The organism is uncultured Pseudomonas sp. (assembly GCF_913774235.1).
Taxonomy (GTDB): Bacteria; Pseudomonadota; Gammaproteobacteria; order Pseudomonadales; family Pseudomonadaceae; genus Chryseomonas.
Genome location: NZ_CAJYDW010000019.1, coordinates 55,887 through 169,556 on the forward strand (window position 1 = coordinate 55,887; position 113,670 = coordinate 169,556).

The following is a 113,670-nucleotide window of genomic DNA, read 5'->3' on the forward strand; positions in this document are numbered from 1 at the left end:
GTCTTCGCCGGTCTGAGAGCCACTTACGAGTCGGTGCGGGCCAGCGGTGAGCTGGAGCACTTCGACTTCTTCATCCTCAGCGATAGCAACGATCCGGACAAATGCGTGGCCGAAGAGAAGGCCTGGCTGGAGCTGTGCCGCGAGGTCGGTGGTTTCGGGCATATCTTCTATCGCCGTCGCCGCCGTCGGGTGAAGCGCAAGAGCGGCAACATCGACGACTTCTGCCGTCGCTGGGGCAGCCAGTACAAGTACATGGTGGTGCTCGACGCCGACAGCGTGATGAGCGGCGAATGCCTGGCCAGTCTGGTCCGGCTGATGGAAGCCAACCCCCGTGCCGGCATCATCCAGACCGCGCCCAAGGCGTCGGGCATGGATACCCTCTATGCGCGCCTGCAGCAATTCGCCACTCGGGTGTACGGACCCTTGTTCACCGCTGGCCTGCACTTCTGGCAGCTGGGTGAATCCCACTACTGGGGTCACAACGCCATCATCCGGGTCAAGCCGTTCATTGACCACTGCGCCCTGGCTCCCCTGCCGGGTACCGGTTCCTTCGCAGGCGCCATCCTGTCCCACGACTTCGTCGAAGCCGCGCTGATGCGTCGTTCCGGCTGGGGTGTCTGGATCGCCTACGACTTGCCGGGCAGCTACGAAGAATTGCCGCCGAACCTGCTGGACGAACTCAAGCGGGACCGTCGCTGGTGCCACGGCAACCTGATGAACTTCCGGCTGTTCCTGGTCAAGGGTATGCACCCGGTGCACCGCGCGGTGTTCCTCACCGGCGTGATGTCCTACCTGTCGGCGCCGCTGTGGTTCCTGTTCCTGGTGCTGTCCACCGCGCTGCTGGCGATCCATAAGCTGCTGGAGCCCCAATACTTCTTCCAGCCGCGGCAGCTGTTCCCGGTCTGGCCGCAGTGGCATCCGGAGCAGGCCATCGCGCTGTTTTCCACCACCCTGGTGCTGCTGTTCCTGCCCAAGCTGCTCAGCGTCGTGCTGATCATCGCCAAGGGCGCCAAGGAATTCGGCGGCGGTCTGCGGCTGTCCCTCTCCATGCTGTTGGAAATGCTCTTCTCGGTGCTCCTGGCACCGGTGCGGATGCTGTTCCACACGGTGTTCGTCACCGCCGCCTTCCTCGGCTGGTCGGTGCAGTGGAATTCGCCCCAGCGGGACGACAACGACACGCCTTGGAGCGAAGCCTTCCGCCGCCATGGTTCGCAGATGCTGCTCGGTCTGATCTGGACCGCCGGCGTAGCCTGGCTCGACCCGCGTTTCCTCTGGTGGCTGTCGCCCATCGTGGTGTCGCTGATCCTGTCGGCGCCGGTGTCGGTGATTTCCAGCCGGACCAACCTGGGCCTGGGCAGTCGTCGCCATCACCTGTTCCTGATTCCGGAAGAGTACGCTCCGCCGCGGGAATTGGTGGCGACCGACGAGTACCTGCACCTGAACAACCGCAACGCCCTGACCAAGGGCTTCCTGCGCGCCACCGTCGATCCGGTGCTCAACGCCCTGGCCATCGCCATGGCCCGCGGTCGCCACGGCAAGGTGGTGGAGCCAGCACGCCGGCTGCGTGAGGAGCGGGTGGCCCGGGTACTGGCCGCCGGTCCGGACAAGACCAAGGGTGACGATCAGTGGCGTCTGCTCAGCGATCCGGATGGCATGGCGCAATTGCACCTGCAGGTCTGGAAAGCCGAGGAGCATCGCAACTGGCGGGAAGCCTATGCCACCCTCCGGCCGCGCTCCCACAGCGATTCGGCCGCGGAAGCCCTGGCCAAGCCGACCAACCTGAGCCCGCGGCCCGCCTCCTGAGGAGGCATTCCGCGCATTAAAAAGCCCCAGTGTCGCGAGACGCCGGGGCTTTTTCTTGTCAGTGATCTGGCTAGAACAGACGGGCGAGGAGGGCAGGTACGGCGTTCTCGACGCGCAGGATGCGCTGACCGAGCTGTACGGGCGCCAGGCCCGCCTCCTGCAGCTTCTCGACCTCGTAGGGGATCCAGCCACCCTCCGGGCCGATCGCCAGCGTTACGGGCTCGCTGAGTGCGCGTGGGCAGGTCGGGTAGTCGCCTGGATGGCCGACCAGACCGCGAGTGCCGGCCGCCAATGCCGGTAGCCGATCCTCGACGAAGGGCTTGAAGCGCTTTTCGATCAGCACCTCCGGCAACACCGTGTCCCGCGCCTGCTCCAGCCCCAGGCGCAGTTGCTCCTCGATGGCGGTCGGTTCGAGGAAGGGGGTCTGCCAAAAACTCTTTTCCACCCGGTAGCTGTTGAGCAGCACCAGGCGCGCGACGCCCATGGCAGAGACGGTCTGTAGCACCCGGCGCAGCATCTTGGGGCGGGGCAGGGCCAGCAGCAGGGTGAGCGGCAGCTTGGCCGGTGGCGGCTGGTCGAGGGTGACGGTCAGGCAGGCCTGGCTCGCATCGAGGGACTCGATATGACCGGAGCCCATCAGGCCATTCAGCAGGCCCACGCGCATCCGATCGCCGGTGGCCGCCTGGTGCACCTCGCGCAGATGGGCAAGACGCCGCGGATCGCGCAGCACGACCCGGTCAGCGGCCGTGAAGTCGGCCGCGTCGAGCAGGATCAGATTCACGGGCGTTCGGCAGGCGGCTGGGCTTCGGGGCTGGCGTCTTCGTCACCCAGCGGGCGCTCGCGCTTCTGCACGAAGCGGCCGAACAGCAGTCCGATCTCGAACAGTAGCCACATGGGCACGGCGAGCATGGTCTGGGAGAAGACATCCGGCGGCGTCAGGATCATGCCGACCACGAAGCAGCCGATGATGACGTAGGGGCGGATCTTCTTCAGGTAGGTGACGTCGACTACGCCGATCCAGATCAGCAGCACCGTGGCCACCGGGATCTCGAAGGCCACGCCGAAGGCGAAGAACAGCGTCAGGATGAAATCCAGATAGGCGTTCAGGTCCGGCATCATCATCGCGCCTTCCGGCGTGATGCTGCTGAAGAAGTGGAAGATGATCGGGAACACCAGGAAATAGGCGAAGGCCATGCCGGCATAGAACAGCAGGATGCTGGAGATCAGCAGCGGGATGGCCACCTTCTTCTCGTGGCGATAGAGCCCGGGGGCCACGAAGCCCCAGACCTGGTGCAGGATCACCGGCATGGCGATGAACAGCGACACCACCAGCGTAAGCTTGAAGGGTGCGAGGAACGGCGAGGTGACATCCGTGGAGATCATGGTCGCGCCTTCGGGCAGCACGCGGCGGATCGGTTCGGAGGCGAAGGCATAGATCTTCTGGGCGAAGTAGAACAGCCCGAGGAAGATCAGAAAGGTCGCCAGTACGCATCTCAGGATGCGCGTACGCAATTCGGTCAGGTGCGAGACCAGGGGCATTTCCTGGTCGTCGTGTTCGGAAGGCTGGTCGCTCATGGTGCTCTTGGCGGCGTCTGGGGCGGATCCTGCGGGCGTTCGGCAACCACGTCCTGGGGCATGGGCGGAGCGGCGACGGCAGGAGGTGTCTGGGCCTCAGGGGTGGACGCCCCGGGCTTGGGCCGATTGTCGCGCTGTTCCAGGGAGAGGATATGCTCGTTGCGCAACTGCTGGCGAATTTCGTCGGCGCCGATCTCGCGCTCCACTTCCTGGCGAATGCTGTTGAAGCTGCGCCTCAGGCGACCGATCCACAGACCCGCGGTGCGCGCAGCACCGGGCAGGCGCTCCGGACCCAGCACCAATAGGGCGACGAAGCCCACCAGCATCATCTCGGGAAAGCTGATTCCGAACATGGCGGGGCCTTAGTCCTTGCGCACCACCGGCTCTTCGACCTTGCGGTGCTCGGCCTCGAAGGTTTGGGGGCGATTCAGGGGCGCATTGGGGTTGGCTGCGGTGGTGGCCGGCGGCTGCTCGGCCTTCTCGTCTTCGTCGGTATGCATGGCCTTGCGGAAGCCTTTGATGGCTTCGCCCACGTCCGAGCCGAGATTCTTCAGGCGTTTGGTGCCGAAGACGATTACCACGACGAGCAGGATGACGATCCAGTGTTTCCAGTCGAAGATACCCATGGTCTTTCCTCGTTGCGAAGCTTGGGGTCAGGATTGAGTGCGGGCGGCCTTTTCGGCATGCCCGGAGAGGCCGAAACGGCGGTCCAGTTCGTCCAGTACGGCCTGGGGATGCTGACCCAGGGCCGAGAGCATGATCAGGCTGTGGAACCAGAGGTCGGCGGTCTCGTAGATGACATCGTCGTACTGACCGCTGGTGGCGGCGTCCTTGGCGGCGAGGATGGTCTCGACGCTTTCTTCGCCAACCTTTTCCAGGATCTTGTTCAGACCCTTGTGGTAGAGGCTGGCCACGTAGGAGGAATCCGGCGCCGCCTGTTTGCGTTCTTCCAGCACCTGCGCCAGGCGCGTGAGGGTGTCAGTCATGGCCGTGACCTCCGGCATAGATGGCGCTGGGGTCCTTGCGCACGGGATCGACGATCTCCCACTGACCGTCGCGCAGTACGCGATAGAAGCAGCTTTCCCGGCCCGTGTGGCAGGCGATGCCACCGAGCTGTTCCACCTGCAGTACCACCACGTCGGCATCACAATCCAGGCGCAGTTCGAGGACGCGCTGGATATGACCGGATTCTTCGCCCTTGCGCCACAGTCGGTTGCGCGAACGCGACCAGTAGACGGCACGGCCTTCGGCGGCGGTTAGGGCCAGGGATTCGCGATTCATCCAGGCCATCATCAGGATACGCCCCGTGGCGGGGTCCTGGGCAATGGCCGGTACCAGGCCATCGCTGTTCCAGTGGATCTCGTCTAGCCAGTTGCTCATGTGCCTGTTCGATACTACCGATTAGAATGCCAGCCTCGCACAAGACGCGATCCGAATACAGCGGCAAGGCACCAGCGGCTGAGGGGTTGTATGTCGCCCGATGAACAGGGCGCGGCTGACAGCTTAAAGGAGTTCAGCGCCGGATCACCATCACCAGGCCACCGACCAGCATGGCCCAGGCCGGCCAGGCCTGGGCATGAGGCTCGAGGCCCAGTTGGGTAGCGCCAACAAGCAGTACCGCGCCGATCACCCGCACGATCCAGTCGTCGCGACGGTCGCCCCAGGGGTTGGGCGGGTCCTTGCGGTGCGGCTGGGTGATGCGCTCCAGGGTATCGCGCGCCATCTGCGCCAGGTGCGGAATCTGCTCCAGTTGCTGCTGGATGTTGCGGGCGATCTGCGGCGGGCTCAGCCGCTTGCGCATCCACTTTTCCAGATAGGGCTTGGCGGTGGACCAGAGATCCAGGTCCGGATAGAGCTGCCGGCCCAGACCTTCGATGTTGAGCAGGGTCTTCTGCAGCAGCACCAGCTGCGGCTGGATCTCCATGTTAAAGCGGCGCGCCACCTGGAACAGACGCAGCAGCAGTTGGCCGAAGGAGATGTCCTTGAGCGGCTTCTCGAAGATGGGTTCGCAGACGGTACGGATGGCCGCTTCCAGTTCGTTGACCTGGGTGTTGGCGGGCACCCAGCCGGAGTCGATGTGCAACTGGGCGACCTTGCGGTAGTCGCGCTGGAAGAAGGCCCAGAGGTTGCGCGCCAGGTAGTCCTGGTCCTCGGGGGTCAGGCTACCGATGATGCCGCAGTCCACCGCGATGTAGAGCGGGTCCCAGGGCTTGGCGGTGCTGACAAAGATGTTGCCGGGGTGCATGTCGGCGTGGAAGAAGCTGTCGCGGAACACCTGGGTGAAGAAGATCTCCACGCCGCGTTCGGCCAGCAGCTTGAAGTCGGTGCCCTGGTCGCGCAGGGCAGCCAGGTCGGTCACCGGAATGCCGTAGATGCGCTCCATGACCAGCACCCGCTCGCGGCACCAGTCCCAGTAGACCTGGGGCACATAAAGCCGCTCGGAGCCCTCGAAATTGCGCCGCAGCTGGCTGGAGTTGGCGGCCTCGCGCAACAGGTCCAATTCGTCGTAGATGGTTTTTTCGTAGTCACTGACCACGTCTACCGGGTGCAGCCGGCGCGCTTCGGCGGAGAGGCGTTCAGCGGTGCGCGCCAGCAGGAACAGCCAGGCGATGTCCTGGCTGATGATGCCTTTCAGACCGGGCCGCACCACCTTGACCACCACTTCTTCGCCGGTGCGCAGCTGGGCGGCATGGACCTGGGCCACCGAGGCCGAGGCCAGCGGCTGGTGGTCGAAGCGGGCGAAGGCCTGCTTGATGGGCACCCCGAGTTGCGACTCGATGAGCGCTACGGCCTTCTCCGGCGGAAAGGGCGGGACCTTGTCCTGCAGGAACATAAGCTCGTCGGCGATATCCTCGGGCATGAGGTCGCGGCGGGTAGAGAGGATCTGGCCGAACTTGATGAACACCGGCCCCAGGCCTTCCAGGGCCAGGCGCAGCCGGGCTCCGCGCGGCAGCGTCTTGCTCGGCCGCGGCAGCCAGCGCCAGGGCAGCGCATAGCGGGTAGCACGCAGGTACCAGGGCAGCGGCAGGGCGTAGACGATGTCGTCCAGCCGGTAGCGGATGACGACGAAGAAGATCCGCAACAGGCGGTTGAGAGCAGCGAACAGCTTCATTCGTCGGGGTTATCCCTGGCGGAGCGGGCGGCGCCCAGGCGGGCGAGGCGAGCGTCGAGGCGATCCACGTCCAGGCGCAGGGCGTCGATCTCGGCGAAGCGAGCTTCGCCTTCGAGACGACCTACCAGGTGCCGGCTTTCCTCGTTAAGCCAGTTGGACAGCGTCAGCCGCAGGCTGTCACGGCTCTGCTCGCCGAAGGCCTGGCCGCGCCGAGCGAGATCGCCCAGGGCCGCGGCTGGCAGCGGGCCCAGCCAGCGGCTGACCTCGTGTTGCCAGTCCAGCTCCAGGTTCTGCAGGATGTCGGCCAGTTCGATCAGCAGGGTGCTGTCACCCTCCAGCCGCACGTCGGGCTGGTGCAGGACCTTCTGCTTGTCGCGGGCTAGCGCCAGCTCGGCCAGGCGCGTCGCCGGAGCACTCAGGGTGCAGTCGATGTCGCCTTCGTGATGGGCGGCGAAATGCAGGCCGTCACCCGCCGGCAGTACATAGAGCCGCAAGGCGGGTTGCCGCGACTGCACGGCGATGACGCGACCGGTCAGACCCGCCAGCCGCGGCAGCGCTACCGGGTCGAGCGCCAGCAGCGGATTCAGGCCACGCTCCAGCGCAGCCAGCAAGGCCTGGGTGACGAGCGCCATCAGGGCTTGATACCGCGGTGCAGGGCGACCACGCCGCCGGTCATGTTGTGGTACGTGACGCGGGCGAAGCCGGTCTCTTCCATCATGGCCTTGAGGGTCTGCTGATCGGGGTGCATGCGGATGGATTCGGCCAGGTAGCGGTAGCTCTCGGCATCGCCGGCCACCAGCTTGCCCATCAGCGGCAGCAGGCCGAAGGAGTAGGCGTCATAGGCCTTGGACACCAGCGGATTGGTGGGCTTGGAAAATTCCAGCACCAGCAACCGGCCACCGGGCTTGAGCACGCGCAGCATGGACGCCAGGGCCTGGTCCTTGTGGGTGACGTTACGCAGGCCGAAGGCGATGGTGATGCAGTCGAAGTGATTGTCGGGGAAGGGCAGCTTCTCGGCGTCGGCCTGGACGAAGCGCACATTGCTCGCCACGCCTTCGTCGAGCAGGCGGTCGCGACCGACCTTGAGCATGGAGTCGTTGATGTCGGCCAGGACCACCTCGCCGGTGGGGCCGACCAGGCGGGCGAACTGCTTGGTCAGATCGCCCGTGCCGCCGGCGATGTCCAGTACGCGATTGCCACGGCGCACGCCGGACAGTTCGATGGTGAATCTCTTCCACAGCCGGTGGATGCCCGCCGACATCAGGTCGTTCATCACATCGTACTTGGCCGCCACCGAATGGAAGACTTCCGCGACCTTGTAAGCCTTCTGGCTCTCCGGAACGCTCTGGTAGCCGAAGTGGGTCTGGGATTCGGCCTCGGGGCCTTTGCGCGGATCGCTCATGGGGCTACACCTGGGACAGGGACAAGAGGGCATTCTAGCAGGGGGATCGCCCGGCTTGCCTGGCTAAAACCTGCGCTGACCGCTCGGTTCTCGCGATTGGCGAGGTGACGGGCCCTCGCTATAGTCAGGGCCCCTCAACCGGAGTTCCCCGATGTCCCAGATCACCATCGAACGCAGCCACTCCCTAGGCCTGGAGGGCGTTCGCCAGAAGGCCGATCAACTGGCCGAAAAACTCACGCGCGACTATGGAGTGGCCTGCACCTGGGAAGGCGATACCCTGAAGTTCGCGCGCAGTGGTGTGGATGGGCGGATCGAGGTGGCGGAAGACCGCGTGCGGGTATTGGCGACCCTGGGCATGATGTTCTCGATGCTCAGCGGCCAGATCGAGAAAGAGATCGAGCGGAAGCTGGACAAGGCGCTGGCGGCCTGAGACCAGGCTAGAGCATCAGCTTGACCGCGCTGACGTGCGGATCCCGCGTCTTGCCGGCGCGGGCCAGTTTTTCCAGGTAATCGGCCCAGAGCTGGTCGCGGCGGGTGCCGAGTTCGTAGAGATAGTCCCAACTGAACAGGCCGCTGTCGTGGCCGTCGTCGAAGGTCAACTTGATGGCGTAGCGCCCGGCCGGTTCCACCGCGGTGATGCCGACGTGCTGCTTGCCGAATTGCAGCACCGGGTTGCCATGCCCCTGGACCTCGGCCGAGGGCGAATGCACCCGCAGGAATTCGGCGGGCAGGTCGAAAGTTTCCGCGCCATAGCTGACGCTGAGGGTCTTCGAGGCCTTGTGCAGCTGGATGGCGATGGGGGTGCGCATGTTGAGATTCTCTGGCGGAGCCTGTGGCCTAGCTCAAGGTGGCGAGCAGATTTATCGCGGCCATGGGCCGCTCCTACAGAATATCCGGCTGCTGTAGGAGCGGCCCATGGCCGCGATAAGGCGGGACGAGGGTGGGCGCAGTGACGTTACCTAGGCACCAAACCTACCATCACAGTATATAGCGCGACAGGTCTTCGTCCTGGGCCAGTTCGCCCAGGTGGCCGTTGACGTAGGCCGCGTCGATGACGATGGGCTCGCCATTCTGCTGGCCGGCCAGGTCGGCGGCGCTGAAGGAAACCTCCTCCAGCAGGCGCTCCAGCAAGGTGTGTAGGCGCCGGGCACCGATGTTCTCGGTCTTCTCGTTGACCTGCCAGGCGATCTCGGCGATGCGGGTGATGCCGTCGGCAGCGAACTCCACGTGCAGCCCCTCGGTCTTGAGCAGTTCGCGATACTGCTCGGTGAGGGAGGCGTGCGGCTCGGTGAGGATGCGCTCGAAGTCCTGCGGGGTCAGCGCCTTGAGCTCGACGCGGATCGGCAGACGGCCCTGCAGTTCCGGCACCAGGTCGCTGGGCTTGGACAGGTGGAAGGCACCCGAGGCGATGAACAGGATGTGGTCGGTCTTGACCATGCCCAGCTTGGTGTTGACGGTGCAGCCTTCGATCAACGGCAGCAGGTCGCGCTGCACGCCCTCGCGGGAGACATCGGCGCCGCTGGTGTTACCGCGCTTGGCCACCTTGTCGATCTCGTCGATGAAGACGATGCCGTGCTGCTCGACGGCTTCCAGGGCGCGGCCCTTGAGTTCTTCCTCGTTGACCAGGCGCGCGGCTTCTTCGTCGCGGACCAGCTTGAGGGCTTCCTTGACCTTGAGTTTGCGTTGCTTGGTCTTGCCCTTCTGCATGCCGGCGAAGAGATTCTGCAGCTGGCTGGTCATCTCCTCCATGCCGGGCGGGGTCATGATCTCGACGCCGGCCGGGGTGTCGGCCACCTCGATCTCGATTTCCTTGTCGTCCAGCTGGCCTTCGCGCAGGCGCTTGCGGAACAGCTGACGGGTGTTGCTATCGGTCGCGGCCGGCTGCGGCTCGTTACTGAAGCCCACCGAGGGACGCGCAGCGGGCAACAGGGCATCGAGGATGCGCTCTTCGGCGGCGTCTTCGGCGCGGTGGCGATTACGCACCATTTCCTGTTCGCGCAGCATCTTCACCGCGGCATCGGCGAGGTCGCGGATGATAGACTCGACGTCGCGGCCGACATAGCCGACCTCGGTGAACTTGGTGGCTTCCACCTTGAGGAAGGGCGCATTGGCCAGCTTGGCCAGGCGCCGGGCGATCTCGGTCTTGCCCACGCCCGTGGGGCCGATCATCAGGATGTTCTTCGGCGTGACCTCGGGGCGCAGTTCGGCGGGCAGTTGCATGCGCCGCCAGCGATTGCGCAGCGCGATGGCCACGGCGCGCTTGGCGTCGTCCTGGCCGATGATGTGGCGATTGAGTTCGTGGACGATTTCGCGGGGGGTCATGGACATGGGCAGTCTCTAAGCCGGATCACGCCTCGGGCGCGTCCAGCTCCTCGATGGTCAGGTTGCGGTTGGTGAACACGCAGATGTCACCGGCGATGTTGAGCGCGGTCTCGGCGATCTCGCGGGCACTGAGGTCGGTGTGCATCAGCAGGGCGCGGGCGGCGGCCTGGGCATAGGCGCCACCGGAACCCATGGCGATCAGGCCTTCCTCGGGCTCCACCACGTCGCCATTGCCGGTGATGATCAGGGAGGCGTCCTTGTTGGCGACCGCCAGCATGGCTTCCAGGCGACGCAGGGCACGATCGGTACGCCAGTCCTTGGCCAGCTCGACAGCGGCGCGGACCAGATGGCCCTGGTGTTTCTCCAGTTGCGCCTCGAAGCGCTCGAAGAGGGTGAAGGCGTCGGCGGTACCGCCGGCGAAACCGGCCAGCACCTCGCCCCGGTACAGCCGCCGGACTTTCTTGGCGTTGCCTTTCATGACGGTATTGCCCAGGGAAACCTGGCCGTCGCCGCCGATCACGACCTTGCCGTTGCGGCGTACAGAAACGATGGTGGTCAAGGGAATCTCTCCGCGTTGCTTGGGGCAGTCAGCCCCGGTTACGCGGAGATATGGGGATGGCCGCGACGCCCTTCAAGCGTCGCGGCGAGGGGATTCGCCTAATCAGTGACCGCGGCGCTGTTGCAGCAACAGATTCTTGAAGCCACTGCCGGCGAGCTGCTTCTGCGCCTGGGTCAGTTGGTCGCGATCGCTGTAGGGGCCGACCAGCACCCGGTACCAGGTGTCGTCCTTGACCTTGCCCGATTCCACCCGCACGTCCTGGCCGAGCATGATGATCTGGGCGCGCACCCGGTCGGCATCGGCCTGGGTGCGGAAAGAGCCGGCCTGGAGGAAGAATAGCGTCACTGGCGGCTGGGGCTTGGTGGTGGCTTCCTTGGGCGGCGTGGCGGCGGTCTGGCCAGGCGTGGTCGCGGTCGTAGCCGGCGCCGTGGTGCTGGCGGGCTGCGCCGGAGTCGCCGTGGCATCCGGCTTGGTCGGGGTGGTCGGCTTGGCCGCCGGATTACGCGGCACGGCGTCCGGCGGCACGATCACTTCAGATTCGGGCAGCAGGGTGTAGAAGTCGTACTTGGGCTTGATCGGGGTGGGCGGGGTGGCCTCGGTCTTGGCTGCCGCGGCCGGTGCCTTGCCATTGCCCGCCGTGGCCGCCGGCCGACCCTCGTCCGGCTTGGTGCGCTGCACTGCCTTGTTGCCCGGTTCGAGCTTCATCAGGAAGACCACGAAGGCACCGATGGCCAGACCCGAGGCGAGCCAGACCCAGCCTGGCAGCGGCTGTTTCTTGGGGGCCGAGGTATTGCGACTGGCGCCGCGCTTGGGTGGGGCTTTCTTGGTGGCCATCAGGCGGGGATCCGTCTCTTACATGCGTTCCAGGGTGTGCAGACCAAGCAGTTCCAGACCCTGCTTGAGGGTGCGCCCGGTGAGGGCGGCCAGGCGCAGGCGGCTCTGGCGCAGTTCGGGGTCCTCGGCAGTCAGGATCGGGCAATTCTCGTAGAAGCTGGAGAACAGGCCGGCCAGGTCATAGAGGTAGCTACACAGCAGGTGCGGGGTGCCCTTGTCGCCGACGCTGGCGAGGATCTCGCCGAATTGCGCCAGACGCCCGCCCAGGTCCTGCTCCTGCGGCGCGTCCAGGCGGATGCTGCCGGCGGGTTCGCTCTGCTCGGCCTTGCGCAGCACGCTGGCGACGCGGGTGTAGGCGTACAGCAGATAGGGCGCGGTGTTGCCCTCGAAGCTGAGCATCTGCTCGAAGTTGAAGCTGTAGTCGCTGGTCCGGTGCTTGGACAGATCGGCGTACTTGACCGAGGCGATGCCCACCACGCGGCCGATGTGGCGCAACTCTTCTTCGCTGAACGGCGCTTCGCCGCGCTCGGCGCGACCGGCATTGCGCTCCTTGACCAGTTGGTAGGCGCGCTCTTCGGCTTCGTCGAGCAGATCGACCAGCTTCACGGTGCCGCCATCGCGGGTCTTGAACGGCCTGCCATCGGCACCGTTCATGGTGCCGAAGCCCATGTGCTCCAGGTCCATGGCTGGGTCGACGAAGCCGGCGCGGCGCGCCACCTCGAAGGCCATCTGGAAGTGCAGGGCCTGGCGCTGGTCAACGAAGTAGAGCGCGCGGTCGGCATGCAGCTGGCGGCTGCGATAGCGCATGGCGGCGAGGTCGGTGGTGGAATAGAGGTAGCCGCCACCGGCCTTCTGCACGATCACCGGCAGGGGATTGCCTTCGACGTTCTTGAATTCTTCGAGGAAGACGCAGCGGGCGCCATCGCTCTCGGTGAGCAGGCCGGCGGCGTCCAGATCGGCCACCACCTGGGCCAGGTCGTCGTTGTAGGCGCTCTCGCCCTTGACGTCGGCCGGGGTCAGCTTGACGTTGAGGCGGTCGTAGACCTCCTGGCAGTGGGACAGGGAGACGGCGTTGAAGCGCTCCCACAGGCGCAGGCAGTGGGCATCGCCCGCCTGCAGCGCTACCACCAGTTCGCGGGCGCGGGCGGCAAATTCCGGCGAGGCATCGAAGCGGCCCTTGGCGGCGCGGTAGAACACCTCCAGATCGGCCAACTCACCCTCGGCGGCCTGGGGCTGCTCTTCCATGTAGGCCAGCAGCATGCCGAACTGGGTACCCCAGTCGCCCACGTGGTTCTGGCGGATCACCTCGTCGCCGAGGAATTCCAGCACCCGCGCCACGGCGTCGCCGATGATGGTAGAACGCAGGTGGCCGACGTGCATCTCCTTGGCCAGGTTCGGCGAGGAGAGGTCCACCACCACGCGCTGCCGCGGCTCGTGCTGGGGCACGCCCAGGTGCGGATCGGCGAAGGCCGCATCCAGCCGCGCGGCCAGTTGCGCGTGATTCTGGAAGAAGTTGAGGAAGCCGGGGCCGGCGATCTCCACCTTGCTCACCGCCGGGTCGGCGGGTAGGGCGGCCAGCAGTTTCTCGGCCAGGTCGCGCGGCTTGGCCCGGGCCGGCTTGGCCAGCAGCAGGGCGACGTTGCTGGCGAAGTCGCCGTGGCTCTTGTCCTTGGTGTTCTCGACCTGGATGGCCGGGGCCACGTCGGCCGGCAGGGTGCCGTCGGCGATCAGGCGGTCGAGGGCGTGCTGGATGAGCTGGCGGATGCTGTCTTTCATGGTCGTTGGCCTTCGGCGTGCGCCGAGCGCGCACTGCGATGAAAACCCGGCATTATCCGTGGCTGGCCCGGCCTTGCCAATGGTAAGCCGGTGCCACTAGAAGAGATCGATGGGATCGACGTCCAGCGACCAGCGCACCTGGCGGGCTTCAGGCAGGCTTTCCAGCTGGACAACCCAGATGCCCAGCAGGCGATGCAGGGGCGCACGGCTGCTGCTCTGCAGCAGCAACTGGGCGCGATGGCGACCGGCGCGTCTTTCCATCGGCGCCGGTACCGGACCGAGCAGTTCCACCTGGGGCAGGGCGAGATTCACCGCCAGGCCCTCGGCCACGTGATAGGCCGCTTCGAGGAAATTCTCCACCTGGTCCTGGCGATGGGCGTCGGCACGCAGCAGCGCCAGATAGGCGAATGGCGGCAGTCCGGCGGATCGTCGCTCCTGCAGGGCCTGGCGGGCAAAGGCCGGATAGCCTTCCTCGGCCAGTTGCACCATCAGCGGATGGTCGGCCAGGTGGGTCTGGATCAGCACCTGCCCGGGTTCTTCAGCGCGACCGGCGCGACCGGCCACCTGGACGATCTGCTGCGCCATGCGTTCGCTGGCGCGGAAATCGGCGGAAAACAGCCCGCTGTCGGCATCCAGCACGGCGACCAGGGTCACCTTGGGGAAATGGTGACCCTTGGCGAGCATCTGGGTGCCGACCAGGATGCAGGGTGCGCCGCTGTGGATGGTCCTCAGCAGCTTGCCCAGAGCGTCCTTGCGCGCCGTGGTGTCACGGTCGATGCGCAGTACCGGGATGTCCGGGAACAACAGCTGCAGGCGTTCCTCGGCTCTTTCGGTCCCGGCGCCCACCGGACGTAGATCGAGCTTGCCGCAGGACGGGCAGTGGCGTGGCGGCCGCTCGCGTTGATCGCAATGATGGCAGCGCAACTCACCGGAGCCGCGGTGATAGGTCATGCGCGCATCGCAACGCGGGCACTGGGCCAGCCAGCCGCAGTCGTGGCAGAGCAGGGTGGGGGCGAAGCCGCGACGATTGAGGAACACCAGCACCTGCTGGCCACGCTCCAGGGTCGCGCCCATGGCTTTGAGCAGTGGCTGCGACAGGCCGCTGTCCAGTGGGCGACTGCGCACGTCTAGCCGCTCGAAGCGCGGTGGCTGGGCCCCACCGGCACGCAGCGACAGGCGCAGATGGGCGTAACGCCCCTGCTCGGCGTTGTGCAGGCTTTCCAATGACGGCGTGGCCGAGCCCAGCACCACCGGCAAATTCTCCAGGCGGGCGCGCACCACTGCCAGGTCGCGGGCGTGATACCTCAGGCCTTCCTGCTGTTTATAGGAGGCGTCGTGTTCTTCGTCGACAATCAGCAGGCCGGGATGCTTGAGTGGGGTGAACAGCGCCGAGCGGGTACCCACTACTATGTCCACCTCGCCGTCGCGGGCGGCCAGCCAGATGTCCATGCGTTCGCGATCGGTCAGTGCCGAATGCAGCAGGGCGATACGGGCATTGAAGCGTTGCTCGAAGCGTCCCAGGGTCTGGGGGCCCAGATTGATCTCCGGAATCAGCAACAGCGCCTGGCGCCCCGCTTCCAGGGTGGCACGGATCAGTTGTAGATAGACCTCGGTCTTGCCGCTGCCGGTCACCCCCTCCAATAGATAGCAATGAAAGCCGCTGCCGGCGCGGACCGCTTCATAGGCCAGGCGCTGCTCGCCGTTGAGCGGCAACTCGGCCTGGGCGAGCCAGGAACCCTGGTGCCGGGTCGGCTGGTGATAGCGGGTCTCCACCTTGACCAGCCCCTTGGCCAGCAGCAGATCGAGACTGTCCTTGACCAGGCCGAGCTGGCCGAGCAATTCGTGCAGCACGCCATGGGGGTGCTGGCGCAGGGTCTTGAGCGCTTCGCGCTGCCGCGGAGCCCGGGCCAGGCGCGGGTCTTCCGGGTGGGCATCGGGCTGGGCGATCCAGAAGCGCTGCAGCCGGCGTTCCGCGGGTTCTCCCTGACGCAAAAGGGCAGGAAGTGCCCAGCTCAAGGTGTCGCCGAGGCTGTGCTGGTAGTACTGAGCAGACCACTGACAGAGTTCGAAGAGGGCGCTCGGCAGCGGTGGACGCTCGTCGAGCAGTTGTAGAGCCTGGCGCAGCTTGTCCGCGGGGACCTCGCTGTCCTGGGCGATCTCGATCAACACTCCCACCATTTCACGCCGACCGAAGGGTACGCGCAGGCGCACGCCCGGGCGCAACTGTTCCGCTGCCACGCCCTTGGGCGGCAGGTAGTCGAATAGGCGGCGCAGCGGGGAAGGCAGGGCCAGGCGCAGGATCGGAGGCACGGCAGGGCTCGCGGGCGGAAAGCCCGATGGTAGCAGACGGGTGGCGCGAGGGTCGCTTGCGCCTCCCTGCTGCTCTGGTATGATTTGCAGCCCAAATCTGTGCGGTATCCGGCAATGGCGCCGGGTGGCGGCACAGCTAGACCCCGAGGATAGCCCCATGAAAGCTGACATCCATCCGCAGTACGAAGCCATCGAAGCTACCTGCAGCTGCGGTAACGTCATCAAGACCCGCTCTACCCTGAGCAAGAACATTCACCTGGACGTCTGCTCCGAATGCCACCCGTTCTACACCGGCAAGCAGAAGGTCCTGGACGCTGGCGGCCGTATCGACCGCTTCAAGCAGCGCTTCGGCGTGTTCGGCAGCAGCAAGTAATGGGCTGTCGTCGACCATCTGCGTATGGTTCGACACTGAAAAAGGCGTCCCTCTGGGGCGCCTTTTTCGTTTGGGCCCTGGTTACGGCGCCGCAGGTTCTAGCCGCGGCGTGTCCCTTGCTGCCGAATGGCCAGGAGGTGACGGTCCGGCAGGTGGTGGATGGCGATACCCTGCGCCTGGTCGACGGCCGCTCCGTGCGGCTGATCGGCGTCAATGCTCCCGAGCTGGGCAAGTCCGGCGGTACGGCCCAGCCCTACGCCGAAGCCGCCCGGCGGCGTCTGCAGGCGCTGGTCGAGGCCAGCGACGAGCGCCTCACGCTGGTCCCCGGTGTCGAGGAAGCCGACCGCTTCGGCCGGACCCTGGCGCACCTCTATGACCGCCGGGGACAAAATCTCGAAGCCCAACTGATCGCCGAAGGTCTCGGCTATGCGGTGGCCATCGCCCCCAATACCCGGCTGGCTGACTGCCAGGCCGCGGCGGAAGGCGCGGCGCGCAAGGCTCGCCTTGGGGTGTGGAAAAAGGATCCGACCCTCGCGGCCACCAATATCGTGGAAGGTGGTTTCGCCGTGGTGCAGGGTCGCCTGCAGGATGTCGAGCGCAATCGCGGTGGCCTCTGGCTGCAGTTCGACGGCGACCTGGTGATCAATGTCCCGAATCGATTCGTCGATGCATTCGACGGCGTGCCGCTGCGGCAATGGATCGGCCGCAACCTCGAGGCACGGGGTTGGATTTCCGATCGTAGCCGCCGCCAGGAAGCCGGTCGGGCGCGTTGGCAGATGACGGTAAGCGACCCGCACATGCTGGGGCTGCGGGTTGAATCGTTTTAGCCGAAAGTCGTATTGCGATTGATTTCAGGCATATGGCCGATTGCTTGTGGCACCTTGAGTCTTTGCGTATTCTCGCCCGACCCAAGACCCACACCACGCGGATATACCAATAATGTCTGATCTCAAAACCGCCGCCCTCGAATACCATGCCCAGCCGCGTCCCGGCAAACTCAGCGTCGAGCTGACCAAGCCCACCGCGACCGCTCGTGACCTGTCCCTGGCCTACAGTCCCGGCGTCGCCGAACCGGTCCGCGAAATCGGCCGTGACCCGGAACTGGCCTATCGCTACACCGGCAAGGGCAACCTGGTCGCCGTGATCTCCGACGGCACCGCCATCCTCGGCCTGGGCAACCTTGGCCCGCTGGCCTCCAAGCCGGTGATGGAAGGCAAGGGCGTGCTGTTCAAGCGCTTCGCCGGCGTGGACGTCTTCGACATCGAGGTCGACGCCGAGAGCCCTCAGGCCTTCATCGATACCGTCAAGCGCATCTCCATCACCTTCGGCGGCATCAACCTGGAAGACATCAAGGCACCCGAGTGCTTCGAGATCGAGCGCGCCCTGATCGAGCAATGCGATATCCCGGTCTTCCATGATGACCAGCACGGCACCGCCATCGTCACCGCCGCCGGCATGCTCAACGCCCTGGAAATCGCCGGCAAACGCCTGGAAGACGCCAAGATCGTCTGCCTGGGCGCCGGTGCCGCCGCCATCTCCTGCATGCGCCTGCTGGCGAGCATGGGTGCCAAGGTCGAGAACATCTACATGGTCGACCGTCAGGGCGTGGTCCACAGCGGTCGTAACGACCTGAACCAGTACAAGGCGACCTTCGCCACCGAGACCAGCAAGCGCACCCTGGACGACGCCCTCGAGGGTGCCGACGTCTTCGTCGGTCTGTCCGGCCCGAACCTGCTGTCGGCCGAAGGCCTCAAGCGCATGGCGGCTAACCCCATCGTCTTCGCCTGCTCCAACCCGGACCCGGAAATCACCCCCGAGCTGGCCCACGCCACCCGCGACGACGTGATCATGGCCACCGGCCGTTCCGACTATCCGAACCAGGTCAACAACGTCCTGGGCTTCCCCTTCATCTTCCGTGGCGCCCTGGACGTGCGTGCCCGGGTCATCAACGAAGAGATGAAGATCGCCGCTGCCCTGGCCCTGCGTGACCTGGCCAAGCTGCCGGTACCCAAGGAAGTCTGCGAGGCCTACAAGGTCGACAGCCTGAGCTTCGGCCGCGAGTACATCATTCCCAAGCCGATGGACGCGCGCCTGATCACCCTGGTATCCGATGCCGTGGCCAAGGCCGCCATCGAGACCGGCGTAGCCACGCTGCCCTACCCGGCGAACTATCCGCTGAAGTCGGTGGACGACGTCTTCGCCAAGTAAGTCTTGGTGCAATAAAAAACCCCGCCTTGGCGGGGTTTTTTATTGGCCTGAGATCAGAAGATGTCCATGGGCACGGTTTCGCTGGAGGGCAGCGGCGTGCCGGGCGCCACGCCAGGCGGCAGTTCGTCCAGGCTGGGCGGAGTGTCCTCACTCTTGAACAGCTCGAAGTAGGCGTTGGGTGTGCCAGGCGGCGCCGCCCGGCCGGTGGTGGGATCGACCCGGATGGACACGATGCCGTCCGGCTCCTTGAGCTGATGCGGCGGCTTGTCCTTGAGCGCGGCGCCCATGTAGCTCATCCAGATCGGTAGCGCCACGGTACCACCGAATTCCTGACGGCCCAGGGTGTCGGGCTGGTCGAAGCCCGCCCACACCGTGGTCACGTAGTCGCCGTTGTAGCCGGAGAACCAGGTGTCCTTGGATTCGTTGGTGGTCCCGGTCTTGCCAGCCAGGTCGTTGCGTCCCAGCTCCAGCGCCTTACGACCGGTACCACGCTTGATCACGTCCTGCAGCATGCTGTTCATGATGTAGGCATTGCGCGGGTCGATCACCTGGGGGGCGAACACCGGGGCTGGATTGGCGGGATCCGCCGCTGCGGTATCCGTCGCTGGCGTGACCTGGACGCCCGCTGCCGCCTGCGCCTGGGGCTGTTGGGGGACACGCGGCGGCGCGGCACGATAGACCACCTTGCCGTCACGGTCGGCCACATGGTCGACCACGTAGGGCGTCACCTTGTAGCCCTCGTTGGCGAATACCGACCAACCGGTCGCCACTTCCAGTGGCGTCAGGCCTGGGGTGCCGAGAGCCAGGGACAGGTTGCGCGGCAACTGGTCCCGCTCGAAGCCGAAGCGGCTGACGTAGTCCAGGGCGTAGTCGATGCCGATGGCCTGCAGGACGCGGATGGACACCAGGTTACGCGAGCGATAGAGGGCCTCGCGCAGCCGGATCGGGCCGAGGAAGGTATTGTTGTCGTTCTTCGGACGCCAGGCTTCGTCGGGATTCTCGTCCATGAAGACGATGGGCGCATCGTTGACCAGGCTGGCCGCAGTGAAGCCCTTTTCCAGCGCCGCGCTGTAGATGAACGGCTTGAAGCTGGAGCCAGGCTGGCGCCGCGCCTGGGTCGCGCGGTTGTAGTTGCTCTGCTCGAAGGAGAAGCCGCCGATCAGGGCGCGAATGGCGCCATCCTGCGGGTCGAGGGACACCAGGGCGCTCTGCGCCTTGGGGATCTGCGAGAACTTCAGGCTGCCGTCATCCTGACGCTGCACGCGAATCAGGTCGCCGACCTTGACCACGTCGCCAGGGCCATTCGGGCGCGGGCCCAGGCTGTTGGCGCTGAGATAGGGGCGGGCCCACTTCATGGACTCCCAGGATACGGCCTCTTCCTTGCCATCGCGGGTCATGACCAGGATGCCGCTCTTCTCCACCTGGGTGACCACGGCCGGGTCCTGGCCGCCGACGATGCGCTGCTTCTGGATCAGCGCGGCCCATTCGGCGCGACTCTGGTTCGGCCACTGGGCCTCGGGGCCGCGATAGCCGTGGCGGCGGTCGTATTCGGTCAGGCCGTCGCGCACGGCCTCGAAGGCGTCCGTCTGCAGCCGGCTGTCGATGGTGGTGTAGACCTGATAGCCATCGGTGTAGGCATCGCCACCATAGCGTCCGACCATCTCCGCCCGCGCCATCTCGGCGATGTAGGGGGCATTGAGTTCCGGCACGGCGACGTGGTGATAGGCCTCGAGCGGCTCGGCGATGCCGGCCTGGTAGGCCGCCTGGTCGATGTAACCGAGCTTGAACATGCGTTCGAGGATCCAGTTGCGTCTTTCCAGGCTACGCTCAGGATTAGCGACCGGATTGTAACGGGACGGCGCCTTGGGCAGGCCGGCGATCATCGCCATCTGGGCGACGGTCAGGTCCTTGATGGACTTGCCGTAGTAGACCTGGGCGGCGGCCTCGATGCCGTAGGCGCGGTTGCCCAGGTAGATCTTGTTGACGTAGAGCTCGAGGATCTCGTCCTTGGTCAGTTGGCGCTCGATTTGCAGGGCCAACAAAATCTCGGTGAATTTGCGCGAGAAGCTACGCTCGCTGGTAAGGAAGTAGTTCTTGGCGACCTGCATGGTGATGGTGCTGCCGCCGGTCTGGATGTGTCCCGTCTTGACCAGCTGGCTCACCGCGCGCATCAGGCTTTTCACATCGACGCCATAATGATTGGCGAAGTTGTCGTCTTCGGCGGAGAGCAGGGCATGGATGAAATCGGGCGGAATTTCGCTGAAGCGCAGCGGCGAGCGGCGCATCTCACCGAATTCGGCGATGAGTTTGCCATCGGCGCTGTACACCCGCAGTGGTATCTGCAGCTGGACGTTACGCAGGGCGTCGATGGAGGGCAGGCTGGGGCTGAGGTAGAGGAAGGCGCCGCTCAGGCCCAGCAACAGGCTGCAGACCAGGGCGACCAGCGACCACCAGAAAAACTTCAGAACACGCATCAAGAGACTTTTCGAATGGAAAGAGGGAAAGGGCGACAGGTGACGGTCAGCCTACACGGCGTCGCCATTATAGGCGCGTTTGGCGGTTGGCCGCTATTTGCTCGGGTGTCAAGTCTGTTATCTAATGCGCGTCCGCGGAACACCACCGTCGCTCATAGGGAACTGATGTGCTAGGGCTATTCAGAAAGAAGGCGAATACGCTGCTGGGTATCGACGTCAGTTCGACATCCGTGAAACTCATCGAGTTGAGCCGTTCGGGCGGACGCTATCGGGTGGAAGCCTATGCGGTGGAACCCTTGCCGGCCAACGCCGTGGTCGAGAAGAACATCGCCGAGCTGGAAGGCGTCGGCCTGGCCATCGGGCGGGTGCTGGTCAAGGCCCGTACCTCCGCCCGTAGCGCTGCCGTGGCGGTGTCCGGATCGGCGGTGATCGCCAAGACCATCGAGATGGATGCCGGTCTGTCCGACGACGAGCTGGAAAATCAGATCAAGCTCGAAGCCGACCAGTACATCCCCTATCCGCTGGACGAGGTCGCCATCGACTTCGAGGTGCAAGGCCCGTCGCCGCGCAATGCCGAGCGCGTTGAGGTGCTCCTTGCCGCCTGCCGGAAGGAAAACGTCGAGGTCCGTGAGGCGGCCCTGGCACTGGCCGGCGTCTCGGCCAAGGTGGTCGATGTCGAGGCCTACGCCCTGGAGCGGGCCTATCAGTTGCTCGCCAACCAGTTGGGTGGCCACGTCGATGACCTGACCGTGGCGGTCGTCGACATCGGCGCCACCATGACCACCCTGAGCGTGCTGCACAACGGCAAGACCATCTACACCCGCGAGCAACTGTTCGGCGGCCGTCAGCTGACCGAGGAAATCCAGCGGCGCTATGGCCTGTCGGTGGAAGAGGCGGGCCTGGCCAAGAAACAGGGTGGACTGCCGGACGATTACCAGAGCGAGGTCCTGACCCCCTTCCGCGAGGCGGTGGTGCAGCAGGTGGCGCGCTCGCTGCAGTTCTTCTTCGCCGCCGGGCAATACAATGATGTGGACTACATCTTGCTTGCCGGAGGAACAGCGTCAATTTCCGGACTCGACCGCTTGATCCAGCAGAAAATCGGCACCCCGACCGTCCTCGCCAATCCCTTTGCCGACATGAGCGTCAGCAACAAGGTCAACGCGGCGGCTCTGACGGGGGATGCTCCGGCGCTGATGATCGCCTGTGGCCTGGCCATGAGGAGTTTCGACTAAATGGCCCGCATCAACCTCTTGCCCTGGCGGGAACAGCTGCGCGAAGAAAGGCGCAAGCAGTTCCTGGTGATCCTGGGCGGCATCTTCGTGCTGTCGTGCGGCGCCGTGTTCCTCGCCGATCAGTACCTGTCCGGGGAAATCGCCCATCAGGAGGCGCGCAATGCTTTCCTCCAGCAGAACATTGCCCAGCTGGACGTCCGCATCAAGGAGATCAGCGAGCTCAAGACCCGTCGCCAGCAGTTGCTGGCGCGGATGAAGATCATCCAGGACCTGCAGGGCAACCGCCCGGTAATCGGCCATGTGTTCGATCAACTGGTGCGGACGCTGCCGGACGGCGTGTTTTTCCGCGAACTGAAGATGCAGGGTGACACCCTGTCCATCAGCGGCGAGGCGGAGTCCAACAACCGGGTATCCAACCTGATGCGTAACCTGGATGCCTCGGACTGGTTCGCCTCGCCTACGCTGATCGAAGTGAAGGCGACCACCGCGGGTGCGGTGGACCAGGCCAACACCTTCCAGCTCACCGTCAAGCAGACCCAGCCCGGTGGTCCTGCGCCCACGCCGGCACCGCTCGCCAAGGGAGGCAAACCATGAGTCTCGCCGATTCCCTGGCCAGTCTGCGCAAGATCGACATCAATGACCTGGACTTCGAGAACCTTGGTTCCTGGCCCAAGCCGATCAAGGTCATCGCCTGTCTTCTGATCGTGCTGGTGGTGCTGCTGCTCGGCTATCAGTTCCACCTCAGCGACATGGAAGCGCAGTTGGAAAGCCAGAGGGCCCAGGAAGAAGCCCTCAAGCAGCAATATGCCAGCAAGGCCTTCCAAGCCGCCAACCTCGACGCCTACAAGCAGCAGATGGTGGAGATGGAGGAGTCCTTCGGTGCCTTGCTACGCCAATTGCCGGGCGACACCGAGGTGCCGGCACTGCTGGAGGACATCACCCGTACCGGGCTCGGCAGTGGTCTCGAGTTCGAGCAGATCAAGCTGCTGCCGGAGGTGACGCAGCAGTTCTATGTCGAATTGCCGATCCAGATCACCGTCGTCGGCAGCTATCATGACCTGGCGACCTTCGTCAGCAGCGTGTCCAGCCTGCCGCGCATCGTCACCCTGCACGACTTCGATCTCAAGCCCGTGGGCGACAAGAACGGGGTCGGTGGCGGCACTGTTTCCGGAGGTGGCGGCAAGTTGCGCATGAACGTCCTGGCCAAGACCTATCGCTACAACGACAAGGGGCTCGGCAAATGAGAACGCCCCTGTTGCTCTGCTTGCTGACCACCGTGCTGGTGGGCTGCGGTTCCAGCGATACCAGCGATCTGCAGGCGTTCATGGACGAGACCCGCGCCAAGCCGCGCGGCTCCATCGAACCGCTGCCGCAGTTTCGCGCCTACGAGCCTTTCACCTATTCCGCGTCGGCCTTGCGCAGTCCCTTTCAGGCGCCGATACGTATAGATCCCACGGTGCGTCAGCGGGGTACCGGCAACATCAAGCCGGACCCGAATCGACCCAAGCAGTTTCTCGAAGGCTTCAATATCGACACCTTCAGCATGGTGGGCATCCTGGCCAATGCCAGTGGCCGCTATGCGCTGGTCAGCGGTGCTGGCGGCGTGCATCGCGTCAAGGTAGGGGATTACCTGGGGCGTAACGACGGACGCATCACCAAGATTACCGACGGTGAGATCGACGTGATCGAAATCGTCCCGGATGGCGAGGGTGGCTGGCTGGAACGGCCGCTCACCATCACCTTGAAGGAAAAGACTTAAATGGGCAGGGCGAGCACTGTGAACACTACTATCGCGGGACGACTGGGGCTGGGCCTGGCCCTGCTGCTGAGCAGCCTGGCCGGCCAAGTGCTGGCGGCGGATCTGCAGGCCTTGAACGTCGCCTCCCTGCCCGGGGATCGCGTCGAGCTCAAGCTGACCTTCGACCAGCCGGTCGCCGCGCCCAAGGGCTATACCATCGAGCAGCCAGCGCGCATCGCCCTGGACCTGCCCGGGGTATCCAACAAGCTGGGTACCAAGAGCCGCGACCTGGGTAATGGCAATGCCCGCAGCGTGACGGTGGTGGAGGCCGGCAACCGCACCCGGCTGATCATCAACCTCACCAACCTGGCCAGTTACGATACCCGCGTCGACGGGCGTAATCTCTTCGTCACCATCGGTGGCACGGCGGGCCGGCAGACGGCCGCCGCCCAGGGTGGCCTGACCCCCAATCTGCCGCGCGCGGTAGCCCCCGCCACCGTGACCGCCCCGGCGACGGGTGGCGTGGCACGGACGGTCTCGCCAGCCACCCCGGCTACGTCCAGCGTGGCGGCCATGACCACCGCCCGACCGCAACTGCGTGGCAAGGCGATCCGCCATATCGATTTCCAGCGCGGTCCCCAGGGTGAGGGCAACGTGGTCATCGACCTGAGCGAGACCGGCATCAATCCGGATATCCAGGAGCAGGGCGGCAAGATTCGCCTGACCTTTGCCGGTACCCAGCTGCCCGAAGAGCTGCGGGTACGGTTGGACGTCAAGGATTTCGCCACCCCGGTGCAGTTCGTCAACGCCTCGGCTGACAGTAGCGGTGCCTCCATCGTCATCGAGCCGACCGGTACCTACGACTACCTGGCCTACCAGACCAACAACCGCCTGACCCTGAGCGTCAAGCCGCTCACCACCGAGGAGAAGGAAAAGCGCGCCGCCGATCGCTTCACCTACACCGGTGAGAAGCTGTCGCTCAACTTCCAGGATATCGACGTGCGCTCGGTGCTGCAGTTGATCGCCGACTTCACCAACCTCAACCTGGTGGCGAGCGACACCGTGCAGGGCAACATCACCCTGCGCCTGCAGAACGTGCCCTGGGACCAGGCCCTGGATCTGATCCTCAAGACCAAGGGGCTCGACAAGCGCCAGATCGGCAACGTGCTGCTGGTGGCGCCAGCCGACGAGATCGCCGCCCGCGAGCGCCAGGAGCTGGAATCCCAGAAGCAGATCCAGCAACTGGCCCCGCTGCGCCGTGACCTCATCCAGGTCAACTACGCCAAGGCGGCCGACATCGCCAAGCTGTTCCAGTCGGTGACCAGCGCCGACAAGACCGCCGACGAGCGTGGCTCCATCTCGGTGGACGAGCGCACCAACAGCATCATCGCCTACCAGACCCAGAACCGCCTGGACGAGCTGCGGCGGATCGTTTCCCAGCTGGACATCCCGGTGCGCCAGGTAATGATCGAGGCGCGGCTGGTGGAAGCCAACGTCGACTACAGCAAGCAGTTGGGCGTGCGCTGGGGGGGCAATGCCACTTCGGGTAACTTCGCGGTCTACGGCAAGGACGGCGCTACCACGGTCAACCAGACGACAGGGCAGGTCTACCTTCCCGGCACGACCACCATCGGCAACTACACCGCGACTAGTGGTGTGGCCCCTACGCCCTTCGTCGACATGGGTGTCAGCGGCAGCACCTCGGGTATCGGTATCGGCTTCATGGTCGGCGGCAAGATGCTCGACCTGCAGCTGTCCGCTCTCCAGGCCAGCGGTAATGGTGAAATCATCTCCCAGCCCAAGGTGGTGACCTCGGACAAGGAGACCGCCAAGATCCTGCGCGGTACCGAGATTCCCTACCAGGAAGCCAGTTCCAGTGGCGCCACCAGCACCAGCTTCAAGCAGGCCGCTCTGTCGCTGGAGGTGACCCCGCAGATCACGCCGGACAATCGCATCATCATGGAGGTCAAGGTCAACAAGGATGCGCCGGACTACCAGAATGCCCTGAATGGCGTACCGCCGATCAGCAAGAACGAGGTCAATGCCAAGGTGCTGGTGAGCGATGGCGAGACCATCGTGCTCGGTGGGGTGTTCTCCAATACCCAGACCCGATCCACCATCAAGGTGCCTATGTTGGGCGACATTCCCTATGTAGGGCGGCTGTTCCGCCGGGATGCGGTCACCGACAGCAAAGTGGAGCTGCTGATTTTCCTCACGCCGCGTATCATGAACAACCAGGCGATAGCGGTTGGTCGATGACATAAGTGCGTAATCTGTTTCTGGTAGGGCCGATGGGCTCGGGCAAGAGCACCATCGGTCGGCTTCTGGCGAAGGAGTTGCGGTTGCCGTTCAAGGATTCCGACAAGGTAATCGAAGAACGCACCGGTGCCGACATTCCCTGGATCTTCGATGTGGAAGGCGAGCAAGGCTTTCGCGAGCGCGAGAGAGCCGCGATCGCCGACCTGTGCGCCGAAAACGGCCTGGTCATGGCGACCGGAGGCGGCGCGGTGCTGCGCGAGGATAATCGCCAGGCGCTCAAGCGCGGTGGCCGGGTGATCTATCTGCATGCCTCCATCGAGCAGCAGATCGAGCGCACCGCCCGCGATCGCAACCGCCCGCTGCTGCAGACGGCCGATCCGGCGGCGGTCCTGCGCAACCTGATGGCCATGCGCGATCCGCTCTATCGCGAGATCGCCGACATCGTCATCGAAACCGATGAGCGGCCGCCGCGGCTGGTGGTGTTGCAGATACTCGACCGTCTGAAAGCCCTGGCGCCGCATTAAAGCCGCAGGCGTTCTGCGCTATGCTAGGCGCCCTTTGAATCAAGGTGACGGCATGCGGACTCTTCACGTCGAGCTCGGTGAGCGCAGCTACCCGATCTACATCGGCCAGGGCCTTCTGGATCGGCCGGAATGCTTCCTGCCGCATCTCGCCGGGCGCAAGGTGGCCATCGTCACCAACGACACCATCGCGCCGCTCTATCTGGAGCGTCTGATGCGGACGCTGGGTGATCGACCGATCAGCTCGATCGTGCTGCCCGATGGCGAGGCGCACAAGAATTGGGAAACCCTGCAGCTGATCTTCGACGGTCTGCTGCAGGACCGCCACGACCGCAAGACCACTCTCATCGCCCTGGGGGGCGGGGTGATCGGCGACATGGGCGGCTTCGCCGCCGCCTGCTACCAGCGCGGTGTGGACTTCATCCAGGTGCCGACCACCCTACTGTCCCAGGTGGATTCCTCGGTGGGTGGCAAGACCGGCATCAACCACCCGCTCGGCAAGAACATGATCGGTGCCTTCTACCAGCCCAAGGCGGTGGTCATCGACACCGACAGCCTGTCCAGCCTGCCGGCGCGTGAGCTGTCGGCCGGGCTGGCCGAAGTCATCAAGTACGGCCTGATCTGCGACGAGCCCTTCCTCGGCTGGCTCGAAGAGCACGCCGAGGCTCTGCTGTCCCTCGACCAGGCGGCGCTCACCGAGGCCATCGAGCGTTCCTGTGCCGCCAAGGCCGCCGTGGTGGGTACCGATGAGCGGGAGTCGGGGCTGCGTGCCATCCTCAACCTCGGCCATACCTTCGGTCATGCCATCGAGACCCACCAGGGCTATGGTGTCTGGCTGCACGGCGAAGCCGTCTCGGCCGGGATGGTGATGGCGTTGCAGATGTCCCTGTTGCTGGGCTGGTTGAGTGCCGAGCAGCGCGACCGCGCCATTCGCCTGCTGGTGCGGGTAGGGCTTCCCGTGGTGCCGCCGGCGGACATGCAGCCGGCCGATTTCGAACGCCTCATGGCGGTGGACAAGAAGGTCCTGGATGGACAACTCCGGCTGGTGCTGCTCAGTGACCTGGGCCAGGCCGTGGTGACCGCCGACTTCGCCCGCGACATTCTCGAGCAGACGCTGCGTACCGATTACCAAGCGCTGACCGCCCAGTAAGGAGAACAAGAGAGTCCCATGTCCAATCTGCACGCCGACGAAGCCTTCCTCGGTCACTATCAGTTCACTCACGATCCCTTCGCCGCTCGGGTACCCGGCTTCAAGTTCTTCCCGGCGCAACGCAAGCCGGTGCTGGGGCAACTGCACCACCTGGCACGTTACAGCCAGTTGCTGCTGGTGGTCAGCGGTCCGCAGGGCAGTGGCAAGACGCTGCTGCGCCAGGCGCTGGTGGCCAGCACCAAGAAGGAAGCCGTGCATTGCGTGGTGATCTCCGCACAGAACGGCGGCGACGCCCGTACCGTGCTGGGCCAGGTCGCCAAGGGGGTCGGGGCGAGCAGCCAGACTCCCGCGGCCATCCTCGAGCAGGCGGCGGAAGTGCGCCTGGCGGGGCAGGAGGTCTATATCCTGGTGGATGACGCCGAGGCGCTGGCCACTCCCGCGCTGGAAGCCCTGCTGGAACTGGCTGGTGGCGCCGAGAAGGAACGTCTGCACGTCTTCCTGTTCGGCGAGGCCGAGGTAGTGATGCGCCTCGAGGACATCGCCCAGGGTGAAGAGCGCTACCACGCCATCGAATTGCTGCCCTACAGCGAGAGCGAGGCCGAAGAATATCTGGCCCAACGCCTGGAAGGTGCCGGCCAAGGCCTGGAGATCTTCACCGACGAGCAACTCGCGACCATTCACGAACGCTCCGGCGGCTGGCCGGGACGGCTCAACGAGGAAGCGCGGGACGTGCTGGTGGCTGGCATGAGCGCCCGCCGCAAGAAGGCCGCTGCGCCGGCCAAGAGCTCGCGCAACCTGCTGGCCGCCTTGCCGCGCAAGCATCTGGTCATCCTGGGCGTCGTGGTGCTGGCGGTGGGTGCCGCGGCGCTGTCGCTCAAGGGCGGCAAGAGCGAGGCGCCGGCCACTGCCGCGAGCGGCCAGGCGCTGCCGCTGGGTGGTCAGGGCTCGGCCTCGGCCAGCAAGGACGCCCAGGTCGCGCCTATCCAGTTCGATGGCTCTTCCAAGCCGCTGCCCCTGCCGCTGGTAGGTGAATCGCAGCCGGTGATCCGCGAGCCCCTGGCGGAAGCGGCCGGGGGTCGCCAGGCTGGTACCGCAGCGGGCAATGACCTGGGGGCGGGCGGAGTACCGCCGACCGTGACCACGGACGCGCCGCCGATCAGCGATGAAGATGAGCTGCCCAGCCGCACGCCCGCGCGCACGCCGGCGCCCAGTGCCCCGGCGGTCGCCGCACCGGCGCCCAAGCACACGGCGTCCGCGCCGACGGCTCCGACACCCGCCAAGCCGGCTCCTGCCGCTGCTCCGGCCCATGCTGCCGGAGGTGCCGCCGCTGGCTGGTACGGCAGCCAGTCCGGGAGCAAGTATGCCCTGCAGGTCGTGGGGACCAGCACCGAGAAGGCCGCCCAGGCGTTCATCGCCAGCCAGGCCGACAGTGGCAACTTCCGTTATTTCAAGAAGAGCTACCAGGGCAAGGCGCTCTATGTGGTGACCTACGGTAGCTTCGCCAATCGCGCGGCAGCCGAGGCGGCGGTCAAGCAGCTGCCGGCCAAGGTCCAGGCCAGTAAACCCTGGCCGCGCACCTTCGCCAGCATTCAGCAGGACATCGCTACCAGTCGTTGATTCTTGCTTGACACGAAAGGAAAGCCCCGGTGCTATCACGAGAGTGACGCCGGGGCTTTCTTTTTTGCGTCATTGAATTTTCATCAGGTGTCATCGGTGTTTGTCGAAGCCATTTTTTTCGCTACACTGGACGGCCTTTGACTGTCCGAAAAAAGTTCAAATAAACGGACCGTTTTGTGATGCCTTCGCAATAACCTGATTGCCGGTGAGAGCGCTATGAAAGCAGGCCTGTTCAATCCCGATAGCTTCAAGGACAACTGCGGCTTCGGCCTGATCGCCCATATGCAGGGCGAGCCCAGCCATGACCTGCTGGAAACGGCCATCGAAGCCCTGACCTGCATGACCCACCGTGGCGGTATCAACGCCGATGGCAAGACCGGCGACGGTTGCGGTCTGCTCATGCAGAAGCCGGACGCCTTCCTGCGCGCCATCGCCCAGGAGCAGTTCGGCGCCGAATTGCCCGAGCAATACGCCGCCGGCGTGGTGTTCTTCAACCAGGACGAGGCCCGTGCCGAGCAGGCCCGTGCCAACATGAACCTGGAGATCGAGGCCGCTGGCCTGACCCTGGTCGGCTGGCGCCAGGTACCCATCGATACCTCCGTGCTGGGTGAGCTGGCCCTGGCCCGCCTGCCGCGCATCGAGCAGGTGTTCGTCGCCGGTCCCGGTCTCGACGACCAGCAGTTCGGGGTCAAGCTGTTCTCCGCCCGCCGCCGCTCCTCGGTGCGCAACGCCGAGGACGCCGAGCACTACATCTGCAGCCTGTCGTCCAAGGTGATCGTCTATAAAGGCCTGATGATGCCGGCGGATCTGGCTGCCTTCTATCCGGACCTCGGCGATCCGCGCCTGGCCACCGCCATCTGCGTGTTCCACCAGCGCTTCTCCACCAATACCCTGCCGAAGTGGCCGCTGGCGCAGCCCTTCCGCTATCTCGCCCACAACGGCGAGATCAACACCATCACCGGCAACCGCAACTGGGCGCAGGCGCGGCGGACCAAGTTCGTCAACGAGCTGATCCCGGACCTTGACCAGCTCGGTCCGCTGGTGAACCGCGTCGGTTCCGACTCCTCCAGCATGGACAACATGCTGGAGCTGCTGGTGACCGGCGGCATGGATCTGTTCCGCGCCGTGCGCATGATCATTCCGCCGGCCTGGCAGAACGTCGAGACCATGGACGCCGATCTGCGCGCCTTCTACGAATTCAACTCCATGCACATGGAGCCCTGGGACGGTCCGGCCGGCGTGGTGCTGACCGAAGGCCGCTACGCCGTCTGCCTGCTCGACCGCAACGGCCTGCGCCCGGCGCGCTGGGTGACCACCAAGAACGGCTACATCACCCTGGCCTCGGAAGTCGGCGTCTGGAACTACCAGCCCGATGACGTCATCGCCAAGGGCCGGGTCGGTCCGGGTCAGATCCTCGCCGTGGACACCGAGACCGGCGAGGTGCTGCAGACCGACGATATCGACAGCCGCCTCAAGGCACGTCATCCCTACAAGCAGTGGCTGCGCAAGAACGCCATGCGTATCCAGGCGACCCTGGACGACAACGATCACGGTTCGGCCTTCTACGACCAGGATCAGCTGCGCCAGTACATGAAGATGTTCCAGGTTACCTTCGAAGAGCGTGACCAAGTCTTGCGCCCGCTGGGCGAGCAGGGCCAGGAAGCCGTGGGCTCCATGGGTGACGACACCCCCATGGCGGTGCTGTCGCGCCGTATCCGCTCCCCCTACGACTACTTCCGCCAGCAATTCGCCCAGGTCACCAACCCGCCGATCGACCCGCTGCGCGAGTCCATCGTCATGTCCCTGGAGACCTGCCTGGGTGCCGAGCGCAACGTCTTCGAGGAAACCGCCGAACACGCCGATCGCGCCATCCTGAGCAGCCCGGTGATCTCGCCGGCCAAGTGGCGGACGATCCTCAACATGCCCAAGCCCGGCTTCGAGCATGTCAAGATCGACCTCAACTACCCCGAGTCCATGGGCCTCGAGGCGGCGCTACGCAACATCGTCGAGCAGGCCGAGGAGGCCGTGCGCGCCGGCAAGGTGCTGCTGGTGCTGACCGACCGTCACATCGAGCCGGGCAAGCTGCCGGTGCACGCGGTGCTGGCCACCGGCGCCGTGCATCACCACCTGGTCAACCTGGGCCTGCGCACCAGCAGCAACATCCTGGTGGAGACCGCCACCGCCCGTGATCCGCACCACTTCGCCGTGCTGCTGGGCTTCGGTGCCACCGCGGTCTATCCGTTCCTGGCCTACGAGGTGCTGGGCGACCTGATCCGCACCGGCGAGGTGCTGGGCGATCTCTACGAGGTATTCAAGTACTACCGCAAGGGCATCACCAAGGGCCTGCTCAAGGTGATCTCCAAGATGGGCATCTCCACCGTCGCCTCCTATCGCGGCGCCCAGCTGTTCGAAGCCGTGGGCCTGGCGGACGAGGTCACCGACCTCTGCTTCCCCGGTGTCACCAGCCGCATCAAGGGTGCGCGCTTCGTCGACCTGGAAGCCGAGCAGAAGCTGCTGGCCGGTGAAGCCTGGAACAACCGCAAGCCGATCCAGCCGGGTGGCCTGCTCAAGTTCGTCTATGGCGGCGAGTACCACGCTTACAACCCGGACGTGGTCAATCTGCTGCAGGCCGCCGTGCAACAGGGCGACTACGCCAAGTTCCGCGAATACACCGCGCTGGTGGACCAGCGCCCGGTGGCCATGATCCGCGACCTGCTCAAGGTCAAGACCAGCGACCAGCCCCTGGCCCTGGAAGAGGTCGAGCCGCTGGCCAACATCTTCACCCGCTTCGATGCCGCCGGTATCTCCCTGGGTGCCCTGTCGCCGGAGGCCCACGAGGCCCTGGCCGAGGCCATGAACCGTCTGGGCGGTCGCTCCAATTCCGGTGAGGGTGGCGAGGACCCGGCGCGCTACGGCACCATCAAGAGCTCCAAGATCAAGCAGGTGGCCACCGGCCGCTTCGGCGTCACCCCCGAGTACCTGGTCAACGCCGAGGTGCTGCAGATCAAGGTGGCCCAGGGCGCCAAGCCCGGCGAGGGCGGCCAGCTGCCCGGTGGCAAGGTCAACGGCCTGATCGCCAAGCTGCGCTATGCGGTGCCCGGCGTGACCCTGATCTCGCCGCCGCCGCACCACGACATCTATTCCATCGAAGACCTGGCCCAACTGATCTTCGACCTCAAGCAGGTCAACCCCAAGGCGCTGGTGTCGGTCAAGCTGGTCTCCGAGCCGGGCGTGGGCACCGTAGCCGCGGGTGTGGCCAAGGCCTATGCCGACCTCATCACCATCTCCGGCTACGACGGCGGTACCGGCGCTTCGCCGGTCACTTCCATCAAGTACGCCGGCTCGCCCTGGGAACTGGGCCTGGCCGAGGCGCACCAGACCCTGAGAGGCAACGACCTGCGCGGCAAGGTGCGGGTGCAGACCGACGGTGGCCTGAAGACCGGCCTGGACGTGATCAAGGCGGCCATCCTCGGCGCCGAGAGCTTCGGCTTCGGCACCGCGCCGATGATCGCCCTGGGCTGCAAGTACCTGCGCATCTGCCACCTGAACAACTGCGCCACCGGCGTCGCCACCCAGAACGACCGGCTGCGCAAGGAACACTTCATCGGCACGGTGGAGATGGTGATGAATTTCTTCACCTTCATCGCCGAGGAAACCCGCGAGTGGCTGGCCAAGCTGGGTGTGCGCAGCCTGGGCGAGCTGATCGGCCGTACCGACCTGCTGGAGATCCTGCCGGGCGAGACCGCCAAGCAGCAGCACCTGGATCTCACCCCGCTGCTGGGTAGCGACCATATTCCGGCGGAGAAGCCGCAGTTCTGCCAGGTGGAGAAGAACCCGCCGTTCGACCAGGGGCTGCTGGCCGAGGAAATGGTGCGCCTGGCACTGCCGGGCATCGAAAAGCTCGAGGGCGGCGAATTCAGCCTGAGCATCGGCAACTGCGACCGCTCCATCGGTGCCCGCGTCTCCGGCGAAATCGCCCGGCGCCATGGCAACCAGGGCATGGTCAAGGCGCCAGTGACCTTCCGCTTCAAGGGCACCGCCGGCCAAAGCTTTGGCGTGTGGAACGCCGGTGGCCTGCATCTGTATCTGGAAGGCGATGCCAACGACTACGTGGGCAAGGGCATGACCGGCGGCAAGCTGGTCATCACCCCGCCCCAGGGCGCGGGTTTCAAGAGCCAGGAGTCGGCCATCATCGGCAACACCTGCCTCTACGGCGCCACCGGTGGCAAACTGTTCGCCGCCGGCACCGCCGGTGAGCGTTTCGGAGTGCGTAACTCCGGCGCCCATACCGTGGTGGAAGGTACCGGTGACCATTGCTGCGAATACATGACCGGCGGCTTCGTCTGCGTCCTGGGCAAGACCGGCTACAACTTCGGCTCGGGCATGACCGGCGGCTTCGCCTATGTGCTGGACCTGGACAACGGCTTCTACGACCGGGTCAACCACGAATTGGTGGAAATCCAGCGCATCAACAGCGAGGCCATGGAAGCCTATCGTAGCCACCTGGAAGGGGTGCTGGCCGAGTACGTGCGCGAGACCGGCAGTGCCTGGGGCAGCCATCTCCATGAGAACCTGGACGACTACCTGCGCAAGTTCTGGCTGGTGAAGCCCAAGGCCGCGAGCCTGGCCTCGCTGCTGGTCAGCACCCGCGCCCGTCCGGAATAACGACTTCGATGCCGGCTCCGCAGGGCGCCGGTTTCACCGTGCTAGCTCGTGACGCCCAGTTGAAGGGGCGTCGCTTCAAGAGGTTTGGAAATGGCTGAACGTCTGAACAACGACTTCCAGTTCATCGAGGTCGGTCGCAAGGATCCGAAGAAGAAGCTGCTGCGTCAGCGCAAGAAGGAATTCGTCGAGATCCACGATCCCTTCAAGCCGCAGCAGGCCGCCGAGCAGGCGCACCGCTGCCTGGGCTGCGGCAACCCCTATTGCGAATGGAAGTGCCCGGTGCACAACTTCATTCCCAACTGGCTCAAGCTGGTGTCCGAGGGCAACATCCTGGCCGCGGCTGAACTGTCGCACCAGACCAATACCCTGCCCGAGGTCTGTGGCCGGGTCTGCCCGCAGGATCGTCTCTGCGAGGGGGCCTGCACCCTCAACGACGGCTTCGGCGCGGTGACCATCGGCTCGGTGGAGAAATACATCACCGATACCGCCTTCGCCATGGGCTGGCGCCCGGACATGTCCAAGGTCAAGCCCACCGGCAAGCGCGTCGCCGTCATCGGTGCCGGTCCGGCCGGCCTGGGCTGTGCCGACATCCTGGTGCGCAATGGCGTGACGCCGGTGGTGTTCGACAAGCACCCCGAGATCGGCGGCCTGCTGACCTTCGGTATTCCAGAGTTCAAGCTGGAAAAGACCGTACTCAGTCGTCGTCGTGAGGTCTTCGGCGGGATGGGCGTGGAATTCCGCCTCAACACCGAGGTGGGCAAGGACGTGACCATGGACCAGCTGCTCGAGGAGTTCGATGCGGTCTTCCTCGGCATGGGCACCTACACCTACATGAAGGGTGGCTTCCCGGGTGAAGACCTGCCCGGCGTGCACGATGCCCTGGATTTCCTGGTGGCCAACGTCAATCGCAACCTGGGCTTCGAAAAGGATGCGGCCGACTTCGTGGACATGAAGGGCAAGCGCGTGGTGGTACTGGGTGGCGGTGACACCGCCATGGACTGCAACCGCACCTCCATCCGCCAGGGCGCCAAGAGCGTGACCTGCGCCTACCGCCGCGACGCCGCCAATATGCCGGGCTCGCGCAAGGAAGTGAAGAACGCCAAGGAAGAGGGGGTGAAGTTCCTGTTCAACCGCCAGCCCATTGCCATCATCGGCGAAGACAAGGTAGAAGGCGTCAAGGTGGTGGAGACCCGCCTGGGTGAGCCCGATGCCCGCGGCCGCCGCAGCCCCGAGCCGATCCCCGGTTCCGAGGAAATCCTGCCGGCCGATGCAGTCGTCATCGCCTTCGGTTTCCGCCCGAGTCCGGCGCCCTGGTTCGACCAATTCGGCATCGACCTCGACAGCCAGGGTCGCGTCGTCGCGCCTGGCCTGAGCGAGTTCAAGCACCAGACCAGCAACCCGAAGATCTTCGCCGGTGGCGACATGGTGCGTGGGTCCGACCTGGTGGTGACTGCTATCTTCGAAGGCCGCAACGCCGCCGAGGGCATCCTCGACTACCTGGGCGTCTAACGTCCGACGGCTGTACAGCAGCCGACCGGTGCCGAGCCGGTCGGCTTTTTTGTGGCTGAAAGATTATCGCGGCCATGCCGGTGCGCCGTAGCGACCGCTCCTACGGGAAGTGATGCCTCTGTAGGAGCGATCGCTAAGGCGCAATGGCATGGCCGCAACGCCGCCGCGGGAATCCTCGACCACCTAGGCGGCTAAGTCGCCATGGGTGGACAAGAGTTGAGCGGTGCCGGGCCGATCGGCTTTTTCTTGGGCGCTATTCGGGGGCGGGGCTGCGTTCTGGTGCAGCGAGAGGCGGGGGAGGGTGTTGGGGAGGCCGTGCCAGAGCGCTCGCCGCGCCCTGGCACAGGGTCTGCAAAGATCCCGGTTCTCTCTTCCGAGGTACTGCCATGAACAAGCCTGAAATGACCGCTGCCATTCTCGCTGCCAAGCAGCGCCTGGGCCTGAGCTGGGCCGCGATCGCCGCCAGCCTGGAAATGTCGCCGGTCTGGACTACTTCAGCCTGCCTGGGCATGAACAGCATGGCGCCCGAGGTAGCGGAGCGCCTGTGCCAGGTCCTGGAGTTGCCGGCCGAGGTATCCCTGGCCCTGCAAGCCTTTCCGCATAAGCATTGGGACAAGGCCGTGCCGACCGATCCGCTGATCTATCGCTTCTACGAGATGATCAACGTCTACGGCGATACCATCAAAACCCTGATCCACGAAGAATTTGGCGACGGCATCATGAGCGCCATCGACTTCAGCATGGACATCTCGCGGGTGGCCGATCCCAAGGGCGACCGGGTGCAGATCGTCCTCAACGGCAAGTTCCTGCCCTACAAGAGCTGGTGAACCGATCACCGCGATAGACAAAAGGCACGCCCCGGCGCCGTGCCTTTTGCCAGCCGCTTTGCGACAATGCCGGCACTTTTGCTGCCGGATGTCGCCATGACCGCCCTGAAGAACGACCGTTTCCTGCGTGCCCTGCTCAAGCAGCCGGTGGATGTCACCCCGGTGTGGATGATGCGCCAGGCCGGGCGTTACCTGCCCGAGTACCGCGCCAGCCGGGCCCGCGCCGGGGACTTCATGAGTCTGTGCAAGAACCCGCAGTTCGCCTGCGAGGTGACCCTGCAGCCGCTGGAACGCTATCCGCTGGATGCGGCCATCCTCTTCTCCGACATCCTCACCATCCCCGATGCCATGGGTCAGGGCCTGTACTTCGAGACCGGCGAGGGCCCGCGCTTTCGTAAGGTGATCGATACTCCGGCGGACATCGAGGCGCTGCCGATTCCCGATGCCGAAAAGGATCTGGGCTACGTGATGGACGCGGTGCGCACCATCCGCGCCGCCCTGGATGGCCGGGTACCCTTGATCGGCTTTTCCGGCAGCCCCTGGACCCTGGCGACCTACATGATCGAAGGCGGCTCCAGCAAGGATTTCCGCAAGGCCAAGGCCATGCTCTACGACACCCCCGAAGCCCTGCACCTGTTGCTGGACAAGCTGGCCCAGGCGGTCACCGCCTACCTCAACGGCCAGATTCGCGCCGGCGCCCAGGCGGTGCAGATCTTCGATACCTGGGGCGGCAACCTGTCGGCGGCGGCCTACCAGGAATTTTCCCTGGCCTATATGCGCAAGATCGTCGCCGGGCTGATCCGCGAACATGAAGGACGCCGGGTGCCGGTGATCCTCTTCACCAAGAACGGCGGTCTCTGGCTGGAAAGTCTGGCGGACAGCGGCGCCGAGGCCCTGGGCCTGGACTGGACCTGCGACCTCGGCGAAGCGCGCCGCCGCGTTGGCAGCAAGGTCGCCCTGCAGGGCAACATGGACCCCAGCGTGCTCTACGCCAAGCCGGCGGCCATTCGGGCCGAGGTAGGGCGCATCCTGGAAAGCTATGGCCAGGGCAGCGGCCACGTCTTCAACCTCGGCCACGGCATCACCCCCGAGGTGGACCCGACCCATGCCGGCGCCTTCATCGAGGCGGTGCACGAGTTGTCCGGGCGTTACCACCAGGGTTGACTGTGCCGGGATCGGCACCGCCGATCCCAGTTCGAGCGAGCGAGTCGCTGCCGGTTGCGGCATAGTCGGGGTTTTCCCGATGGAGCGCCGCCATGGCCCAGATGACCCCGGAAGACTTGCAGCAACTGGCCGAGGACGTGCTCCAGGCCCATGGCTTCAGCCCGGCGCAGGGCGCGGCCATCGCCGCCATGATGGTGGCCGGCCAGCGCGACGACTGCGCCTCCCATGGCATCTATCGGCTGCTGGGCATCGTCAAGACGCTCAAGGCCGGCAAGGTGGTGCCCGATGCCGAGCCGACGGTAGAGGACCTGGCCCCGGCCATCGTCCGCGTCGATGCCGGTGGTGGTTTCTCACCGCTGGCCTTCGAGGCCGGCTTGTCCTTGCTGGAGGCCAAGGCCCGCGCCTGCGGCCTGGCGGCCCTGGCGATCAACCGCTGCGTACACTTCTCGGCGCTCTGGGTGGAAATGGAAGCCCTCACCGCCCGTGGCCTGGTCGCCCTGGCCTGCAATCCGACCCAGGCCTATGTCGCTCCGGCGGGTGGTCGTCGCCCCCTGTTCGGCACCAATCCCATCGCCTTCGGCTGGCCGCGGCCCGAAGGGAATCCCTTCGTCTTCGACTTCGCCACCAGCGCCGTTGCCCGTGGTGAGATCGAGCTGCATCGCCGTGCCGGCAAGGCTCTGCCGGAGGGTTGGGGCGTGGATGCCGACGGCGCGTCCAGCAGCGATGCCCGCACCGTGCTGGAGGAGGGCGCCATGCTCACCTTCGGTGGCCACAAGGGGTCCGCCCTGGCTGCGATGATCGAGTTGCTGGCCGGCCCGCTGATCGGTGATCTCACCAGCCCCGAGTCTTCCGACTTCGACGCCGGCGCCGGCGGGCTGCCCTATCATGGCGAACTCATCCTGGCCTTCGACCCCCAGCGTTTTCTCGGCGCTGCGGTGGCCGACTATCAACAGCGCGCTGAAGCGCTGTTCGCCGGTATCGAGGCCCAGGGTGCCCGGCTGCCGTCGCAGCGGCGCTACCAGGCGCGGGAACGTAATACCGCCCGCGGCTGGCTGGAGGTACCGGACGAGTTGCTCGCCGACGTCCGGGCGTTGCTGCCGGGCTGATGCTCAGCGCGATCCGCGTCACCTGCAGAGGACTGCGACGCCCCGACCTCTGAACCCCGTCGCAGGCTCAAGGTCCACGGCTGGCCCCTTTTCGTGCCAGCCTGGGTCTTCATGTACGCCGACGACACCGACCGCCCCCATCACCGAGGTCTGCTGCTGCTGAGCATCACCCTCATGGTGCTCGTGTACTTCCTCGACAATCTGTCCATCGCCCTGGCCAATCGCTACGTCTATGGCGGCCTGGGCATCGACCAGCGCAGCTACACCCTGGCCACCGCCTGCTACAGCGCCGCGGTCATCCTTACCAGCGCGCCGCACCAGTGGTTCGCCCAGCGCCTGGGCTATCGCAACCTGATCTTCGCCGCGGTCGGCATCCACCTGGTCGGCCAGGTGTTCTGCCTGGTCGCCACCGATCTGCCGACCTTCATCGCCGGTCGCGTGCTGATGGGCGCCGGCGCCGCCACCTTCTTCGCCGGGGCGCGGGTGCTGGTGCAGATGTACTTCTCCGGGCCCCAATTGCCGACCGGCATCCGCGCCTTCGCCTCGGGCGTGCCCTTGGGTGGTGCGCTGGCCTCCTTCACCACCGCGGAGTTGCTGGAAGGTCACCAGTGGCGCGCCATCTTCATGGTGCCGGCGCTGGCCTGCCTGCTGGTGGCATTGTGCGTCTGGCTGTCGCTGCCCCGGCGCTCCCATCCGCTGGAGAACTCCGGCGCGCCCTCGCTGCTGTCCATGGTGCTGTTGGCCGGTGGCAGTCTGTTGCTCACCATCACCACCCAGCGGCTGGCCTTCGACTTCTTCAGCGATGGGCCGCGGCTGGCCCTGGAGTTGCTGGCTGGGGTGGTCATCCTCGGGCTCTACATCTATTACGAGCGGGGCCTGGCGCGGCCGACCCTGGACTTCAAGCACGCCATCACGCCGGGCTTCCTCGCCGGCATGCTGTTCATGATGCTCAACTACTTCCTGCTCGGCGCCTACAACTTCATCATCCCCCAGTACGTGGTCAATGCCCTGCAGGCGCCGGTTTATACCGCGGGTGGGGTCATGGCGCTCGGCTGGCTGTGCGGCCTGGCGCCGCTGTTGATGATCACCTCGGTGCGGCTGCGCGAGCGCTTTCCCTGGGGCGGCTTTCGCAAGTACCTGGTGGGCGGCTATCTGCTGCTGGCCGGCTATGGTTTCTGGATGGTGCGCCAGCACGCCGACGTGCCTCTCTATCAGCAGTTGGTTCCGGGCTTGATGATGCACGGCACCTACCTGATCGGCACCTTCGCGGTGATCATCATGTACACCTTCATGCGCGTCGAGCCGGCCTATTTCAGCCAGGCCTACCAGATCAAGAACATGACCCAGCAACTGGTCATGCCCCTGGGCATCGTGCTGTCCAACGTCTTTCTGCAGTGGCGCGATGCCTTCCATGCCACGGTGCTCAGCGCTGCGGTCACGCCCTATGCCCAGACCTACCAGGCCTATGGCGAGCGCTATCGGCAGGCGACTGGGACGGACAGCGCCCTGGCCCAGATCTCCAGTCTGGTCACCCGCCAGAGCCAGGTGCTGGGCTATCTCGACTACTTCTGGCTGGTCGGTTGGATCGGCCTGGCGCTGGCCGTCTACATGGCCATCCAGCGCCATTTCCGCTAGCGCCGACCGATCGCCAGGCCTTAAGCCGACGTTCAGCGAGCAGCTACCATACTGCTGACCCTTGCCGGTCGTGCCAGTCGCCGGAAGACTGCGCCGGTCGGCCACGTTCCAGTCGGTCCGGAGCTTGCATTGCTGGGCTGTCGAGCTTTGTGGAACAATGCGGGCAACGACATTTTTCAAGGGTGGCAGCCGTGATCGACGCTGATGGTTTTCGCCCCAATGTCGGCATCATTCTCGCCAACGATGCCGGCCAAGTACTGTGGGCCCGCCGGATCAACCAGGATGCCTGGCAGTTTCCCCAGGGTGGGATCGATGATCGGGAGACGCCCGAAGAGGCGCTGTACCGGGAGCTGAACGAAGAGGTAGGGCTGAGCCCCGACGACGTCCGTATCCTGGCCTGTACCCGGGGCTGGCTGCGCTATCGTCTGCCGCAGCGCATGGTGCGCACGCACAGCCGGCCGCTGTGCATCGGCCAGAAGCAGAAGTGGTTCCTGCTGCGGCTGACGGCGGAAGAGCAGCGCGTGCGGATGGACGTGACGGGCAAGCCGGAATTCGATGGCTGGCGCTGGGTGAGCTACTGGTACCCCTTGGGCCAGGTGGTGACCTTCAAGCGAGAGGTCTATCGGCGGGCGCTCAAGGAGTTGGCACCCCGCTTGCTGGCCTGATTACCGGCTTGGCCGGTGCGAAAGAGGTGAGGAGAAGCTGTGGTCATGCAGGATGAACGACACGTGATGCACGCCGGCGGGCTCGCCGGGCGTCGACTGCGGAGGCGCTAGATGCTTGCAGTTCTGCGCAAGATCGTCCAGGAGGTCAATGCCGCCAAGGATCTGGGGTCGGCATTGTCCATCATCGTACAGCGCGTCCGCGCGGCCATGCAGTCCCAGGTCTGCTCCGTCTATCTGCTGGACCCGGACACCAATCGTTTCGTGCTCATGGCCACCGAAGGCCTGAACAAGAAGTCCATCGGCCGGGTCAGCATGGCCCCCAACGAGGGCCTGGTGGGCCTGGTCGGCACCCGCGAAGAGCCGCTCAATCTCGAAGACGCCGCCAGCCATCCCCGCTTCCGCTATTTCGCCGAGACCGGTGAGGAGCGCTATGCGTCTTTCCTCGGTGCCCCCATCATCCACCACCGGCGCGTCATGGGCGTGCTGGTGGTGCAGCAGAAGGAACGTCGTCAGTTCGACGAGGGCGAGGAAGCCTTCCTGGTCACCATGAGCGCCCAGCTCGCCGGGGTGATAGCCCACGCCGAGGCCACCGGGACCATCCGTGGCCTGGATCGGCAGGGCAAGGGCATCCAGGAAGCCCGTTTCGTCGGCATTCCCGGTTCGCCCGGCGTTGGCGTCGGCAAGGCCGTGGTGGTCTTGCCGCCGGCCGATCTGGAAGTTGTGCCCGACAAGACCGTCACCGACATCGACGCCGAGCTGCAGCTGTTCCGCTCCGCCCTCGAGGGCGTGAGGGCGGACATGAAGGCGCTGTCCAAGCGGCTGTCGACCCAGTTGCGCAAGGAAGAGCGGGCGCTGTTCGACGTCTATCTGATGATGCTCGACGACGCTGCCCTCGGTAACGAGGTGACCACCATCATCAAGAGCGGCCAGTGGGCCCAGGGCGCCCTGCGCCAGGTGGTGATGGAGCACGTCCAGCGTTTCGAGCTGATGGACGACGCCTATCTGCGTGAGCGCGCCGCCGACGTGCGTGACCTCGGCCGCCGGCTGCTGGCCTATCTACAACAGGCCCACCAGGCCTGCCTGATCTATCCGGAAAATACCATCCTGGTCAGCGAGGAGCTCTCGCCGGCCATGCTCGGCGAGGTGCCCGAAGGCCGCCTGGTCGGCCTGATCTCGGTACTCGGCTCGGGCAACTCCCACGTCGCCATCCTGGCGCGCGCCATGGGTATTCCCACGGTGATGGGCGCGGTGGACCTGCCGTACTCCAAGGTGGATGGCATCGACCTCATCGTCGATGGCTACCACGGCGAGATCTTCACCAACCCCTCGCCGACGCTGATCAAGCAATACGGCGACGTGGTGGAAGAGGAGCGCCAGCTGACCCAGGGCCTGGATGCCCTGCGCAGCCTGCCCTGCGAGACCCTCGACGGCCACCGCATGCCGCTGTGGGTCAACACCGGCCTCATGGCCGACGTGGCGCGTGCCCAGCAAAGGGGCGCCGAAGGGGTGGGGCTGTACCGCACCGAAGTCCCCTTCATGGTCAACGAGCGCTTCCCCAGCGAGAAGGAACAGCTTTCCATTTATCGCGAGCAGCTGGCGGCCTTCCACCCGGCACCGGTGACCATGAGAACGCTGGACGTCGGCGGCGACAAGGCGCTGTCCTATTTCCCGATCAAGGAAGACAACCCCTTCCTCGGCTGGCGCGGCATCCGCGTCACCCTGGACCATCCGGAAATCTTCCTGGTGCAGACCCGCGCCATGCTCAAGGCCAGCGAGGGGCTGAACAACCTGCGCATCATGCTGCCGATGATTTCCGGTGTGCACGAGGTGGAGGAATCCCAGCATCTACTGCATCGTGCCTGGTGCGAGGTGCGTGACGAAGGCGTCGACATTCCCATGCCACCGGTGGGCGTCATGGTCGAGGTGCCCTCGGCGGTGTACCAGGCTCGCGACCTGGCGCGCCAGGTCGACTTCATCTCCGTGGGGTCCAACGACCTGACCCAGTACCTGCTGGCGGTGGATCGCAACAATCCGCGGGTGGCCGATCTCTACGACTACTTCCATCCGGCGGTGCTGCAGGCGCTGCAGCAGGTAGTGGACGGTGCCCATGCCGAAGGCGTACCGGTGAGCATCTGCGGCGAGATGGCCGGCGATCCGGCGGCGGCGGTGCTGCTCATGGGCATGGGCTTCGACACCCTGTCGATGAACGCCACCAACCTGCCCAAGGTGAAGTGGCTGCTGCGCCAGGTCACCCTGGAAAAGGCCCAGGAGCTGGTACAGCAGATGCGCCAGATCGATAACCCCCAGGTGATCCACAGCGCCCTGCACCTGGCCCTGCGCAACCTCGGCCTGGGTCGGGTGATCAACCCGGCGGCCAGCGTCCAGAGCTGAGCGTGCCGGGCGGGGCCTTGGCTTCCCGCCCGGCAAGTAGCGGCGTACCATGCCGCTTCTTGCGCCCGAGGTGATGATGGATCTCTTGCTTTTCCTGGTGCTCGGCGCCTGCGCCGGGGTGCTGGCCGGACTGTTCGGGGTCGGTGGCGGCCTCATCATCGTGCCGGTGCTGGTCTACAGCTTCACCGCCAAGGGCCTCGATCCAGACATCCTCACCCACCTGGCGGTGGGCACCTCACTGGCCACCATCGTCTTCACCTCGCTCAACTCGGTCTGGGCCCACCACCGCCTGGGCGCGGTACGCTGGCGCCTGTTCGCCTGGATGGCGCTGGGCATCGTCGGCGGCAGCGCCCTGGGCGCCGTCACGGCGGCCGCCATCCACGGCCCGCTGCTGCAGAAGATCATCGGCACCTTCGCCATCCTGATCGCCATCCAGTTGGCCCTGGACCTGCGACCCAAGGCCCAGGCCAGCGAACCGGGCAAGCCGGCGCTGACAGTGGCGGGCGTGGTGATCGGCTGGGCATCGGCCATCTTCGGCATCGGCGGCGGCTCGCTCACCGTACCCTTCCTGGTCTGGCGCAGCCTGTCGATGCAGCAGGCGGTGGCCACCTCGGCGGCTTGTGGCCTGCCCATCGCCCTGTCCGGGGCGCTCTCGTTCATCCTCGTCGGCTGGCAGGAGCCGGGTCTGCCCGCCTGGAGCCTGGGCTATGTCTATCTGCCGGCGTTGCTGGGTATCGCCCTGACCAGCATGTTCTTCGCCCGCTTCGGTGCCCGGCTGGCTCATCGCCTGTCGCCGCGGCTGCTCAAACGGCTGTTCGCCCTGCTGCTGTTCGGCGTCGGGCTCAATTTCTTACTCTGATTCCCATCAAGGAGGCACCATGCTGCCGTATCCGCAAATAGACCCGGTGGCCCTGTCACTGGGCCCGCTGAAGATCCACTGGTACGGCCTCATGTACCTGGTGGGCATCGGCGGCGCCTGGTGGCTGGCCAAGCGCCGGCTGAATCGTTTCGACCCGCGCTGGACCAGCGAAACCCTGTCTGACCTGGTGTTCTGGGTGGCGCTGGGGGTCATCGCCGGCGGACGCCTGGGTTACGTGCTGTTCTACAACCTGGCGGAATACATCGCCAATCCGACACTGATCTTCGAGGTCTGGAAGGGCGGCATGTCCTTCCATGGTGGCCTGCTCGGGGTGATCCTGGCGGTCTGGTGGTTCGGCAAGCGTCACAACAAGGGCTTCTTCGAGCTGATGGACTTCATCGCCCCGCTGGTGCCCATCGGCCTCGGCGCTGGGCGCATCGGCAACTTCATCAACGCCGAACTCTGGGGCAAGCCCACCGACGTGCCCTGGGCGATGATCTTCCCGCCCTATAGCGACCCGGCGCAGTTGCCGCGCCATCCCTCGCAGCTCTATCAGTTCGCCCTGGAAGGCGTGGCGCTGTTCGTCATCCTCTGGCTCTACTCGCGCAAGCCGCGGCCGACCATGGCCGTGTCCGGGCTGTTCGTGCTCTGCTACGGCATCTTCCGCTTCGTCGTCGAATTCGTCCGGGTGCCGGATGCCCAGCTCGGCTATCTGGCCTGGGGCTGGCTGACCATGGGCCAGGTGCTCTGCGTACCCATGGTGCTGGGCGGTATCGCCCTCATGGTCTATGCCTATCGCCGGGCGTCGCAGCCGGTCGTCCGCGCCGAATGACGTCTGGGGCCCGCCCGCATGACAAGTGCGGGCGGCCTGTTATAGTTCAGGAACCACCAATCTTTTCGCGCAAGGGATCAGCCGTATGAATCCGTTCCGTAGCCTGGCTGCCGTGCTGGCCCTGGCCCTGACCTTCCAGGCCTTGCCGGTGCAGGCTCAGCAGGCTCAGGGTGAAATCACCGAGTACCAGACCGCGGACCAGGCCTTCGGTGAAGCCCGGGCGCCCGAGGCCTTCTCGATGATCGGCGATCTGCTGATCGCGCGGCCGTTGCTGATCGCCGCCACCGTGATCGGGGCCGGCGCCTTCGTGATCAGCCTGCCGTTCACCGCTGCGGGTGGCAATGTCGGCAAGGCCGGCAAGGCGCTGGTGGTCGAGCCGGGCAAGGCGGCCTTCGTCCGCTGCCTGGGATGCACCCAGAGCGGTTACGGCCGTACTAACGAGGAATAACGGGGTCAGAGCCTGTTCAAAATCTGCTGCGCGTCGGCCAAACTGCGTTGAAAATGGCTCTAGCTCGCTAGATTATGAACAGGCTCTCAGGGCCGGGCGTCAGGCCTGGCCGCTGATCTTCAGGTACTTTTCATGCAACTGCTCCTTGGTCTCGACGTGGTTCTCGTCGAGGGGGATGCAGTCCACCGGGCAGACCTGCTGGCACTGGGGTTCGTCGTAGTGGCCCACGCACTCGGTGCACAGGTTCGGATCGATCACGTAGATCTCCGCGCCCTGAGAGATGGCGCCGTTCGGGCACTCGGGCTCGCACACGTCGCAGTTGATGCAATCGTCGGTAATGATGAGGGACATCGTCGGCTCCTCGCCACACGGCTGCGCGGCGATCCAAAAGTCAGGCGCGCATTTTGCCCCATCCGCGCGCCGGCTGCACCCGACAGTCCTTGGGGTTAATCAGCCTGCCGGCGGAAAACGCTCCAGCAATGCCTGGTGCACGGTGGGATGGACGAACTTGGTCACGTCGCCACCGAGTGCCGCGATCTCCCGCACCAGGGTGGAGGAAAGGTAGGAGTAATGTTCCGATGGGGTGAGGAACATGCTCTCGGCCTGGGGCGCCAGGACGCGGTTCATGTTGGCCAGCTGGAATTCGAATTCGAAGTCCGACACCGCGCGCAGGCCGCGCAGGATGATGGTCGCTTTCTGTTGCTCCACCAGGGTGGCCAGCAGGCAGCTGAAGCCGATCACCTCGACGTTGGGCAGGTGCGCCGTGACCGCCTTGGCCAGCTCCACGCGTCGCTCCAGGGGAAACAGCGGATTCTTCTTGGGGCTGGCCGCCACCGCTACCACGACTTCGTCGAACAGCCGCGAGGCGCGCTCCACCAGATCGCCATGGCCCTTGGTGATGGGGTCGAAGGTGCCGGGGTATAGCACTCGGTTCATGACGCTGTCCTTGGGGGTGAAGCTGTTGGGGCTTGGATGGTAGCTCAGGGGCGGAATGGGGCCAAGGCGAGCAGGCGCGGGATCGCGGCGCCGTGGGCGTTTATCGGCCGGATGGCACTGCCGACTGGCTGACCAGCCAGTCGGGGATGCGCCTTTCCAGATAGTAGTCCGGCGCGCGGAAGGAACCGCCGACGAAGCCCACGTGGCCGCCATGGGGCAGGCGCTCGAACAGGGTGTCAGGCGCCAGTTCGGCGCGCGCTGGCAGGGCGTCGGTGCCGATGAAGGGGTCGTCCTCGGCCTGGATCAACAGGGTGGGGATGCGGATGCCGCCTAGATAGTAGCGACTGGAAGCCTGGCGATAGTAGTCCCGGGCGTCGCGAAAGCCGTGCAGCGGCGCGGTGTATCTATCATCGAAATCCCAGAAGGTCTTCAGCCCCTCGGGTGGGCCCAGGCGGGCGAGGATCTCGTGCTGCTCGGGATGGCGTTCGCGATCGAACAGCGCCTGCTTGTCGCGCACGTAGCGGGCCAGTTCGCGGATGAAATGCCGCTGGTAGATCCGCGAGAAGCCGATGCCGATGCGATCGGCGCAGAGATCCAGGCGAAAGGGCACCGAGACCGCCGCGGCGGCGCGCAGGCCGCTGTCCGCGCCGCGCTCGCCCAGGTACTTGAGCAGCACGTTGCCGCCGAGGGAAAAGCCCACGCCGAACAGTGGAGCCTCCGGACGACTGGTCTGTAGATGGCGGACCACGGCGGCCAGGTCTTCGCTGACACCCGAGTGGTAGCCCCGCGGCAGGCGATTGGGCTCGCCGGAGCAGCCGCGCCAGTTGAGGCCGACGCTGGCCCAGCCGCGGGCGGCGAGGGCGAATTGCAGGCCGAGGACATAGTGGGAGCCGGAGCTGCCGGTGAGGCCGTGGGCGATCAGCACCAGGGGCGCCCGAGTGTCGTCGGCGTGGTACCAGTCGAGATCGAGGAAGTCGCCATCCTCCAGCCACAGCCGTTCCCGCGGCCGGGTGATGGGCGGCAGGCGGCGCCACAGCGAACCCCAGAGGGTCTGCAGGTGCGGACCGGGCAGCCAGCGCGCCGGTCGGAAGGGCGCGCCGGTCACGCCTGGCGATGCCAGAGGGCGTAGTGGACGTTCCCGGTCTTCTTCTCGCGGTGCAACTGCCAGGTGGTGGGCAGGCTCAGGCGCGAGGGTTGGGTTTCGCTCTCCGTATACACCCAGGCATCCGCGGCCAGCCAGCCATTGGCTTCCAAAGCCTGGCAAGCCGGTTCCAGCAGATCCTTGCCGAAGGGCGGATCGAGGAAGGCCAGGTCGAAGGGCGTCTCCGCCGGTTTGGTCAGGGCCTGCAGGGCGTCGGTCTGGCGCACCTCGGCCTGGGTACAGCCAAGGGTCTGCAGGTGGCCGCGCAGGGCATTGGCCGCCTGGGCATTGAGGTCGAAGGCCAGCGCCTGGCTGGCGCCACGGGACAAGGCTTCCAGCAGCAAGGCACCACTGCCGGCGAAGGGGTCGAGCACCCGAGCGCCCGGGGTCACGGCGGCGAGCCAGTTGAACAGCGTCTCGCGGACCCGATCCGGCGTGGGCCTCAGGCCCAGGGCATCGGGAAAGACGAAGCGCCGGCTGCGCCAGTCGCCACCGATGATGCGCAGTTGGTTGGCGGTCTTCTGGGCCATGTCAGTGCTCCGGGACGCCGCTGGGCGGCAGTGAGGTGAGGGGACGCGGTGGTGGCAGCGGCTGCTGGGCGACGGTGGGGCCGGCGGTGACCACGACGAACTGCGCCGGGTCCAGGTGCCGCTGCAGGGCAGCACGCACCTGCTCGACGGTGAGGGCGCGGATCTGCTGGAGGAAGTCGTCGAGGTAGCTGCTGGGCAGGTCGTAGAAACCGATGTTGCCCAATTGGGCGACGATGGCTCCATTACTGGCGTTGGCCAGCGGGAAACTGCCTTCGATCTGGCGCTTGGCGCGGTCCAGCTCGGCCTGGGTGGGCCCCTGGGCGAGGTAGTCGCGCAGCAGCTCGCGGACTAGGGCGAGGGTGGCGTCGCCCAGTTCGGCGCGGGTCTGCAAGCTCAGGGTGAAGGGGCCTGGCTGGCGCATGGGGGTGAAGCCCGAATTGACGCCATAGGTGAGCCCGCGGCGTTCGCGCAGTTCTGTCATCAGGCGACTGCCGAAGCCGCCACCCCCGAGGATCTGGTTGCCGACGAACAGTGCCGCGTAGTCCGGATCGTGGCGGGTGATGCCGAGTTGACCGAGCAGCAGGCGCGTTTGCTGGGCAGGAATCTCCAGGTGCACTACGGTCGGCGCGACGGGGCGCGGAGCGGGTAATGGCGGCAGCGCGGGGCCTGGGGGCAGGGCCCGGGACAGCTGGGCGGCGATACGCTCGGCGCGGGCGCGATCAAGGTCGCCGGTGATGGCGATCACCGCGTTGCCGGCGGCATAGGCTCGGGCATGGAAGGCCCGCAGGGCGGCCCCGTCGAGGGGCGCCAGGCCCGCTGCGGTACCGCGGGGCGAGTGGGCATAGGGATGGTTGCCGTAGAGCCGTTCCTGCAGGGCTTCGCTCGCCAGGCTGGCCGGTTCGCGGCGACTGGCGGCGATCAGGATCAGCGACTGGTTGCGGATGCGCGCGATGGCCTCGGCAGGGAAGGTCGGCCGGCCGATGACCTCGGCGAGCAGGGCCAAGGCCGGTTCGCTATGGGCCGGATCGGCCAGGGTACGCAGACCCACCACCGCCTGGTCACGATAGGCGCCGTTGCTGAAGTCGGCGCCCAGGCGCTCGAAGCCGTCGGCGATGGCACCGGCATCGCGTCCCGGCGTGCCTTCGTTGAGCAGGCCGTTGGTCAGCATGGCCAGGCCCGGGGTGGCGCCGTCCTGGCTGCTGCCGGCCGCGAAGATCAGGCGCACGTCGAACATCGGCAATTCCGGCGCCGGCACGAAGAGGACCTGGGCGCCCTCGGCGGTGCGCCAGCGCTGGATGTCCAGCTGGCGGCCCAGGGGAGGGGCGGCCTTGAGCGTCTTCAGGCTGTCCACGGTGGGATAGGCGCGGGCCAGGTCGCCGACCGGTGAAGGAGTCTGGCAACCGGCCAGCAGGCATAGCGAGAGGCAGAGCAGGCGTTTCATCGTTGGGTCTCCGCGGCGGCGGGGCGCAACTGGGCGAGGGTCAGCCGCTCGCGGGTGAAATAGGTGCGGGCTACGCGACGGAGGTCGTCGGGGGTGACCTGGTTCAGTTCGTCGAGCAGGAGATCACCCTGGCGCCAACCGAGGCCGACGCTTTCCAGCTGGCCGATGCTGCTGGCCTGGGCGGTGATGGAGTCGCGGCCATAGACCAGACCGGCCACCAGCAGGGCGCGGACCCGGGCGAGCTCTTCCGTGCTGGGTGCTTCGCGCTTGAGCAGGTCCAACTGTTCCCAGAAGGTCGCTTCCAGCTGTTCGAGGGTCTTGCCACGTTGGGTGTTGGGGGTGCCGCTGAGCAGGAAGAGGCTATCACCGCGGGTGTAGGCGCCATAAGCCGCGCGTACGCTGCTGGCCACTTCCTGGCCGCGTTCGAGACGACTGGGCAGGCGCGCGCCCGAGCCGCCGCTGAGTAGAGCGGCCAGCAACTGCAGGGCATAGGCGTCGCGTGGCTGGGCAGCGGTGGCCAGGCTCGGCACGTTGAACCCCATCAGCAGACTGGGCACCTCGCGGGCCTGCAGGGCCAGGCGACGCTCACCCGGTGCCGGCAGTTCCAGCGGCCGCCGGGGCGCGGGCAGGTCGCTGCGCGGGATGGCGCCGAACCAGCGTTGCACCTCGGCACGGATCGCCTGGGGCTCGACATCGCCCACCACCACCAGGGTGGCGTTGTTGGGCGCGTACCAGGTCTGGTACCAGCGGCGCAGGTCGTCCACGCCGAGGCGCTGCAGATCCTGGGGCCAACCGATGGTGGGGTTGCGATAGCCGCTGGCCGGATAGGCCGCCGCCTTGAATCTTTCGAAGGACAGCGCCTCCGGGCGGTCGTCGGTGCGCAGCCGGCGTTCTTCCTTGATGACTTCCAGCTCGCGAGTGACCTCGTCCGGCGCCAGGCGCAGGTACTGCATGCGATCGGCTTCCAGCTCCAGGGCGATCGGCAAGCGATCGCGCGCCAGCAACTGGTAATAGACGGTGTAGTCGTCGGTGGTGAAGGCGTTTTCCTCGGCGCCCAGGTCGCGCAGCAGGTGCGAGGCCTCACCGGCACCGAGCTTGCGGCTGCCTTTGAACATCAGGTGTTCCAGGGCGTGGGAAAGACCGGTCGCGCCCGGCGCCTCGAGGCTCGAGCCCACGCGATACCAGAGTTGCACCACGGCGACCGGCGCCCGGTGATCTTCGCGGACCACCAGCTTCAGGCCGTTGTCGAGGGTGAATTCCTGGGTGTTCTGCCGGCCGGCGTCGGCGAGGGCGACAGTGGGAAGCAGGCAGAGCAGACCGATCAGGGTGGCGTGCAGGAGGCGGTAGGCGGGCATCGCGAGAGCAGGCCTTGGGACGCGGTGGGAAACGAAGCGTGGTGTCCTGGGGACGGCCGCGCGTTTTTCGCCGACGGGGAGGTCTTCCGCACGGCAGGCTGCTAGGATACGCATCCCTTTTCCCGACGGCCATGGCTGACGGTCGAGCGCCGCCTGGCGGAGCTCCCGCAGCCTGGTCGTCCGTTCGACACAGAGCCGCGCATGTTTGGATCCGACGACAAGAAGTCTCCCCCCGCGGAGAAGAAAGGCCTGTTCGGCTGGTTCCGCAAGAAGACCGCCGAACCCGACGAGACCCCCGCCGCAGCGCCGGCGAACACCGCCGAGGAGCGCGCCGCCGAGCCGCCGACCAGCGCGCCGATAGTGCACCCGGAGCCGGTGCCCGAACCGCCCGAGGCCATTCCCTCGGTCGCGCCTGCCCCGGTGGCCGAGGAGGAAGCCCCGTCGCCGGTCGCCCTCACGGCGCTGGTCGAGCCGCTGGTGGCCGATCCCATCGTGCCGCCGGTCGAGGTTCCGCCCGAGGTGGAGCCTGCTTCCGAGCCCGAGCCCGAGTCCGTCGCCGCGCCGGTCGTACCCGTTGCGCCCATCGTGCCGGCCCGACCGGAGCCGGTCGTTGCGCCTGAGCCGGAGCCTGCTCCGCAGCCGGTCGCGGCTGCCGCCGAACCGGCCAAGCTGGGCTTCTTCGCCCGCCTGCGCCAGGGGCTGTCCAAGACCAGCGCCAGCCTGGGCGAAGGCATGGCCAGCCTGTTCCTCGGCAAGAAGGCCATCGACGATGACCTGCTCGAAGAGCTGGAGACCCGCCTGCTGACCGCTGACGTCGGCGTCGAGGCCACCGGTGTCATCATGCGCAACCTGACCCAGAAGGTGGCGCGCAAGCAGTTGGCCGATAGCGAAGCGCTCTACCAGGCGCTGCAGCAGGAGCTCACCGAGATGCTGCTGCCGGTGGAGCGGCCGCTGGTGATCGATACCTCGCACAAGCCCTACGTCATCCTGGTGGTCGGCGTGAACGGCGCCGGCAAGACCACCACCATCGGCAAGCTGGCCAAGCGCCTGCAGAACGAGGGCAAGAAGGTCATGCTGGCGGCCGGCGACACCTTCCGCGCCGCCGCCGTGGAACAGCTGCAGGTCTGGGGCGAGCGTAACCGCATCCCGGTGATCGCCCAGCACACCGGCGCCGATTCCGCCTCGGTGATCTTCGACGCCGTCCAGGCCGCCAAGGCCCGCGGCATCGATGTGCTGATCGCCGATACCGCCGGCCGGTTGCACACCAAGGACAATCTCATGGAAGAGCTGCGCAAGGTGCGCCGGGTGATCGGCAAGCTGGACGAGGCGGCGCCCCACGAGACCCTGCTGGTGCTGGACGCCGGCACCGGCCAGAACGCCCTCAATCAGGCCAAGCAATTCCACAATGCGGTGCCCCTGACCGGCCTGGCGCTGACCAAGCTCGACGGTACCGCCAAGGGCGGGGTGATCTTCGCCCTGGCCAAGCAGAGTGCCCTGCCGATCCGCTACGTCGGCGTCGGCGAAAGCATCGACGACCTGCGTCCCTTCGAGGCGCGGCCCTTCGTCCAGGCCCTGTTCGCGGAGCGTGGCGTCTCATGATCCAGTTCGACCGCGTCTCCAAGCGCTATCCCAACGGTCACGTCGGCCTGCAGGAACTGAGCTTCCGTGCCGAACGCGGCGAGATCCTTTTCGTCACCGGTCATTCCGGTGCCGGCAAGAGCACCCTGATGCGGCTGATCCTGGCCATGGAAAGGCCCACCGGCGGCAAGCTGACCCTGGCCGGCCAGGACATCTCGCGCATCACCAATGCACAGATTCCCTTCCTGCGTCGGCAGATCGGGGTGGTCTTCCAGAACCACCAGCTGCTCTATGACCGCACCGTGTTCGACAACGTCGCCCTGCCGCTGCAGATCCTCGGCCTGTCCAAGCCCGAGATCGCCAAGCGGGTGGCCGCGGCGCTGGAGCGAGTCAGCCTCAAGGATAAGCTCGACGACTATCCGGCCGAGCTGTCCACCGGCCAGCAGCAGCGAGTCGGCATCGCCCGCGCCGTGGTCCATCGGCCAGCCCTGCTGCTCGCCGACGAACCCACAGGTAACCTCGACCCACGCCTGGCCTCGGAAATCATGGGCGTCTTCGAGGACATCAACAGCCTCGGCACCACGGTGCTGATCGCCAGTCACGACCACGCCCTCATCGCCCGGCTGCGCCACCGCATGCTCACCCTGCAGCGCGGCCGCCTGATCGGCGACGAAGAGGAGAGCCAGCCATGAGCGCCACCGAACTGCCCCGTGGCCAGGAGCAGGGCGGCAAGCCCCAGCGTCCGCAACGCCAGGCACCCAAGCCGCCCAAGAGCGACTGGCGCGGCCCGCTGCACGCCTATCTCGAAGCCCATCGCACCGGCCTGAGGGACAGCCTCAGACGCATGGTGCAGCAACCCATAGGTACCTTCCTCACCTGCCTGGTGATGGGCATCGCCCTGGCGCTGCCCATGGGGGTATCCCTGCTGCTGAAGAACGTCGAGCGCCTCGGCGGCTCGTGGCAGCGTGCCGCCCAGATCTCGGTGTTCCTCGACCTGCGCACCGGTCAGGACCAGGCCGAGGTGCTGATGAGCCAGATCAAGGTGCTGCCCGATGTCGCCGAGGCGCGCTGGATCAGTCCGGACGATGCCCTGAAGGAATTGCAGCAGGACGCCGGCCTGGGCGAAGCGCTGCGCGAGCTGCCGCAGAATCCCTTGCCCGGCGTCATCGCCGTGACGCCCAAGGAAATCGACAAGAGCCGCCTCGACATGCTGCGCAGCCAGCTGGCCGAGCTGAACGGCGTGCAGCAGGTGCAACTGGACATGCAGTGGGTCGAACGCCTCACCGCCATCCTCAAGCTGGGCGAGCGTTTCGTTTTCGGCCTGACCGTGGTGCTGGTGATCGCCCTGCTGCTGGTGATCGGCAACACCATCCGCCTGGCCATCGAGAATCGCCGTACCGAGATCGAGGTGGTCAAGCTGGTGGGTGGCACCGACGGCTACGTCCGCCGGCCCTTCCTCTACATGGGTGCGCTGTTCGGCCTGGGTGCCGGCATCGCCGCCTGGGCGCTGCTGGTGTTCGGCCTGAACTGGCTCAACGCCGCGGTGATGGAACTGGCCGGCCTCTATGGCAGCGATTTCGCCCTGGGTAGCGTTGCGGTTGAAGATGGTCTGCAACTACTGATAGGTGCCGTGCTGCTGGGCTACATCGGTGCCTGGCTGGCCGTCGCCCGCCACCTGCGCGAACTCGCCCCGCGCTGACGGATGGCCGTTTCCGCAACGTCTGGAAACGGTCCAAACCCTTGCAGAATCAGGCTTTTCGCGGCCATTTTCAGCTGGGGTTAAGGGAACCCGGGTTACTCTGGCGCTGTCCAAAAAAACAGTGCTAGACTGCCCAGTGCTTAGTGAATCGGAGGATTCGCATGACCACTTCTTTGCAACCTGTTCCTACATTGGTTCCCGGCGCCAGCCTGGAAGCCTATGTGCATTCGGTGAACAGCATCCCGCTGCTCACTCCGGAGCGGGAGCGTGAACTGGCCGAGCGCCTCTTCTACAAGGAAGACGTCGAGGCCGCCCGGCAGTTGGTGCTCGCGCACCTGCGTTTCGTGGTGCATATCGCCAAGAGTTATTCCGGCTATGGCTTGGCCCAGGCCGACCTGATCCAAGAAGGCAACGTCGGCCTGATGAAGGCCGTGAAGCGCTTCAACCCCGAGATGGGCGTACGCCTGGTGTCCTTTGCCGTGCATTGGATCAAGGCCGAGATCCATGAATTCATCCTGCGCAACTGGCGCATCGTTAAGGTGGCCACCACCAAGGCCCAGCGCAAGCTGTTCTTCAACCTGCGCAGCCAGAAGAAGCGGCTGGCCTGGCTTAACAACGACGAGGTCCATCGCGTGGCGGAAACCCTGGGCGTCGAGCCGCGGGAAGTCCGTGAGATGGAGAGCCGCCTGACCGGTCAGGACATGGCCTTCGACCCGGCCAGCGATGCCGACGACGATGCCGCCTATCAGTCGCCCGCGCAGTATCTGGAAGACAGCCGCTACGATCCGGCGCGCCAACTGGAGGAAGCCGACTGGAGCGATAGCTCCACGGCCAATCTGCACGAGGCTCTGGAGCGCCTGGATGACCGCAGCCGCGACATCCTCTACCAGCGTTGGTTGGCCGAGGAAAAGGCGACGCTGCACGAGCTGGCGGCCAAATACAACGTCTCGGCGGAGCGCATCCGTCAGTTGGAAAAGAACGCGATGAACAAGCTCAAGGGCAACATCGCTGCCTGATCCGGGCCCTGCCCGAAGGACCGCACCCTGGAGTGCGGTTTTTTTTGCCTGCGAAGTCGCCTGTTGTGACCCAAAGTACGGGCCGGTCCAGCGCTATCGCGGCCATGGGCCGCTCCTACGGAATATCCGGCCGCTGTAGGAGCGGCCCATGGCCGCGATTGAGTCGGTAGGGTGGAAAACCGCGCAGTGTTTTCCACGCGTGAGCATTGCATGGTGGGACAACCTGCGCCTTCAGTGGAAAAGGCTGCGCCGTTTCCACGCTACTGCCCGGTCATCCGCTGCAGATAGTTGCTGCTGCCCAACTGGCGAACCCAGGCGGCACGTTCGGCGACATAGGCGCTCTCCATGCGGCCGCTGCTAGAGGTGCCGGTAATCCGTAGGAGCGGCCCATGGCCGCGATCGAACGCGGGTAGGGTGGAAAATGCTGCGCCGTTTTTCACCCTACTGTCCGGTCATCCGCCGCAAATACTCGCTGCCGCCCAGCTGGCGTTCCTGCTGGCGAATCCAGGCGGCGCGTTCGGCGACGTAGGCGCTCGGGCGGTTCGGGCTCCATTCGCGGGGATTGGGCAACACGGCGGCCAGCAGGCTGGCCTGGCGGTCGGACAGGTAAGGGGCGCCTATGCCGAAGTGATGACGGGCCGCGGCTTCGGCGCCGAACACCCCGTCGTCCCATTCCACGCTGTTGAGATAGACCTCGAGAATGCGCTGCTTGGACCAGAAGGTTTCCAGCAGCACGGTGAACCAGGCCTCGAAGGCCTTGCGCACATAGCTGCGCCCGCTCCAGAGAAAGAGATTCTTGGCGGTCTGCTGGCTGATGGTGCTGGCGCCGCGCAGGGAGCCGCCGGCTTCGTTGTGGCTGAAGGCCTGGCGGATCGCCGCCAGGTCGAAGCCCCAGTGCTCGGCGAAGTGCTGGTCTTCGCCGGCGATGACCGCCATCTTGAGATCGTCCGGCAGCTCCTTCCAGGGGCGCCAGTCGCGCTGCAGGTCGATGGGCTTGCCATCGATCCAGGATTCGACCTTGCGTTCGACCATCAGCATGCTGCCCGGCGGTGGTACCCAGCGCAGGACCAGCACCACGGCGGCGCTGAGGGCGGCGAACCAGAGGGCGACACGCAGGAGACGACGGAGGAGGGTACGCAGCATCGGCTTGGTCTTTGACGGTTAGCGGGCCATTATAACCAGCGCTCACCTTTCATCGCCCGGGAAAACCCATGTTGCGTCTCTTCCTGCTCTTCGCGGCCCTGGCCGGTTTCACCGGTGTCGGCCTGGGTGCCTTCGCCGCCCATGGACTCAAGGGGCGGTTGTCCGCCGACTATTTGGCCGTGTTCCAGACCGGAGTGCTCTATCAGCTGATCCATGCCCTGGCGCTGCTCGGCGTGGCGCTGCTGTCGCTGCATTTCCAGGGCCGCCTGGTGGCCTGGGCCGGTGGTTTCTTCATCGCCGGCATCCTGCTGTTTTCCGGCAGCCTCTATCTGCTGACGCTGACCGGTATCTCGCGGCTGGGCATCGTCACCCCCTTCGGCGGCCTGTGCTTTCTCGCCGGCTGGGGCTGCCTGGCGTTGCTCGCCTGGCGTCTGAGCAGCCTCTGAGCGCGCCCTCCGGATCGGGCGTCGCTGCAATGAGCGCCCGACCGGCGTAGAATGCCGGTTCACCCAGCGACGATGCTTTTTCCATGCAGATCCTGTTGAACGGCGAATCCCTTGAGCTGCCGCACGGTACCACCGTCGCCGACCTGCTCGTGCGTCTCGAATTGACCGGGCGACGGGTCGCGGTGGAACGCAACCTCGACATCGTGCCGCGTAGCCAGCATGCCACCACCGCCCTGGCGGACGGCGACCGGCTGGAAGTGGTCCACGCCATCGGCGGCGGCTAGCCGCGAAAGAGGAATCCAGATGAAAGACACTCCCTTGACCCTGGCCGGGCGCACCTATGAGTCGCGCCTACTGGTCGGTACCGGCAAGTATCGCGATCTCGAAGAGACCCGCCTGGCCATCGAAGCCTCCGGCGCCGAGATCGTCACCGTCGCGGTGCGTCGCACCAACCTCGGCCAGAATCCCGGCGAGCCCAATCTGCTCGACGTGATCTCGCCCGAGCGCTACACCATCCTGCCCAATACCGCTGGCTGCTATGACGCGGTGGAAGCGGTACGCACCTGCCGCCTGGCCCGTGAACTGCTCGATGGCCACAACCTGGTCAAGCTGGAAGTCCTGGCCGACCAGAAGACCCTCTTCCCCAATGTCATCGAGACCCTCAAGGCCGCCGAGACGCTGGTGGCGGACGGCTTCGACGTCATGGTCTACACCAGTGACGACCCCATCGTCGCCCGTCAGCTGGAGGCTATCGGCTGCATCGCCGTCATGCCCCTGGCTGGCCTGATCGGCTCGGGCCTGGGTATCTGCAATCCCTACAACCTGCGCATCATCCTCGAAGAGGCCAAGGTGCCGGTGCTGGTCGACGCCGGGGTAGGCACTGCCTCCGACGCCACCATCGCCATGGAACTGGGCTGCGCGGCGGTGCTGATGAACAGTGCCATCGCCCATGCCCGCGAGCCGGTGTTGATGGCCGAGGCCATGAAGCACGCCATCGTCGCCGGGCGCCTGGCCTACCTGGCCGGACGGATGCCGCGCAAGCTCTACGCCACGGCGTCCTCGCCGTTGGACGGCCTGGTCACCTAAGACCCGGCGCCCTCTCTCACGCGCCCGGCTCTGCCGGGCGTCTCTTTTTCTCACTATCGATAACGCCATGACCGATCATCAAGACGACCAGACCCCTGACCGCCCCCTGCGCACCATCAAGAGCTTCGTGATGCGCGCCGGCCGTATGACCGAAGGCCAGCAGCGTGGTCTCGACCAGGGCTGGCCGCGCTTCGGACTGGAGCTGGCCGACGGCCCGCAGGATTTCGACCGGGTGTTCGGCCGTCAGGCGCCACGCACCTTCGAGATCGGTTTCGGCATGGGCCATTCCACCCTGGAGATGGCCGCCGCGGCCCCGGGACAGGACTTCATCGGCGTCGAGGTGCATCGTCCGGGCGTTGGCGCACTGCTCAACGGCGCCATGACCCAGGGACTGACCAACCTGCGGGTCTACAGCTGCGATGCCCTGGAGGTGCTGCGCCAGTGCGTGGCCGATGCCAGCCTGGACCGGGTGCTGCTGTTTTTCCCCGACCCCTGGCACAAGAGTCGTCACCACAAGCGGCGTATCGTCCAGCCGGCCTTCGCCGAACTGGTCCGGCAGAAGCTCAAGGTCGGTGGCGTGCTGCACATGGCCACCGACTGGGAGGCCTATGCCGAGCACATGCTCGAGGTCATGAGCGCCGCACCGGGCTATCGCAATCTGGGCGATGCCTCCGGCTATGTGCCGCGGCCCGAGGAGCGGCCCATCACCAAGTTCGAGCGCCGCGGCGAGCGCCTGGGGCATGGCGTCTGGGATCTGAAATTCGAGCGCAATGCCTGACCGTACGTCGCGGATGAGGTGGGGTTGAGCCAGCGGTAGCCTGTTTGGCATGATGGCGTTTTGCCGCGATGGGGCTAGCCATCGATCAGTCTAGGGACATGCGAGATGCCTGCCTATCACAACCGTGAACCAAGGCGCCGTTCGCCTGGGATCGTACGGTGATCCTGGAGCCTGAAGAGGCGCTTGATGCCTTGCGTCAGCTGCAAGTCGAGCGAAGTGCCCGCCAGCGCACCGAACGCTCCCTGCATCTGATGGCCTCGGCCTTCGCCCTTTGCCGTGACGCCATGGCCGTGCTCAGCGAGAACGGCCAGATCATCGAGGCCAACGAGGCGCTGTGCAAGCTCATGCTCAGCGCCGGCAAGAGCGTGGCTGGCCAATACCTGTCCCACTACATCAAGTTGCCCGAGTCCGCCATTCAGGAATTCGAGCGACATGGCTATGCCCTGTCCGAGGCGAGTTTCCACGTCTCGGCCAAGCGCGTGACTCCGATGGAGATCAGTCTCAGCCGTTTTGCCGGCGAAGGCGGCGCCGAGGGCTACGTCATCGCCAGCCTGCGCGACATCACCGATCGCAAGCGCGCCGAGCAGGCCTTGGAGCGCCTGGCGCTGAGCGACGGCCTCACCCATTTGCCCAATCGCGGCGGCTTCTATCGCCGCTTCGACGACTGCCTGCGCGCTCTCGCCCCGGGTCGCAGTCTGGCCGTGCTGTTCATCGACGTGGATGGCTTCAAGGAGGTCAACGACTCCCTTGGCCATGAGGCGGGCGACGAATTGCTGCGTGTCCTGGCCGCCGGGTTGCAGGACAGCCTGGGCCATGACGAGTTGCTGGCTCGCTGGGGCGGTGATGAATTCGTCGCCGCCATCGCGGTGGACGGGCGCAGCCAGGCCCGGCAGATCGCCGAGCGGCTGCTGCAGGTGGTGGGTCGGCCGCAGCGCATCGCCGAACACGATATCCGCGTGTCCGCCAGCATCGGTCTGAGCCTGAGCCCCGAAGACGGCCAAAGCGCCGAGGCCCTGCTCAGCAACGCCGATGCCGCCATGTACGCGGCCAAGAGCGCAGGCAAGAGTCGGGCGCGTTTTTACGATCCGGAGTTCACCGCCGAGGCGCTGCGCAAGGTCACCCTGCTGGCCCACCTGCATGCCGCTATCGAGGCGGAGGACATCAGTTTCGTCCTGCAGCCCAAGTTCGATGCCCAGCGGCAGCTGGTCAGTGCCGAGCTGCTGGCGCGCTGGGACTGCCCCGGCGTGGGCTCGGTGCTGCCCTGCGTCTTCGTCGCCCTAGCCGAGCAGAATGGCATGGCTTCGTCCCTCGGCCGCCTGGCGATCCGGCGCGCGGCGGCCTATGCCCGCGAATTGCAGCGCGCCGGGGTGGGTATCCCGGTAGCGGTGAACATCTCGGCCCGCCAGGTGGCGGACGATGAGCTGGGCGTGGTGCTGGAGCGCGCCTGCGCCGAATTCGGCGTACGGCCGCGTGCGCTGGAGCTGGAGGTGACCGAGTCGGTGTTCCTGCAGCGCGGGACCCCGGAGCGGCGTCTCAGCCGCCTGCGGGACCAGGGCTTCCGGGTGGCCATGGATGACTTCGGTACCGGCTACTCGTCCCTGAGCTATCTGCATCGCCTGTCCTTCGACACCATCAAGATCGACCGCAGCTTCCTGCTGTCGGTGGATCGCGATGCCCGCTCGCGGCAGCTGCTGGCGGGCATCGTCAGCCTATGCCGGGCGCTGAACATGCAGATCGTCGCCGAAGGGGTGGAAACCCAGGCGCAATTCGACCTGCTCAAGAGCCTAGGGGTGGACTGCTTCCAGGGTTTCCTGCTCGGCCGGCCACAGTCGCTGGAAAGCCTGCTGTTGCTGGCCGGCGTGGTGGACTACGCCCAGCTTTGAGCCGCGGTGACGTAGCGGCGGTCCGCAGCAGGGTGCTGTCGCCACCAACGGAAGTGCCGTTCTAGCTACGGCGCTCGGCCAGCACGCCCAGCAGGCAAACGCCGATCAGCAATACCGGGGCCAGGGCATAGTTGTTGAACTGGGCCAGTCCCTTGACCACCCAGGGCGTGAGGAAAATCATGGCGGCGCCGTAGACGGCCAGGCAGGCCAGGGCGAAGGCCGGTACGCGAATGGCGGTCGGCAGACTGCCCAGGCGTGCCTGGATGAAGGCGTTGACCTGGCTGCCGAACAGCACCAGCAGGGTGGCGGTGACCGCCAGGGCCACCTCGTCCAGGTGGCTACGGCTCCAGCGGGAGAGGTCGGCGATGTGGGCGAGCACGAAGTCCAAGGCAGAGCTCCTCGTCAGTCAGGCAGGAAGGATTGCAAGAGATCGTTCAGGAACAGTTGGCCGCGCGCGGTCGGCTGTAGGCGCTGCGGATCGTCCACCAGCAGGCCGTCGCGGCGTGCCGCGGCCAGCGCGGGCGCCAGGCTATCCAGCGGCTGGCCGGTGCGCTGCGGATACCAGGCAGCCGGCACGCCGTCCACCAGGCGCAGGGCGTTCATCATGAATTCGAAGGGTAGATCGGCGGGTTCCAGGTGCTTCTCGCCGGCCTGGAAGGGCTTGGTCGGATCGAGATAATCCTTGGGCAGACGAGTCTTCCAGGTACGCAGCAGGCGGCCGTCCGGCGCGCTCAGCTTGGCGTGGGCACCGGCGCCGATGCCGAGGAAGTCGCCGAAGCCCCAGTAGTTGAGATTGTGTCGCGCCTGGCGCCCGGGTTGGGCGTAGGCGGAGGTCTCGTACTGGCGATAGCCGGCGGCGGCCAGCCGGGCCTGGCCGGCTTCCTGGATATCCCAGAGGGTATCGTCCTCGGGCAACTCCGGCGGCTGGCTCCAGAATACCGTATTGGGCTCCATGGTCAGCTGGTACCAGGACAGGTGCGTGGGCGCCAGGGCGATGGCCTGCTCCAGGTCACCGAGGGCGTCGGCCAGGCTCTGGCCGGGCAGGCCGTGCATGAGGTCCAGGTTGAAGTTGTCGAAGCCGGCGGCGCGGGCCCGGTCGGCGGCGCGGATGGCTTCGTCGCGGTCGTGGATGCGCCCCAGGGCCTTGAGCTTCGCGTCCTGGAAGCTCTGGATGCCGATGGACAGCCGATTGATGCCCAGACCGCGATAGGCGACGAACTTGGCCTGCTCGAAGGTTCCGGGATTGGCTTCCAGGGTGATCTCGATGTCCGGAGCGAAGTCCAGGCGCTGCGCTACGCCCTCCAGCAGCCGGCCCAGGGCGGCCGCGGAGAACAGACTAGGCGTACCGCCGCCGAAGAAGATGGAGGTCAGCGTCCGGCCATGGACATGGGCCAGGTCGTTGTCCAGGTCCGCCAGCAGGGCGTCGACGTACTCCGCTTCCGGCAGCGTCGGACCGGCGGCGTGGGAATTGAAGTCGCAGTAGGGGCACTTGCGTACGCACCAGGGGATATGGACGTAGAGCGCCAGCGGCGGCAGGGTGAAGGCGTGAGTCACAGCTGGAGTCTTTGCTTGAGCAGGGCCATGGCGCGGGCGCGATGGCTGCGCTGGTTCTTTTCCGTCGGCGCCAGTTCGGCGGCGGAGACCGTCTCGCCGTCGGGCTGGAACAGCGGATCGTAGCCGAAGCCGTGCTCGCCCTGGGCGGCATGCAGGATGTGCCCAGGCCAGATCCCTTCGCAGAGGATCGGCAACGGATCGTCGGCGTGGCGTACCAGGGCCAGCACGCAGACGAACTGGGCGGTGCGCTGGGCGTCGGGGACGTCCTTCAAGGCGTCGAGCAGCTTGGCGTTGTTGGCCGCATCGCCCTGACCATCGGCGTAGCGTGCGGAATAGATGCCAGGCGCGCCGCCGAGGGCGTCCACCGCCAGGCCCGAATCGTCGGCCAGGGCCGGCAGGCCGGACAGGCGCGCGGCGTTGCGCGCCTTGAGGATGGCGTTCTCGACGAAGGATAGCCCGGTCTCCTCGGGCTCGACCTGGCTGAATTCGCCCACTGAGCGTATCCGTACCTGGCCGCCGAGCATGGCCTGGAGTTCCTTGAGCTTGCCGGCGTTGTGGCTGGCGAGGACCAGTTCGGTTAGGTCGGACATAGGGACACCGCGTCGCGTTGAGGATGGCGGCGTATTGTACGCGAAGCCAGGCCCAGGCTGGCCGCGCCGCCGATCACACGGCGACGCGATGCTCCTGCAGGCGTGGGGCGCTGACCCGGTAGATGCCGATCTCGCCAAGCAGGTTGGGCCATAGCTTGCTGGCCCAGCCGTGGCGGTGCTGGCGATCCACGGCGAGGCGATCCAGCACCTGGGCGCGCTGCTCGCGGCACAGGCGCTCGAAGTCCTCGAAGGTGCAGAAGTGGATGTTCGGGGTGTTGTACCAGGTGTAGGGCAGGAAGTCCGAGACCGGCATGCGGCCCTTGGTGCCCAGGTACAGGCGGCAGCGCCAGTGGCCGAAGTTGGGGAAGGTGATGATGCACTGGCGCCCGACCCTGAGCATCTCCTGGAGGATGCGATCGGGGTACTGCAGGGCTTGCAGCGACTGGGTCATGACCACCACGTCGAAGCTGTCGCTGGCGAAGTTGGCCAGGCCACCGTCGAGGTCCTGCTCGATGACGTTGACGTCCTTGAGCAGGCATTCGGCGATCTTGTCCGGGTCGATCTCCAGGCCGTAGCCGGTGACCTGCTTGTGGTCGCGCAGCCAGGCGAGCAGCTCGCCGGTGCCGCAGCCGAGGTCGAGCACCCGGCTGCCGGCGGGGATCCATTCCTGAATGATGTCCAGATCGGCGCGCACGACAGCTATACCTCGATACGGGTCATGTAGTGGGAGAAGGCCTGCAGGTAGCGCGGGATGGGGATGAGGAAGGCATCGTGGCCCTGGGGGGCGTCCACCTCCAGGTAGCTGACGTCCTTGCGCGCCGCCATCAGGGCGTTGACGATCTCCTTGGAGCGGGCCGGCGAGAAGCGCCAGTCGGTGGTGAAGGAGACGATCAAAAAGCGCGCCTGCACCCCGGCCAGGGTCTTGGCCAGGTCGCCGCCCTGGGCATGGGCCGGATCGAAGTAGTCCAGCGCCTTGGTCATCAGCAGGTAGGTGTTGGCGTCGAAGCGGCCGGAGAATTCCTCACCCTGGTAGCGCAGATAGCTCTCCACTTGGAATTCGACGCTGTGGAAATCGTAGTTGAGCTGGTCTGTCTTGAGTTCGCGACCGAATTTCTCGCCCATGGCCTCATCGGAGAGGTAGGTGATATGGCCGACCATGCGCGCCAGCATCAGGCCGCGCTTGGGGATCACGCCCTTTTCCTGGAAGTGGCCGGCGTGAAAATCCGGGTCCGAGAGGATGGCCTGGCGCGCCACCTCGTTGAAGGCGATGTTCTCCGCCGACAGCTTGGGCGCCGAGGCGATGGCCAGGCAGTGGCGGATGCGCTCCGGGTAGCTGATGGTCCATTGCAGCGCCTGCATGCCGCCCAGGCTGCCGCCGATCACCGCTGCCCACTGCTGGATGCCCAGGCGATCTGCCAGCCGCGCCTGGCTGTGGACCCAGTCTTCCACGGTCAGCACCGGGAAGTCCGCGCCGTAGGGGCGACCGGTGTCCGGATTCGGGCTGCTCGGCCCGGTGGAGCCGTTGCAGCCGCCCAGGTTGTTCAGGGCGACGACGAAGAACTTGCGGGTGTCGATGGGCTTGCCGGGGCCGATGCAGCTGTCCCACCAGCCGGGCTTGCGGTCGTCCAGGCTGTGGTAGCCGGCCGCGTGGTGATGGCCGGAGAGCGCGTGGCAGATCAGCACGGCGTTGCTGGCCGTGGCGTTGAGCTCGCCGTAGGTCTCGACCATCAGGTCGTAGGCCGGCAGGGTGCGACCACAGGCCAGGGCCAGGGGCTCGCTGAAATGCAGCAGCTCGGGGGTGACCAGGCCGACGGAATCTTCGGGGATGACGCTGGGCATTGACGGCTCGTCCGGGGCGGGGCTCGCCAGTCTAAAGAGCACCGCGGGGAGCGGCAAGGGCAGGCGTGGCGCCTTCGCCGAGCCACCGCGAGGGCGGCGCGGCCAGGGGCCCTAGACGACGCGGGCCAGGGGCAGGACGACCACGTTGTCGTGACGCTGGGAAGGCGCCGGGCGGGCGATCTGCTTGAGCATGTCGCTGACCTCGGTGAGCTGCTTGTGCAGCACGTCTTCGTGTACCTGCAGCCGGCGTACCTGTTCCTGGCTGTTGAGGTTCTGCTGGGTGAGCTGCTTGAGGGCCAGCATGCTGGTCTCCAGCAACTGCTTCTGCTCGCGGGTGTGCTGCACCAGCGGCGTCAGGGCGCCATCGTTCCAGCGCAGCACCTGAGCATGGGCGCCTTCCTGCAGGGCCTGGACTTCCTGGGCCACGGTAGCGAAGAAGCGGCGCGCCAGGGCGCTCTGTTCGGTGAGCAGGGTCTTCACCTGGCGCTGGATTTCCTCGGTCTTGAGCTGCAGCTGACGCAGTTCGCGGACGTAGGGACGGATGCGCAGCCGCGGCGCTTCCAGGGGATGCAGGGGATTTTCCAGGTTGTGCCGCTGATAGACCGCGCCGAGCACCTTGTTGGCGCGATCGGCTTCGTTGTCCAGCGCCAGCAGGTCGTGCTCGACCATGCGGAAGAACCGCTCGATGGACTGGTTGATCCCCACGGTGGTCAGGCTGCTGCGAAATTCGCGGCGAGCGGTGTCCAGGTGGGTGTCCAGGCGCTCCGGAGCGACCAGGTCGATGAGTAGCTTGCGCTGGCCAGCCAGCATGTTCTGGGTGGTGCGCAGATCCAGCAGGCGACGGTGGTACTGGTCGTACTCCTGGCGGGTGCGGGCGGTCTGCAATTCGAGCCCGGCACCCGGCAGCTCTTCGTCGGCCAGTTGCGCATACTGCGCCCGGATGGCCTCCAGACGTTGTTCGATGAGCGTACGACTGGCACCCAGCAGGCCACTGGCCTGTTGCACGATGCGTTGCTGCAGCAGCCGCTCGCGGGCACCGACGATACGATCGGCGAGCAGTTGTTCGAGGCCGTCCAGCTGGCTGCGGGCGAGCAGTTCCAGGTCGCCACGCACCTTGCCCAGCAGCGCCTGCTTGGCCGACAGCGGCAGGATGTGCTCGGCGGGCAGGGCCAGTTGCCGGGCGCTGGCCTGGCGGACGTTCTCCAGCGAATGGGCGACATGGGCAGCACCGCCGAGGTCGTCCCAGAGACTGTCGATCTTGTTCATCACCGCGAACAGTCGCTCGGGACTGTCGCCCAGGGCCGGCTTGACGCATTGTTCCCAGAGCGCCAGGTCCGAGGCGGTGACGCCGGTGTCGGCGCCGATCAGGAAGAGCACCGCCTGGGCGTGGGGCAGCAGCGAGAGGGTCAGCTCGGGTTCGGCACCCAGGGCGTTGAGGCCGGGCGTGTCGAGGATGCGCAGGCCCTGGCGCAGCAGCGGATGATCGATGCTGATCAGCGCATGGCGCCAGGCCGGGACGCTGACCAGGCCGGCATCGCCGAGCTGTTCCAGCTGTTCGGGATCGAAGCCCAGTTGCGCTGCCGTTTCCGCCGTCACTTCGCGGGTCTCGGTGACCTTGGCCAGCAGGGCGGCCATGGCATCCGGATGGCGATCATCCAGCGGAAAGCGCTGCCAGGCCTCGGGTGCCTTGCGCCAGGCGCCCAGGCTGCGGTCGTCCAGCCGGCTGTCGATGGGCAGCAACTGCAGGTAGGGCCCGTCGGCGCCGGCATCGAAGAAGATTTCGGTAGGGCACATGGTGGTGCGCCCAGCCTGGGACGGCAGCATGCGCTGGCCGTAGTCGGCGAAGAAAAGGGCGTTGATCAGCTCGGTCTTGCCGCGGGAGAACTCGCCGGCGAAGGCCAGGGTGATGCCATCGGCCTGGAGTTCGTTCTGGCAACTGGCCAGGGCGGCGTCCAGGGCGGGGGAGGCGAGGCGATTACGCTGCAACCAGTCGCGGTAGCGGCCCAATTGGGTATCGAGTTCGGCTTTCCACGTGGCATAGGCATCGACGTGGCGGAACAGACGTTCCATGGGGACTTCCTTGACCTGGACAGCTAAAGCCTGGACGGTGCCCCAGCCTCCAGGCCGCGTCAATGCCGGCTCCGTCACGACGCGGCGGGCGGTCGTGACGGAGGGGCGAGCGGTGGCGGACGTCGTACGTTAGAGGAAGGGCGCGAGGATCTGCGGCATGCCGCTGGCGGCGGCCAGTTGGCCGATGACGAAGCGATCCAGCAGGTTGATCACGATGAAGGCGAAGATCGGCGACAGATCCAGGCCACCCAGGTTGGGCAGGATACGGCGGAAGGGCGCCAGCAGTGGCTCGCAGATCTGGTTGACCAATTCGGCGGCGGGGTTGTGGGTCTGGGGCGCGACCCAGGAGAGGATGACGCTGACGATCAGGGCGAAGAAGAACACCTTGAGGAACAGCGAGGCCACGCCGAGCAGGGCCCAGATCAGCAGAGCCGGGAACAGACCGCCGATGCTGGCGCCGAGCAGTACCACCACGACCATCATCAGGGCCAGCTGGACCAGGATGGCCAGTACCAGGGCCGCCAGATCGACGCCGCCGAAGCCGGGAATGACCCGACGCAGGGGTTTGAGCAGAGGCTGGGTGGCGCGAACGGTGAATTGCGACAGCGGATTGTAGAAGTCGGCGCGGACCAGCTGCAGGATGAAGCGCAGCAGGATGATCAGCAGGTAGAGACTGCCGAGGGTCTGGATGACGTAGACGAGAGCTTGCGCGAGAGCGGACATGGATACTCCTTATCGATCCGGCAACTGGGCCAGTTCCGCAGCCCGGTCGGCCGCGGCGGTGAGGGCTTCTTCCACCAGGTCCGCGAAGGCCCCGGCTTGGAAGGTTTCGATGGCGCGCTCGGTGGTGCCCTTGGGGGACATCACCGAACGACGCAATTGTTCGGGGCTGCGGTCGCCCTGGCAGGCCATGGCGGCGGCGCCGCGGGCGGTGTGTAGGGTCAGTTGCTCGGCCACCGCGGCCGGCAGGCCGAGCTTGGTGCCGGCCTCGGTCATGGCTTCCATCAGCAGGAAGAAGTAGGCCGGACCGCTGCCGGAGACGGCGGTGACCGCATCCAGTTGCTGCTCTTCCTCGACCCAGAGAGCCAGGCCGACCGCGGCGAGGATTTCCTGGGCACGGGCGCGCTGTTCCGGGCTGACCTGCACGTTGGCGAACAGGCCGCTGGCACCGAGGCGCAGCTGCGAGGGCACGTTGGGCATGCAGCGTACTAGCGGACGTTCGCCCAGCCAGCGCGTCAGGCTGGCGCAGGTGATGCCGGCGGCGACCGAGACGATCAGCTGCTCCGGACGCAGGTGCGGCGCTAGTTCGGCGCAGACCTCGCCCATCACCTGGGGCTTCACGCCCAGGACCACCACGTCGGCGTCGTCCAGGACCGCGGTGTTGCTGGCTTCGACGCGGATGCCGTACGCCTGGGCCAGCGCCTCGCGCTTGGCCGGATTGCGATTGCTGGCACTGAGCTGGCGGGCCGGCACGCCCTGGGCGAGCAGCCCGCCGATGATGGCGCCGGCCATGTTGCCAGCGCCGATGAAGGCGATGCGGGTGTCGTTCATCGAGACTTCCTAGGTTGAAGAGGCGGTGGCGCCGTAGTCGCGGGCGCCGAACAGGGCGGTACCGATGCGGACCCAGGTGGCGCCCTCGGCGATGGCGGCTTCCAGGTCCTGGCTCATGCCCATGGACAGGGTGTCCAGGTCCAGGTTCAGCGCTTCGCTCAAGGCACGCAGCCGGGCGAAGGCGGCGCGCTGGCTGGCTGGGTCGTCGGTGGGTTCGGGAATGGCCATCAGGCCGCGCAGGCGCAGGTTGGGCAGTTGGCTCACGGCGGCAGCCAGGGCCGGCAACTCATCGGGGTGGCAGCCGGACTTGCTGGCTTCGCCGCTGACGTTGACCTGCAGGCAGACATTCAGCGGTCCACGTTCAGCGGGGCGCTGTTCGGCCAGGCGCTGGGCGATCTTGAGCCGATCCACCGAGTGCACCCAGTCGAAATGGCTGGCGATGGCGCGGGTCTTGTTGGACTGGATGGGGCCGATGAAATGCCATACCAGGGGCAGATCGACGAGTTCGGCCTGCTTGTCCAGCGCCTCCTGCAGATAGTTCTCGCCGAAGTCGCGCAGGCCTGCAGCCCAGGCTTCGCGCAGGGCGGCGGCGGGTTTGGTCTTGCTCACCGCCAGCAGGCCGACGGTCGCGGGATCGCGGCCTGCCGTCCGGCTGGCCGCGGCGATGCGTTCGAGTACGGTTGCGCTATTCTCGGCTATCGTGGACATTCAGCCCCTGCTTGCGTCGGCGCATCCGGCAGGCCTCGGCGTACCGGATGAATGAGTGGCGGTGACCAGGTCAGACCGCCAGTGCTGCGCGGCATTCTACCTGCTTGCTCGACATCTGGGAGTCCCATGGATATCACCGAATTGCTGGCCTTTTCCGCGCGGCAAGGCGCCTCCGACCTGCACCTGTCCGCCGGCCTGCCGCCGATGATCCGCGTCGACGGCGACGTGCGCCGCATCAACCTGCCGGCTTTCGAGCACAAGCAGGTGCACGGGCTGATCTACGACATCATGAACGACAAGCAGCGCAAGGACTTCGAGGAGTTCCTGGAGACCGACTTCTCCTTCGAGGTGCCGGGCGTGGCGCGCTTCCGGGTCAACGCCTTCAACCAGAATCGCGGTGCCGGCGCGGTGTTCCGGACCATTCCCTCCAAGGTGCTGAGCATGGAGGAGCTGGGCATGGGCGAGGTGTTCAGGAAGATCACCGACGTGCCGCGTGGACTGGTGCTGGTAACCGGGCCGACCGGTTCGGGCAAGTCCACCACCCTGGCAGCCATGCTCGACTATCTCAACAACCATAAGTACCACCACATCCTCACCATCGAGGACCCCATCGAGTTCGTCCACGAATCCAAGAAGTGCCTGGTCAACCAGCGCGAGGTGCACCGCGATACCCTGGGGTTTTCCGAAGCTCTGCGCTCGGCCCTGCGTGAAGACCCGGACGTCATCCTGGTGGGCGAGCTGCGCGACCTGGAGACCATTCGTCTGGCGTTGACCGCGGCCGAGACCGGCCACTTGGTGTTCGGCACCCTGCACACCACCTCGGCGGCCAAGACCATCGATCGGGTGGTGGACGTCTTCCCGGCGGAAGAGAAAGCCATGGTGCGCTCCATGCTGTCCGAATCCCTGCAGGCAGTGGTCTCCCAGACCCTGCTCAAGAAGGTCGGCGGCGGCCGGGTGGCGGCCCACGAGATCATGATCGGCACCCCGGCCATCCGTAACCTGATCCGTGAGGACAAGGTGGCGCAGATGTATTCGGCAATCCAGACCGGTGGCGGACTGGGCATGCAGACCCTGGACATGTGCCTCAAGGCGCTGCTGTCCAAGGGGCTGATCAGCCGCGACGCGGCGCGCGAGAAGGCCAAGACGCCGGAGAACTTCTGATGGAATTCGACAAGTTCCTGCAACTGATGGTGGACAAGGGGGCCTCGGACCTCTTCATCACCACGGGCGTACCGCCGTCGATGAAGATCAACGGCCGCATGACGCCGGTCACCAAGGATTCACTCTCGCCGGATCAATGCCGGGCCATCGTGCTGGGCGTGATGAACGAGGAGCAGCGCCAGGAATTCCAGCAGAAGCGCGAGTGCAATTTCGCCATCAGTGCCCGCGGCATCGGTCGCTTCCGGGTCAGTGCCTTCTACCAGCGCAACCTGGTGGGCATGGTGCTGCGTCGCATCGAGGTGAACATCCCCACGGTGGAGCAACTGCGCCTGCCGGAGATCATCAAGAAGCTGGCCATGACCAAGCGCGGCCTGGTGATCTTCGTCGGCGCCACCGGCACCGGCAAGTCTACCTCGCTGGCCGCCATGATCGGCCACCGCAACAAGAACTCGGCGGGGCACATCATCTCCATCGAGGATCCCATCGAATACATCCATCAGCACCAGGGTTGCATCGTCACCCAGCGCGAGGTGGGCATCGACACCGAGTCTTTCGAGGTGGCGCTGAAGAACACCCTGCGCCAGGCACCGGACGTCATCATGATCGGTGAGATCCGCAGCCGGGACACCATGGAGCACGCCCTGGCCTTCGCCGAGACCGGCCACCTCTGCCTGGCGACGCTGCACGCCAACAACGCCAACCAGGCGCTGGACCGGATCATCCATTTCTTCCCGGCCGATCGCCACATCCAGACCTGGATGGATCTGTCGCTCAACCTCAAGGGCATCGTCGCCCAGCAACTGGTGCCCACCACCGACGGCCAGGGGCGCCGGGCGGTGATCGAGGTCCTGCTCAACACCCCGCTGGCCGCCGATATGATCCGCAAGGGCGAGGTGCACGAACTCAAGGCGCTGATGAAGAAGTCCGGTGAGCTGGGCATGCAGACCTTCGACCAGTCGCTCTATGCCCTCTATCGCGATGGCGAGATCAGCTACGAGGCGGCCCTGGCCCACGCCGATTCCGCCAACGACCTGAGATTGATGATCAAGCTGGGTTCGGAAACCGATGCCGACCATCTCAACCAGGTCACCCGTAACCTGACGGTGGACATGGGCGACGAGCCGCCCAAGCGTTTTCGCTAGTCGCTGTCGGCCGCGATGGCCTTGGCTTCGCGCAGCGCGGCGACCAGAGCCTGACGTGCTTGTGCCTGCTGCGTGGCGTCGGGTGTGCGCAGGATGAAGGACGGGTGGTAGGTGGCGATGATCCAGCGCTCGTCCAGCCGCAGCGGTCGGCCCATGAACTGGGCCAAGCCGCGCGGTTTGCGTCTTAGCAGGGCTTCCAGCGCCGTCGAGCCGAGTGCTACCACCACCACTGGCTGGATGTCGCGCAACTCCTGCTCCAGCCAATAGCGGCAGGGTGCTATCTCCGGTCCCGGGGTGACGTGCTTGCGTCTCAGGCCCTGGGGAATCCATTTGAAGTGCTTGACCGCGTTGGTCAGGAACACCTCGTCGCGGTCGAGTCCCGCCTCGGCCAGTGCCGCCATCAGTACCTGCCCGGCCGGACCGACGAAGGGGCGACCCGCCAGGTCTTCCCGGTCACCGGGTTGCTCGCCGAGCAAAAGGATACGCGCCGTACGCGGGCCTTCGCCGGCCACCGGCTGGGTGGCCTTTTCCCAGAGCTCGCAGCGGCGGCATTCGTCCAGGGTGGTGGGTAGCGGGCGTTCGGGTTGGGCACGCTCGGCGGCGATCAACACCTCGCGACCGGACTGCCGGCCGACTGCTTCAGCTTGGGCGAGGCGTTGGGCACCGGCACGCGCTTCGCTGAGCAGTGCCGGGATCAGCGGGCCTTCCGGCAGGTCCTTCCAGAAGCGCGCCGGCATGTTGCCGCGCAGCGTGCGCGGATTGGCGCGGGCCGGATTGAAGGTGCTGCGGTAGTAGGCGCGCCAAAGTTCGTCGCCAGCGTTGCGGTCATCGTCTTCCGGGGTCTGGCGGGCCAGTTGCTGCAGCTCGGCGGGACAGGGCTCCAGCACTTGCAGCGCCTGGCCATCCCAGAGCGCCGCGGCCTCCGGCGTGGCGATCAGCCAGCTGCTGTTGCCCATCCGATCGCAGAAGTGCGGTGCCGCCAGGGCCAGGACGTCATGGGCCGGCTGGTGCCAGGCCACCCAGGCCGGCGGACCGGCGCTGTCGGCGCGCGGTCGGAAGCGGAGGAAGGCATGTACGTGGTGGATCTCGCGACGGATCGCCTTGACCCGGCGCTGCAATTCGCTGCCGTCTTCGTCGCCGGCCAGCATCGCCGCCCGGTCTCCACGGGCGACCCGCCAGAGGACCTGATAGAGCAGGGCCCAGCGATCGTCGCTGCGAAAGCAGGCGGCATAGGTCAGGGCCTCGGCCAGTTGTGGCGGAATGCGCACGGCGCCGCTGGGCGGGGTCGCCACGGCCTCGACCGGTTCATCGAACAGATCGCCCAGCCCGCGGCTTTCCTGCCAGCTCACCTGGGCCGGCGAGATGCCGGCCTGCAGTAGGCGGCGCGCCTCCTGCCGCCAGCCGGCGAAGGTGCCGTCGAAGTTGACCTTGAGCATCTACAGCAGGGCGAGTTGCGCGGGCGGCTCGGCGAGTTGGCGGCGCAGATCGAGGGATTCGGCCAGGCGCGGTTGCGGGCGATAGTCCTGGGTGACGATGAAGGGACGGGCCTTCTCCACGCTGCACCTGAGCCGGATCAGGTCGGCGTAGCGGATGCGCCTTTCCCGTCGCAGCTCCACCAGCCGCTTGGCCGAAAGCACGCCGATGCCGGGGACCCGGGCGATCAGCACCTGGTCGGCGCGATTGAGGTCCAGCGGGAAGATGGCGCGATTGTGCAGCGCCCAGGCCAGCTTGGGGTCCACGTCCAGCGGCAGCTGACCGTCTTCGGTGGGTAGCTCCGCCGCCTGGAAACCATAGCCACGCATGAGGAAGTCGGCCTGGTACAGCCGGTGCTCGCGCAGCAGGGGTGGTGGCTGCAGCGGTACCGTACCCGGGCTTTCCGGAATGGGGCTGAAGGCCGAGTAGTAGACGCGCTTGAGGCGGTAGGCACCATAGAGCGTCTGGGCGGTGTCGAGGATGGTGCGGTCGTCGGTGGCGTCGGCGCCGACAATCATCTGGGTGCTCTGGCCCGCCGGAGCGAAGCGCGGCGCCTTGGCCTCGGCCTCGGCCTCTTCCAGCCCCAGGCGGATGTTGCCCATGGTCTTGCGGATGCTGCTGCCGTTCTTTTCCGGCGCCAGTTTGATCAGGCCGCTCTCGGTGGGCAGCTCGATGTTCACCGAGAGGCGATCGGCATAGCGGCCGGCCTGGGCGATAAGCTCGGGGTCGGCGTCGGGAATGGTCTTGAGGTGGATGTAGCCGCGGAACTGGTGTTCTTCGCGCAGCAACTGGGCCACCCGGGTCAGCTGCTCCATGGTGTAGTTGGAGGAGCGGATGATGCCGGAACTGAGGAACAGCCCGCTGATGACGTTGCGTCGGTAGAAGTCGAGGGTCAGCTGCACCACTTCCTCGGGCGTGAAGCGCGCCCGGGGTACGTTGCTGCTGCGGCGGTTGACGCAGTACTGGCAGTCGTACAGGCAGAAGTTGGTCAGCAACACCTTGAGCAGCGCCACGCAGCGCCCATCGGGGGTGAAGCTGTGGCAGATGCCCATGCCATCGGTCGAGCCCAGGCCGTCCTTGCCCTTGGAGCTGCGCTTGGGCGCGCCGCTGCTGGCGCAGGACACGTCGTACTTGGCGGCGTCGGCGAGAATGATCAGCTTGTCGGCGAGCTCCATCGAGATCTCCTGGACTGTGATTGCATACAGTATCCAGGAAGCGGAGCGTCGTTCAATGGCTTTGCGCCGGGCGGCGCCGAGTGGAGCGACACTCCGCCGGGCGGTAGCGGCCCGGCGGAGCGAGGGGAGGGATCAGGACTTGCGGGTACGCTTGGCGCGCGGCTTGTCGACGACGGGGTCGGCTTCGGCGGCCAGGGTAGTGGGCTGCGGCAGGACGCGCTTGGCGGAAGCGAAACGCTTGGTCCAGTACGGCTTGCTCAGGTGATCGACGCGAACGCTCTCGCCACTGCGCGGGGCATGGACGAAACGGTCGTTGCCCAGGTAGATGGCGACGTGGTCGATGCCGCTGCGCTGACCGGTCTTGAAGAACACCAGGTCACCGGCCTTGAGGTCGCTACGGGCGACCTTGGGGCCCTTGAGCTGGGCCAGCTCGCGGGAGGTGCGCGGCAGCTTGACGTTGTGCACGTCACGATAGACGTAGTTCACCAGGCCGCTGCAGTCCAGGCCGTTCTTCGGGCTGGTACCACCGAAGCGGTAGGGCGTACCGACCAGGTCCATGGCGCGGGTCGCGACCTGGGCGCCGACGTTGCGCGTCGCGGCCTGGGCGGTGGCCTGCTTACGGTGCAGGGCGCTGCTCGCCCGCGCTGCGCGCTTGGCGCGAGCCGCGGAGGCCGCCTGGGTGTGATTGTCGGCAGCGGTGACGTGACGGGCTGCGGGCTTGACGGTTGGTGCGGCGGTAACATGCCGGGCTGCGACCTTGTGGACCGGAGCGGCAGTGCGCGCTGCAGAGTTCTCTTTCGCTTGCGCCGCCACTGGCAGCACAAGACAGGCGGAGAGCCATGTCAGGAGGAATAGACGCATTGTCGTAGGGGTGTCTGAAGATCGAAGCGAGGGATTCTATACCAACCCTGTGGATATTTTGTGCACCTCTCATCAAGAATTTATGTAATTTTTAGCGGAAAGTGAGGTCCCTAGAGCGCCAACCAGTGAGACTCCCTGGGCATTCATCCAGTTTTCGACATAAAATCACGGTGAAGGTAAGGGTGTAGGTAAGGCGCGTCTTTCCCAGTATTTGCGAGGTCGCAGACATGCAGTATCAGGACACCCACAGCAAGGTCATGGGCTATCTGCTGTGGATCTTCGGTTTCCTCGGCGCTCACCGCTTCTACTATGGCAAGCCGGTCACCGGCACCATCTGGTTCTGTACCCTGGGTCTGCTGGGCATCGGCTGGCTGATCGATCTGTTCCTGATCCCGTCCATGGATCGCGAGGCGGACCTACGCTTCCAGTCTGGCTCCCTCAACTACAGCCTGGCCTGGATCCTGCTGACCTTCCTCGGCCTCTTCGGCGTGCATCGTCTCTATCTGGGGAAATGGGTCACCGCCATTCTTTATTTCTTTACGGCGGGTTTCTTCCTGCTGGGCGTGCTTTACGACTTCTGGACGCTCAATTCGCAGATTTCCGAAGAGAATCGTCGGCGCCTGGTGCGCTAGGCCAGTTCGGTCGGACTAAAGAGAAGGGGCTCCGTGGAGCCCCTTCTTGCTTTCACTCCCCGCGATGGTAGGTCGCGCGGCCGCCCACCAGGGTGCGCTCGACCCGTCCTGGCAAGGTCATGCCGTGGAAGGGGCAATTGCGCCCGCGCGACAGCCAGGGGGTGTCCGCCTGGGCGGTGGCTTGCTGGGAGAACAGCACCAGGTCCGCCGGCTGGCCCTTGGCCAGGCGACCCACTGGCAGGCGCAGGGCGTCGGCCGGGCCGGTGGTCAGGCGTGCCAGTAGTGTAGGCAGGTCCAGCAGGCCGTCGGCCACCAGGGTCAGGGCCAGCGGCAACAGCAGTTCGACGCTGCTGATGCCCGGCTCGGTGGCGGCGAAGGGTGCCAGCTTGGCATCCGCCTCCTGGGGCTGGTGATGACTGGAGATGGCACCGATCACCCCATCCCGTACCCCGGCGCGCAGGGCATCACGGTCGCGCGCGGTACGCAGCGGCGGCTTGACGTGATAGAGGCTGGAGAAGCCCTGCAGCGCCTCGTCGGTGAGCAGCAGCTGATAGAGGGCCACGTCGGCGGTCACCGGCAGGCCGCGGGCCTGGGCGGCAGCGATCATCTCCACCGCGCGGGCGCTGGTGAGCAGGCCGAAGTGGGCGCGCACGCCGCTCTGCTCCACCAGCAGCAGGTCGCGGGCCAGGGCGATGGTTTCGGCGGTCTCGGGAATGCCGGTGAGACCCAGGAAGCTGGCGGTGGGGCCTTCGTGGGCCAGACCGCCGTCGGCCAGGTCGGCGTCCAGGGCGTTGAAGACCACGGTCAGGTCGAAGGTGGCCGCATATTCCAGCGCGCGGCGCTGTACCCGCAGATTCTCGAAACGCTGCAGGCCGTTGGTGAAGGCCACGCAGCCGGCATCGCGCAGGGCCATCAGCTCGGACAGCTGCTCGCCGGCCATCCCGCGGGTCAGGGCGCCGATGGGGTTGACGCGGACATGGTCCGCGGTACGCGCGCGGTCGAGGATGAGTTCGGCCACCGCGGTGGTGTCCAGCACCGGGCGAGTGGTCGGCGGGCAGCACAGGCTGGTCACGCCACCGGCGGCAGCGGCGCGGGTTTCGCTGGCGACGTTGCCCTTGCGGGTCAGGCCCGGCTCGCACAGGGCGACGTCCAGGTCGACCAGGCCCGGCGCCAGGATCAGGCCGCTGGCGTCCAGCTGCTCGGCGGCCGTGAAGCCCCCGGGGGCTTCGCCGATGGCGAGAATGCGACCCTCGTCGATATGGACGTCGCCGACCTGGTCGAGGCCGGTGGCCGGGTCGATCACCCGGGCATTGCGGATGCTCAGGCTCACTGGGCATTCTCCTGTAGCTGACGCTGGGCCGTCTGCCCGCTCATGGCCATCGACAGCACCGCCATGCGGACCGCGATGCCGTAGGTGACCTGGTTGAGGATGACCGACTGCTCGCCATCGGCGACCGCGGATTCGATCTCCACGCCCCGGTTGATCGGGCCTGGATGCATGACGATGGCGTCGGGCTTGGCCCGTGCCAGCCGCTGGCGAGTTAGGCCGAACAGCCGGTAGTACTCGCCTTCGCTGGGCAGCAGGCCGCCCTGCATGCGCTCGCGTTGCAGGCGCAGCATGATCACCACGTCCACGCCGTCCAGGCCCTCGGCCAGGTCGGTATAGGTGCGCACGCCATAGAGATCCTCGAGACCGACCGGCAGCAGGGTGCGCGGGGCGATCACGCGGATGTCGCGGCAACCCAGGGTGCGCAGCGCCAGCATGTCGGAGCGGGCGACCCGCGAGTGCAGGATGTCGCCGACGATGGCCACCGACAGGTTGGCGAAGTCGCCCTTGTGCCGGCGGATGGTCAGCATGTCCAGCATGCCCTGGGTGGGGTGAGCATGGCGGCCGTCGCCGCCGTTGATGATGGCGACGTCGGGGCAGACGTGCTCGGCGATGAAGTGGGCGGCGCCGGAATCGGCATGGCGCACCACGAACATGTCGGCGGCCATGGCCTCCAGGTTGCGCAGAGTGTCGAACAGCGTCTCGCCCTTGCTGGTGGAGGAGGTGGAGACGTTGAGGGTGATGACGTCCGCCGACAGCCGCTTGGCCGCCAGTTCGAAGGTGGTGCGGGTACGGGTGGAGTTCTCGAAGAAGACGTTGCACACCGTCTTGCCGCGCAGCAGCGGCACCTTCTTCACCGCCCGGGCGCCGACCTCGAGGAAGGAGTCGGCGGTATCGAGCAGCTCCGTCAGGAGTTCGGCGGGCAGGTCATCGAGTGACAGGAAATGGCGCAATTGGCCCTGGGCGTTGAGTTGCAGCGAACGCGTGGCGTCGGTCATGGCGGCGGATCCAGGTCAGGCGGCGGGGACGTCGCGGTATTCGAGGGCGAGCGGCGTGGGGCCGGTCAGCTTGACGCGCTGGGTGGGCGCGAGGCTCAGGGTGGCCCCCACCACGTCGGGCTGGATCGGCAATTCGCGGGCATTGACGTCGAGCAGGCAGACCAGGGTCACACTGGCCGGACGGCCATAGTCGAAGAGTTCGTTGAGCGCCGCACGCACGGTACGGCCGCTCATCAGCACATCGTCCACCAGCACCAGGTGCCGGCCATCGACCTCGAAGGGCAGCGCCGAGGGGCGCACCTGGGGGTGCAGGCCCTTCTGGGTGAAGTCGTCGCGATAGAAGGACACGTCCAGGCTGCCCAGGGGGGTATCCAGGCCGAGTTCGGCCAGCAGGGCCTCGGCGACCCAGAGGCCGCCGGTATGGATACCGACGAAGCCGGGATCGGTGATGCCACGACGATCCAGCGACAGGCGCAGGTCGGCGGCCAGCCGCGGCAGCAGCTCGGCGGGAGAGGGCAGGTGCATGGCTACTCCGATTGCGGGCGCGCGGCCCGTTCCAGTTGTTGGGTCAGCCAGCCTTCCAGAAGGAGGGCGGCGGCGAGGGCGTCCACCGGGCGCTCGCGATAGCCGTCGCGCTGGCCGCCCTGCAGGCGTTCGCCCTTGGCGGCATAGGTGGTGAGGCGTTCGTCATGGGTGTGCACCGGCAGACCATAGCGGCCGTGCAGGCGGCGGGCGAAACGCTCGGCACGCTCGCTCATCTCGCTGGGGGTGCCGTCCATGTTCAGCGGCAGCCCGACCACCAGGGCGGTCGGGCGCCATTCGTCCAGCAGCCGCTGGACCTGCTGCCAGTCGGGCACGCCGTTCTGCGCCTTGAGGGTGACCAGCTCGCGGGCCTGGCCGGTGACGGCCTGGCCGACGGCGACGCCGATCTGCCGGGTGCCGTAGTCGAAGCCGAGGTAGAGGCCCGTGGGCGTGCTCATGCGTGGCCCGCCTGGCGCGACAGCAGGCGCAGGTCGACCCCGAGCAGGGCGGCGGCGCCCAGGCGTTGCTCGCTGGGAGTGTCGAACAGCAGCGCGGAGGTCGCCGGGGTGGTGAGCCAGAGGTTGGCCGCCAGCTCTTCTTCCAGCTGGCCGGGACCCCAGCCGCTGTAGCCCAGGGTGATCAGGTGGCGGGCCGGGCCGCTGCCGTCGGAGAGGGCGAACAGCACGTCCGGCGAGGTGGTCAGGCTCAGGTCATCGAGTTCCAGGGTGTTCTGGAAGACCGGCCCCGCGTCGTGCAGGACGAAGCCGCGATCGGTCTGCACCGGACCGCCGGCATAGAGGGCGATCTGGGTGTCTTCCAGGGTGGCGGGCACCTCGGGGCGCAGCTGTTCGAGCAGATCGTCGAGGTGCAGGCCGTTGGGGCGGTTGATCACCAGGCCCATGGCGCCGTCGGGGCCGTGGTCGACCAGGTAGATCACCGTCTCGGCGAAATGGGGATCGTCCATCTGCGGCATGGCGATCAGGAGCTGGTGCTGTAGGGTGGTGCTGGAGGTCGGCTTCATGACCGGCAAGTTTCCCGGTTGCGCGGTCCGGCTTCAAGTCCAACGACGCGCGCGGCTATTGACTGGACAGGCGGTCGCCACGCTCGAAACGCCAGGTGCGGATGATCTCCAGCCGGTCGATGTCGGATAGATCGCCGCTGAAGGGGGCGAAGGGTGCCGCCAGGCGGACGATGCGCAGGGCGGCCTGATCCAGCACCGGACGGCCCGAGGATTCCAGCACCTGCACCTCGTAGAGCGAGCCGTCCTTGTTGATGGCCACCAGAAGCCGCAGGCTGCCATAGAGGCGGTCGCGCTTGGCCTGCTCGGGATAGTTGAGATTGCCGATGCGCTCGATCTTGCGCCGCCATTCTTCCTTGTAGCGGGCGCCCTTGTCCTTTTGCGTCGAGGCGGCGTTGATCCGCCAGATCTTCGGCCGCTTGGCGTACTGCTGGCGCTCCTCGGCGAGCTGGGCTTCCAGGCTGGCGAGTTCGGCGGCCTGGCTATCGGCCTCCGGCGCGGGGGCGTCGCGCTGTTCCTGCTCGGGCGTCTCGCGGCTGGGTTCGGCCTTGGTCGGGCGACTGGCGCGGGTGGTCAGCGCCGCCTTGGGCGCCTGGGCGCGATCCGCCGCGGGCTTGCGGGCCGGCGGAGCGGCCTCGCGGATCTCGCTGTCGTGGAAGGGCGCCTGCACCGGCGTGCTCGGCGCCGCTGCCTTGTCCAGGGTACCGCTGCCCTGCTGGTTCTCCTGGGCGAGGAAGTCCGCCTGCTTGGGCGACTCGTCGCTCTTGAAGCTCGCCAGGGTCACCTCCAGGGTGCGACTGATCTGGTTCGGCTCGGGCAGGGAGAAGCCGACGCCCAGGATCAGCACCACGTGCAGCAGGGTTGCCATGAGCAACGTGAAGCCCAGGCGGTCGGCAGCGCGAACCTGGGCGGCGGGGTGCGGAGCGGTGCTGGGCATGGACGGGGTCGGCAAGGGCGAAAGAGGCGCGTTGAGGCTGGCGCCAGTCTGCGGATTGTGTACGGGCTTGTCCATGCCGCGCGTGGCGGCATGGACGACGGCCTTAGCCTGCGCGGTGCTGCGCGATCACCTCCATCAGCCGCTCGGCGATCCGAGTGTCGTAGGCCGCATCGATCTCGCGGATGCAGGTCGGGCTGGTGACGTTGATCTCGGTGAGATGCTCGCCGATCACGTCCAGGCCCACGAACAGCAGGCCGCGCTTGCGCAGTTCCGGGCCAACCGCCTCGGCGATCTCGCGATCCCGCGTCGACAGCGGCTGGGCGACGCCACGCCCGCCGGCGGCCAGATTGCCGCGGGTCTCGCCCTGGGCGGGAATGCGCGCCAGGCAGTATTCCACCGGCTCGCCAGCGATCATCAGGATGCGCTTGTCGCCATCCTTGATGCCCGGCAGGTAGCGCTGGGCGATGATCTGCTGGGTGCCATGGGCCGTGAGGGTCTCCAGGATCACCGAGAGGTTGGGATCGCCCTCGCGGTGACGGAACACCGAGCTGCCGCCCATGCCATCCAGCGGCTTGAGGATGACGTCGCCATGGCTGCGGGCGAATTCGCGGATGATGTCGGCACGGCGGCTGACCAGGGTCGGCGGCGCCAGCTCGGGGAAGAGGGTGGCGAAGAACTTCTCGTTGCAGTCGCGCAGGCTCGCCGGGCGATTGACCACCAGGGTACCGCCCCGCTCGGCCTGCTCCAGCAGGTAGGTGGCGTAGACGAATTCGTTGTCGAAGGGCGGGTCCTTGCGCATCAGGATGACGTCCAGCTCGCGCAACGGCAGGTCGACGCTCTCGCCGAAGGCGAACCAGCGCTCCGGGTCCTGGAAGACCTCCAGCTGGCGACCCCGGCCACGGGCTTCGCCATCGACCTGGTACAGGTCCTGCATCTCGAAGTAATGCAGTGTCCAGCCGCGGGCCTTGGCCGCCCACAGCATGGCCAGGGAGCTATCCTTCTTATAGGAGATGCGTTCGATGGGATCCATGACGATCCCCAGGCGGATACTCATTGACGCTAGACCTCGGTTTTACGTGGGCAAGGCGTCAGAATAGCCCTTCGATCGCCCCGAGTGCCATGCTTGCGCGATCGTCGTGGCGGGCGGGCCGGCGGTCCGCCGCCAGGGGATCTGCGTGGTACGTCACGGTATTGTGTGCTACAAAGAGGCGCCGCCAAGGGGCCCGGATCGACATCATTCACGTTTCATCAGACGATGAGCTGGTAGCTTGAACATGGAACAGTATTCGGAAGGGCTCAAGGTCATGGTGATCGACGATTCGAAGACGATTCGCCGTACCGCCGAGACCCTGCTCAAGAAAGTTGGCTGCGAGGTCATTACCGCCATCGATGGATTCGATGCGCTCGCCAAGATCGCCGATAGTCATCCCCACATCATCTTCGTCGACATCATGATGCCGCGACTGGATGGGTATCAGACCTGCGCGCTGATCAAGAACAACAGTGCCTTCCGTGCGACGCCCGTCATCATGCTGTCTTCGCGTGATGGTCTGTTCGACAAGGCCAAGGGCCGCATCGTCGGCTCCGACCAGTACCTCACCAAACCCTTCAGCAAAGAAGAGCTGATCGGTGCGATCAAGACCCACGTCCCCAGCTTCACGCCGCTCGAACAGGCGTCCTGAGCGTTCTGGGACGGGTGATTCAATCTAGTAGGAAATTTTCATGGCTCGAATTCTGATCGTCGACGACTCTCCGACCGAGATGTACAAGCTCACCGCCATGCTCGAGAAGCACGGGCATCAGGTGCTCAAAGCCGAGAACGGCGCCGATGGCGTCGCCCTGGCGCGCCAGGAGAAGCCGGATGCGGTCCTGATGGATATCGTCATGCCGGGCCTCAACGGCTTCCAGGCCACGCGCCAGCTGACCAAGGACGCCGAAACCAGCCATATCCCGGTCGTCATCGTCACCACCAAGGACCAGGAGACCGACAAGGTCTGGGGCAAACGCCAGGGCGCCAAGGATTACCTGACCAAGCCCATCGACGAAGACACCCTGCTGCGCACCCTGGCAGGTGTTTTGCAGGGCTGACGCAATTCGTCCGTCTTTTGCGGCAGCGCCCTAGTGGGCAGGGAATCTCATGAGCGACGCTACCACGCCCTACGAACTCTTGCGCCTGATCGATCTGCGCTGCCGCGAGCGGGCTGCGGGTCTGCCGGCGCAACAGGAAAACCAGCAGACCTGGAGTGGTATCGGCTTCCGACTGGGTGAGCTGCGCTTCGTCATCCCCATGGGCGAGGTCAGCGAGATCCTGCCGGAGCCGCGCTTCACCGCGCTGCCTGGGGTCAAGCCCTGGCTCAAGGGCGTGGCCAACGTGCGCGGTCGCCTGCTGCCGATCGCCGACCTCGGACAATTTCTCGGCGTGAAGATCCAGGCACTGCGCAAACAGCGGCGCATCCTGATCGTCGACCATGGCGACCTCTTCGTCGGATTGGCGGTTGACGAAGTCCTGGGCATGCAGCATTTCGACATCGAGGCCTACCGCGAGCACGACGACAGCGTGCCGCCGGGGCTGCAATTCTTTCTGGAAGGCGTCTTCCAACGCGACGTTCCGTGGCTGGTGTGCAGCCCACGTGCCTTGGTCGAGCATCCCGAATTCATGGACGTCGCGGCCTGAGCCCAGGCTCCGCTGCACGGGTTGCGGGAGCGGGATGGCAGTAGCCATAACCGACGGATGGGGGTAGGTCGATACGCACCGCTTTCAAGCGAAAGGGTACGGCGACCGACAAGGAATCGAATCAAAGGAACCAAGGTCCAGGCGGGGGCCGCTGATGAACAAACTCAATACAGGGAAACTCAACGCGTGGGTCGCGGGCATGTTCGTGGTACTGATCGTCGCGATCGTACTGCTGTTCGCCAACTTCGCGTACCTGAGCACTCAGGCCGGCTACGACAGCCAGTACCAGGGCCAGGCCACCGAATTGCGTATCCTCTCGCAGCAGCTCGCCAAGAGCGCCAGTGAGGCCGCCACCGGCAAACCCCAAGCCTTCCAGGACCTGCGCGTGGCCCGCAGCGAATTCGAGCGCCGCTGGAACATCCTGAACCATGGCGATCCGAACACCGGGCTGCCGCCCTCGCCTGCACTGCTGAAGCCGCGCATGGATACCGTAGAGGGGCAGTGGTCCGCCCTGCGTAGCCAGGTCGACACCATGCTGGGCAGCGAGCAGACGGTATTGTCGCTGCACCAGCTGGCCAGTGCCCTGGCGGAAACCATCCCACAGCTGCAGGTCGAGAACGAGGAGATCGTCGACATCCTGATCGAGCGGAACGCCCCGGCGAGCCAGGTGGTGGTGGCCCAGCGCCAGGCCCTGCTGGCCGAACGGATCCTCGGCTCCATCAACAAGATCCTCACCGGCGACGAAGCCGCCGTGCAGGCTGCCGACAGTTTCGGGCGCGATGCCAGCCTGTTCGGCCGCGTGCTCAAGGCCATGCGCGAAGGCAACGCCTCCATGGGCATCGCCAAGGTCACCGACCCGGAAGCGGTTGGGCGCCTGAACGAAGCCAACAAGCTGTTCGAATTCGTCTCCGGCAACGTCGACGAGATCCTCGCCACCTCGCCCGAGCTGTTGCAGGTCCGCGCCGCGGTTGGCCAGATCTACACGGGTTCCCAGGCCCTGCTCGGCTCCGTTTCCGAGTTGAGCACCGGCTACGCCTCCCTGACCCAGAGCCGCAAGATCAACACCGTGGGCAGCTATCTGCTGGTGTTCATCGCCCTGGCCGCCATTCTCTGCATCGGCTTCATCCTGGTGCGCGACACCCGTCGCCGTCTGGCCGAGACTGACGAGAAGAACCAGCGCAACCAGGCCGCCATTCTGCGCCTGCTGGATGAAATCGCCGACCTCGCCGACGGTGACCTGACCGTCCAGGCCACGGTGACCGAGGATTTCACCGGCGCCATCGCCGACTCCATCAACTACTCCATCGACCAGCTGCGCGAACTGGTGGAAACCATCAACCAGACCGCCCTGCAGGTGGCCGCCGCGGCTCAGGAGTCCCAGCACACCGCGACCGTGCTGGCCGAGGCCTCGGAGCATCAGGCCCAGGAAATCGCCGGGGCCTCCGCGGCGATCAACGAAATGGCCGTGTCCATCGACCAGGTATCCACCAACGCCTCCGAATCCACCGCGGTGGCGGAGCGCTCCGTGGCCATCGCCAACAAGGGCAACCAGGTGGTGCACAACACCATCATCGGCATGGACAGCATTCGCGAGCAGATCCAGGACACCTCCAAGCGGATCAAGCGCCTGGGCGAATCGTCCCAGGAGATCGGCGACATCGTCGGCCTGATCAACGACATCGCCGACCAGACCAACATCCTGGCACTGAACGCCGCCATCCAGGCCTCCATGGCCGGTGACGCCGGTCGTGGTTTCGCCGTGGTCGCCGACGAGGTCCAGCGCCTCGCCGAACGTTCCTCCGGTGCCACCAAGCAGATCGAGGCCCTGGTCAAGGCGATCCAGACCGATACCAACGAGGCGGTCATCTCCATGGAGCAGACCACCTCGGAAGTGGTGCGCGGGGCCGCGCTGGCCCAGGACGCCGGGGTAGCCCTGGAAGAGATCGAGAAGGTATCCCAGAGCCTCGCCGGGCTGATCCAGAACATTTCCAACGCCGCACGGCAGCAGTCTTCGTCCGCCAGCCACATCTCCAGCACCATGAACGTCATCCAGGAGATCACCTCGCAGACCTCGGCCGGCACCACTGCCACCGCCCGCAGCATCGGCGAGCTGGCCAAGCTGGCTAGCGAGATGCGTCGTTCGGTATCGGGCTTCAATCTGCCGAACGAGCAGCCGCAGGGCTGAGCGCATCGGCCACGCCGAGGCGTGGCGAGGGGGAAACGTGGGGAGGGAGTCGAGTTGGGCGTTGTGCCGCGCTCCCGAGCTACCGGATGCGGATTTCGAGCGCTGGCGACAGTTGCTCGAAGTACGCGCGGGGATGGTGCTGGACGACCGGCAGCGCAGCTTTCTGCAGATCCAGTTGGCCGCCCGCATGCGCGAGCTGGCCATTGCGGACTACGAAGGCTACTACCGGATCGTCTGCGAAGGGGTCAGCGGGCGGATCGAGTGGGTTCGTCTACTCGATCGCCTGACCATCCAGGCGACGCGTTTCTTCCGCCACCCGCCATCGTTCGCCCTGCTGGAAGCCTATGTGAGTGAGTTCGTCCAGACCGCCGCGGGCCAGTCCCTGGCCCTGTGGAGTCTGGGCTGTTCCAGTGGAGAGGAAGCCTTTTCGATGGCCATCAGCACCGCCGAAGTCTTATCCCGGCAGGGGCAGTCCATGACGTTCTCGCTGACCGGAACGGACATCAGCAGCGAAGCCCTGCGCCAGGCGCGCCAGGGCACCTTCAGCCGGCAGCGGCTGGATGGTGTACCGGCGACCCTGCGCGAGCGTTACTTCCGCTCCCGCGAGGACGGCAGCTATCAGATCTGTCCGCGCCTGGCGGAGCGCCTCTGCTTCGCCCGGCTCAATGTGCTGGAACTGAGCCAGGCCCCCTTGCAGGGGCTCAATGTCATTTTTTGTCAGAACCTGCTGATTTACTTCCGCCGCTGGCTGCGCCGAGACCTGCTCAACCAGTTGGTCCAGCGGCTTGCACCGGGTGGGTTGTTGGTTTTGGGCGTTGGTGAGGTGAGCAATTGGAGCCACCCGCAACTGGTGCCCGCCGAGCATCCCGAGGTCCTGGCGTTCGTCCGCCAGGCGGACTGCCCGGCATGACAGGAGCCGAGATGATCGATCGACACGACTACGTAGCCCTCGAGTGGGTCAAGGGAGAGATCGCCGAAACCTTGCAGCAGGCCCGCAAGGCGCTGGAGGCCTTCGTCGACAACCCGCAGGACCGTAGCCGCCTGGGCTTTTGCCGGACCTATGTGCACCAGGTCTACGGCACCCTGCAGATGGTGGAATTCTACGGCGCCGCCCTGCTGGCCGAGGAAATGGAGCTGCTGCTGCAGGAACTCCACGAAGGTCGGGTGACCAGCCCGGACGAGGCGCTGGAAGTGCTGATGCAGGCCATCCTGCAGGTGCCGCCCTATCTTGACCGGGTACTGGAGGCACGCCGCGACCTGCCCCTGGCCATCCTGCCGCTGCTCAATGACCTGCGTTCGGCTCGTGGCGAGAAGCTGCTATCGGAAACCAGCCTGTTCTCGCCGGATTTCTCCGCCGTGCCGCTGTCCCTGAGCGATGCGGAGCTGGCCGATCGCGCTTCGCCGGATTGGCTGCCGCGGCTGCGCAAGTTGCGCCAGGCCCTGCAGGGGGCCCAGGTCGGGCTGTTCCGCGACCGCGACGTCCACTTGCACCTGGATTACCTACTGCGGGTGTTCGAGCGCCTGGATCAGCTCTGCGCCGGGTCGCCCTTCGGCGCCCTCTGGCCGGTGGCGGCGGGTCTCACCGAATTGCTCAAGGCCGGCGAGCTGGACAACAGCAGTTCCATCCGTGGCTTGTTGCGCCAGCTCGACCGTGAGCTCAAGCGCCTGATCAGCGATGGCGTGGTGACGCTCAACCAGCCGGCGCCGGCGGACCTGCTCAAGAATCTGCTGTTCTATCTGGCCAAGGCGCCGGTGCAGAGTCCGCGTATCGCTGCACTCAAAGCCCACTACCGCCTCGACGAAGCCCTGCCGGATGCCGAGCTGGTGGGCTTCGAGCGCTCGCGCATCGTCGGTCCCGACCGCGAGGCCATGCGCTCGGTGGTCACCGCGTTGTGCGAAGAGCTGGTGCAGATCAAGGACAGCCTTGATCTCTTCGTGCGCAGCGACCGCCAGCAGGTCGGCAGCCTGCGCGGCCTCCTGGCGCCGCTCAAGCAGATCGCCGATACCCTGGCGGTGCTGGGCTTCGGCCAGCCGCGCAAGGTGGTGCTGGAACAACACGAAGCCGTCGGTGAACTGGCCGAGGGCTCGCGCGAAGCCAACGACGCGGCCCTGATGGACATCGCCGGTGCGCTGCTCTACGTGGAAGCGACCCTCGCTGGCATGGTCAGCGGCAATGACTCGGGCGATTCCGAGGAAAGCCGGCTGCCCACCACCGACATCGATCAGCTGCATCGAGTGGTGGTGCGCGAGGCGCGCAATGGCCTGGAGCAATCCAAGGACGCCATCATCGAATTCATCGCCTCCCAGTGGAACCACGTCCACCTGGAGCCGGTGCCTCTGCTGCTGACCCAGGTCCGTGGCGGCCTGGCGATGATTCCCCTGGAACGGGCCGCCGCCCAGGTCCAGGCCGCGAACGACTACATCTGCGAGCAGCTCCTGGGCAAGCAGGCGGTGCCGGACTGGCAGAGCCTGGATACCCTGGCCGACGCCATCACCAGTGTCGAGTACTACCTGGAGCGCCTGGCCGAGGATCCGTCCACGCCCCACGAGATGATCCTCGACATCGCCGACGAGAGCCTCATCGCCCTTGGCTATCCCGCCCGCGTGGTGCATGACGAGGCGCCGACCGCAGTAGCTTCGCCGGCGTCTCCCCTTGGCGCGCCAGTACTGGACGCCGCTGCCGTCGACGAAGACCTGCTCCCGGCCGCCGAGGCTGCCGTGTTGGAGCTTGAGGGGCTGCCGGATGAAACTCCGCTGGAGAGCCTCCCCGTCAGCGCAGAGCCGAGCGTCGACGAGCACCGCGAAGGGTCGCTCGAACTGACGTCGATCTTCGAGGAGCCGATCCTCGAGGAGCCAGGCGCCGAGGAACCAGACCTCGAGGACGAGTCGCTGACCCTCGAGCCGGTGGACGAGTTCGCTGCGAGCCCCGAGGACAGCGACGCGGCGCTGCCGGATGAGCCCCTGCCCACTCCGGACGTCGACGAAGACATCGAAGAGCCCGAAGAGCCCGAAGAGCCCGAAGAGCTGCTGGCCGGCATCGAGCTGGACCAGCTCGAGCCCCTGGGCGCGGATGTCGATTCGGTGGCCGAGGTACTGGCGGCATCGGTCAATCCCATCAATCCCCCGGCAGCCCAGGTACCCCACGCCTTGCTGCCGCCGCCTGCCGACGCCGAGCCGATCGAGGAGGAGCTGCGCGAGGTCTTCATCGAAGAGGCCGGCGAGGTCCAGGCGGAGCTGGAGCGCTGGCTGCCGACCTGGCATGCCGACCCCGAGGGTCGCCCGGCGCTCGCCGAGTTGCGGCGCAATTTCCACACCCTCAAGGGCAGCGGCCGGATGGTCCAGGCTCTGGTCATCGGTGAACTGGCCTGGGCCGTGGAGAATCTGCTCAATCGCCGCCTGGACCACAGCGTCGGCCACAGCGCCGCGCTGCAGACCGTGGTGGACGACGTCTGCGCCCTGTTGCCGGAACTGGTGACGGAGTACGCCGAGGATCGTCAGCGGCAGCGCGACGACGTCGACTGGCTGGCCCATGCCGCCCATGCCCTGGCCCGCAACGAGGCGCTGCCCGAGCGCGGCGCCGTCCAGGCGCCGGCGCCGGTCGAGATCGCGGCGCTGCCCCTGGTCGAGGTGGCTGACGTCGATACCGCTGCACTGGAAGAAGCCATCAGCGAGGCCGACAACCAACTGCTGGAGATCTTCCGTACCGAAGCCCAGGCGCATCTGGAAATCGTGCGCCGTTACCTGGAGCAGGCCGAATCCGCCAGCGGCCAGGCGGTGTCCGATGCCCTGCTGCGTGCCTTGCACACGCTCAAGGGCAGTGCCCACATGGCCGGCAGCTCGCCGGTGGCCGAACTGGCTTCGGCGCTGGAGCGTCTGGCCAAGGAATACAAGCTCGCCCATGTTCCCTTCACCGTGCCGGAGCGCGAATTGCTCGCTCGCGGTGCGGATCTGCTGGAGGCGCGGCTCGCCATCCTCACGGATGGCTCCCTGATGGAGCCCCTGGCGGGGGCACCGGCGCTGATCGCCGAGTGCGAAGCCTTGCTGGAGCAACTGGGCGAGGAATTGCCGGTGCCTGAAGCGCCGGTGCCGGAGCGGCGTGAAGTCCTGCGCCTGGCCGATTTCCTGATGCCGGCGATGGACCTGCTGCTGGACGCCGACGAACGCCTGGTGGCGTGGCGCACGGGTGGTGCGGCCGACGCCTGCCCGGATCTGCTGGCCGAACGGCTGAATACCTTCGCTGATGGTGCGGCGCGGGTCGGCCTGGTCGATGTGGAGCAACTCGCCGAAGCCCTGCAGGCGGTCTATGCCGCGGTGGCCAGCGGTTCGCTGCCGGCTGACGAGGCCTTCTTCCGGGAAGCGGAAGATGCCCAGGAAGCCCTGATCAGCATGCTCAACCAGCTGGCCAGTGGTACCCGCGCGACCCCCTGCGACGAGCGTATCGACGGGCTGCGCGCCTTGCTGGTCAGCATCTTCGCCGGGCTACCCGAAACGGCGACGGCGCTGCTGGGTGAGCCAGAACCCGAAGCCTACCTGGCCACCGACGTGGCCACGCCGGTCGAACCGGCCGCGGCGCTCGAGCTCGAACTGTCAGCCGAAGCCGAAGCCGAAGCCGAAGCCGAAGCCGAACCGGAGCCCGAGGCTGAACCGGACGTCGCGGCCGAAGTTGAATCGGTGGCCGAGGTTGAACCAGACGTTACAGCTGAAGCTGAAGCTGAAGCTGGATCGGAGCCGGAGGCTGAGCCTGTAGTCGAGGCCGAAGCCGAGCCCCGATCCGACGCCGAAGCGGAAAAGCTGCGCCAACAGACCGAGGCAACAGTGGCGTCGGCTACGCACGCGACTGACGAAGTCGATCGCGAGATGCAGCTGATCTTCCTCGAAGAAGCCCTGGACCTGCTGGACAGCGCCGACCGGGCGCTGGAGCGCTGGCTGGCCGAACCGCAGCAACGCTTCCACCTCGGCACCCTGCAGCGTGACCTGCATACCCTCAAGGGTGGCGCCAACCTCGCCGAGATCGCTCCGGTTGCCGCCCTGGCCACCGAGCTGGATGCCATCTACGAGGGACTGCTCGACGGCCGCCTCGCGGGTGGCGCCGAGCTGGGCGCCCCGCTACGGGATGCCCATGCCTGTCTCGCCAGCCAGCTCGAGGAGCTTGAGAGCGGCGCGCCGATCAGCGAGTGCGAGGACGAAATCGAGCGTCTGCAGCGCATTCGTGCCGGCCATCTCGATGACTTGACGAACGAGGCCGACGAGACGCCGACCGCTGCTCTGGCCGAACCATCGCCCCTGATCGAGGCGCCGACGGAAGAGGTGCTCGAGGCCGAGTCGCCAGTGCCGTCCCCGCCCGCGGCCGATGGTCCCGACGCCGAGTTGCTGGCCATCTATGTCGAGGAAAGCCGCGACCTGCTGGATAGCATGGCGGCGTCGCTGAGCGCCTGGGAAAGGGATCCGCGCAACGGCATCGAACTGGAATCGCTGCTGCGCGATCTGCACACCCTCAAGGGCGGCGCGCGCCTCGCCGAGGTGGACGCCATCGGCGATCTCGCCCATGCCCTGGAGGCCTTCTACGAGGGGCTGGCGCGGGGCCGGATCAAACCGGGGCCGAGCCTCGGCGGGCTGCTGCACCGCTGCCATGACCGCCTGCACGAGCAACTCGAAGCCCTCGCCGCGGGGCAGACGCCGCCCACCGCCGAGGAGCTGATCGAAGCCCTGCGCGACTATCGTGCGCAACCGGCCACTGCCGACGAGCCGGGCGCACCGCTGACGGTCGCAGCACCGGTCTTCGACGAGGAAACGGATGCGGAAATCCTCGAGATTTTCATCGAGGAAGCCCAGGATCTGCTGGCCAGCATGGATACCGCGCTGGCGCGCTGGTCCGCGGCGCCCGACGTGGCGGTGGACGAGCTGCTGCGCTGCCTGCACACCTTGAAGGGTGGGGCACGGCTGGCCGGTCTTCATGGCCTGGGTGAACAGGCCCACGACCTGGAGCAACGACTCGCCGAGCTGCGTTCGCTGGCCGTGGGCCTGAACGAGGGCGAAGGCGCTGGCGTGCGGGATCTGGCGGTGAAGGGCGTCGACCAGTTGCAGATGGGCGTCGCCCAGCTGTCGGCGCCGGGGGCGCTGCCCGCTGCGGCCACGCCCCCGGCCGCCGAACGCGAGCCAGCCGACCTCCCCGAGCTGCCGGTCGAGGCGCCGTCGGGGCTGGCCGAGGCAGCACCTGCCGACGAACAGTCCAGCGAGGAAGCGCCGGATGAGCCCGTCGCGGCCGAACCCGAGGTCCTGGCCCGTGCGGTGCCCGAGCCCGAGCGCGCGGCGGCGCCCATCATGGTGGCTCCCGAGCAGCGCAGTGCACCGGTCGCCGTGCTGCCTTTCGTGCAGCGACTGCAACAGGTCCGCCAGCAGGCGGCGCAGCGCCGGTCGTCCCAGGAACTGGTCCGGGTCCCGGCGGCATTGCTGGAACAACTGGTCAACCTGGCGGGCGAGACCTCGATCTTCCGCGGTCGCGTCGAACAGCAGGTGAGCGATATAGGCACCACCCTGGGCGAGATGGAAGCCACCATCGAGCGGGTCCGCGATCAGTTGCGACGCCTGGACACCGAGACCCAGGCGCAGATCATCAGTCGCCACCATGAGGACGTCGACCGCATCGGCTACGAGGATTTCGATCCGCTGGAGCTGGATCGCTACTCCCAGCTGCAGCAGCTGTCTCGCGCACTGTTCGAATCAGCATCCGACCTGCTGGACCTGAAGAACACCCTCGGGCAGCGCAACCGCGACGCCGAGACGCTCCTGCTGCAACAGGCCCGGGTCAATACCGAGCTGCAGGAAAGCCTCATGCAGACGCGCATGGTGCCCTTCGAGCGCATGGTGCCGCGGCTGCATCGGGTCGTGCGCCAGGTCAGCGGCGAGCTGGACAAGCCGGTGGAGCTGCGGGTCGGCAATGCCGAGGGCGAGCTGGATCGCACCGTGCTCGAGCGGATCATTCCGCCACTGGAGCACATGCTGCGCAACGCCATCGACCACGGCATCGAAGATCCCGCCGGGCGCCAGCGCGCCGGCAAGCCGACCGAGGGCGTCATCAGCCTGGATCTGCGGCGTGAGGGCGGCGACATCATCCTCACCCTGGCCGACGATGGCCGCGGTATCGACCTCGATGCGGTGCGCCGCAAGGCGATCGAGCGCGGCCTGATGGCCGAAGGCGTCGAGCTGCCCGATGCCGAGGTGCTGCAGTTCATCCTGGAGTCGGGCTTCTCCACGGCCGCCTCCATCACCCAGATTTCCGGGCGCGGCGTCGGCATGGACGTGGTGCACCAGGAGGTGAAGCAGCTCGGCGGCAGCATGGACATCCACAGCGTGGCGGGCGAGGGCACGCGCTTCACCATCCGCCTGCCATTCACCGTGTCGGTGAACCGGGCACTGATGGTGCATGCCGGCGACGACCTCTATGCCGTACCGCTGAACACCATCGAAGGCATCGTGCGGGTAACCGCGGCTGATCTCGAACGTTTCTATCGCCCAGGGGCGGAAGCCTTCGAATACGGCGGCCAGCGCTACGATCTGCGCTACCTGGGCCACCTGCTCGGCAACGGCCAGCAGCCCAAGCTGACCGGCCAGAGTCTGCCGCTGCCGGTGGTCCTGGTGCGCTCGGCCGAGCATGCCGTGGCCATCCAGGTGGATGCGGTGGCCGGTTCGCGGGAAATCGTGGTGAAGGGCCTGGGGCCGCAGTTCGCCGGGGTGCCGGGCCTCTCCGGCGCTACCCTGCTCGGCGACGGGCGCGTGGTGGTGATCCTCGACCTGCTGGCCATGATCCGTAGCCAGCGCAGTGCTGCCGACGACGCTGCACATCTGGCCCAGAACCTGCAGGCGTCGGTGGAAGCCAGCCGCCCGGTCCTGGTCATGGTGGTGGACGATTCGGTGACGGTACGCAAGGTGACCAGCCGGTTGCTGGAGCGCCATGGCATGGAGGTCTTCACCGCCAAGGACGGGGTGGACGCCATCGCCCAGCTCCAGGAACGCCAGCCGGACATCCTGCTGCTGGATATCGAGATGCCGCGCATGGACGGTTTCGAGGTGGCCACGCTGGTCCGCCACGATGCCCGACTCAAGGACCTGCCGATCGTGATGATCACCTCCCGTACCGGGGAAAAGCACCGTGAGCGCGCGCTGAGCCTGGGCGTGAACGAGTACCTGGGCAAGCCCTACCAGGAAAGTGAACTCCTGGCCCACATTCATCGACTGGTCAGGGAACATGACTGAGATGCATACCGCCCGCGTCGCCATCCTGGCCGATAGCCCCCTGCAGCGCCACGTGCTGCAGCAGGTGCTGGCCGACAATGGCTATCACGTAGTCCTCAACAGCGATCCCGAGCGTTTCGACGAGGCCGAATGGCCGTCGGTGGCGACCGACCTGTGGTTGATCGACCTGAGCCAGCTGGAAGAGTCGCCCCTGGTGGACGTCCTGCTGGAAGAGGCCGAGGTGCCCATCCTGTTCGGCGAGGGCCAGGCACCGGAGCGCTTCACCGATCCCTTCAACCACTGGGAGAAGCGGCTGATCGGCAAGCTCAAGCGATTGATCGGCGATCCGGTCGCGGCGGTCGGTCCGGCGCTGGAAACTCTGCTGCAGGACCAGCCGCGCCCGCCGCGCCTGGCGTTGCCCGAGCCGCTGGCCAACCTGCCGTTGCCGGCCGGCGATCCGGCCCCCGAGGTCTGGTTGCTGGCTGCGTCCATTGGCGGTCCGGCCGCGGTGAAGGCCTTTCTCGATGCCTTGCCGGGTGGCCTGCCGGTCGGCTTCCTCTATGCCCAGCACATTGGCGACGGCTTCGCTGCCAATCTGCTGCGCGCGGTCGGCCGCCACAGCCAGTGGCACATCCAGGGCGTGCGTCCGGGGGAGCCGATCCGCTGTGGCGAGGTGGTGGTGGTGCCGACCCAGCAGGAACTCACCTTCAGCGCCAATGGCGCGCTGGACATCGTCGAGCGGGCCTGGCCAGAACCCTATACCCCCTCGATCAGCCAGATGATGCTCAACCTGGCCCAGCATTTCGGCGCGCGTTGCGGGGTCATCGTCTTCAGCGGCATGGGCAACGACGGTACTGCCTCGGCGCCCTACGTGCGCCGCCGCGGCGGCACCCTCTGGACCCAGTCGGCCAGCACCTGTGTGGCCTCCAGCATGCCGGAAAGCCTGCGTGAGTCGGGCCTGGCGACCTTTACCGCCGATCCCCGCGGCCTGGCCGAAGCCCTGGTGGCGCGCCTGGCCGAGCAGCACAGCTAAAGAGTCCAACCATGTCGACCACTGCCTCCGCCAACGAACACCTGACCGGCCTGCTGCTGACCCTGGCCGATCGCACCCTGCTGCTGCCCAACGCGGCGGTGGCCGAGCTGGTGCCCTGCCGCGAGATCCGGCCGCTGCCGGTGCAGCCCGATTGGTGCCTGGGCCAGGTCGCCTGGCGCGACCTGCGCCTGCCGCTGATCAGCTTCGAGGCGCTGTCCAGTGGCAGCGCCGCCCAGTTCGATGGTGACCGCCATGCGCGGGTGGCCATCCTCAATGCCCTCGGCGGACGCGACCGGGTGCGCTTTCTCGCTTTGTTGATCCGCAGCATTCCGCGCTCGCTGCGCATCACCCCGGAACTGGCTGCCGCCGAGGTGCCCCTGGCCGCCCTGGAGCTGGGGGCCGTGGCCTACGAAGGCGGCACGGCGCGCATTCCCGATCTGATCGGGGTGGAAGAACGCCTGGCCGAGGCCGGCGTGTTCTAGCGGGTGAGACGCATCCCGCCGGCTTCGTCGCGGACGACGCTCACCCCACGATAGTCGGCCAGGGTCGGCAGACCCAGATCCAGAGGTTCGCGATGGGTCGCCGTGATGGCGACGGCATCGGCGCCCGCCGCCTTGGCTGCGGCGAAGCCGGCATGGGCATCCTCGAACACCAGGCAATCGCCGATCGCCACCCCCAGCTTGCGTGCACCGGCCAGGAAGCAGTCCGGCGCGGGCTTGCCCTGGGTGACGTCTTCAGCGCAGATCATCACCGGCGGCAGACTCATGCCAGCGGCGGCGAGACGGACCTCGGCCAGCCGGCGCGAGGCCGAGGTGACCAGCGCCCAGCTGCCGGCTGGCAGGTTGGCGAGAAAGGCCGCCGCGCCGGGGATTTCCTGGATGTCGTGGACGTCGGCTATCTCCAGCTCGGTGATGGCGCGGGTCTCGGCCTCGATGTCAGCGCCGGGCGGGGCGAAGCGCTTCACCGTCTCCACCGCCCGCACCCCGTGCATCACGGCCAATACGTCCGCCGGATCGAGGCCGTGGCCGAGGGCCCAGGTGCTCCAGGCGCGTTCGGCGGAGGCCACGCTGGTGAGCAGGGTGCCGTCCATGTCGAAGAGGAAGGCGGCGTAGGGGCGAGAGGGCAGGGTCATCCAGGGCTCCGAAACTATCCGTTGGGGGAAGGGTTGGACCGCCGCCTGGCAGCGATCGCTCATGCAGCTCACGAGGTCTGGAAGTCGCCCCAGAGTTGCTGGGCGACGCTGAGGGCGACCACGGGCGCGGTTTCGGTGCGTAGCACTCGCGGGCCCAGGCGCGCCGGCTGGAAATCGGCAGCCCGCGCGGCGGCGACCTCGGCCTCGCTCAGGCCGCCTTCCGGGCCGATCAGCAGCGCCAGGCGGGCCGGGCGGGCGTGGCTTTCCAGGGGCTCGGCCACCGGATGCAGCACCAGCTTGAGATCGGCAGCCACGCTGGCCTGCCAGTCGGCCAGCAACTGCGGCGGATGGATCAGCGGCACGCTGGACCGCCCACATTGCTCGCAGGCGCTGATGGCCACCTGGCGCCAATGCTGCAGGCGCTTGTCGGCACGTTCGTCCTTGAGGCGCACCTCGCAGCGTTCGCTGACCAGCGGGGTGATCTCGGCTACGCCTAGTTCGGTGGCCTTCTGGATCGCCCAGTCCATGCGTTCACCACGGGACAGGCCCTGGCCGAGGTGGATGTGCAGGGGTGAATCGGGCTGGCCGGGCAGTTCCTCGGTGAGCTCCACGCTGAGGCTCTTCTTGCCCACTTCCGTCACCTGACCCAGGTATTCCTGGCCACTGCCGTCGAACAGCTGCACGGCATCCCCCGGCGCCAGGCGCAGCACCCGGCCCAGGTAGTGGGCCTGGGCCTCGGGCAGGTCCAAGCGGCCGAGGGCCAGGGGCAGGTCGAGATGGCAGCGGGTGAGACGCATGGCAGGCTCCAGATCAGCCGGGATCGCGATGGTTGGGGTGTAGGTCGCTCAGGGCGACGCTGACCGAGGTACGGGTGGCGAGGTCGATGCCTTCGCTCGCCACCTCGGCGAGGAAGTCGATCTGCTCGGGGGTGATGACATAGGGCGGCAGGAAGTAGACCACGTTGCCCAGGGGGCGCAACAGGGCACCACGGGAGAGGGCGTGCTTATAGACCGCCAGGCCGCGGCGCTCCTGCCAGGGGTAGGGGGTGCGGTTGGCCTTGTCGGCGGTCATCTCGATGGCCAGGGCCATGCCGGTCTGGCGCACCTCGCCGACCTGCGGGTGCTCGGCCAGGTGCGCGGTGGCCTCGGCCATGCGTCGGGCCAGCGGCTGGTTGGCTGCGATGACGTCGTCCTGTTCGAAGATGTCCAGGGTCGCCAGGGCGGCGGCGCAGGCCAGCGGGTTGCCGGTATAGCTGTGGGAGTGCAGGAAGGCGCGCAGGGTGTGGTAGTCGTCGTAGAAGGCCTGGTAGACGGTGTCGGTAGTCAGGCAGGCGGCCAGCGGCAGGTAGCCGCCGGTGAGCGCCTTGGACAGGCAGAGGAAGTCCGGGCGGATGCCGGCCTGCTCGCAGGCGAACATCGTCCCGGTGCGGCCGAAGCCCACGGCGATTTCGTCGTGGATCAGGTGCACGCCATAGCGGTCGCAGGCTTCGCGCAGGAGGCGCAGATAGACCGGGTGGTACATGCGCATGCCGGTGGCGCCCTGGATCAGCGGTTCGACGATGACCGCGGCGACGCTCTGGTGATGCTCGGCCAGGGTGCGTTCCATGTGCGCGAACATCTGCCGGGAGTGTTCTTCCCAACCTATTCCCTCGGGGCGCAGGTAGCAATCGGGGCTCGGCACCTTGAGGGTGTCCAGCAACAGGCCCTGGTAGGTCTCGGTGAACAGCGCCACGTCCCCCACCGACATGGCCGCCACGGTCTCGCCGTGGTAGCTGTTGGTCAGGGTGACGAAGCGGCGCTTCTGCGGCTGACCGACGTTGCGCCAGTAGTGGTAGCTCATCTTCAGCGCTACCTCGATGCACGAGGAGCCGTTGTCGGCGTAGAACACCCGGTCGAGGCCGGCCGGGGTGAGGGCGACCAGGCGTTCGGACAGCTCGATCACCGGCTGGTGGCTGAAGCCGGCGAGGATGACGTGTTCCAACTGGTCGACCTGGGCCTTGATACGCGCGTTGATGCGCGGATTGGCGTGGCCGAAGACGTTGACCCACCAGGAGCTGACGGCGTCCAGGTAACGCTTGCCGTCGAAGTCCTCCAGCCAGACGCCCTCGCCACGGCGGATCGGGATCACCGGCAGCTGTTCGTGATCCTTCATCTGGGTGCAGGGGTGCCAGAGCACCTCCAGGTCGCGGCGCATCCAGTCGTGATTGGTCATGGCGATCTCCCGGCGCTGGCCCGGCGGCAAAAAGGGGGCGCAAGCCTAAGTCAGGCCGCACGACAGGAGCAAGGCGCGGGCCGATTGCCGGTCGTGGCGGCGTCTGGTTGCCCCGTTGCCGCTCGCGTATGCTGCGCCACCGCCGTTTCCCGGTCCCAGGAGTCTAGAGAAGATGTCGTCGCGTTGGACAGGTTTTACCGTCTGCTTGGCAGCCGGGGTATTCGCCACCAGCCTGAGCGCAGGCGCTGCCGAGAAGGCGCACAAAGACGCCCATAAAGAGGTGCACAAGGCACCGGAGAAAGCCGCCGCTGCCCCCGCCGCGCCCAGTGGGCCCTCGGCGATCGTGGTCGGTGCCGGCATGGCCGGTCTGGCCTCGGCCTATGAACTGCAGCAGGCTGGCTGGAACGTGACCCTGCTCGAAGCCGGCCCTCGCGTCGGTGGTCGCTCCGGCCTGGCCTCCAGCGAATGGATCGGCGACACCAAGGCCCAGCCGGTGCTCAATCATTACCTGGATACCTTCAAGCTCAAGACCGTCGACGCGCCTTCCTTCGTGCGTACTCCGGGCTATCTGATCGAAGGCCAGTACTATTCCCAGGACGACCTGGCGCAGAAGATGCCGGCCGTGGCCGATGCCTTGAAGCGCGTCGACAAATCCCTGGACGATCTGGCCGCTGCCATCAGCGATCCGCTGCAGCCGACCGCCACCCCGACCCTGCACGCCCTCGACCAGATCAACGCCGCCACCTGGCTGGACAAGCAGAGCCTGCCGCCGGTGGCCCGCCAACTGATCAACCAGCGCATCCGCACCCGCTACGACGAGCCCTCGCGGCTGTCGCTGCTCTATCTGGCCCAGCAGACCCGCGTCTATCGCGGCGTCGACGACAAGGACCTGCGCGCCGCCCGCCTGCCCGGTGGCAGCGAGGTCCTGGCCCAGGCCTTCGTCAAGCAGATCAAGACGATCAAGACCGACAGCAAGGTCACGAGCATTGTCCAGGATAAGGACGGTGTCGTGGTCAAGGCCGGCAACTCCGGCTACAAGGCGGACTACGTGGTGATGGCGGTGCCGTTGCGTGCCCTGGGTCAGGTGCAGATGACGCCGGCGCTGGACGCCACTCAGCAGGCGGCCATCAAGGGCACCACCTACGGCTGGCGCGACCAGATCCTGCTCAAGTTCAAGACCCCGGTGTGGGACAGCAAGTCGCGCATGAGCGGCGAGATCTACAGCGACCAGGGCCTGGGCATGCTGTGGGTGGAACCGGACGTCAAGGGCGGCGCCAACGTGCTGGTCAACCTGGCCGGCGACAGCGCGCGCCTGGTACAGGCCTTCGGCGACAAGCAGATGGTCGATCAGGTACTGATCCGCTTCCATGCCTTCTATCCCAAGGCGCGCGGAGCCTTCTCCGGCTACGAAGTGCGTCGCTACAGCCGCGATCCGGGCGTGGGTGGTGCCTACCTGGCCTACGGTCCGGGGCAGATCACCCGCTACTGGCGACTGTGGGAAAAGCCCACGGGCCGAGTGATCTTCGCCGGCGAGCACACCGATCCGTTGCATCCGGGCACCCTGGAAGGCGCCCTGGCCAGTGGTCAACGTGCCGCCGAGCAGGTCCGCGACCTCAAGGCCGGCAAGGCCGTGGTCCCGGTGGTCGCCAGCGCCAAGGCCGCGGCCACCCCGGCCCAGCCGGCCGCTACGCCCAAGCCTGCCGAGGCCGCGCCGGCCAAGGACAGCGGCGAGCACGGCTTCTTCTGGAAGCTGTTCCACTGGTCGTTCTGATCCCGGCCTAGGCACAGGCGCTGGTCTCTCCCAGCGCCTGTGGTGGATCGGACGGGACGCAGTCGCCGCGTCCGATGCATCGATTCCTTCGATATTGATTCGAGACTTTTTCCGCTTTCCTTCGATACGTTTGCAGCTAGGCTTAGGCAAAGCTTTTTCAGGAGAGAAAAGCGATGCACTGGCGCAACGACGGCCTTCGTTACGGTCTGGTCAGTCTGGTTCTGCATTGGGTCATGGCTCTGGCGATCGTCGCCATGTTCGCCTCCGGCCTGTGGATGCGTACCCTGGACTACTACGACAGCTGGTACCACACCGCCCCCGAACTGCATAAGAGCGCCGGCATCCTGCTGCTGATCGCCCTGGTGCTGCGCCTGCTCTGGCGCCTGGTCAGTCCGCCGCCACCGGTGGAGGGCAGCCCCCTGGTGCGCCGCGCCGCGGGCGTCGGCCACTTCCTGCTCTATGGACTGATGCTCACCGTCATGGTGGCTGGCTACCTGATCTCCACCGCCGATGGCGTGGCCATCGATGTGTTCGGCTGGTTCAAGGTCCCGGCGACCCTCAGCGGGCTGCCGGATCAAGCCGACACCGCCGGCAAGATCCATCTCTGGTTCGCCTGGACGCTGATCGTCCTGGCCGGTCTGCACGTGCTGGCCGCGCTCAAGCATCACTTCGTCGACCGCGATGGCACCCTGGTGCGCATGCTCGGCCGCGTGCACAACCCTTCCTGATCCTCCGCTTCCAACAACCACCTGGAGCTTCATCCAATGCTGAAGAAAACCTTCGCCGCCCTGGCCCTGGGCACCGCTCTGCTGGGCGCCGGCCAGGCCATGGCCGCCGACTACAAGATCGACAAGCAGGGCCAGCATGCCTTCATCCAGTTCCGGATCCAGCACCTGGGCTACAGCTGGCTGTACGGTACCTTCAAGGACTTCGATGGCTCCTTTACCTTCGATGCCAAGGACCCGTCCGCCGACAAGGTCAAGGTGACCATCAACACCGACAGCGTCGACACTAACCACGCCGAGCGCGACAAGCACCTGCGCAGCGCCGACTTCCTCAACGTCGCCGCCCATCCGCAGGCCACCTTCGTGTCGACCAAGGTCACCCCCACTGGCGAAGGCACTGCCGACGTCACGGGCGACCTGACCCTCAATGGTGTGACCAAGCCGGTCGTCATCAAGGCGCACTTCCTCGGCGAAGGCAAGGATCCCTGGGGTGGCTACCGCGCCGGCTTCGAGGGCACCACCACCCTCAAGCTCAAGGACTTCAACATCCAGAAGGACCTGGGGCCGAAGTCCCAGGACGTGGAGTTGATGATGTCCTTCGAAGGCGTGCGCCAGTAACAGGACGCCCTCAGGTTGTAACCAAAGATGCCGGATTCGTCCGGCATTTTTGTGGGCGCCTGTTTTCCCAGTGGCGCTGTGGTTGAGCGATTTGCGTCTCAGAACTTGGCCCAGGTCCCATGGTCTGCTACCCAGATCGGTCGCCCGGGCCCATCCTTGCTTGATTCAGTCGTCCTCACGAGTAGTCGGATCGCCCTGGCGAGATACCCGAGCACAACGCTTGGGTTATTTACAAACAGTCGTGAACGTAAGTATATTGGTCTGATAATAATTCCACGTTCGAGCCGGTGCGGATCCATACAAGGCGCGCTGCGCATGCTCATTCCCCCGCTTTCAAGGACTTCAGATATGCAGATCAAGCCGGCGCATGCCTTCTTCGCTCCCGCCCTGCTCGCCCTCGCCTTGGCGCTGGGTGCCTGCGGCAAGCAGGACAACAAGGACCAGCAGCAACAGCAGCAACAGAAACCCCCGGAAGTCGGCGTGGTGACCATCGAGCCGCGCACCGTGACCCTGACCGACGAGCTGCCCGGTCGTACCTCCGCCTTCCGCATCGCCGAGGTGCGTCCCCAGGTGAGTGGCATCCTGCTCAAGCGCAACTTCACCGAAGGCGGGGACGTCAAGGCCGGCCAGCAGCTGTACCAGATCGATCCGCGCACCTATGAAGCCAACGTGAATTCGGCCAAGGCATCGCTGGCCCAGGCCCAGGCGACCCTGGCCTCGAACCGGCTCAAGGCGCAGCGCTATGGCGCGCTGGTCAAGGAGCAGGCGATCAGCAAGCAGGAAGCCGACGATGCCCTGTCGGTCCAGCGGCAGAACGAAGCCCAGGTGGAATCGGCCAAGGCCGCGCTGCGCAACGCCGAGATCAACCTGGCCTACACCAAGGTCGCCGCGCCCATCTCCGGGCGCATCAGCCGCTCGATGGTGACCGAGGGTGCCCTGGTCACCGCCGACCAGACCACCGCCCTGGCGACCATCAACCAGCTCGATCCCATCTATGTCGACGTGACCCAGTCCGCCACCGATCTACTGCGCCTGCGTCGTGAGCTGGACAGCGGCCAGCTGCAGCGCGTGCAGGGTGAGAATTCCGCCGAAGTGAAGTTGATGCTGGAAGACGGCAGCGCCTACAGTCGGCCCGGCAAGCTCAAGTTCGCCGAGGTGTCGGTGGATCCGAGCACTGGCTCGGTTACCATCCGTGCCGAATTCCCCAACCCCGACAAGCTGCTGCTGCCCGGCATGTTCGTGCGCGCCCAGCTGCAGTCCGGGGTGCGCCAGAACGCCTTGCTGGTACCGCAACAGGGCGTGACCCGTGACATCAAGGGCCAGCCCACCGCCATGGTGGTCAATGGCGAAGGCAAGGTCGAGCAACGGGTGCTCAAGACCGAACGCACCGTCGGTGCCGACTGGTTGGTCACCGATGGTCTGAAGGCTGGTGACAAGGTCATCACCGAGGGCCTGCAGAAGATCAAGCCCGGTGCCACCGTCACCGCCAAGCCGGCGAGCAACGTCGCCTCCGCCGCGCAGCAGCCGGCGGGTCAGGGTCAGTAAGGGGAGCGCCCGATGTCCAAGTTCTTCATCGACCGGCCCATCTTCGCCTGGGTGATCGCCCTGGTGATCATGCTCGCCGGCATCCTGTCGATCCTCAATTTGCCGATCAACCAGTACCCGAACATCGCGGCACCGGCGGTCTCCATCCAGGTGACCTACCCGGGCGCCTCGGCGCAGACGGTGCAGGACACCGTGGTCCAGGTCATCGAACAGCAGATGAACGGGATCGACAACCTCAGGTACATCTCCTCGGAGTCCAACTCCGATGGCAGCATGACCATCATCGTCACCTTCAACCAGGGTACCAACCCCGACATCGCCCAGGTTCAGGTGCAGAACAAGCTGCAACTGGCGACGCCCCTGCTGCCCCAGGAAGTGCAACAGCAGGGCATGCGGGTCGCCAAGTACCAGCGTAACTTCATGATGGTGGTGGGTCTGGTGTCGCGCGACGGCTCCATGACCAAGGAAGACCTGTCCAACTACATCGTCTCCAACATGCGCGATCCCATCGCGCGGACCAGCGGCGTAGGCGACTTCCAGGTCTTCGGCGCCCAGTACGCCATGCGCATCTGGCTCGATCCGGCCAAGCTGGTGAAGTACCAGCTGACGCCGGTGGACGTCAGCAGCGCCATCCAGAGCCAGAACGTGCAGATCGCCTCCGGCCAGCTCGGCGGCCTGCCGGCGGTGGACGGGCAGCAGCTCAACGCCACCATCATCGGCAAGACCCGCCTGACCTCGGCCGAGGAATTCGGCAAGATCTTCCTCAAGGTCAACCAGGACGGTTCCCAGGTACGCCTGCGCGACGTGGCGCGCATCGAACTCGGCGGCGAGAACTACGCCATCGATGCCCAGTTCGATGGCAAGCCGGCCTCGGGCATGGCGCTGCGCCTGGCTACCGGGGCCAACGCCCTGGATACCGCCAAGGCGGTGCGCGCCACCATCGACCGGCTCAAGCCCTTCATGCCGGCCGGCATGGACGTGGTCTATCCCTATGACACCACCCCGGTGGTGACGGCCTCGATTCACGAGGTGGTGAAGACCCTGGGCGAAGCCGTGCTCCTGGTGTTCCTGGTGATGTTCCTGTTCCTGCAGAACTTCCGGGCCACCCTGATTCCCACCATCGCCGTACCTGTGGTGCTGCTGGGAACCTTCGCCGTGCTCCTGGCGGCCGGTTTCACCATCAACATCCTGACCATGTTCGGCATGGTGCTGGCCATCGGTCTGCTGGTGGACGACGCCATCGTGGTGGTGGAGAACGTCGAGCGGGTGATGGCCGAGGAGGGGCTCTCGCCCAAGGAGGCGACCCGCAAGTCCATGGGCCAGATTCAGGGCGCCCTGGTGGGTATCGCCATGGTGCTGTCGGCGGTGTTCGTGCCCATGGCCTTCTTCGGCGGGTCCACCGGGGTGATCTATCGCCAGTTCTCCATCACCATCGTTTCCTCGATGGTTCTGTCGGTGCTGGTGGCCCTGATCCTCACGCCGGCGCTGTGCGCCACCCTGCTCAAGCCGGTGCAACAGGGGCATCACGAGAAGCGTGGTTTCTTCGGCTGGTTCAACCGCAAGTTCGAGAGCGGTCAGCACCGCTACGAGCGAAGTGTGGCCGCGGTGATCCGCCACAAGGTGCCCTTCCTGCTGTTGTACGTGGCCATCGTCGCCGTGATGGCCTTCCTCTTCACGCGCGTGCAGTCCTCCTTCCTGCCGGAAGAAGACCAGGGCGTGATCTTCGCCCAGGTCACCACGCCGCCCGGCTCCAGTGCCGAGCGCACGCAAAAGGTGCTCGACACCATGCGTGAGATGATGATGAAGAACGACTCCAGCGCCATCAGCTCGATGTTCACCGTCAACGGCTTCAACTTCGCCGGTCGCGGTCAGAGCTCGGGCCTGGCCTTCATCCAGCTCAAGCCCTGGGACCAGCGTCCCGATGCCAAGGATGGCGCCAGCGCTGTCGCCGGCCGGGCCATGGGCTATCTGTCGGGCATCAAGGACGCCATCGTCTATGCCATCGTCCCGCCGGCGGTACTGGAGCTGGGTAACGCCACCGGTTTCGACTTCTACCTGCAGGACCAGGGCGGCATCGGCCACGAGGCGCTCATGGCCGCGCGCAACCAGTTGCTCGGCATGGCCGCGCAGAATCCCAAGCTGATGCAGACCCGTCCGAACGGCCTCAACGACGAGCCGCAGTTCAAGCTCATCGTCGACGACGAGAAGGTCCGGGCGTTGGGCGTGTCCCAGAGCGACGTCAACCAGACGCTGTCCATCGGCTGGGCTTCGAGCTACGTCAACGACTTCATCGACCGTGGTCGGGTGAAGAAGGTGTACCTGCAGGGCGAAGCCAGTGCGCGGATGAACCCCGAGGACTTCGACAAGTGGTACGTGCGCAACGCCTCGGGCGAGATGGTGCCGGTCTCGGCCTTCGCCCGCGGCGAGTGGATCTACGGTTCGCCCAAGCTGGAGCGCTACAACGGCGTGTCCTCCATGGAGATCCAGGGTTCGCCGGCGCCGGGCTACAGCACCGGTGACGCCATGGCCGAGATCGAGAACATGGTCGGGCAGCTGCCCCAGGGCGTGGGCATCGCCTGGACGGGGCTGTCCTACGAGGAGCGCCTGGCCGGTTCCCAGGAACTGTACCTCTACCTGCTCTCGCTGCTGGTGGTGTTCCTCTGCCTGGCGGCCCTCTACGAGAGCTGGTCGATCCCGGTGGCGGTCATCCTGGTCGTGCCGCTGGGCGTCGTGGGCGCCATTGCCGCCACCTATTTCCGCGGCCTGGGCAACGACGTCTTCTTCAAGGTCGGCCTGTTGACCACCGTGGGCCTCGCGGCGAAGAACGCCATCCTCATCGTCGAATTCGCCAAGGAGCTGCACGAAGGCGGTAAGAACATCGTCGATGCGGCGGTGGAAGCGGCGCGGATGCGCTTGCGCCCCATCATCATGACCTCCATGGCCTTCATCCTGGGCGTGGTACCGCTGGCCATCTCCTCGGGCGCAAGCTCGGGCAGCCAGCACGCGGTCGGTACCGGTGTGATCGGCGGCATGCTGACCGCCACGGTGCTGGCGATCTTCTGGATTCCCATGTTCTACGTGGTGGTCAGCAGCCTATTCAAGGACAAGGCCACCAAGGAGCAGGAAGCCCATGGCAAGGAAGGACACTGATATGAAGAAGTCTGTCTTGGCGGTGATCGTGGGCATGCTGGCCGTCTCCGGCTGCAGCCTGATCCCCGACTACCAGCGGCCCGATGCGCCGGTGGAGAACGCCTGGCCCCATGGCCAGGCCTACGATGCCCTGACGGTCAATCGCGACCAGCAGGCGGCCGACATCGGCTGGCGCGATTTCTATCGCGACCCGGCCCTGCAGCGGCTGATCCAGCTGTCGCTGGACAACAACCGCGACCTGCGCCAGGCCGCGCTCAACGTGCGTCTCTATCAGGCGCAGTACCGCGTGCAGCGCGCCGAGCTGTTCCCCGACATCGCGGTCAGCGGTACCGGTAGTCGTACCCGGACCCCGGCGGATCTGAGTACTGCAGCGGCCATCCAGCAGATCCTAAATCCCCAGGCGGGCAGTCCGGGCGGCTCCATTGGCAGCCAGTACAGCGTCACCCTGGGCTTCACCTCCTATGAGCTGGATCTGTTCGGTCGCCTGCGCAGCCTCAGCGAGCAGGCGCTGCTCAACTACTTCGCCACCAGCGAAGGACGCCGCAGCACCCAGATCTCCCTGGTGTCGGAAGTGGCCAACGCCTACTACGCCTGGCTCACCGACCAGCGCATGCTGCAACTGACCCGCGAGACCCTGGCGGCCTACCAGCGCTCCTACGACCTGACTCGCCAGACCGTGGAGAATGGCGTGGCCAGCGGCCTGGACCTGCGGCAGTCGCGCACCGCCCTGGAAGGGGCGCGGGCGAACCTGGCCCAGTACACCCGCCAGGTGGCCCAGGATCGCAACGCCCTGGCGCTGCTGCTGGGCACCTCGATCCCGACGGACCTGCCGCAAGGCAAGGGCCTGGACGGCAACGACCTGCTCGCCGATCTGCCGGCCAACCTGCCGTCGGATCTCTTGCAGAAGCGCCCGGACATCCTCCAGGCCGAACTGCAGCTACGCGCGGCCAATGCCAACATCGGCGCGGCGCGGGCGGCGTTCTTCCCGCGTATCAGCCTGACCGCCCAGGGCGGCACGGCCAGTCGCGATTTGGATGGCCTGTTCAAGGGTGGTTCCGGCTACTGGACCTTCTCGCCGAGCATCAACATCCCCATCTTCACCGCCGGCAGCCTGAAGGCCAGCCTGGATGCGGCCAAGATCCAGAAGGACATCAACGTCGCCACCTACGAGAAGTCGATCCAGACCGCCTTCCGCGAAGTGGCCGACGCCCTGGCCGCGAAGGGCACCTACGACGATCAGCTCAAGGCCCAGCAGGACCTGGTGCAGGCCAGCCAGGAGTACTACGACCTGGCCAACCTGCGTTATCGCCAGGGCATCGACAACTACCTGACGGTACTCGACGCCCAGCGCTCGCTGTACAGCGCCCAGCAGCAGCTGATCACTGATCGGCTCAACCAGCTCAACAGCGGGGTCACCCTGTACAAGGCCCTCGGCGGTGGCTGGTTGGAACACAGTCAGACGCGACCGCCCTTGGCGGCCAAGCCGTAGTAGCCTTGGTTTGAAAAACGCCGGCCCCGTGCCGGCTTTTCTTTGTCCGCGGCCCTGTCTATCGACGCCGCCGGAGCGCTGGGTATACTGCCCCCTGTCCCTTTCTTCCGGAGTCTCTGCATGCGCTATCGCCTGTTGCTCGGCCTGCTCGCCGCCACTGGTCTGACCCTGGTCGGTTGTGCCAGCAGCCCCCAGCAATTGAGTCCGCAACCCCAGATCACCGCGCCCATCGCCCCGGTCGGCCAGGGCCAGCCGGTCTCGGTCCGGGTGGTCGACGGGCGTTCCTCCTTCACCCTGGGTACCCGTGGTGGTCTCTATCCCGACACCAGCGTGGTGGTGGTGCAGAGCCAGGACGTGATTCCCAAGCTGCAGGCCGCCGCGGAGAAGGCCGTGCGCGAAATGGGCTTCACGCCATCGCCCAATGCCTATGGCGCGCCCCAGTTGACCCTGACCCTGGCCGACCTGAGCTACCAGTCGCCCAAGGAGCTGTACGTCACCTCGTCCAACGTCGGTGCCACCTTCCAGGTGGACGTGCGCAATAGCCAGCGTGGCTACAAGGGGCGCTACGGCGCGAGTCTGGACCAGCGTTTCGGCATGGCGCCCAATGCTGAAGCCAACACCAAGCTGGTCAGCGATGTGCTGAGCGATGCCCTGACCCGGGTGTTCAAGGACCCGACCGTGGTCCAGGTGCTCAGCGGCCACTGAGGCCCGTCGCCCATGAAAAAGCCCGGCATTGGCCGGGCTTTTTCATGGGCGGATGACCGCTACTCCAGGCCGGCCTGGACGCGGTATTTGTTCAGCACCGGCTGGGCGTACTGGCGCACCAACTGCGCGCGGTACTCTGCTGGGCACTCGGCCAGGCGGCGCTGCCACTCGGCGCCGGCCGCTTCGATTTCCTCGGCGGGAAACAGGGCGTCCACCGCGGGCACGGCGAGCGTCGGGTCCTGGCCGTCCCAGGCGGCATAGGCCAGGTAGCTGGCCGGGAATAGCCGGTAGTTGCCGAGGATCTGCCGATCCATCTCCTGAGCCAGGGCCTTGGCATCCTCGAACTCACCCGTGACCGGCTCGCCGAAGGCCACGTGCACTCGGCCCTTGTAGCCGGTGATGCCCAGGGCGATGCTGACGTCATCCTCGCCCGGCGCCTTGGTATAGCTGCCGGTGGTGGCGCGGATGTGCAGTTCGCGGGCCTTGGCCTGGTCGCAGGGATCGAATTCGTAGCTGATGGACACCGGCACGATGTTCAGCGCCTTGACCAGCTCGGCGAAGGGCTCGTCCTTGCAGCTCATGTGGAACATCTTGAGGATGGCCGAATCGGTGCGGTCGTCGCCGTCCTTGGCCCGGCCTTCGGCCTGGGCGATCCAGATGGACTGGCCATCCTGGCGGATCGAGTGATTGATGTAGGCGGACAGATTCTGATAGGCCGCCAGCTTCTCGCGCCGCCCGCTGATGGAGCGGTGTACGATGAAGCTCTTGTTCAGCCGCATCAGGTCGCTGACGAAGGGCTTCTGCAGCAGGTTGTCGCCGATGGCGATGCGTGGCGTCGGCAGACCGGCATGGTAGACGGCATAGTTGACGAAGGCCGGGTCCATCACGATGTCACGATGGTTGGCCAGGAACAGATAGGCGCGACCGCTGCGCAGCTGGTCGATGCCGGAGTAGGTCACGCCGTCGGAGGCCTTCTCGATGGCACGATCCACATAGGGTTCGAGCTTGTCCTGCAGCGCGGCGACGCTCCGGATGTTGCCCAGCTCCTGGCGCAGGCGGGTGCGCAGCAGCGGGCGCACCACCCAGCCGAGTCCCTTGGACAGGCGCGGGAAGCGATAACCGGCCAGGATGGAGATGAAGTGGTCGTCGTCGATCAGGCGGGCCAGAACCCCGGGGACTTCCGCGTCGTTATAGGGTCGAATGGCTTCGAACTCGCCCATGGTGTTCTCTTGTAGAAATTCCGGCGGCCATAGTAGAGCGCGTGACGCCAGATGCAAGCGCCAGGGGCCGGATGGGCGCCAGTGGCGGCGAAGGGAGAGCGGAAAAGATGCTGGAAAGCCAGGAATACGATTGCCCCTACTGCGGCGAGCCGGGCGAGGTGGTGCTGGACCTCAGCGGTGGCGACCAGGACTACTACGAGGACTGCGCCGTCTGCTGTCGACCGATCCGCTTCGGCCTGCAGACCGATGGCGCGGACTGGACCCTCGAGGTCCGGCGGGAGGACGACTGATGCGGCGCATCTACGAGCCGGCTTCGCTGCACGAGGCCGAGTTGCTGCTGGCGGTGCTGGCCAGCGAAGGCATCGACGCCTTTCTCGCCGGACGCCACCTGCTGGGCGCCATTGGCGACCTGCCTGCGGTGGGATTGCTCGGCCTGCTGGTTGAAGATGAGCAGGCCTCGCGCGCGCAGGCGCTGATCGCCGCGTACAATGCCGCCACGCCCCTGCCGGGAGAGGATCCTTCTCCCGAGCAGGGCATTCTCCTTTGCTGAAAGGTTTGCATGTCCGGACGTTTCGCCCTGTTCCGTTGGCCCGCCGAATTCGCCGCCCTGCCGGGATTTCCCGAACGGCATCCGCCGCGTTGGAACATCTCGCCCCACCAGCAGGTGTTGCTGCAGCGCCGCACGGAGGAGGGCGAGCGGGTCGACAGCGGCCGTTGGGGGCTGACGCCGCCCTGGCTCACCGATCTTTCCCGCACCCCTACCCATGCCCGCGCCGAAAGCCTGGCCACCCAGCCGATGTTTCGCGAGGCCTTTCGCCTGCGCCGCTGCCTGCTGCCGGCCAATGGTTTCTATGAATGGCGCGGCAATCACCGCAAGCGACCCTACTGGATGCTCAACGGCGAACCCCTGGCCTGGTTCGCTGCCCTCTGGGAAGCCTATCCCGCCGGTGACCAGGTCTGGCTGTCGACGGCCATGGTCACCCAGGCGGCCGGACCGCTGCGCCGGCCGATCCTGCTGGACGAGGCAGGGCGCGCACTCTGGCTCGACCCGGACAGCCCGCCCGAGGCCCTGCAGGCGCTGCTAGCAGCGGGCGGCATGCCGTTGCGCGAGCGGGTGCTGGCCGACATCGTCAACCGACCCGAGGTGGACGGGCCGGAGTGCCTGACGCCGCTTTAGTCAGACCTTGAAGCGCGCCGCCAACTGCCGCTGCCGCTCGGCCAGTTCGCTCAGGTGGCCACCCGCCCGCGAGGCCTGATCGGCCTGCTCGTGCACCCCATGGGCTGCCTGGCCGATGTTGACCACATTGCGGTTGATGTCCTCGGCCACGGCGCTCTGCTCCTCGGCCGCACTGGCGATTTGCAGATTCATCTCGGTGATCTCGCCGACGGCGCTGAGGATCACGTCAAGGGCGCGGCTGGCGGCCTGGGTCTGGGCCACCTGATTGCTGGTCTGGGCGTGACTGTTCTGCATCAGCGCCACCGTCTCGCGGGTGCCGCTCTGCAGCCGCTGGATCATGCTCTGGATCTCGCCGGTGGCGACCTGGGTCTTTTGTGCCAGATTGCGCACCTCGTCGGCCACCACGGCGAAGCCTCGACCTTGCTCCCCCGCCCGCGCCGCTTCGATGGCAGCGTTGAGCGCCAGCAGATTGGTCTGCTCGGCGATACCGTTGATGGTGGTGAGGATGGAACCGATGTTCTCGCTGTCGTCGGCCACCAGCCGTACCTGGGTCACCGCGCGTTCGATCTCCTGGGCGAGGGCGGCGCATTCGCGCACGTTCTGGTGCACCACCCGTTGGCCGTCGCCGACGGCCTGGTCGGCCTGGGTCGCCGCCTGGGCGGCGCGCCCGGCATTGCTGGCGACGTCCTGGGCGGTAGCGGTCATCTCCTGCATGGCGGTAGCCACCTGGTCGATCTCCTGCAATTGCCGCTGGACGCCGTCGCGGGTGCGCTGGGCGATATCCGAGGTCTGGGTCGCGGCGGTGTTCACCTCGCGGACCGAATTCACCAACTGACCAATAAGGCCCTGCAGAGAATCCAGGAAGGTATTGAAACCGGCGGCGATGGCGCCGAGTTCGTCGCGGCGATTGACCGTCAGGCGGCGGGTGAGGTCACCGTCGCCCTGGGCGATGTCGTTCAGCATGCCTACCAATTGCCGCAGCGGCCGGGCGATGCGCAGGCTGACCAGCCACAGCAGCGCCAGGCCCGCGCCGGCCACCGCCAGCCCGACCAGCAGCATGCCGGCCAGGTCGCTGCGGCGCTGCTCGGCGAGTGCCTGTTGCAACAGCTGCAGGTCGCTGAGGACCGCCGCGCGGGGCAGTTGCAGGATCAGCGTCCAGGCGCTGGCATCGCCGCCCATGCGCAGTGGCAGATAGACCTGGTAGAGATCACGCTGGCTGTCGAAGCGGCTGGTCACGCCCGCGCCGAGCTGCGCCAGGCCCTTGGCCGCGTCCCCGAGAATCTGGGCTGCGGGTTGCCCGAGTACCTGGTTATCCTTGGTATAGGCCACCAGGGTGCCATGGCTGGCCACCAGCGCCATGCTGCCGGCGCCCTGGTAGAGGTCGGCGTTGGCTTGCTTGAGTTGGTCCTGGATGAAGGCCAGGGACAGATCGGCACCCACCACGCCCTTGAAAGCGCCCTGCACCAGGATGGGCACGTTGAAGGACGACATCAAAATCTTCTGCCCATTCATCTCGTAGGGCGCCGGGTCGACGATGCAGGGCTTGAGGCTCTGCCGCGGGCAGAGATAGTACTCACCCTCGCGAACCCCGGTGGGCAGCACGGTCTGGCTTTCCATGGTCGGCCCCAGGGGCTCGACCTTCAGCCCACCCTCAGGCTTGCGATACCACCAGGGCATGAAGCGGCCGGTGGCGTCGTAGCCGGCCTCGCTGCGCCCGGCGTATTGGGCATCCTGGCCGTCGAAGGCGTTGGGCTCCCAGCCGGCGTAGACGTCGAGCAGCTCCGGGTTGTCCAGCAGGGTCTGCTGGAGCAGGTTGGAGATGCCGTCCCGATCGATTCGGAGCGGGTGCTCGGCAGAGGTCGCCGTCTGGGCATTGAGCTGGGCGATGCCCCGGGCGATTGTCAGCGGCAGCTCGAGCTTCTGCTTCAGGGCGCCGGCGATGGCCTGGGCCTGGGCGTCCAAGCGGGCCTGGGCGCCGCGTTCGGCGAGTGCTGTGGTATGGGTGTCCACCAGGCTCTGGGTCCGCATGCCGGCGAAGAGCACGTAGCCCACCAGTGCCACGACGACGGCGAGGACGCAACTGCCAGACAGCAGCGTGATGCTTGTACGGACTGAGCGGAAAGACATTTAGGAGCACTCCATTAGCGTAAGTGGCGACAGGTTATCGGCATCGAGCCAGGCCACCTGAGGTCTTCCCGTCAGAAATGGTTGGCAAGTTGCCGGCCCCGCTAGGCCTCTCTATTCTGTATCCGCCTCGATACTTGGAGATTTCCATGCGCCGTATCCTTCCCCTCGCGGGCCTGTCCTTGAGCCTGCTGCTGGTCGCCTGCCAGACCGTCAACACCACCTCGGGTGGCGCGGTCGGGGTGCAGCGCAAGCAGTACATGTTCAGCATGTTGTCCGAACAACAAGTCAACCAGATGTACGCCCAGTCCTATGCCAAGACGGTGAACGAGGCCAAGCTGGCGGGCAAGCTGGCCAACGACACGGCTGATGGCAAGCGCGTCGCCGCCATCGCCACGCGACTCATCCCGCAGACCGCGGCCTTCCGCCCGGATGCGGTGAACTGGGATTGGCAGGTCAATCTGGTGCAGAGCGACGAACTGAACGCCAACTGCGGTCCGGGCGGCAAGATCTTCGTCTACAGCGGCCTCATCGATCAGCTCAAGCTGACCGACGACGAGTTGGCGGCGGTGATGGGCCACGAGATCGCCCACGCCCTGCGCGAGCATAGCCGCGAACAGATGTCGCGCGCCTACGCGATCCAGATGGGCGAGAACCTTGGTGGTGCCCTGCTGGGTGTCGGCCAAGGTGGCATGCAGCTGGCCGACCAGGTCTCCCAGGTGGCCCTGACGCTGCCATTCAGCCGTGGCAACGAGAACGAAGCCGACCTCATCGGCCTGGAACTGGCCGCCCGCGCCGGCTACAACCCCAATGCGGCCATCACCCTCTGGCAGAAGATGGCCCAGGCCAGCCAGGGCAAGCAGCCGGCCGAGTTCCTCAGCACCCACCCCTCCGACGCCAGCCGCACCAAGGCGCTGGAAGCGGCGATTCCCAAGGTGATGCCGCTCTACGAGGCGGCGAAGAAGGGTTGACTGCCGGTTAGGTTACCGCCTCCGCGCCCTCACCCCAACCCTCTCCCAGGGGGAGAGGGAGCGGGTGCTGTGCCTATCCCTAGAACAGGAAGTAGCGCTGCGCCATGGGTAGCACCTCGGCCGGTTCGCACCAGAGCAGCTGGCCGTCGGCCTTGACCTGGTAGTTCTGCGGATCGACCTCGATGGTCGGCAGATAGTCGTTGTGGATGAGGTCGCTCTTCTGCGCGGTGCGGCAGCCCTTGACCACGCCGATGCGCTTCTTCAGCCCCAGTTGCTCGGGTACCCCGGCCTCGAAGGCGGCCTGGCTGATGAAGGTCAGGCTGGTGTCGTGGAGCATGCCGGCGTAGCTGCCGAACATGGGGCGGTAGTGCACCGGCTGCGGGGTCGGGATGGAGGCGTTGGCGTCGCCCATCAGGCTCGCGGCGATGGCACCGCCCTTGAGGATCAGCGTTGGCTTGACGCCGAAGAAGGCCGGGCGCCAGAGCACCAGGTCGGCGAATTTGCCCACCTCGATGGAGCCCACCTCATGGCTGATGCCGTGGGTGATGGCCGGATTGATGGTGTACTTGGCGATGTAGCGCTTGACCCGGAAATTGTCGTTGCCGGCGCCATCCTCGGGCAGCGGGCCGCGCTGCTTCTTCATCTTGTCCGCGGTCTGCCAGGTGCGGGTGATGACCTCGCCGACGCGGCCCATGGCCTGGCTGTCGGAGCTGATCATGGCGAAGGCGCCGAGGTCGTGGAGGATGTCCTCG

At 66.3% G+C, this 113,670-nt stretch carries 103 protein-coding genes (2 of these 103 running past the window's edge); 55 read left to right on the forward strand and 48 right to left on the reverse strand.

The annotated features are described in order from the left end of the window. A protein-coding gene (gene mdoH, locus QZ471_RS20830; protein ID WP_295467415.1) for a glucans biosynthesis glucosyltransferase MdoH crosses the window boundary here: on the forward strand, positions 1-1,803 show its 3' portion. It extends 795 nt beyond the left edge of the window; only the last 1,803 of its 2,598 coding nucleotides appear in the window; its start codon lies off the left edge, out of view; the stop codon is at positions 1,801-1,803. Positions 1,804-1,873: 70 nt separating this feature from the next. Here mdoH and QZ471_RS20835 read toward each other — a convergent pair whose 3' ends face one another. The 9 genes from QZ471_RS20835 to ubiE all read right to left on the reverse strand — a co-directional run bounded on the left by QZ471_RS20835 (position 1,874) and on the right by ubiE (position 7,892). Then, positions 1,874-2,584, reverse strand: coding sequence for a 16S rRNA (uracil(1498)-N(3))-methyltransferase (locus QZ471_RS20835; protein ID WP_295467417.1), 711 nt, complete (start codon positions 2,582-2,584; stop codon positions 1,874-1,876). Further along, positions 2,581-3,378 (reverse strand): twin-arginine translocase subunit TatC, encoded by a 798-nt coding sequence (tatC, locus tag QZ471_RS20840; protein ID WP_295467419.1) that lies wholly within the window; start codon positions 3,376-3,378, stop codon positions 2,581-2,583. Before tatC ends, QZ471_RS20835 begins: the two co-directional genes overlap by 4 nt. After that, positions 3,375-3,731, reverse strand: a complete 357-nt coding sequence (gene tatB / locus QZ471_RS20845) for a Sec-independent protein translocase protein TatB (protein ID WP_295467421.1) — start codon at positions 3,729-3,731, stop codon at positions 3,375-3,377. The genes tatC and tatB overlap by 4 nt, the downstream gene beginning before the upstream one ends. 9 nt (positions 3,732-3,740) lie before the next feature. Next, a complete protein-coding gene (locus QZ471_RS20850) occupies positions 3,741-4,004 on the reverse strand; it encodes a twin-arginine translocase TatA/TatE family subunit (RefSeq protein ID WP_295467423.1) in 264 nt (87 codons plus the stop codon). 27 nt (positions 4,005-4,031) lie between these two features. Beyond that, positions 4,032-4,364 (reverse strand): phosphoribosyl-ATP diphosphatase, encoded by a 333-nt coding sequence (locus QZ471_RS20855; protein ID WP_295467425.1) that lies wholly within the window; start codon positions 4,362-4,364, stop codon positions 4,032-4,034. Further along, a complete protein-coding gene (gene hisI / locus QZ471_RS20860) occupies positions 4,357-4,758 on the reverse strand; it encodes a phosphoribosyl-AMP cyclohydrolase (protein WP_140220489.1) in 402 nt (133 codons plus the stop codon). The genes QZ471_RS20855 and hisI overlap by 8 nt, the downstream gene beginning before the upstream one ends. Positions 4,759-4,891: 133 nt before the next feature. Further along, positions 4,892-6,490, reverse strand: a complete 1,599-nt coding sequence (ubiB, locus tag QZ471_RS20865) for a ubiquinone biosynthesis regulatory protein kinase UbiB (RefSeq protein ID WP_295467428.1) — start codon at positions 6,488-6,490, stop codon at positions 4,892-4,894. After that, complete coding sequence (locus tag QZ471_RS20870; protein WP_295467430.1) at positions 6,487-7,122, reverse strand: SCP2 sterol-binding domain-containing protein; 636 nt, start codon at positions 7,120-7,122, stop codon at positions 6,487-6,489. Before QZ471_RS20870 ends, ubiB begins: the two co-directional genes overlap by 4 nt. Then, the gene (ubiE, locus tag QZ471_RS20875) at positions 7,122-7,892 is read right to left on the reverse strand and encodes a bifunctional demethylmenaquinone methyltransferase/2-methoxy-6-polyprenyl-1,4-benzoquinol methylase UbiE (protein ID WP_295467432.1); all 771 of its coding nucleotides are present in this window, start codon (positions 7,890-7,892) and stop codon (positions 7,122-7,124) included. The genes QZ471_RS20870 and ubiE overlap by 1 nt, the downstream gene beginning before the upstream one ends. A 151-nt stretch (positions 7,893-8,043) precedes the next feature. Between ubiE and QZ471_RS20880 the strand changes: the two genes are divergently transcribed. Continuing rightward, positions 8,044-8,322, forward strand: a complete 279-nt coding sequence (locus tag QZ471_RS20880; RefSeq protein ID WP_295467434.1) for a polyhydroxyalkanoic acid system family protein — start codon at positions 8,044-8,046, stop codon at positions 8,320-8,322. A gap of 7 nt (positions 8,323-8,329) precedes the next feature. On the opposite strand, the gene QZ471_RS20885 is transcribed toward QZ471_RS20880, so the two are convergent. The 6 genes from QZ471_RS20885 to QZ471_RS20910 all read right to left on the reverse strand — a co-directional run bounded on the left by QZ471_RS20885 (position 8,330) and on the right by QZ471_RS20910 (position 15,693). Beyond that, a complete protein-coding gene (locus QZ471_RS20885; protein WP_295467435.1) occupies positions 8,330-8,701 on the reverse strand; it encodes a DUF971 domain-containing protein in 372 nt (123 codons plus the stop codon). A 169-nt stretch (positions 8,702-8,870) separates the two neighbouring features. Beyond that, positions 8,871-10,220 carry an ATP-dependent protease ATPase subunit HslU gene (hslU, locus tag QZ471_RS20890; protein ID WP_295467437.1) on the reverse strand — a complete coding sequence of 450 codons (1,350 nt, stop codon included), beginning with the start codon at positions 10,218-10,220 and terminating at the stop codon, positions 8,871-8,873. A gap of 19 nt (positions 10,221-10,239) precedes the next feature. Next, positions 10,240-10,773: an ATP-dependent protease subunit HslV gene (gene hslV / locus QZ471_RS20895; protein WP_295467439.1), complete on the reverse strand. Its 534-nt coding sequence runs from the start codon at positions 10,771-10,773 to the stop codon at positions 10,240-10,242. 102 nt (positions 10,774-10,875) lie between these two features. Next, positions 10,876-11,607 (reverse strand): SPOR domain-containing protein, encoded by a 732-nt coding sequence (locus QZ471_RS20900; protein WP_295467441.1) that lies wholly within the window; start codon positions 11,605-11,607, stop codon positions 10,876-10,878. 18 nt (positions 11,608-11,625) lie between these two features. After that, complete coding sequence (gene argS / locus QZ471_RS20905) at positions 11,626-13,383, reverse strand: arginine--tRNA ligase (protein ID WP_295467443.1); 1,758 nt, start codon at positions 13,381-13,383, stop codon at positions 11,626-11,628. A gap of 96 nt (positions 13,384-13,479) precedes the next feature. After that, on the reverse strand, positions 13,480-15,693 hold the full coding sequence (locus QZ471_RS20910) for a primosomal protein N' (protein WP_295467445.1): 2,214 nt from the start codon (positions 15,691-15,693) through the stop codon (positions 13,480-13,482). Positions 15,694-15,850: 157 nt separating this feature from the next. Between QZ471_RS20910 and rpmE the strand changes: the two genes are divergently transcribed. From rpmE to QZ471_RS20925, 3 genes are all read left to right on the forward strand, one after another. Beyond that, positions 15,851-16,066: a 50S ribosomal protein L31 gene (gene rpmE / locus QZ471_RS20915; RefSeq protein ID WP_058764925.1), complete on the forward strand. Its 216-nt coding sequence runs from the start codon at positions 15,851-15,853 to the stop codon at positions 16,064-16,066. After that, the gene (locus QZ471_RS20920; RefSeq protein ID WP_295467448.1) at positions 16,066-16,893 is read left to right on the forward strand and encodes a thermonuclease family protein; all 828 of its coding nucleotides are present in this window, start codon (positions 16,066-16,068) and stop codon (positions 16,891-16,893) included. Before rpmE ends, QZ471_RS20920 begins: the two co-directional genes overlap by 1 nt. Before the next feature lie 112 nt (positions 16,894-17,005). After that, positions 17,006-18,274 (forward strand): malic enzyme-like NAD(P)-binding protein, encoded by a 1,269-nt coding sequence (locus tag QZ471_RS20925; protein ID WP_295467450.1) that lies wholly within the window; start codon positions 17,006-17,008, stop codon positions 18,272-18,274. A gap of 53 nt (positions 18,275-18,327) precedes the next feature. Here QZ471_RS20925 and QZ471_RS20930 read toward each other — a convergent pair whose 3' ends face one another. Further along, positions 18,328-20,748 carry a penicillin-binding protein 1A gene (locus QZ471_RS20930; protein WP_295467452.1) on the reverse strand — a complete coding sequence of 807 codons (2,421 nt, stop codon included), beginning with the start codon at positions 20,746-20,748 and terminating at the stop codon, positions 18,328-18,330. Between the two features lie 167 nt (positions 20,749-20,915). Here QZ471_RS20930 and QZ471_RS20935 point away from each other — a divergent pair, with 167 nt between their 5' ends. The 19 genes from QZ471_RS20935 (at position 20,916) to QZ471_RS21025 (ending at position 45,366) form a co-directional block, all read left to right on the forward strand. Further along, the gene (locus QZ471_RS20935) at positions 20,916-21,980 is read left to right on the forward strand and encodes a pilus assembly protein PilM (RefSeq protein ID WP_295467453.1); all 1,065 of its coding nucleotides are present in this window, start codon (positions 20,916-20,918) and stop codon (positions 21,978-21,980) included. Then, entirely contained in the window at positions 21,981-22,574 is a 594-nt protein-coding gene (locus QZ471_RS20940) for a PilN domain-containing protein (protein ID WP_295467455.1), read from the forward strand. After that, positions 22,571-23,224: a type 4a pilus biogenesis protein PilO gene (pilO, locus tag QZ471_RS20945; RefSeq protein WP_295467457.1), complete on the forward strand. Its 654-nt coding sequence runs from the start codon at positions 22,571-22,573 to the stop codon at positions 23,222-23,224. The genes QZ471_RS20940 and pilO overlap by 4 nt, the downstream gene beginning before the upstream one ends. Beyond that, the gene (locus tag QZ471_RS20950; RefSeq protein ID WP_295467459.1) at positions 23,221-23,739 is read left to right on the forward strand and encodes a pilus assembly protein PilP; all 519 of its coding nucleotides are present in this window, start codon (positions 23,221-23,223) and stop codon (positions 23,737-23,739) included. The genes pilO and QZ471_RS20950 overlap by 4 nt, the downstream gene beginning before the upstream one ends. Next, entirely contained in the window at positions 23,740-25,977 is a 2,238-nt protein-coding gene (gene pilQ, locus QZ471_RS20955) for a type IV pilus secretin PilQ (RefSeq protein ID WP_295467461.1), read from the forward strand. Between the two features lie 5 nt (positions 25,978-25,982). After that, positions 25,983-26,501, forward strand: a complete 519-nt coding sequence (gene aroK, locus QZ471_RS20960) for a shikimate kinase AroK (protein WP_295467463.1) — start codon at positions 25,983-25,985, stop codon at positions 26,499-26,501. A 52-nt stretch (positions 26,502-26,553) separates the two neighbouring features. Then, positions 26,554-27,648 carry a 3-dehydroquinate synthase gene (gene aroB, locus QZ471_RS20965; protein ID WP_295467465.1) on the forward strand — a complete coding sequence of 365 codons (1,095 nt, stop codon included), beginning with the start codon at positions 26,554-26,556 and terminating at the stop codon, positions 27,646-27,648. Between the two features lie 18 nt (positions 27,649-27,666). Beyond that, a complete protein-coding gene (locus QZ471_RS20970) occupies positions 27,667-29,265 on the forward strand; it encodes an AAA family ATPase (RefSeq protein WP_295467467.1) in 1,599 nt (532 codons plus the stop codon). Positions 29,266-29,481: 216 nt separating this feature from the next. Next, positions 29,482-33,930: a glutamate synthase large subunit gene (gltB, locus tag QZ471_RS20975; RefSeq protein WP_295467469.1), complete on the forward strand. Its 4,449-nt coding sequence runs from the start codon at positions 29,482-29,484 to the stop codon at positions 33,928-33,930. Between the two features lie 90 nt (positions 33,931-34,020). After that, positions 34,021-35,439 carry an FAD-dependent oxidoreductase gene (locus QZ471_RS20980; RefSeq protein ID WP_295467471.1) on the forward strand — a complete coding sequence of 473 codons (1,419 nt, stop codon included), beginning with the start codon at positions 34,021-34,023 and terminating at the stop codon, positions 35,437-35,439. 386 nt (positions 35,440-35,825) lie between these two features. Continuing rightward, complete coding sequence (gene cynS, locus QZ471_RS20985) at positions 35,826-36,266, forward strand: cyanase (protein WP_058762929.1); 441 nt, start codon at positions 35,826-35,828, stop codon at positions 36,264-36,266. Positions 36,267-36,362: 96 nt separating this feature from the next. Beyond that, positions 36,363-37,430, forward strand: a complete 1,068-nt coding sequence (gene hemE, locus QZ471_RS20990) for a uroporphyrinogen decarboxylase (RefSeq protein WP_295467475.1) — start codon at positions 36,363-36,365, stop codon at positions 37,428-37,430. Between the two features lie 92 nt (positions 37,431-37,522). Beyond that, positions 37,523-38,536 (forward strand): Ldh family oxidoreductase, encoded by a 1,014-nt coding sequence (locus QZ471_RS20995; protein ID WP_295467477.1) that lies wholly within the window; start codon positions 37,523-37,525, stop codon positions 38,534-38,536. 93 nt (positions 38,537-38,629) lie between these two features. Then, entirely contained in the window at positions 38,630-40,171 is a 1,542-nt protein-coding gene (locus QZ471_RS21000) for an MFS transporter (protein WP_295467479.1), read from the forward strand. 191 nt (positions 40,172-40,362) lie between these two features. Then, positions 40,363-40,836: an RNA pyrophosphohydrolase gene (locus tag QZ471_RS21005; protein WP_007161635.1), complete on the forward strand. Its 474-nt coding sequence runs from the start codon at positions 40,363-40,365 to the stop codon at positions 40,834-40,836. A 111-nt stretch (positions 40,837-40,947) separates the two neighbouring features. Beyond that, complete coding sequence (ptsP, locus tag QZ471_RS21010; RefSeq protein ID WP_295467483.1) at positions 40,948-43,227, forward strand: phosphoenolpyruvate--protein phosphotransferase; 2,280 nt, start codon at positions 40,948-40,950, stop codon at positions 43,225-43,227. Positions 43,228-43,303: 76 nt separating this feature from the next. Continuing rightward, on the forward strand, positions 43,304-44,086 hold the full coding sequence (locus QZ471_RS21015; protein ID WP_295468295.1) for a sulfite exporter TauE/SafE family protein: 783 nt from the start codon (positions 43,304-43,306) through the stop codon (positions 44,084-44,086). 19 nt (positions 44,087-44,105) lie between these two features. Then, a complete protein-coding gene (lgt, locus tag QZ471_RS21020) occupies positions 44,106-44,918 on the forward strand; it encodes a prolipoprotein diacylglyceryl transferase (RefSeq protein ID WP_295467485.1) in 813 nt (270 codons plus the stop codon). 85 nt (positions 44,919-45,003) lie between these two features. Next, positions 45,004-45,366, forward strand: a complete 363-nt coding sequence (locus QZ471_RS21025; RefSeq protein WP_059230915.1) for a hypothetical protein — start codon at positions 45,004-45,006, stop codon at positions 45,364-45,366. 99 nt (positions 45,367-45,465) lie between these two features. On the opposite strand, the gene QZ471_RS21030 is transcribed toward QZ471_RS21025, so the two are convergent. The 6 genes from QZ471_RS21030 to QZ471_RS21055 form a co-directional block, all read right to left on the reverse strand. Continuing rightward, the gene (locus QZ471_RS21030) at positions 45,466-45,717 is read right to left on the reverse strand and encodes a YfhL family 4Fe-4S dicluster ferredoxin (protein WP_058762937.1); all 252 of its coding nucleotides are present in this window, start codon (positions 45,715-45,717) and stop codon (positions 45,466-45,468) included. A 99-nt stretch (positions 45,718-45,816) separates the two neighbouring features. Then, positions 45,817-46,302 (reverse strand): pantetheine-phosphate adenylyltransferase, encoded by a 486-nt coding sequence (gene coaD / locus QZ471_RS21035; RefSeq protein ID WP_295467488.1) that lies wholly within the window; start codon positions 46,300-46,302, stop codon positions 45,817-45,819. A 100-nt stretch (positions 46,303-46,402) separates the two neighbouring features. Further along, the gene (locus QZ471_RS21040; RefSeq protein WP_295467490.1) at positions 46,403-47,407 is read right to left on the reverse strand and encodes a hydrolase; all 1,005 of its coding nucleotides are present in this window, start codon (positions 47,405-47,407) and stop codon (positions 46,403-46,405) included. Continuing rightward, positions 47,404-47,973, reverse strand: a complete 570-nt coding sequence (gene rsmD, locus QZ471_RS21045; protein WP_295467492.1) for a 16S rRNA (guanine(966)-N(2))-methyltransferase RsmD — start codon at positions 47,971-47,973, stop codon at positions 47,404-47,406. The genes QZ471_RS21040 and rsmD overlap by 4 nt, the downstream gene beginning before the upstream one ends. Before the next feature lies 1 nt (position 47,974). Continuing rightward, on the reverse strand, positions 47,975-49,414 hold the full coding sequence (locus QZ471_RS21050) for a pitrilysin family protein (RefSeq protein WP_295467494.1): 1,440 nt from the start codon (positions 49,412-49,414) through the stop codon (positions 47,975-47,977). Further along, entirely contained in the window at positions 49,411-50,769 is a 1,359-nt protein-coding gene (locus tag QZ471_RS21055; protein ID WP_295467496.1) for a pitrilysin family protein, read from the reverse strand. Before QZ471_RS21055 ends, QZ471_RS21050 begins: the two co-directional genes overlap by 4 nt. A gap of 201 nt (positions 50,770-50,970) precedes the next feature. Between QZ471_RS21055 and ftsY the strand changes: the two genes are divergently transcribed. The 4 genes from ftsY (at position 50,971) to rpoH (ending at position 55,062) form a co-directional block, all read left to right on the forward strand. After that, positions 50,971-52,368 (forward strand): signal recognition particle-docking protein FtsY, encoded by a 1,398-nt coding sequence (ftsY, locus tag QZ471_RS21060; protein ID WP_295467498.1) that lies wholly within the window; start codon positions 50,971-50,973, stop codon positions 52,366-52,368. Next, on the forward strand, positions 52,365-53,039 hold the full coding sequence (ftsE, locus tag QZ471_RS21065; protein ID WP_058762944.1) for a cell division ATP-binding protein FtsE: 675 nt from the start codon (positions 52,365-52,367) through the stop codon (positions 53,037-53,039). Before ftsY ends, ftsE begins: the two co-directional genes overlap by 4 nt. Continuing rightward, the gene (gene ftsX / locus QZ471_RS21070; protein ID WP_295467500.1) at positions 53,036-54,046 is read left to right on the forward strand and encodes a permease-like cell division protein FtsX; all 1,011 of its coding nucleotides are present in this window, start codon (positions 53,036-53,038) and stop codon (positions 54,044-54,046) included. The genes ftsE and ftsX overlap by 4 nt, the downstream gene beginning before the upstream one ends. A 161-nt stretch (positions 54,047-54,207) precedes the next feature. Continuing rightward, positions 54,208-55,062, forward strand: a complete 855-nt coding sequence (gene rpoH, locus QZ471_RS21075; RefSeq protein WP_295467502.1) for an RNA polymerase sigma factor RpoH — start codon at positions 54,208-54,210, stop codon at positions 55,060-55,062. Positions 55,063-55,503: 441 nt separating this feature from the next. Here the strand turns inward: rpoH and mtgA are convergent, their stop codons facing one another. Next, the gene (gene mtgA / locus QZ471_RS21080; RefSeq protein WP_295467504.1) at positions 55,504-56,205 is read right to left on the reverse strand and encodes a monofunctional biosynthetic peptidoglycan transglycosylase; all 702 of its coding nucleotides are present in this window, start codon (positions 56,203-56,205) and stop codon (positions 55,504-55,506) included. 68 nt (positions 56,206-56,273) lie between these two features. Between mtgA and QZ471_RS21085 the strand changes: the two genes are divergently transcribed. From QZ471_RS21085 to QZ471_RS21105, 5 genes are all read left to right on the forward strand, one after another. Beyond that, entirely contained in the window at positions 56,274-56,651 is a 378-nt protein-coding gene (locus QZ471_RS21085; RefSeq protein WP_295467506.1) for a DUF423 domain-containing protein, read from the forward strand. Positions 56,652-56,734: 83 nt separating this feature from the next. Further along, entirely contained in the window at positions 56,735-56,935 is a 201-nt protein-coding gene (gene thiS, locus QZ471_RS21090; RefSeq protein ID WP_295467508.1) for a sulfur carrier protein ThiS, read from the forward strand. 19 nt (positions 56,936-56,954) lie between these two features. Next, a complete protein-coding gene (locus tag QZ471_RS21095) occupies positions 56,955-57,737 on the forward strand; it encodes a thiazole synthase (protein ID WP_295467509.1) in 783 nt (260 codons plus the stop codon). Positions 57,738-57,843: 106 nt separating this feature from the next. Then, on the forward strand, positions 57,844-58,515 hold the full coding sequence (trmB, locus tag QZ471_RS21100; protein WP_295468297.1) for a tRNA (guanosine(46)-N7)-methyltransferase TrmB: 672 nt from the start codon (positions 57,844-57,846) through the stop codon (positions 58,513-58,515). A gap of 191 nt (positions 58,516-58,706) precedes the next feature. Further along, entirely contained in the window at positions 58,707-60,398 is a 1,692-nt protein-coding gene (locus QZ471_RS21105) for an EAL domain-containing protein (RefSeq protein WP_295467511.1), read from the forward strand. Positions 60,399-60,459: 61 nt separating this feature from the next. Here QZ471_RS21105 and QZ471_RS21110 read toward each other — a convergent pair whose 3' ends face one another. The 9 genes from QZ471_RS21110 to QZ471_RS21150 form a co-directional block, all read right to left on the reverse strand. After that, positions 60,460-60,786 carry a DUF3392 family protein gene (locus tag QZ471_RS21110; protein ID WP_295467513.1) on the reverse strand — a complete coding sequence of 109 codons (327 nt, stop codon included), beginning with the start codon at positions 60,784-60,786 and terminating at the stop codon, positions 60,460-60,462. A 14-nt stretch (positions 60,787-60,800) separates the two neighbouring features. Next, on the reverse strand, positions 60,801-61,952 hold the full coding sequence (hemW, locus tag QZ471_RS21115) for a radical SAM family heme chaperone HemW (protein ID WP_295467515.1): 1,152 nt from the start codon (positions 61,950-61,952) through the stop codon (positions 60,801-60,803). Further along, positions 61,949-62,542: an RdgB/HAM1 family non-canonical purine NTP pyrophosphatase gene (gene rdgB / locus QZ471_RS21120; protein ID WP_295467517.1), complete on the reverse strand. Its 594-nt coding sequence runs from the start codon at positions 62,540-62,542 to the stop codon at positions 61,949-61,951. The genes hemW and rdgB overlap by 4 nt, the downstream gene beginning before the upstream one ends. A gap of 73 nt (positions 62,543-62,615) precedes the next feature. Then, positions 62,616-63,236 carry a methionine biosynthesis protein MetW gene (metW, locus tag QZ471_RS21125; RefSeq protein WP_140220529.1) on the reverse strand — a complete coding sequence of 207 codons (621 nt, stop codon included), beginning with the start codon at positions 63,234-63,236 and terminating at the stop codon, positions 62,616-62,618. A 5-nt stretch (positions 63,237-63,241) separates the two neighbouring features. After that, positions 63,242-64,381 (reverse strand): homoserine O-acetyltransferase, encoded by a 1,140-nt coding sequence (locus tag QZ471_RS21130; protein ID WP_295467519.1) that lies wholly within the window; start codon positions 64,379-64,381, stop codon positions 63,242-63,244. Between the two features lie 111 nt (positions 64,382-64,492). Further along, the gene (locus QZ471_RS21135; protein ID WP_295467521.1) at positions 64,493-66,451 is read right to left on the reverse strand and encodes a dynamin family protein; all 1,959 of its coding nucleotides are present in this window, start codon (positions 66,449-66,451) and stop codon (positions 64,493-64,495) included. A gap of 129 nt (positions 66,452-66,580) precedes the next feature. Beyond that, the gene (locus QZ471_RS21140) at positions 66,581-67,174 is read right to left on the reverse strand and encodes a YggT family protein (protein WP_295467523.1); all 594 of its coding nucleotides are present in this window, start codon (positions 67,172-67,174) and stop codon (positions 66,581-66,583) included. Positions 67,175-67,183: 9 nt separating this feature from the next. Continuing rightward, positions 67,184-68,002 carry a pyrroline-5-carboxylate reductase gene (gene proC / locus QZ471_RS21145; RefSeq protein WP_295467526.1) on the reverse strand — a complete coding sequence of 273 codons (819 nt, stop codon included), beginning with the start codon at positions 68,000-68,002 and terminating at the stop codon, positions 67,184-67,186. 9 nt (positions 68,003-68,011) lie between these two features. Next, a complete protein-coding gene (locus QZ471_RS21150) occupies positions 68,012-68,710 on the reverse strand; it encodes a YggS family pyridoxal phosphate-dependent enzyme (RefSeq protein ID WP_295467528.1) in 699 nt (232 codons plus the stop codon). A 126-nt stretch (positions 68,711-68,836) separates the two neighbouring features. On the opposite strand from QZ471_RS21150, the gene QZ471_RS21155 reads away from it, so the two are divergent. After that, positions 68,837-69,871 (forward strand): type IV pilus twitching motility protein PilT, encoded by a 1,035-nt coding sequence (locus tag QZ471_RS21155; RefSeq protein WP_059229792.1) that lies wholly within the window; start codon positions 68,837-68,839, stop codon positions 69,869-69,871. Then, positions 69,871-71,013 carry a PilT/PilU family type 4a pilus ATPase gene (locus QZ471_RS21160; protein WP_295467530.1) on the forward strand — a complete coding sequence of 381 codons (1,143 nt, stop codon included), beginning with the start codon at positions 69,871-69,873 and terminating at the stop codon, positions 71,011-71,013. Before QZ471_RS21155 ends, QZ471_RS21160 begins: the two co-directional genes overlap by 1 nt. On the opposite strand, the gene QZ471_RS21165 is transcribed toward QZ471_RS21160, so the two are convergent. The 3 genes from QZ471_RS21165 to QZ471_RS21175 form a co-directional block, all read right to left on the reverse strand. After that, positions 71,010-72,449, reverse strand: a complete 1,440-nt coding sequence (locus tag QZ471_RS21165; protein WP_295467532.1) for a UdgX family uracil-DNA binding protein — start codon at positions 72,447-72,449, stop codon at positions 71,010-71,012. The genes QZ471_RS21160 and QZ471_RS21165 overlap by 4 nt on opposite strands. Then, a complete protein-coding gene (locus QZ471_RS21170; protein WP_295467534.1) occupies positions 72,450-73,661 on the reverse strand; it encodes a putative DNA modification/repair radical SAM protein in 1,212 nt (403 codons plus the stop codon). Positions 73,662-73,793: 132 nt separating this feature from the next. Next, positions 73,794-74,522 (reverse strand): C40 family peptidase, encoded by a 729-nt coding sequence (locus QZ471_RS21175; RefSeq protein ID WP_295467536.1) that lies wholly within the window; start codon positions 74,520-74,522, stop codon positions 73,794-73,796. Positions 74,523-74,749: 227 nt separating this feature from the next. Here QZ471_RS21175 and QZ471_RS21180 point away from each other — a divergent pair, with 227 nt between their 5' ends. Continuing rightward, on the forward strand, positions 74,750-75,154 hold the full coding sequence (locus QZ471_RS21180) for a TM2 domain-containing protein (protein WP_059229797.1): 405 nt from the start codon (positions 74,750-74,752) through the stop codon (positions 75,152-75,154). Positions 75,155-75,206: 52 nt separating this feature from the next. Here the strand turns inward: QZ471_RS21180 and QZ471_RS21185 are convergent, their stop codons facing one another. The 7 genes from QZ471_RS21185 to gshB form a co-directional block, all read right to left on the reverse strand. Then, positions 75,207-76,484 carry a dihydroorotase gene (locus QZ471_RS21185; protein WP_295467539.1) on the reverse strand — a complete coding sequence of 426 codons (1,278 nt, stop codon included), beginning with the start codon at positions 76,482-76,484 and terminating at the stop codon, positions 75,207-75,209. Next, positions 76,481-77,479, reverse strand: a complete 999-nt coding sequence (locus QZ471_RS21190; protein ID WP_295467541.1) for an aspartate carbamoyltransferase catalytic subunit — start codon at positions 77,477-77,479, stop codon at positions 76,481-76,483. The genes QZ471_RS21185 and QZ471_RS21190 overlap by 4 nt, the downstream gene beginning before the upstream one ends. A gap of 15 nt (positions 77,480-77,494) precedes the next feature. After that, positions 77,495-78,004, reverse strand: coding sequence for a bifunctional pyr operon transcriptional regulator/uracil phosphoribosyltransferase PyrR (gene pyrR, locus QZ471_RS21195; RefSeq protein WP_295467543.1), 510 nt, complete (start codon positions 78,002-78,004; stop codon positions 77,495-77,497). Between the two features lie 2 nt (positions 78,005-78,006). Further along, a complete protein-coding gene (gene ruvX, locus QZ471_RS21200; RefSeq protein ID WP_295467545.1) occupies positions 78,007-78,459 on the reverse strand; it encodes a Holliday junction resolvase RuvX in 453 nt (150 codons plus the stop codon). Continuing rightward, on the reverse strand, positions 78,456-79,022 hold the full coding sequence (locus tag QZ471_RS21205; protein WP_295467547.1) for a YqgE/AlgH family protein: 567 nt from the start codon (positions 79,020-79,022) through the stop codon (positions 78,456-78,458). The genes ruvX and QZ471_RS21205 overlap by 4 nt, the downstream gene beginning before the upstream one ends. 55 nt (positions 79,023-79,077) lie before the next feature. After that, positions 79,078-79,956 carry an energy transducer TonB gene (locus tag QZ471_RS21210; protein WP_295468299.1) on the reverse strand — a complete coding sequence of 293 codons (879 nt, stop codon included), beginning with the start codon at positions 79,954-79,956 and terminating at the stop codon, positions 79,078-79,080. 103 nt (positions 79,957-80,059) lie between these two features. Further along, positions 80,060-81,010 carry a glutathione synthase gene (gene gshB / locus QZ471_RS21215; protein WP_295467549.1) on the reverse strand — a complete coding sequence of 317 codons (951 nt, stop codon included), beginning with the start codon at positions 81,008-81,010 and terminating at the stop codon, positions 80,060-80,062. Positions 81,011-81,230: 220 nt separating this feature from the next. Between gshB and pilG the strand changes: the two genes are divergently transcribed. The 8 genes from pilG (at position 81,231) to QZ471_RS21255 (ending at position 94,562) form a co-directional block, all read left to right on the forward strand. Then, complete coding sequence (gene pilG, locus QZ471_RS21220) at positions 81,231-81,638, forward strand: twitching motility response regulator PilG (protein WP_007161679.1); 408 nt, start codon at positions 81,231-81,233, stop codon at positions 81,636-81,638. 40 nt (positions 81,639-81,678) lie between these two features. Further along, positions 81,679-82,044 (forward strand): twitching motility response regulator PilH, encoded by a 366-nt coding sequence (pilH, locus tag QZ471_RS21225; protein ID WP_007161680.1) that lies wholly within the window; start codon positions 81,679-81,681, stop codon positions 82,042-82,044. A 49-nt stretch (positions 82,045-82,093) separates the two neighbouring features. Beyond that, entirely contained in the window at positions 82,094-82,630 is a 537-nt protein-coding gene (locus tag QZ471_RS21230) for a chemotaxis protein CheW (RefSeq protein WP_295467553.1), read from the forward strand. A 154-nt stretch (positions 82,631-82,784) separates the two neighbouring features. Beyond that, the gene (locus tag QZ471_RS21235; protein WP_295467555.1) at positions 82,785-84,815 is read left to right on the forward strand and encodes a methyl-accepting chemotaxis protein; all 2,031 of its coding nucleotides are present in this window, start codon (positions 82,785-82,787) and stop codon (positions 84,813-84,815) included. Positions 84,816-84,876: 61 nt separating this feature from the next. Next, positions 84,877-85,725, forward strand: coding sequence for a protein-glutamate O-methyltransferase CheR (locus tag QZ471_RS21240; protein ID WP_295467557.1), 849 nt, complete (start codon positions 84,877-84,879; stop codon positions 85,723-85,725). An 11-nt stretch (positions 85,726-85,736) separates the two neighbouring features. After that, positions 85,737-93,068, forward strand: coding sequence for an Hpt domain-containing protein (locus QZ471_RS21245; RefSeq protein WP_295467559.1), 7,332 nt, complete (start codon positions 85,737-85,739; stop codon positions 93,066-93,068). Continuing rightward, positions 93,061-94,080 (forward strand): chemotaxis protein CheB, encoded by a 1,020-nt coding sequence (locus QZ471_RS21250; RefSeq protein WP_295467561.1) that lies wholly within the window; start codon positions 93,061-93,063, stop codon positions 94,078-94,080. The genes QZ471_RS21245 and QZ471_RS21250 overlap by 8 nt, the downstream gene beginning before the upstream one ends. An 11-nt stretch (positions 94,081-94,091) precedes the next feature. Further along, the gene (locus QZ471_RS21255; protein ID WP_295467563.1) at positions 94,092-94,562 is read left to right on the forward strand and encodes a chemotaxis protein CheW; all 471 of its coding nucleotides are present in this window, start codon (positions 94,092-94,094) and stop codon (positions 94,560-94,562) included. On the opposite strand, the gene QZ471_RS21260 is transcribed toward QZ471_RS21255, so the two are convergent. The 3 genes from QZ471_RS21260 to QZ471_RS21270 form a co-directional block, all read right to left on the reverse strand. Further along, entirely contained in the window at positions 94,559-95,212 is a 654-nt protein-coding gene (locus QZ471_RS21260) for an HAD-IA family hydrolase (RefSeq protein ID WP_295467565.1), read from the reverse strand. The two genes, QZ471_RS21255 and QZ471_RS21260, sit on opposite strands and share 4 nt — an antisense overlap. Positions 95,213-95,280: 68 nt before the next feature. Continuing rightward, complete coding sequence (locus tag QZ471_RS21265) at positions 95,281-96,009, reverse strand: 16S rRNA (uracil(1498)-N(3))-methyltransferase (protein ID WP_295467567.1); 729 nt, start codon at positions 96,007-96,009, stop codon at positions 95,281-95,283. Between the two features lie 13 nt (positions 96,010-96,022). Then, positions 96,023-97,423: an adenosylmethionine--8-amino-7-oxononanoate transaminase gene (locus QZ471_RS21270; protein WP_295467569.1), complete on the reverse strand. Its 1,401-nt coding sequence runs from the start codon at positions 97,421-97,423 to the stop codon at positions 96,023-96,025. Positions 97,424-97,595: 172 nt separating this feature from the next. Between QZ471_RS21270 and QZ471_RS21275 the strand changes: the two genes are divergently transcribed. The 7 genes from QZ471_RS21275 to QZ471_RS21305 all read left to right on the forward strand — a co-directional run bounded on the left by QZ471_RS21275 (position 97,596) and on the right by QZ471_RS21305 (position 107,426). Then, entirely contained in the window at positions 97,596-99,194 is a 1,599-nt protein-coding gene (locus QZ471_RS21275) for a flavin monoamine oxidase family protein (RefSeq protein ID WP_295467571.1), read from the forward strand. Between the two features lie 173 nt (positions 99,195-99,367). Next, a complete protein-coding gene (locus QZ471_RS21280) occupies positions 99,368-99,922 on the forward strand; it encodes a cytochrome b (RefSeq protein WP_295467573.1) in 555 nt (184 codons plus the stop codon). Between the two features lie 36 nt (positions 99,923-99,958). Beyond that, positions 99,959-100,537, forward strand: a complete 579-nt coding sequence (locus QZ471_RS21285; RefSeq protein WP_295467575.1) for a YceI family protein — start codon at positions 99,959-99,961, stop codon at positions 100,535-100,537. Positions 100,538-100,885: 348 nt separating this feature from the next. Beyond that, entirely contained in the window at positions 100,886-102,082 is a 1,197-nt protein-coding gene (locus QZ471_RS21290; protein ID WP_295467577.1) for an efflux RND transporter periplasmic adaptor subunit, read from the forward strand. A gap of 12 nt (positions 102,083-102,094) precedes the next feature. Further along, the gene (locus tag QZ471_RS21295) at positions 102,095-105,232 is read left to right on the forward strand and encodes an efflux RND transporter permease subunit (protein WP_295467579.1); all 3,138 of its coding nucleotides are present in this window, start codon (positions 102,095-102,097) and stop codon (positions 105,230-105,232) included. A 1-nt stretch (position 105,233) separates the two neighbouring features. Then, positions 105,234-106,721, forward strand: a complete 1,488-nt coding sequence (gene adeC, locus QZ471_RS21300) for an AdeC/AdeK/OprM family multidrug efflux complex outer membrane factor (protein ID WP_295467581.1) — start codon at positions 105,234-105,236, stop codon at positions 106,719-106,721. Positions 106,722-106,841: 120 nt separating this feature from the next. Continuing rightward, positions 106,842-107,426: a YajG family lipoprotein gene (locus tag QZ471_RS21305; RefSeq protein ID WP_295467583.1), complete on the forward strand. Its 585-nt coding sequence runs from the start codon at positions 106,842-106,844 to the stop codon at positions 107,424-107,426. Between the two features lie 59 nt (positions 107,427-107,485). Here QZ471_RS21305 and QZ471_RS21310 read toward each other — a convergent pair whose 3' ends face one another. Then, positions 107,486-108,646 carry a 1-acyl-sn-glycerol-3-phosphate acyltransferase gene (locus tag QZ471_RS21310; RefSeq protein WP_295467585.1) on the reverse strand — a complete coding sequence of 387 codons (1,161 nt, stop codon included), beginning with the start codon at positions 108,644-108,646 and terminating at the stop codon, positions 107,486-107,488. 107 nt (positions 108,647-108,753) lie between these two features. Between QZ471_RS21310 and QZ471_RS21315 the strand changes: the two genes are divergently transcribed. Genes QZ471_RS21315 through QZ471_RS21325 form a run of 3 tightly spaced genes read left to right on the forward strand, consistent with a single transcriptional unit; the run spans position 108,754 to position 109,823 of the window. Then, a complete protein-coding gene (locus QZ471_RS21315; protein ID WP_295467588.1) occupies positions 108,754-108,936 on the forward strand; it encodes a CPXCG motif-containing cysteine-rich protein in 183 nt (60 codons plus the stop codon). Next, the gene (locus QZ471_RS21320; RefSeq protein WP_295467590.1) at positions 108,936-109,196 is read left to right on the forward strand and encodes a DUF2007 domain-containing protein; all 261 of its coding nucleotides are present in this window, start codon (positions 108,936-108,938) and stop codon (positions 109,194-109,196) included. Before QZ471_RS21315 ends, QZ471_RS21320 begins: the two co-directional genes overlap by 1 nt. 9 nt (positions 109,197-109,205) lie before the next feature. Continuing rightward, positions 109,206-109,823 carry an SOS response-associated peptidase gene (locus QZ471_RS21325; RefSeq protein ID WP_295467592.1) on the forward strand — a complete coding sequence of 206 codons (618 nt, stop codon included), beginning with the start codon at positions 109,206-109,208 and terminating at the stop codon, positions 109,821-109,823. Here the strand turns inward: QZ471_RS21325 and QZ471_RS21330 are convergent, their stop codons facing one another. Next, the gene (locus QZ471_RS21330) at positions 109,824-111,950 is read right to left on the reverse strand and encodes a methyl-accepting chemotaxis protein (protein WP_295467594.1); all 2,127 of its coding nucleotides are present in this window, start codon (positions 111,948-111,950) and stop codon (positions 109,824-109,826) included. A 146-nt stretch (positions 111,951-112,096) separates the two neighbouring features. On the opposite strand from QZ471_RS21330, the gene QZ471_RS21335 reads away from it, so the two are divergent. Then, complete coding sequence (locus tag QZ471_RS21335; RefSeq protein WP_295467595.1) at positions 112,097-112,918, forward strand: M48 family metallopeptidase; 822 nt, start codon at positions 112,097-112,099, stop codon at positions 112,916-112,918. 79 nt (positions 112,919-112,997) lie between these two features. Here QZ471_RS21335 and ureC read toward each other — a convergent pair whose 3' ends face one another. Then, on the reverse strand, positions 112,998-113,670 hold the final stretch of the coding sequence (gene ureC, locus QZ471_RS21340) for an urease subunit alpha (RefSeq protein ID WP_295467597.1). Its footprint extends 1,028 nt past the window's final position; the window shows 673 of its 1,701 coding nt (coding positions 1,029-1,701); the start codon falls outside the window, past its right edge — the gene reads right to left on this strand; it ends in the stop codon at positions 112,998-113,000.

Coding starts and splice junctions, on each gene's coding strand:
- tatC (WP_295467419.1), bottom strand. CDS start 3,378: ATGAGCGACCAGCCTTCCGAACACGACGACCAGGAAATGCCCCTGGTC.
- tatB (WP_295467421.1), bottom strand. CDS start 3,731: ATGTTCGGAATCAGCTTTCCCGAGATGATGCTGGTGGGCTTCGTCGCC.
- QZ471_RS20850 (WP_295467423.1), bottom strand. CDS start 4,004: ATGGGTATCTTCGACTGGAAACACTGGATCGTCATCCTGCTCGTCGTG.
- QZ471_RS20855 (WP_295467425.1), bottom strand. CDS start 4,364: ATGACTGACACCCTCACGCGCCTGGCGCAGGTGCTGGAAGAACGCAAA.
- hisI (WP_140220489.1), bottom strand. CDS start 4,758: ATGAGCAACTGGCTAGACGAGATCCACTGGAACAGCGATGGCCTGGTA.
- ubiB (WP_295467428.1), bottom strand. CDS start 6,490: ATGAAGCTGTTCGCTGCTCTCAACCGCCTGTTGCGGATCTTCTTCGTC.
- QZ471_RS20870 (WP_295467430.1), bottom strand. CDS start 7,122: ATGGCGCTCGTCACCCAGGCCTTGCTGGCTGCGCTGGAGCGTGGCCTG.
- ubiE (WP_295467432.1), bottom strand. CDS start 7,892: ATGAGCGATCCGCGCAAAGGCCCCGAGGCCGAATCCCAGACCCACTTC.
- QZ471_RS20880 (WP_295467434.1), top strand. CDS start 8,044: ATGTCCCAGATCACCATCGAACGCAGCCACTCCCTAGGCCTGGAGGGC.
- QZ471_RS20885 (WP_295467435.1), bottom strand. CDS start 8,701: ATGCGCACCCCCATCGCCATCCAGCTGCACAAGGCCTCGAAGACCCTC.
- hslU (WP_295467437.1), bottom strand. CDS start 10,220: ATGTCCATGACCCCCCGCGAAATCGTCCACGAACTCAATCGCCACATC.
- QZ471_RS20900 (WP_295467441.1), bottom strand. CDS start 11,607: ATGGCCACCAAGAAAGCCCCACCCAAGCGCGGCGCCAGTCGCAATACC.
- argS (WP_295467443.1), bottom strand. CDS start 13,383: ATGAAAGACAGCATCCGCCAGCTCATCCAGCACGCCCTCGACCGCCTG.
- rpmE (WP_058764925.1), top strand. CDS start 15,851: ATGAAAGCTGACATCCATCCGCAGTACGAAGCCATCGAAGCTACCTGC.
- QZ471_RS20920 (WP_295467448.1), top strand. CDS start 16,066: ATGGGCTGTCGTCGACCATCTGCGTATGGTTCGACACTGAAAAAGGCG.
- QZ471_RS20925 (WP_295467450.1), top strand. CDS start 17,006: ATGTCTGATCTCAAAACCGCCGCCCTCGAATACCATGCCCAGCCGCGT.
- QZ471_RS20930 (WP_295467452.1), bottom strand. CDS start 20,748: ATGCGTGTTCTGAAGTTTTTCTGGTGGTCGCTGGTCGCCCTGGTCTGC.
- QZ471_RS20940 (WP_295467455.1), top strand. CDS start 21,981: ATGGCCCGCATCAACCTCTTGCCCTGGCGGGAACAGCTGCGCGAAGAA.
- pilO (WP_295467457.1), top strand. CDS start 22,571: ATGAGTCTCGCCGATTCCCTGGCCAGTCTGCGCAAGATCGACATCAAT.
- QZ471_RS20950 (WP_295467459.1), top strand. CDS start 23,221: ATGAGAACGCCCCTGTTGCTCTGCTTGCTGACCACCGTGCTGGTGGGC.
- pilQ (WP_295467461.1), top strand. CDS start 23,740: ATGGGCAGGGCGAGCACTGTGAACACTACTATCGCGGGACGACTGGGG.
- aroB (WP_295467465.1), top strand. CDS start 26,554: ATGCGGACTCTTCACGTCGAGCTCGGTGAGCGCAGCTACCCGATCTAC.
- QZ471_RS20970 (WP_295467467.1), top strand. CDS start 27,667: ATGTCCAATCTGCACGCCGACGAAGCCTTCCTCGGTCACTATCAGTTC.
- gltB (WP_295467469.1), top strand. CDS start 29,482: ATGAAAGCAGGCCTGTTCAATCCCGATAGCTTCAAGGACAACTGCGGC.
- QZ471_RS20980 (WP_295467471.1), top strand. CDS start 34,021: ATGGCTGAACGTCTGAACAACGACTTCCAGTTCATCGAGGTCGGTCGC.
- cynS (WP_058762929.1), top strand. CDS start 35,826: ATGAACAAGCCTGAAATGACCGCTGCCATTCTCGCTGCCAAGCAGCGC.
- hemE (WP_295467475.1), top strand. CDS start 36,363: ATGACCGCCCTGAAGAACGACCGTTTCCTGCGTGCCCTGCTCAAGCAG.
- QZ471_RS20995 (WP_295467477.1), top strand. CDS start 37,523: ATGGCCCAGATGACCCCGGAAGACTTGCAGCAACTGGCCGAGGACGTG.
- ptsP (WP_295467483.1), top strand. CDS start 40,948: ATGCTTGCAGTTCTGCGCAAGATCGTCCAGGAGGTCAATGCCGCCAAG.
- QZ471_RS21015 (WP_295468295.1), top strand. CDS start 43,304: ATGGATCTCTTGCTTTTCCTGGTGCTCGGCGCCTGCGCCGGGGTGCTG.
- lgt (WP_295467485.1), top strand. CDS start 44,106: ATGCTGCCGTATCCGCAAATAGACCCGGTGGCCCTGTCACTGGGCCCG.
- QZ471_RS21025 (WP_059230915.1), top strand. CDS start 45,004: ATGAATCCGTTCCGTAGCCTGGCTGCCGTGCTGGCCCTGGCCCTGACC.
- QZ471_RS21030 (WP_058762937.1), bottom strand. CDS start 45,717: ATGTCCCTCATCATTACCGACGATTGCATCAACTGCGACGTGTGCGAG.
- coaD (WP_295467488.1), bottom strand. CDS start 46,302: ATGAACCGAGTGCTATACCCCGGCACCTTCGACCCCATCACCAAGGGC.
- rsmD (WP_295467492.1), bottom strand. CDS start 47,973: ATGGCCCAGAAGACCGCCAACCAACTGCGCATCATCGGTGGCGACTGG.
- QZ471_RS21050 (WP_295467494.1), bottom strand. CDS start 49,414: ATGAAACGCCTGCTCTGCCTCTCGCTATGCCTGCTGGCCGGTTGCCAG.
- QZ471_RS21055 (WP_295467496.1), bottom strand. CDS start 50,769: ATGCCCGCCTACCGCCTCCTGCACGCCACCCTGATCGGTCTGCTCTGC.
- ftsY (WP_295467498.1), top strand. CDS start 50,971: ATGTTTGGATCCGACGACAAGAAGTCTCCCCCCGCGGAGAAGAAAGGC.
- ftsE (WP_058762944.1), top strand. CDS start 52,365: ATGATCCAGTTCGACCGCGTCTCCAAGCGCTATCCCAACGGTCACGTC.
- ftsX (WP_295467500.1), top strand. CDS start 53,036: ATGAGCGCCACCGAACTGCCCCGTGGCCAGGAGCAGGGCGGCAAGCCC.
- rpoH (WP_295467502.1), top strand. CDS start 54,208: ATGACCACTTCTTTGCAACCTGTTCCTACATTGGTTCCCGGCGCCAGC.
- mtgA (WP_295467504.1), bottom strand. CDS start 56,205: ATGCTGCGTACCCTCCTCCGTCGTCTCCTGCGTGTCGCCCTCTGGTTC.
- QZ471_RS21085 (WP_295467506.1), top strand. CDS start 56,274: ATGTTGCGTCTCTTCCTGCTCTTCGCGGCCCTGGCCGGTTTCACCGGT.
- thiS (WP_295467508.1), top strand. CDS start 56,735: ATGCAGATCCTGTTGAACGGCGAATCCCTTGAGCTGCCGCACGGTACC.
- QZ471_RS21095 (WP_295467509.1), top strand. CDS start 56,955: ATGAAAGACACTCCCTTGACCCTGGCCGGGCGCACCTATGAGTCGCGC.
- rdgB (WP_295467517.1), bottom strand. CDS start 62,542: ATGTCCGACCTAACCGAACTGGTCCTCGCCAGCCACAACGCCGGCAAG.
- QZ471_RS21130 (WP_295467519.1), bottom strand. CDS start 64,381: ATGCCCAGCGTCATCCCCGAAGATTCCGTCGGCCTGGTCACCCCCGAG.
- QZ471_RS21135 (WP_295467521.1), bottom strand. CDS start 66,451: ATGGAACGTCTGTTCCGCCACGTCGATGCCTATGCCACGTGGAAAGCC.
- QZ471_RS21140 (WP_295467523.1), bottom strand. CDS start 67,174: ATGTCCGCTCTCGCGCAAGCTCTCGTCTACGTCATCCAGACCCTCGGC.
- proC (WP_295467526.1), bottom strand. CDS start 68,002: ATGAACGACACCCGCATCGCCTTCATCGGCGCTGGCAACATGGCCGGC.
- QZ471_RS21150 (WP_295467528.1), bottom strand. CDS start 68,710: ATGTCCACGATAGCCGAGAATAGCGCAACCGTACTCGAACGCATCGCC.
- QZ471_RS21155 (WP_059229792.1), top strand. CDS start 68,837: ATGGATATCACCGAATTGCTGGCCTTTTCCGCGCGGCAAGGCGCCTCC.
- QZ471_RS21160 (WP_295467530.1), top strand. CDS start 69,871: ATGGAATTCGACAAGTTCCTGCAACTGATGGTGGACAAGGGGGCCTCG.
- QZ471_RS21165 (WP_295467532.1), bottom strand. CDS start 72,449: ATGCTCAAGGTCAACTTCGACGGCACCTTCGCCGGCTGGCGGCAGGAG.
- QZ471_RS21170 (WP_295467534.1), bottom strand. CDS start 73,661: ATGGAGCTCGCCGACAAGCTGATCATTCTCGCCGACGCCGCCAAGTAC.
- QZ471_RS21175 (WP_295467536.1), bottom strand. CDS start 74,522: ATGCGTCTATTCCTCCTGACATGGCTCTCCGCCTGTCTTGTGCTGCCA.
- QZ471_RS21180 (WP_059229797.1), top strand. CDS start 74,750: ATGCAGTATCAGGACACCCACAGCAAGGTCATGGGCTATCTGCTGTGG.
- QZ471_RS21190 (WP_295467541.1), bottom strand. CDS start 77,479: ATGACCGACGCCACGCGTTCGCTGCAACTCAACGCCCAGGGCCAATTG.
- pyrR (WP_295467543.1), bottom strand. CDS start 78,004: ATGCACCTGCCCTCTCCCGCCGAGCTGCTGCCGCGGCTGGCCGCCGAC.
- ruvX (WP_295467545.1), bottom strand. CDS start 78,459: ATGAGCACGCCCACGGGCCTCTACCTCGGCTTCGACTACGGCACCCGG.
- QZ471_RS21205 (WP_295467547.1), bottom strand. CDS start 79,022: ATGAAGCCGACCTCCAGCACCACCCTACAGCACCAGCTCCTGATCGCC.
- QZ471_RS21210 (WP_295468299.1), bottom strand. CDS start 79,956: ATGCCCAGCACCGCTCCGCACCCCGCCGCCCAGGTTCGCGCTGCCGAC.
- gshB (WP_295467549.1), bottom strand. CDS start 81,010: ATGAGTATCCGCCTGGGGATCGTCATGGATCCCATCGAACGCATCTCC.
- pilG (WP_007161679.1), top strand. CDS start 81,231: ATGGAACAGTATTCGGAAGGGCTCAAGGTCATGGTGATCGACGATTCG.
- pilH (WP_007161680.1), top strand. CDS start 81,679: ATGGCTCGAATTCTGATCGTCGACGACTCTCCGACCGAGATGTACAAG.
- QZ471_RS21230 (WP_295467553.1), top strand. CDS start 82,094: ATGAGCGACGCTACCACGCCCTACGAACTCTTGCGCCTGATCGATCTG.
- QZ471_RS21235 (WP_295467555.1), top strand. CDS start 82,785: ATGAACAAACTCAATACAGGGAAACTCAACGCGTGGGTCGCGGGCATG.
- QZ471_RS21245 (WP_295467559.1), top strand. CDS start 85,737: ATGATCGATCGACACGACTACGTAGCCCTCGAGTGGGTCAAGGGAGAG.
- QZ471_RS21250 (WP_295467561.1), top strand. CDS start 93,061: ATGACTGAGATGCATACCGCCCGCGTCGCCATCCTGGCCGATAGCCCC.
- QZ471_RS21255 (WP_295467563.1), top strand. CDS start 94,092: ATGTCGACCACTGCCTCCGCCAACGAACACCTGACCGGCCTGCTGCTG.
- QZ471_RS21260 (WP_295467565.1), bottom strand. CDS start 95,212: ATGACCCTGCCCTCTCGCCCCTACGCCGCCTTCCTCTTCGACATGGAC.
- QZ471_RS21265 (WP_295467567.1), bottom strand. CDS start 96,009: ATGCGTCTCACCCGCTGCCATCTCGACCTGCCCCTGGCCCTCGGCCGC.
- QZ471_RS21270 (WP_295467569.1), bottom strand. CDS start 97,423: ATGACCAATCACGACTGGATGCGCCGCGACCTGGAGGTGCTCTGGCAC.
- QZ471_RS21275 (WP_295467571.1), top strand. CDS start 97,596: ATGTCGTCGCGTTGGACAGGTTTTACCGTCTGCTTGGCAGCCGGGGTA.
- QZ471_RS21280 (WP_295467573.1), top strand. CDS start 99,368: ATGCACTGGCGCAACGACGGCCTTCGTTACGGTCTGGTCAGTCTGGTT.
- QZ471_RS21285 (WP_295467575.1), top strand. CDS start 99,959: ATGCTGAAGAAAACCTTCGCCGCCCTGGCCCTGGGCACCGCTCTGCTG.
- QZ471_RS21290 (WP_295467577.1), top strand. CDS start 100,886: ATGCAGATCAAGCCGGCGCATGCCTTCTTCGCTCCCGCCCTGCTCGCC.
- QZ471_RS21295 (WP_295467579.1), top strand. CDS start 102,095: ATGTCCAAGTTCTTCATCGACCGGCCCATCTTCGCCTGGGTGATCGCC.
- adeC (WP_295467581.1), top strand. CDS start 105,234: ATGAAGAAGTCTGTCTTGGCGGTGATCGTGGGCATGCTGGCCGTCTCC.
- QZ471_RS21305 (WP_295467583.1), top strand. CDS start 106,842: ATGCGCTATCGCCTGTTGCTCGGCCTGCTCGCCGCCACTGGTCTGACC.
- QZ471_RS21310 (WP_295467585.1), bottom strand. CDS start 108,646: ATGGGCGAGTTCGAAGCCATTCGACCCTATAACGACGCGGAAGTCCCC.
- QZ471_RS21315 (WP_295467588.1), top strand. CDS start 108,754: ATGCTGGAAAGCCAGGAATACGATTGCCCCTACTGCGGCGAGCCGGGC.
- QZ471_RS21320 (WP_295467590.1), top strand. CDS start 108,936: ATGCGGCGCATCTACGAGCCGGCTTCGCTGCACGAGGCCGAGTTGCTG.
- QZ471_RS21325 (WP_295467592.1), top strand. CDS start 109,206: ATGTCCGGACGTTTCGCCCTGTTCCGTTGGCCCGCCGAATTCGCCGCC.
- QZ471_RS21330 (WP_295467594.1), bottom strand. CDS start 111,950: ATGTCTTTCCGCTCAGTCCGTACAAGCATCACGCTGCTGTCTGGCAGT.
- QZ471_RS21335 (WP_295467595.1), top strand. CDS start 112,097: ATGCGCCGTATCCTTCCCCTCGCGGGCCTGTCCTTGAGCCTGCTGCTG.